The organism is Xanthomonas sp. NCPPB 2866 (assembly GCF_041475745.2).
Taxonomy (GTDB): Bacteria; Pseudomonadota; Gammaproteobacteria; order Xanthomonadales; family Xanthomonadaceae; genus Xanthomonas; species Xanthomonas arboricola.
The window spans coordinates 1,540,552-1,653,220 of record NZ_CM192975.1; the positions used below are offsets into that span (position 1 = coordinate 1,540,552).

Consider the following 112,669-nt stretch of genomic DNA (forward strand, 5'->3'; position numbering starts at 1 on the left):
TGCGTGCTGCGCCGCCGCCGAGTCGAAGCGCAGGTGGTGCCTGCACGCAGGGCAGACGCTGGCGCTTTCCAGGATCGTCGCCTTGCAGTGCGGGCAGCTGCGCGTGGCACCGGGCGTGCCCGGGCGGGGCGCACTCATGTGGCGTCGCTGTCTCCGCTGACGACCGGCTTGGCCGTAACGACCGGTTTGCCGGTGTCCTCGCCCCAGCCGAAATCGGCCTGGCCGCGCATGCGCGCACCCGAGGCCACGGTCAGGCTGCCGGCCTTGACGTCGCCGACCAGCACGCCGGAGGTCTGCAGCTCCACCTGCGCGGCCGATTCGATATTGCCCTCCAGCTCTCCGGCGATGATCACCTTGTTGGCGCGCACGCCGCCGTTGAGCTTGGCGCCGCGCTCGATGGTCAGATCGCCCTTGACGTTCACATCGCCCTTGAAGCGGCCGGCCAGACGCACGTGACCGGCGCCCTCGATCTTGCCTTCGATGCTGATGTCGGCGGCGATCAGCGATTCCTTGGCCTCGCTCTGGCGCTGCGGTGTGGCCGCGGCGGGTGCGGCGCTCGGTGGCGCGGCGGCGGGCACTGGCGGTGCCGGGCTGGCCTCGGCGGTGAACAGCCGCCCATCGGCAGCCGGGACCTCAGGGGCTGCGGGAACTCCGTCTTTCTTGTTGGGACCTTGATCGCGCCACATCGACATCGGACTGTCTCGCTCGGGGGTCAAGACCGACTATCGCCGCGCGGACCGATCTTTTGTGTGACGGGTTACGCAAACCAGCACCGATGGCGCGCGTGCTCAGTCCACTGCGGGCGTGGCGGCGCCATGCCGCTCGACCCGGTTACGACCGCCGTGCTTGGCGACATACAGGGCCGCATCGGCCTTCTGGATCAGGCTGGCCCCCAGTTCGCCATCGACCGGGAAGCTGGCCACGCCGATCGAGGCCGTCACCCGCGGCAACGAGCGCGGGCCGTCGCTGACTGCCAGGGCCGCGATATGGCCGCGAATGTCCTCGGCTACGCGCAGCCCCTCGACGCCATCGGCCTCTGGAAGAATGACCGTGAACTCTTCGCCGCCGTAGCGGCAGGCGACGTCTTCGGCACGCAGCCGGGTCAGCAGCAACTCGCCCAGCGCCGCCAGCAGCAGATCGCCGCCGGCGTGGCCCTGGCTGTCGTTGAATTGCTTGAAGTGGTCCACGTCCAGCATCAGCACCGACAACGGCAGGCCGCGGCGTGCGCAGCGCGCCAGTTCGTGGCTGAGCGATTCTTCCAGATAGCGGCGGTTGTACAGTCCGGTCAGCGGGTCGCGAATCGACTGCCGGCGCAGCGATTCGCGCAGGCGCAGATTGCTCAGCGCCAGCGACAGCTGTTCGGCGGCCGCCTCGGCGATTTCCAGGCGGGGCATCGGCCCCGGACCCGGCGAAGACAGGAACAGGAAGCCGAGCTGGGTGCCTTGCGCGGACATCGGCAGGCAGGCGGTGGTGACGGCGCTGCCGGGCTCGGGCGTACCGATATGCGCGCACAGCGCATCCCGGCCCAGGTCGTCGACGATGTGCGGTTGTCCACGGCGCAGCGCCCAGCACTCTTCAGGCAGCAGATGTGGCGCGCTGTGCACCAGCGGCTCGCCCCAATGGCTGATCGCCTCGGCGCGATCCTGCGAGGCACGCAGCAGATACACGCTTCCGGCAACGCCCGGCAGCAGGCTGGCCAGGGTGCGGCTGCTCACCATCAGCGCCTCTTCTGCGCTGATGCAGCTTTGCAATAGGCCGGTATAGCGGCTGAGCAGATTGAGATCGGCGGTACTGCGTTGCAGCGCAACGACGCTGTCGCCCAACTCGCGATTCGCCTGCGCTGCCAGTTTCTCGGCCTGCGAGCGATGCCGCAGTTCGCGCATCAGCAAGGCATAGACGGTACCGACCACCGCCAGCCCGAACGGGATGCCGGCCAGTGCCAGCACCAGCAGCAAGGCCGCACTCTGCCGGCTGCTTTCGGCGCGCTGGGTCAGCAGCTCCTGCTCGCGTTGCACCATGGTCAGCGCCTGCTCGCGGATCGCGCTGGTGGTGCGGAAGGCGGTCTGCCGGATGCCCGCGCGGGCCGGCTCCAGGCCCTGCTGCGCGTACACGTCGAGCACGTGCTGGATCTGCTGCAGGCGCGTTTCCACCAGTCGCTGCAAGGTGTCCAGGTGCTGCACCTGGTCGGGATTGTCGGCAATCAGGCGACGCAGGTTGTCGAGCAGGATCGGCAGGCGCTCGACGCTGGTCTGATAGTCGAGCAGATAGGCATCGTTGCCGGTGAGCAGAAAGCCGCGCTGCGCCGATTCGGCATCCAGCACGCGCGCCTGGATCTCGTCGACCCGGCCAATCACTTCATGCGTATGCGAGACGAGTGCTGCATCGGCCAACGAGCGGCGGGCACCGACAAAGATGCCGATACCGATGGCGATGAAGATCAGGGCAGAGAATGCCAGCGCCAGCTGGTTGCGGCGGCGCGCAGTAAAAGAGGAGGGCATGGACGAATGCTAGCCTGCCAGCCTCGACAACACGAGGTCGCCGTTGGCGGGAAACAAGCGCGCCGGCCCAATTTGGCCGGCGCGTTCGCAAACTGCTGATACGGTCACACGATCAATCAATGCTGCGGATGTTCGGCGTCGTGCTTGTCGGCGTTCTGCTCGGCCTTGTTGGCCATCTCGCGGGTCTTGTCGGCAGTGGCGTCTGCGGCATTGGCAGTTGCGCGGCTCGCATCGGCGGCCAGTTCGCGTGCAGCCACGCGTGCATCGGCGGTGGCGGCCTTGGCCTGCACGGCGGCGCGATCGGCAGCTTGTTCGGTCGCGGCTGCGGCGTGCTTGGCAGCGGAGGCAGCATCGCGTTGCGCCTGCTCGGCGTCAGGGCCCTGGCAAGCGGCGAGGGTGAGAGCGGCGATGGCGCTCAGCGACAGCATGCGGATCGTCTTCATGGGTGGTCCTGTTCCTGTTCCGGTGTTGGAAGAGCGAGCTTATGCACGGGCCGATGCAGCCGGCGTCAATGCGCGGCCGGCCATTCAGCCAACGGGCGGCATGCACCGTGCACGTCGCGACAGGGAGCCGCTCCGGTGCAGGAACGGCAACGCTGGCCAGGCGCCTATAAATCGCGGGCAAAGAAAAAGCCGCTGGAAACCAGCGGCTTTTTCCGAACTCGCTTGGAGCTAAGAAGTGATTACTTCTTGGCTTCTTCGGCGGTGTCCTTAGCAGCTTCGGCGGTGTTCTCAGCCGTCTTGGCAGCGTCGGCAGCCTGCTCAGCAGCAGCGTCGGTGGCGGCGCCGGAAGCAGCCTGGGCAGCGTCAGCAGCGGTGTCAGCCGAAGCAGCGGCGGTGTTGGCAGCAGCCTGAGCGGCGTCAGCCGACTGCGAGCCCGAGGCAGCAGCCTGGTCAGCAGCGGTCTGAGCGTCGGCAGCAGCTTCGTTAGCCGAAGCAGCAGCGTCCTGAGCCTGTTCCGGCTTCGAGCAAGCGGTCAGGGCCAGGCCCAGAGCCATTGCGATCAGCAGCTTGTTAATGGTCATTGTTTCAATCCTCGTCGTTAGATTAGGCAACGCGCTATTGCGCGCCCCCGACATGATGACGGTCCAAAGACCAGTGTCAAGCGTGCGCGCATTCAGTTTTGCAAAATCGCCGTTAAAAACAATTAAATCAATTCGATAGCGATGGCAGTCGCCTCGCCGCCGCCGATGCACAGGGTCGCGATTCCGCGCTTGCCACCGCGCGTGCGCAACGCATTCACCAATGTCACCACCAGGCGGGCACCGGATGCGCCGATCGGATGCCCCAAAGCGCAGGCACCGCCGTTGACGTTGACCTTGTCGTGCGAAATGCCCAGCTCGGCGATCGGCGTCATCGCCACCACGGCGAATGCTTCGTTGATTTCGAACAGATCCACCTCGTCCAGTTGCCAGCCGATCTTGCCGATCAACTTCTGGATGGCAGCGACCGGCGCAGTGGTGAACCACTCAGGTTCCTGCGAGTGGGTGACATGCCCCACGATGCGCGCCAACGGTGCGATGCCACGGCGCTGCGCCTCGTCTGCGCCCATCAGCACGGTGATCGCCGCGCCATCGGAGATGCTCGACGAGCTGGCGGCGGTGACGCTGCCGTCCTTCTTGAAGGCCGGCTTCAGGGTCGGGATCTTGGCGATGTCGGATTTGCCAGGTTGCTCGTCGCTGTCGACGACCACCTCGCCCTTGCGTGTGGCCACGGTGACCGGAACGATTTCATCGGCGAACGCGCCGCTGCGCTGGGCAGCCTGCGCGCGTTCGACCGAGGCGATCGCAAACGCATCCTGATCGGCGCGGCTGAAACCAAACTTCTCGGCGGTGGCCTCGCCGAACACGCCCATCGCCTGGCCGTCGTAAGGGTTGGTCAGACCATCCCAGGCCATGTGGTCGACCGCCTGGAAGTTGCCGTAGCGGTTGCCGGTGCGCGAATTGGGCAGCAGATGCGGCGCATTGCTCATCGACTCCATGCCGCCGGCGACCACGATGCTGGCCGAGCCTGCCTTGATCAGATCGTGTCCGAACATGATCGCCTTCATGCCCGAGCCGCACACCTTGTTGATGGTGGTGGCGCCGGTGGAGGTGGGGATGCCTGCGGCAATCGCCGCCTGACGTGCGGGCGCCTGGCCCAGGTTGGCCGGCAGCACGCAGCCAACGATGACTTCTGAAATGTCGGCCGGCGCGACGCCGGACTGCGCCAGCGCGCCACGGATCGCAGTGGCGGCGAGCGTCGGCGCCGGCACACCGTTGAATTGACCAAGGAACGAGCCGATGGCAGTGCGTTTGGCAGCAACGATGACGATGTCGGACATAAAGGAGATACCGTTTAAAGTGAAACGATTATCTGCCTCATGATCGGTTAGCGCCAGCACGCTCCCGGCGCTGCGACATTGCGCTACGCAATCAGCTGCGACAGCCGTGTGAGGATGCAGTATAAAGACGGCGTTCGGGCCCGGGATTGGGCCCCATCCATGGAATGGGTTCGGGGAGAGCATCAAATGAACAAGACAGACGTCGCCAGGACTGTCCTGGCCTCGGCGTTGGCCGTGGCGTTGACCGCGTGTGGCGGCGGTGGTGGGGGCGGTGGTATCCGTCCGAGTACACCGACGGCACCGCCACCGACGTCGCCACCGCCGCCACCGCCGCCGGCTTCACCGCCACCGCCACCACCTCCGCCGCCGGTGGTGGCACCGCCGACGACCCCGGAACCCGCATTCGACGCGCATCTGGCGCTGACCAACGCACGCGCTGCGCAGGCATTGGGTTTCACCGGTGCGGGCTATCGCATCGGCGTGATCGATACCGGCATCAATACCAATCATCCGGCCTTGCAGGGGCGGGTCAGCAACAGCTTCATCTATGTGGATCCGCGCACGAACAACGTCGCTGCGGGCGACGTGGTGGGCCACGGCACGGTGGTCGCGCAGCTGGCAGCCGGGCGCGCAGTGGGCCAGTGGCCGGGCGGCATCGCCAGCGGCGCCGGCCTGGTGTCGGCACGCATCATCAGCGACGAAGCGCCGGACGATGACGGCAGCGGCGAAGGCAACGAGGTCGACGGCCCGCTTGGTCTGGGTCCGGTGCATGCCGATCTGATCAGCGCCGGCGTGCGCATCATGAACAATTCCTGGGGCGGCCTGTATTGGAACGACCCGGCAGTCACCAACCAGATTGCGCAGGAATACCGGCCGTTCGTCATCGGCAACGATGGGCTGGTGGTGTTCGCGTCGGGTAACGAATCCAGACCGGAACCGTCTGACACTGCGTCTTTGCCCAGCCAGCTGGGCCCGAACGGCACGCTGCCGGCCGCCGATCTGGAGCGCGGCTGGCTGGTCGTCGCTGCGCTGGATACCGCCAATCCGACGCAACTGGCGTCGTACTCTAATTGGTGCGGTGCGGCGATGAACTATTGCTTGGCTGCGCCGGGCACGTCGATGTTCCTTGACCCCGATTCAACCGCCAGCAATATCCGCTATCTCTACGGCAGCGGCACCTCGTTTGCCGCGCCGCTGGTGTCCGGTGCAGCCGCGCTGGTGTGGGAAGCATTTCCTTATTTCAACAATGATCTGGTGCGCCAGACCCTGCTGGGAACCGCCACCGATCTGGGTACTCCCGGCGTCGATCCGGTATTTGGCCACGGCTTGCTCAACGTCGGCAAGGCAGTGCTGGGGCCGGCACGTTTCGATTGGGGCACGGTGGATGTCACCGTCAACACCTTGCGTTCGACCTGGGCCAACGACATCAGCGGTACAGGTGGCCTGACCAAGCGCGGGACCGGCACCTTGGTATTAAGCAGCCAAGCCAATACGTTTGATGGCGACACGCAGGTGCTCGGTGGCACCTTGCAGACAGCCAGTCTGCAGAGTGCGCGCGTTGGCATCGCCAATGGCGCGAGGCTGATCGGTGCAGGCAGGGTCGGTGAAATGGTGAACAACGCAGGCACACTGCAGGTCAACAGCGCAACGCTTTCCATCACTGGCAATTACACCCAGGCCAGCAACGGCCGTCTGGCCTTGAATGTCGGCGACCGTTTGAATGTTGCGGGGATCGCGACAATTGCGGGCGATCTGCAGGTACTCGGTCGGCGCGATTACGTGATCGACAACAACACCTACACCTTGCTGCAAGCCACTGACGCGCTACAAGGCAGATTCGATTCGCTTAGCAGCGGGCCGGCAGTGACCTTCCTCGATGCAAATCTGACATACGACAGCAATAACGCGTACCTGACGTTGCGGCGCATGGATGTCACTGCGGTTGCGGCAACGCTGGGCATCATCGGCACGGCAGCGATGGATTCGGCAATCCGCGTCGAGCAGGCGTTCCAGCAGGTGGATGCGCAGCAACTGCAGGGCACTGGCGGCATCAGCAGCGGGTTCATCCGCGCCGCAGCGGCGTTGCAGCAGTCGCCGGATGCCAAGGCTGCCGCCGATTCGCTGCGCAGTCTGTCCGGGCGTGCGCATGCCGAGTCGGCAGCGATGACCTTCGACACCATCGATCTGGGGCGGCGTGCGTTGGCCTCGCATTTTGATGGATTGTCGCAGCAGCCGCGCATGCTGGGCGTCTGGCAACGCGCGCTCGGTGGGCCGGGCGAGGGTGGCGTGACCACCGCAGGATTCGCCACCTCCGGCTGGATGATGGGCAACGACCTGCGCCTGGCGTCGGGCGCAGTCACTGGCTTTGCCTTCGGCGAAACGCGCTCCAACAGCCTGGGCGATCTGGACGGTGCACGCGGGCGCGATCGGCAGGTGCAGGGGCAGTTGTACTGGGGTACCACGCTGGGGTCGGCGTACACGCTGAGTCAGTTGGGTTTCGGCAACGTCAACCGGCAGATCGAGCGCAGCCTGCAGTTGGGCGAAGACCGCAGCAGTGCCTTCAGCGACTACAGCGGCAGTTACCTCAGCGGCAACCTGGAAACCGGGTATCGCCTGGGTGGCGCGCGCGCCAGCCTGACGCCCTACATGGGGCTGGATTATGTGCGTCTGCGCAGCGAGGGATTCCGCGAAAGCGGTGGCGACGGCTTCGGCTTGCGTGCCGATGCCAGCACCTCCTCGCGCACCCAGGTGCTGGCCGGCGTGCGTTCGTCCTATCGCTGGCGCGGCGTGCAGCTCGGCGGTTATGCCGAATGGCAGCAGGCGTTGAGCAGCGAAGGCCTGACGCTGGATGCCAGCTTCATCGGCGTGAACGCATGGGCGCCGTTGCGCGGCATGCAGCCGGCGCGCTCGGGTGGTCTGTTCGGCATCACCGCGGCCGCGCCGTTGGGGCCGCAGAGCCAGTTGCGTTTCGGCTACGACCAGCGGGTGGGCGAGCGCGGGGACGATCGCGCGCTGAGCCTGCGTTACAGCGCCGATTTCTGATCGGCGCGCCTGATCGGTGGTTCATCTGTCCAGGCAAGATGCCGGGACAGGTGGGTCACTCGCCGCGCAGCTTGTGCAGGAAGCGCGGTGCGGTGCGGCCCAGCGGCAGTTTGAGCTTGCTGATGGCCTCGATACGCGCCTCGGCAATCTGGTCGGCCGCCTGCTGCGGCGCGACACCCAGGCGGGAGGACAGGTCGAAGACCTTTTCCAGGTTGTGATAGATGCTGCGGATCAGGCGCATCGCGCGTTCGCGGTTGTAGCCGTCGATCTCCAGCGACACGTTCATTACGCCACCGGCATTGACCACGTAATCGGGCGCATACAGGATGCCGCGCCTGTGCAGCTCTTCGCCGATGGCGGCGCTGGCGAGCTGGTTGTTGGCAGTGCCGCAGATGATCTTGGCCTTCAATCGCGGCAACGTGTCTTCGTTGATTGCCCCTTCCAGCGCGCAGGGTGCGAATACATCGGCCGGCACCTGGTAGATCTCCTCGATGCTGACCGCTTCGGCACCGTATTCGGCCACCGCGCGATCCACCAGCGCCGGGTTCAGATCGGCCACATAGAGTTTGGCGCCGCGTTCCTTGAGCAGCTTCACCAGCTCCATGCCGATATGGCCCAGGCCCTGGATCGCGATGCTGGTCTTGCCGACTTCCTCGTGGCCGAGCCTGCGATTGAGCGAGGCCATCAACGCCTGCAATGCACCGTAGGCGGTGAACGGGGCCGGATCGCCAGAGCCGCGATGCACCTGGTGCACGCCGGTGACGTACTCGCTCTCCAGATAGATCTGTTCCATGTCGTTGACGTCGGTGCCGACGTCTTCGGAGGTGATGTAGCGCCCGCCCAGGGTGTCGACAAAACGGCCGAATGCGCGGAACAGCGCCTCGCTCTTGTCGCTTTTGGGGTCGCCGATGATCACCGCCTTGCCGCCGCCGACATTCAATCCCGCCAGCGCGTTCTTGTAGGTCATGGTGCGGCTGAGCCGCAGCGCATCGTCCAGCGCCGCCTCGCTGTTGGGGTAGGGGCGCATGCGTACGCCACCCAGCGCGGGCCCGAGACGGGTGCTGTGCAACGCGATGATCGCTTTCAGGCCGGCGTCGCGGTTGTGACAGAAAATCACCTGCTCGTGGCCGGTGGTGTCGAGGGTTTCGAAAAGCATCGAAGGCTCCGCGGGGCTGCGTGATGTGCCTTCCCTGAGGCCGGGCCGGAACCCGTGCAATGGGAAACAAAAACGCGACGTCTGCAGACCCTGTCCGATCACGTCGCGCTGCAACATTTTAAACCACGTCGGCGGGGGCTAGTGTATGAATCTGTTCACCAATGCCGGTAGCGCTGCTGCCGGAACCACAGCGTTCCCAGCCATTTGCTCCCCGCGCTGACCGGCAGACCGGCGTGCAGCGAGTCGGGGTCGGGGCGGCCATCGGCATGCAGATTGTCGAAGCACACCACCGACCCGGCACGTGGACGCACGCGCACGCCCGCGACCGGGAAGTGGGTATCGCCACCCGCGTCGACGTCGTTGAGGTAGACGCAGGCGGTGCGCAGGCGATTGCCGGCAGTGGGGCGGTCGGCGGCGATCGTGCCGGGCGGCAGGTAGTCGCGATGCGCGCGGTACTGCTCACCCGGCGCGTAGCACAGCACCGACAGCGCTTCGGCATGGGTCAGCGGCAGCTGCGCGCAGGCCGCCACGCGCGCCTGCGCCGCACGCGCGGCAAAGTCTTCGAGGATGGGGTCCAGGGTGGCGCCGCGGCTGGTGCGGATCGGCGCGCGGCGCGTGCGCGCATCGTCGGGGTCGACCACCTCGGAGGCGCGCAGGTGCGGCCGCGCCAGCAACATCAACATGCGGCACTCGTCGGCAGACAGCACGCCGCAGACTTCTTCGATCATGGGCGCATCGTGGCGGCGCGTTGCGACATGTCGGGCAGCGAAACGGATGCGCGGATCGTCGACGAGCGGATCTGGCGGTGTGATCTGCACGGCAGGCGCCGCGGCGATACCCAGCGGCTGCAATTGCCGCAGCAGCTGCGCCGCGGCGTCGGGTTGCGGCCGGACGCCTTCGCCACGTAGCAGGCGCTCGGCCAGTAGCGCGGCAGCCAGTGCGTCACCGGCTGCGGCGGCGCGCTCCAGCAAGGCAACGCAGCTGCGTTGCTGCGCGGGGTGATCGATCCGGCCGTGCTGGATGGCCAGCGCGCGCAGCGCAGGCGGGTAGTTGGCTGCGGCCGCTGCATGCAAGCGGGATTGCGCCTGTGTGTCGAGCATCAACGGGGCGTCGGTGATGGCCACGGTCGCCAACAGATAGCGCGCTGCCGCAACATCCTGGCGCTCGGCGTGTTGCCAGTGCTCCTGCGCACGGGCCAGGTCCACCTCGCAACCCACACCGTAGGCCAGCATGCGGCCGGCTTCGATCTGCGCGCCGGCATCGCCTGCGGCCGCACTGCGCGTGTACCACGCCAGCGCCTGCTCGGGCTGCCCGGTACGCACCAATGCATGTGCCAGCGCCGTCATTGCCGCGGGTTGGGCGGTCTGTGCGGCCTGGGTGAGCTGCTGGAGGGACGGTGCCTGCATGGAGGCATTCTAGGAGAGGCCGGCAACCCTGTCGTGCCTGATCCCAGGCGGGCGCCGCTGCGGCCCGCGTAGGTCGATGGCGGTCTCGCCGAGATCAATGCAGGTCGTGCGTCCCCGGCGGGCGACCGGTGGCCATGGACCGGTGGCCATGGACCGGTGGTCGCAGCGATGGGCTGCCTCGTCTAGCCGGTGCGCGATCAGGCGTCCGTGGACAGCGCCAGGTGGGTCAGATACAGGCGCAGGTCGAACTCCAGTTGGTGGTAGTCCGGGCTCATGTGGTTGCACAGCTGGTAGAAGGCCTTGTTGTGATCGGCCTCCTTCAGATGCGCCAGCTCGTGGGCGACGATCATCTGCAGGAACGGTTCGGGCGCATCGCGAAAGATCGAGGCGATGCGGATCTCGCGGCTGGCCTTGAGCCGGCTGCCGTGGACGCGCGAGATCGCCGTATGCGTGCCAAGCGCATGCTTCACCACCTGCAGATGGTTGTCGTAGAGCGCCTTGTGCAGGGTGGGCGAGGAGCGCATGTAGCGCTCCTTCATGGCCTTGACGTAGTCGTACAACTGCCGGTCGGTGCGGATGCTGTGGCGATCCGGGTAGCGGCGTGCCAGCACCAGGGCGAGCTTGTCCTGCGCGATCAGCTCGCGCACCTGATCCAGGACGGCGGGCGAGTAACCGGCGAGATAGCGAAGAGTGTCCATGCCAATCGATTGCTGCGAGCTGCGCATGATCGCCGATGCAGGCGCTGCTGGCGAATCTGCACCCGCGAATGTGGCGTCATGTGTCAGGCGTATTCACGAATGCGGCACATCCGGATGCGTAGCGTGCAGCGCATGTTTTGCGGCACCACTGCGCAAGCACACGACTGAACACGGCACCGTGCCGGATGAGGAGACAACAAACATGATCAAGTGGGCCATTATTTTCGCCATCATCGGACTGATTGCCGGTGCGCTCGGGTTTGGCGGCATGGCGGGCGCTGCAATGGGGATTGCCAAGTTCCTGTTCTGGGCCGGCATCATCATCGCCATCGTGCTGTTCGTGCTCGGCATGACGATCGCCAAAAAGGTGACCTGACGCCCGAGGCGTGCATCGGCATGCGGTTCGCATGCCGGCTACATCGCCCGGAGTGCAAAGGAGCGGCCAGTGGCCGCTCCTTTTTTTTATTCCTGCAAGCTAATCAACCAACAAAACGACAAGCCGGCCGCGAGCGAGGTCTAGCGCAGGGCACTCGCTGCGTCCTCGCGCGGATCAGACGCCAGTGTCTTCGGCAGTGGTGTGCAAGGCGATATTGAGTTGATCGATGGTCACGATCCAGTCGGCATCGTCGAGGCGCTCTTCACGCAGCAGCTGCGCCTGCGCCGGTGTCCAGAAGGGCGCTTCCTCCAGGCGCATGTCGCCTGGCAGCGGAGAGTGTTCGTCGATGAAGCTGCGGATGCTGACCTCATCCGACGGCAGGCCCAACTGGGCGAATAATTCGGAGAACGGGTGGACGTGTTGTTCCATTGCGACTTCCTCGAAGAGTGCGAATGGGCGGATGCTAAAGCACCTGATTTGAGCGCGCTGTGCACGCCCGGCTTGGATTTGCCCGGGCGCATGCCCATATTTGAGTTCTGAGCAGACAAGCCGAGGCGAACATGGCGACCGGATGGGCAGGTGATGGGGCGGTGCAGGACCAGATCGATGCGACCGTCGAGGATGCGATCAAGCGCGCGCGGAGCCAGCTGCATCAGGGTCCGAGCCTGACTCACTGCGAGGAGTGCGATACGCCCATCCCCGAGGCGCGCCGCAAGGCAGTGCCGGGCGTGCACCTGTGCGTGAACTGTCAGCAGGCGCACGACCAGGAGCAGGCGGCGCAAGGTGGCTACAACCGTCGTGGCAGCAAGGACAGCCAGCTGCGTTGATTGCCACGCGGCTTCAGGGCAACCGGCAAACGACTGCGCTTGCCGCCAGGCGGCTGCGGCCTTCGCTTTGACCCTACATGCGACATTCGCACGTCGTGTCCTTGCGACGCGCCGACCGAGTCACCCGATAACGGCTCACTACGTCTTTTCAGACGCCCTCAGTTGGCGTTGAAGTGGCTGGTCTCGCGCCAACGGCGCGTGGTGCGCTGGAAGAACAGGCTGTTGGGAACCTGCAGTACGCTGCCGGCGTGGTCGCCGGTTTCTTCCAGGGTCGTGTAAATGACGTTGATGTCGATCACCCGGCCCTTCAGGCCGGGCTTGTCGCCGCCTTCCAGCAGCTCGATGTGGTCGTGTAGGCGGAACGGGCGCGTGGTGATGATCAGGAAGGTGCAAAAGATATTGGACAGCACGCTCCATGCCGCGAAGAACGCCACGGCACCGACCGCCGCGAATCCGGTGAACGCGGTCCACAAGGTGCCGCTGGAGACGCCCAGCACGTTCAGTACCGTCAGCACCGCGGTGACGGAGATGACGAAGCTGCCCACGCGACGGATGCCGATCATCATTTCCGCCGGCAGGCTGTAGCGCGTACACAGGCGGCGTAGCACTTGCCGCAGCAGTAACCGAACCAGCGCGGCAACGGCGAGGATCAGCACGATCTGGACCGTCAGCACTGCCACGGTCAGCCACTGCGGATTCCAGTGCGGCAGCAGGCTACGGATCATGGTGGGCAAAGCGTCGGACGCGGACATCGGATCGTGCAGGTTCACAGAGAACGCCCATTGTAACGGGGGCGTCATTGCGCAGCCGGTGCGCGGGGTGAACGCGCGCTCAGCGGTGGCGGCAGCGAGCTTGAGTCAAGGGTGCTGCGATGGATTGCGGCACCATAGCTGTACGTGCCCGGGACGCTCGTTGCCATGCGCATCGATGGAGGCCAACACGGCGATACAGCAGCGACCGAATCCATGATGACGCTGCAACCGGTCAACGCATAGAACTGCGGCCATGCGCGGACAATGCGACAACACGCCGCCACAGCTGCTCGGCGCGGCGTACCGGCAACCAGTGCGCCGGTGAGTTCAGCTCGACGCATGACAGCCGCATCGACGGCAGGTGCAGCAGGCAGGCCTGCAGGCGCGCAGGCGTCAGCGTGAGCTGCACTGCATCCATCGGCAGCGGGGCCGGGCACTGGGTGGAGCACAGGCTCAGCAGTATTCCGAGAACATGTGGCATGGCAACGTCCGATCAGGGGGCCTGCGCCTGGAGCGGCCAACGGCCATGCTCCCGGCAAACGATGCGGCGCAGGATTGCGCCATCGCAGGCTTGGATGCGGCGAACGGCGAAAGGGTTTAGAACGGCAAAAAAGGAAGCGAGCAGTCGTCAGGTGGGTAAGGACGGCACGCTCTGAACCGAAGTGGCACCACGGGGCCATGCCGATTCAGACCACCGGCCGCGCCCGCCGGGCGGCGGCGCAGTAGGCTGGTCGGTCGCGACTGGAACCGTGCTCGAAAAAACCTGGGCGCGGTTTAAACCTTTGTGCTGCCCGGCGCATCGAAGTGGATATGCTCGACACCTCCATGCCCATCGATGCCTCAGCTTGTGACGGTCCGGCCGGACGCGATGACGCGGCGCTGGCGCGTGCCGCTGCAGGCGGTGATCGCACCGCCTACGAGGCCATCTACCGCCGTCATGCGCCGCGCCTGTATGCGGTGGTGTGGCGGCTATGCGGGGGCAATGCGGCACGTGCCGACGATGTGCTGCAGGAGACCTTCATTGCCGCGTGGAAGGCCTTGCCGCAATTCCGCTTCCAGAGCGCGCTGGGCACCTGGCTGCACCGGCTGGCCGTCAATACGGCCCTGATGGAGCTGCGTGCGCGTTCGGCTGCGGGCGATCAGATGGTGGACGATGCCGATGGCGAGATCCTCGCTGCCATTCCAGGTGTCGCAGCTTGCCAGGCCACCCAGATGGATCTGGAGCGCGCGCTGGAGACGCTGCCGCCGCGCGCACGCGCGGTACTGGTGTTGCACGACATCGAAGGCTGGAAACATCAGGAAATTGCCGACGAACTGCAGATGGCGGTCGGCAGTTCCAAGGCGCAACTGCATCGCGCGCGCGGCCTGCTGCGCGTGCGGCTGGGAGACATTGCATGAATCACGATCCGCTTGATCCGCACGCAACCGATGATGCCGCGTTGTCCGCGCGTCTGCGTGCGTTGCCGCAACAACGTCAGCCACCGGCACAGCTCTGGGAGCGCATCGCGCCCGCACTGACGCCGCACACCAACGTGGTTGCGCTGCAGCCGCGCCGCCAGCGTGCCTGGGCCTGGCCCGCGTTCGGTGTGGCGCTTGCTGCTGCGCTGGCCGTGGTGGCGATCGTGCCAGGGCTCGATCGCTCGACGCAGGCGCCAGCGCCAGCGTCGGCGCGCCCTGGCCTGGTGGCGCAGGCGCAGGCAATGGCCGGGCAATACCAGCAGGCCATCGACGCAGTGCCGGTGCAGCAGGTGCCGGCCGATCTGCGCCCGGCGCTGGCCGAGCTGGACCAGAGTGCACAGGCCATCCACCACGCCATCGCGCAGAGTCCGCGCTCTGCATTCCTGTTGTCGCAGCTGCAACGCACCTATGCCAAGCGCCTGCAACTGACCCGTCTTGCCGCGCAGGGCGAGACGTCCTTTCCAAGCTGAGGAGCATGCCCATGCGTTACGCCCATCTATCCGTGTTGTTGCTGCTTGCGTTTTGCGCACTGCCGGCGGCAGCGCAGACCACCGTGAAGCAGAGCCATCCGCTGACGCGCGGCGGGCGCGTGGAGCTGGACAACATCGCCGGGCAGATCCGCGTGCGCGGCTGGGACCGCGACGACGTGGCGCTGACCGGCACCCTGGGCGAAGGGCAGCGCCTGGAGGTGGATGAAAGCCCGGACCGGCTGCAGTTCGAGGTGATCTACCCGCGTAACAACCGCAACAGCAGGGGGGCCCAACTGGAGCTGCGGGTTCCGCGCGCGGCGCTGCTGGAGGTGGAGGCGGTGAGTGCCTCGGTGGATGTCGATCAGGTCGATCTGGCGCGGTTGCAGCTCAAGTCGGTCAGCGGCAACGTGGTCGCAGCCGGACGCGCCAGGGAAGCGCAACTGGAAACCGTCAGCGGCGCGCTGCGCAGCACGGTGGCCAGCGCACGGCTGAGCCTGGGCACGGTCAGCGGGCAGATCGATGCGCCGGCCGGCGCCAGCGGCGTAGTGTCGGTCGAGTCCGTTTCCGGCCAGATCCGGGTCGGCGCGGGGCAGGTATCGCAGCTGCGCGCCGAGAGCGTGTCCGGCGCAACGGCGCTGACGGTGACCGGTCTGGCGCCGGGCGGCAGCATCGCTGCGGAGAGCGTCAGTGGCACCATCAGCCTGGGCGTGCCGCGCAACGTGTCGGCAGCGCTGCAGGTGGAGGTGTTCAGCGGCGACATCCGTTCGGTGGCCGGGCAGGTGGAGCGGCCGGAGTACGGCCCGGGCAAGAGCCTGAGAACCCGGCTGGGGGCCGGCAATGGCGACATCAAGCTCGAGTCGCATTCCGGGTCGGTGCGCATCGATTACGGCAACTGAGCGGCTGCGCCAACTGTGGCCGGAAACGAACGTGCCACCTTGCGGTGGCACGTCGGTACAACGCTTCGGTTTGCGGGTGACGCTTAGGCGATCTTGTCGCCATCGTTACGCGCAGGGCCGAAGTTGGTGGTGAGCACTTCGATCCGGCCGCCGGTCTTGCGGAACGCGGCGATGTCGGCAGCGATGCGCTCACGACTGAGCGGCTGCGACTTGCCTTCGCTGCGAGCGATGCTGGGCTGGGATTTCTGCTTGGTCGCGGGACGTGCCATGTGGCCTCCTGTAGCGGGGAAGTGCGATGACACCGCGTGCGGCTAGGGTGGCGCGCGCGGAAGCGGTGTCGAGAGGTGCGGTCGCGTTCGGTGCGCAATCGCGGCAGCACGGCAAGCGTGCCTTGCTGACAAGCCGGCTAAGCGGTATGCAGCAACCGTGCATTATAACGGATAAGCGTCCGCGTTGCCTTAACCGTCCGACGGACGGGCCTGGCGGGCCGCCGCCCAGGCCAGGCCCTGCACCACGCCGAAGGACGGATCGCCCTGCACCAGGCGCGATTCCGGGAACGCGGCAGCCACCGTGTCGCGGATATAGCCGGCACGCGACATGCCGCCGGTGAGGAACAGCGTGGCCGGCGGCGCGTCCAGGTCGGCACGGACCTGTGCAAGCAGGCCTTCCAGTTCGCCCAGGTAGCTGGAAGCGGACGCAACCAGCGCGCTTGCCTGCACCTCTACTTCCAGCCCGCGTTCGATGAAGTCCAGCCCGGCCTGGTGCCGGTCGCGCTCGCTGAGCGCGATCTTGCAGGCTTCCACGCCGCGGTACAGGCGCGCGGTGTTGCCGGTGTCCTGCAGCGCCTGCAGGCGCTTGTCGAACGGGGCGGGGACGTCCTGGTACTTGTGCAGGCGGAATTCGCGCTGGCGGGTCATGTCCTGCACCATCGCCGCTTCCACGTAATGGTGGGTGGGCACGCGGGTGATGCCGCGGCCGAACAGCGGCATGTAGGCGGCCAGACTCAGCGCCAGATCGATATCGGTACCGCCGCGCGCGATGCCCCAGGCGCGGTGCACCTGCGGCGCGGCGCTGCCGCCGACGCTGGCATGGGCGATGTCGGTGGTGCCGCCGCCGATGTCCACCACCACGGTGTCGTGACGGCTGTCGTGGCTGACGTGGTAATGCATCGCGGCCGCTGCGGGTTCTTCGAGGAAATCCACGCTGTCGAAGCCGGCCGCGATGGCGGCGGTCTGCAGAATCTCCAGCGCCTGCGCGTTGCCGGCCTCGCCGATGGAACTGCGGAACTGCACTGGGCGGCCCAGCGTGGCGCTGCGGATGTTGATGTCGAACTGGCGCGAGGCGGTGAGCCGGATGTGTTCCAGCACGTGCGTGGCGATGCCGGTGATGGTCTGGCGCGCACGCGGATGCAGGTTGTAGCCCAACATCGATTTGGGGCTCTGCACCAGGCTGCCTTCGCCTTCCAGGAAATACGCATCCAGCGCTTCGTCGCCATAGACCGCGTTCTGCAGCAGGGCGGCGGAGCTGCGCGGCTCGCGCACCTGCTCTTCCATCCACTGGCGGCGCACGATGCGGATCGCGTCGCGGCGCAGGCTGTCGTTGCTGGACGTGCGGCCTGCCGCGGCGGCATCGCGACGGCCGGAGTCGATCAGCCGTTCGACCTCGTATTCCAGCGCCGGGGTCAGGCTGAAATCGTCCGGGTCGCGCATGGTCTCGGGGAAATACACCGTGGTGCGGAACTGCAGGGCCTCGCCGAAGCGCACCGGGACCACCTGACCATCGACGATCGCCGCGGCGGCGGAGTTGCTGGTACCGAAGTCGATGCCGAGTTTCATGCAAGCGGGCCTGGGAGCGGGCCGCGCACTTTACTACTTCTGCTGCCGGCGACGCCCGTCGCGCTGCGTTCGGACGTCGCAGCAGCCGAACTGCCGCATGCCCACAGGCACGCGGCACACCCGATCAGGCCGCGACGCTGGCGACCTGGCCTTCGTTCAGTTCTTCGGTGGTGGCTTCGCGCACCTCGATGACTTCGACCGCGAAATGCAGGGTCTGCCCGGCCAGCGGATGGTTGCCGTCGACGGTGACCTGCTCCGGGCCCACCTCGGTGACGGTGACCAGCACCGGGCCCTGCTGGGTGCGCGCCTCGAACTGCACACCCGGCACGACCTCGACATCGGTCGGGAATGCCTCGCGCGGCACCTGCTGGATCAACTGCTCGTGGCGCGGACCATAGCCTTGCTCGGGCACGACATCGGCAGTGAGTGTCTCGCCGACGCGCTTGCCGTCCAGTGCCTGTTCCAGCCCGGGCACGATGTTGCCGGCGCCGTGCAGGTAGCTCAATGGCGCGTCCGGCGTCGAACGGTCCAGGACTTGGCCGCTGTCGTCGGAAAGGGTGTAATGAATGGTCGCAACGCGACCCTGGCTGATTTCCATCGGAAACCTCCATGACTTGTGATCGAGTGGGATGCGTCGGCTGACTCACGACGCCAAGAGGTGGTGCCCGCCTACCGTAGGCAATCGACCCGGATGATGCAACCGCAGCCGGGGCTGCGGTTAGGGCGAGGATCAGCTTGGTGGTGACGATGTCACCGCTGCGATGCAACTGCTTTCTGCGCGATGCGTCGGTGCGAAGATGAGCCGATCGATGCGCGTCACGTGCGGCGTTTGGCCGCGTGGCGATGCACGCATTCCACGGCCTGCCGTGCGCTAATCCTTCTCGGCGCCACGTTCGATCTGGGCGCGGCGTGCGTGCCAGGTTTCCGGTGTCTGCGGCTTGATGAACAGCGCGGTGAGCTCGGGGTGCTGACGCTTGGCGGCCGCTTCGATGCGCCCGACGCAGGCTTCGATCTGTGGCGTGGTGCGGCTGTCTTCGAACTCGGCGCTCAACGCGGCGACCACCTGGTTCGGCCCCATCTGCATGGTCAATACGCCGTTGGCGGCCCGCACATCCGCATCGCTGGCGGCAATGCGCAGCAGCGATTCGGTGACGTGCGCATGCGCGGGTTCGCCGATCAGCAGGCCCTTGGTTTCGCGCGCCAACAGGAATGCGGTGAAGGCCAGCACGCAGGCGATGCCGATCGAGGCGATGCCATCGAGTTCGGGCATGTCCAGCAGCTGCGCGCCGGCCAGGCCCAGCACCGCCATGAACAGGCCGATCAAGGCGGCGCTGTCTTCGAGCAGCACGGTGAACGTGCTGGGGTCCTTGCTCTGCCGGAATGCCTGGAAATAGCCCATGCGGCCCTTCTTGGCGCGGAATTCGCGCAGCGCCACCACCCAGGAAATGCCTTCGAACACGATCGACACGCCGAGCACGATGTAGGCGAGCAGATGGCTCTTGGCCGGCTCGGGATTGCGCAGATGCACGATGCCCTCGTACAGCGACACGCCTGCGCCCATCGCGAAGACCAGTAGCGCGACGATGAAACTCCAGAAGTACAGCTCACGCCCGTAGCCGAACGGATGGGTCGGCGAGGGGGCCTGCGCGGCGCGGCGCAGGCCGTACAGCAGCAACACTTCGTTGACGGTGTCCACCAGCGAGTGCACGCCTTCGCTGAGCATCGCCGAGCTGCCCGAAATGCCTGCGGCGATGAATTTTGCGATCGCGATGGCAAGGTTGCCGGCCAGCGCGACGTAGACGACCAGATGCGAGCCGGTTTTTTTAGCCGTGCCCGGTTCGCCAACCGTAGGCGCGGTGGATCCTGGCGCAGCGCCGGGGGCTTGGGGAAGCGATGGGTTGGGCACGTGTGACCTGCAGGGCATTCGACAAGCGCCGCACTATCGCGCCGGCGCCGTGCCGGAGACGTGATCGCGCGGCCGGGGCGCTACAATCCACGCCCGTTTTGAACCTAGGAATCGCATGTCTCCCGTTCCCGCCTGCCCGCAATGTGGCCTGGACAATACCTATGCCGATGGCGCGTTGCTGATTTGCGCAGACTGCGGCTTCGAATGGAGCGCGGGCGAGTCCGCCGCGACTGCGACGGTGGTGCGCGACAGCAACGGCAACCTGCTGCAGGCCGGCGACACGGTGACGGTGATCAAGGACCTGAAGGTCAAGGGCTCGTCGATTCCGCTCAAGCAGGGCACGCTGATCCGCAACATCCGCCTGGTCGAGGACGATGCCGAGCACATCGAAGGCAATTCGGAAAAGATCAAGGGCCTGGTGCTGAAGACCTGTTTCCTGCGCAAGGCCTGAGGCTGTTGCGGAGCCAGCAGCACAGCCTGCAGCGTGTGTAGGAGCGCGCTTGCGCGCGATGAAGCGGTATCGATACCGCCTCATCGCACGCAAGCGCGCTCCTGCGTTGCGGCGTGCTCAATCGCGCGGATACACCGCCGCCACCGTGCAACTCTGGCGCATCCGCGCGGCCAGGCTGCCACGCGTGGTGCTCAGGTCGCCCTGCTGGCCGGATCCGGCAGCCGCGCCGGCAAGTGCCATTTCGTCGAGCACATCGACCTTGTCGCCGGGATTGCCGCAGATCGCATTCAGGCCCATGCCGGAGACGAAGCGGATCGGCGGCGCGCCACTGAGTTCGCGGCAGCTGTCCATCAGTTCGACGCGGTAGTGGCGATGCGTGCCGGGGTGACGTGGCGAGACTTCCACCACCAGGCCCTGGCCGTCTTCCGACCACGAACGCAGCATGCTGGGATTGAAGCAGTAGCTGGACGAACCGGCGAAATTGCGCCGGCGCGCTTCGCGCACGCTGACCCCGTCCAGGGTCGGGATGCCGCTGTCGCGTTGCCGTGCCGCACTGGCGTATTCGCGCGCACTCAGCGTGGCGATCTGGCTGACCGCGCAGTGCTGCTGGCCCGAGCGCACGTATGCCGGCGCACCGTTGCAGACCCAGCCGTGCGCCGCCAGCAGGCTTGCATCGGCTTGTGCGGCCAGTTGCGGGCAGTCCTGCGCCAGGCTGATGCGGAACAGCCGCCCGCCCTGTTCGGCCACTGCCAGCGTGCGCGGATCGGCTTGATGCAGCTCCGTCACCTTGCGCGCATCCAGGCACTCGGCGTTCGGTGCGGCAGGGCGAAGCGGCTCGGCCGCTGCGGTGGAGGACGCGTAACCGAATAGCGTGCTGCCGAGCAGGACCGCAGTGAGTAAACGCATCACGCACATCCTTGGCAATGAGGGATGTCCGCATCATCTGCCAAGCAGGTCGCGCTGACAATCGCAGCAACGCGCGTCGGGTCGCGGCGCTCAACAACACCGGGCGGGCCGCCAGCGCTCGGCACCGCCAGCGCATACGAGTGCATGCCGATGCCGGGCTGCACGCATGTGCGCGCGCAACCTCACGCGCGTCTTTCACTTTGCTGCCGCAATAACGCAGCGCAGCCTGCGCTCAGGGCGCCTCGGGCGGATCCGAATCCAGCACCTGCAACTTGCCGCCGGTGGTTTCGGGAAGGATGCGTTGGTCGGTGGCCACCAGCACCACACCAGGCGTCAGCAGCGGCAGCAGGCCGGCCAGGAATGCCGGCGGCACCTGCAGCCGCGCGATGGTGTCGGCATCCAGGGCCTGTCCTGCCGCGGCACTGCTGCCGGGGATGCCGATGCGCATCCAGTTGGGCATGCGTTGACCGGGCAAGCCGGGCACTTCGCCAGGCAGGAAGCCCTGGCCGACGATGAACGCCTGCGTGCCCAGGGGCGCGGCGCCGGTCTGCGCGCGCAATGCCACTTGCGCGCGTCCGATTTCCACGCCGTTGCGATACACCACCAGTTGCTGATCGCTGCTGCTGACCAGCATCGAGATGGGGCCGGTGGGTGCCAGCGCCGGCTGCCATGCAAAACTCTGGCCGTTGGGCAGCGGCAGCAATGCCCGCTGCGCACCGGTGGTCGGGTCGATCGGGCTGAGTGCACGGGGATGCACCACCGCGTCCGCATCCACGCCGGCCTGCGCGACCACCACCACCATGCCCATGTTGGAATTGTCGAACAGCAGCCGTGCGAATTCCGACGGCAGATGCACGCAGCCATGCGATTCCGGGTAACCGGGCAGGCCGCCTGCGTGCAGGGCCACGCCGTCCCAGGTCAGGCGTTGCTGATAGGGCATGGGCGCGGCGTTGTAGAGGTTGGAGCGGTGGTCCTTGTCCTTCTGCAGGATGGTGAACACACCGGTCGGTGTCTCGTGCCCGGGCTTGCCGGAGCTGATGGTGGAAACGCCGATCAGGATGCCGTTGCGATACGCATACGCGCGTTGCTCGGTGAGGCTGACGATCACCGCCATTGGCCCCCAGCCCTTGCTGACGCCGCCCCAGATCCATTCGCCCGGCTTGAGGTCGGCCGGCGCCGTTTCGGCAGGGCTGGACTGGCGCGCGCCCCAGAACGGCACCGCAAGCGCTGGCCCGCAGAACAGCAGCGTGCAAAAAACAATGGCAGTGAGCAGGGGCCGCATCGGGATTCCAGAGAGCAGTGTCGGCACGATCCTAGCGGGGCCGGGTGTACGCGTCATGTGGTCGCTACCGGGAGGGTTACGTTGCGAAGGCATCCGCGTTGCGAGGGGGCGTGCGGTGTACGCGTTTGCGTATTCGCCGAGCCTGGGGCGAACACACGCACAAGCGCCTGGCCTTGCGCGCCGGTTCAACGATTGACTTGGCAGATGCACGAGGACCGCCGCATTGCGCGGGCGATCGGGCAAGGGATGCGTATCGCGCTTGCACGAAATACCGGGCCGGCGACGTGCCCAGGTCCAACGTGCGCGTGCGGACCGGTCGATCCGATACGGCAGCTGCGCTCGCTTGATGCCGAGCGCAGCCGCTGTGTCGGCGAGACCTGGAGCGACTGACAAAATCTAACGATCAATCGTCAGGTGAGCGCGGACGGCGCGCAGCAACCGGAATGTACGCGTGGTACATCCCGATTCCGGACATCGGTCGCGCCTGCCTGGCGGTGAGCGCAGGCGTCTTGCAGCCGCGCTCAGTTCGGCAGGGCGGGGTAGTCGGTGTAGCCCTTGGCACCACCGCCGTACAGGGTGGCCTGGTCGAGCTCGGCCAACGGGGCGTTCTCGCGCAGGCGACGCACCAGATCCGGGTTGGCGATGAACGGCCGGCCAAAGGCGATCGCATCGGCGTAACCGCTGTGGATGGCGTGGTCGGACAGCGCCTTGTCGTAGCTGTTGTTGGCGATCCAGGCGCCGTCGAACTTTGCGCGCAGCGCGGCATAGTCGAAGGCGACGTTGTCACGCGCACCGCCGGTTGCGCCTTCGATCACGTGCACGAAGGCCAGCCCGCCGATCAGGTTGAGACGCTCCACCGCACGTTCGAACAGCGGCTGCGGATCGGAGTCATGCATGCCGTATACCGGCGTGACCGGCGACAGCCGCACACCGGTGCGTTCGGCGCCGATCTCGTCGGCGATCGCCTGCACCACTTCGGTCAGCAGGCGGGTGCGATTTTCGATGTCGCCGCCGTATGCGTCGGTGCGCTGGTTGGAGCCGTCACGCAGGAACTGGTCGAGCAGGTAGCCGTTGGCCGCATGCACTTCCACGCCGTCGAAGCCGGCATCGATGGCGTTGCGCGCGGCGATGCGGTAGTCCTCGATCAGGGCGGGGATTTCGTCCAGCGCCAGCGCGCGCGGCTCGGAGACGTCCTGGAAGCCGTCCTTGGTGTAGGTCTTGCCTTCGGCGCGGATGGCGCTGGGCGCCACCGGCGATTCGCCCGGCGGCAGCACGCTGGTGTGCGAGACGCGGCCCACATGCCACAGCTGCAGCACGATCTTGCCGCCACGGCGATGCACTTCATCGGTGACCGCACGCCAGCCCTGGACCTGCTCGGCGGTGTGGATGCCGGGCGTATCCAGGTAGCCCTGACCCAGCGGGCTGATCTGCGTGCCTTCGGCCACGATCAGGCCGGCACTGGCGCGTTGGCCGTAGTACTCGGCGGCGAGCGGCGAGGGCACCTGCCCGGCGACGGCGCGATTGCGCGTCAGCGGCGCCATGATCACGCGGTTGGCAAGATCCAGTGCGCCCAGGCGCACGGCGGAAAACAACGGGGACTCGGTGGATTTGGACATCAGCAACCAATTGGGTGTGGATCACGCGCCAGGCGCGACACCGCGCCGATCGCGAGTGCCCCCTAGCGATGGTGGCGAAGCAGCGCCGATTCGAGCGATAGCGATAGGACACTGCGTCTCCTGGCGCGTCGAAAGCGGCCAGACTGTGACGTGCCGGGGCCTGGCGCTGCAGCAGGCGCCGCGCTTCCGTTGATTGCTGCGTTGCACAATAATACGCTGCCCCGTCATCCTGGAGTCGGGCATGTCCGATACCGATCTTTCGACGCCGCCCGTATCACGGCGCGACTACGTGCTGATCCTGTTTGCGTTGGCGATGGGCGGCTTTGCGATCGGCATCAGCGAATTCTCCACCATGGGCCTGATGACCCAGATTGCGCAGGGCCTGCAGATCAGCGAGCCGCAGGTCGGCCACGTGATCAGCGCCTATGCGCTGGGTGTGGTGGTCGGTGCGCCGTTGCTGGCGATCATTGGCGCGCGCTGGCCGCGGCGCACCTTGTTGCTGTTGCTGATGGTGTTCTACGCGCTGGGCAATCTCGCCAGCGCCTTGGCGCCGAGCTATCACACGATGTTGCTGTGCCGTTTCATCGCTGGTTTGCCGCATGGCGCGTACTTCGGCGTTGCTTCATTGGTGGCCGCGTCGATCAGCCCGCCCAACCAACGCGCCACTGCGGTGGGCCGGGTATTGCTGGGCCTGAGCATTGCCTTGCTGGTCGGCAATCCGTTGGCGACCTGGCTGGGTCAGATCGTGAGTTGGCGGTGGGCCTACGCGGCGGTGTCGGTGCTTGCGCTGTGCACGGTTGCGGCAGTGGCGGCGCGCCTGCCGCCCGCGCCGGACGAGCCGCGGCAACAGCCGCTGCGTGAGCTGCGCGCGTTCAATCAGCCGCAGGTATGGCTGGCCCTGGCGATCGGCGCGGTGGGTTTTTCCGGCATGTTCTGCGTCTTCAGTTATCTGGCGCCCACCCTGACCGCGGTGACCGGCGTGGAGCCGGCGCGGATCCCGCTGGCGATGGTGGCATTCGGGGTCGGCGGCGTGCTCGGCAGCGTCCTGGGCGGCTGGCTGTTCGACCGCATGCAGTTCCGCGCGGTGCCGGTATTGCTGATGTGGTCGGTGGTGGTGATGCTGACCTTTCCGTTGGCTGCGCAGTCGGGCCTGTGGGTCTTCGTGTCCATCGTGGCGGTCGGCACCATGGGCGCACTGGCACCTGCACTGCAGACGCGTCTGATGGATGTGGCCGCGGAGGCGCAGACCCTGGCAGCGGCATCCAACCATGCCGCATTCAATACCGCCAATGCGCTGGGCCCGTGGCTGGGCGGCATGGCGATCACCGCCGGGTGGGGCTGGACCTCGACCGGCTACGTGGGCGCGGCCACTGCGCTGGGCGGCTTGCTGGTGTATGCGCTGGCGGTCTGGCAGGAGCGCCGCCAGCGCGCGCCGCTGGCGAGCTGCTGAGGCGCTGCCGGCCTGCACTGCCTGCTGCAGTTGGAGTGATGAGTGGCAGAGCTGGCAGATGGCGTGCTGGCCGCGACGTTGGTCCGTGCAGGACGCAAGGCCATATCCACGGCCAACTCACGAGCGCACGTCGAGACTGCACGCTTCACTGCAAGCGGACCGTACAGCGCCATGACCGAACACATGCCACCGCCCTGGAAGCGCGGCAAGCCCAAGGGTAAATCCGCCTCCACGCCGCTGACCGCAAGCCAAAAAGCCGCTGCCAAGCAGCGCGCCGAGGAGGCCGGTCGCCCCTATCCCAACCTGGTCGACAATATGTGGGCGAGCCGGCAGCCAAGGTAGGTTTGACCTGCTCTTGGCATCGATGAATCGCCATTCATTGCCTGCATGATCGCGTGAGGACAATCACCACATCACTCACATGTCGATTATGTGTGTCCCGCCAATCTAAGGCCGTACACAACGCCAAGGCATGCAATCAGCACATCGATTGCCTCATCCCCGAAAGCCAGCGCAGACGCATCCACCAACCGCGCAGCGCTGGCCCATCGCAACCAGGAGCGACACATGAGCATTCAGAGCAAGACCGAGCATAGCCTCAACGACCTCATCGCCATTTCCCGCGACGGCAAGGACTTCTACGAAGAAGCGGCTGCCAAGGTGGGTGATGCGGAACTTGCAACGCTGTTCCGCCGCATCGCCGGTGTGAAGTCCGACATCGTCAGCAATCTGAGCAGTGTGGTTGCATCGGTCGGCGGCAAGCCGGAAACCAGCGGCACCATGGTCGGCAGCATGCAGCAGTTCTACGGCAAGGTGCGCGCTACGCTGGGCGATACCAAGTACGGCTACGTTGCCGAGCTGGAAGAGTCCGAAGATCGCCTGTTGAAGGCATTCGACGAGACCATCGCCGACCAGGATACCCCGGCCGCCGCACGCGACGCCGCACTGCGTCTGCTGCCGGAAGTGCGCGCATGTCATGACGTGATGCGTAACCGCAAGCATGCGATGAAGAACGCCGCGTAAGCTGCGTGCGTGACCCAGGCGCATCCAGGTGACGCAGCTTGCGGAGTGAACCGATAAAGGCGGAAACGGGCAGCGCAAGCTGCCCGTTTCTTTTTATGTCGCGCGTGGTCAGTGCTGTGCGGTTGTTGTTCCACGCATTGCACGCGTTCCACGTTTTTGCGTTGGCGTTGAATGCGTGTCACACATGCATCTGGTCTGCTAGTATCCGCCGCCCTTCTTCCCGGCAGGTCCGCGTACGCGGTCGTGGAATCAGCCCATGCAACAGCAGTTTCTGTACCTGTCCTCAGCCGAGGCGCAGTTGTCGCTTGGCCTCGGTGAGGAGAAGACTACCGAGCGCCTGTTCTTTGCGGTGATGGCCGATGCGGTCACCGCCCAACGCGCTGCGGCGATCGCCGATGGGCTGCTGCACAATGGTCATGTCGATGGCAAGCCGCTGGCGCGCGAGCGCTTGCATGTGACCCTGCATCATCTGGGCGATTACGCTGGCGGCTTGCCGCCTTCGCTGGTGAGCCGCGCCAGTCAGGCAGCCGAGCGCGTGGTGTTGGACGCGTTCGAGGTGGAGTTCGATCGGGTCGGCACCTTCGGCGGCCGGCGCTCGCAGCTGCCATGCGTGTTGCGTGGCGAAGACAAGGTGCGCGGGCTGTACGAGCTGCAGGGCGCGCTGGGCCGGCAGCTGGCGCATGCGGGCATTGCCGGCGACGCGCAGTACACGCCGCATATGACGCTGCTGTATTGCAACCAGTCATTGCCGCAACGGCGCTGCGATGCGCTGGCGTGGACGGTGCGCGAGTTCGCGCTGGTGCGCAGCTTCCTGGGCCAGTCGCGTTACCAGATCGAAGGGCAGTGGGCGCTGCGCTGATGTGCAGGCAGATGCGTACAGCGGTAGCCTGCGTGCATGGATGCCACCACCACACCACTGCCACTGCAGCCCGAGCACCTGGCCGCGCTCGAACAGGCCTATGCCACGCCACCGCGCGCCTATCACCACTTCGGCCATGTGCGTGCGCTGCTGCAGCACTACGCCGAGGTCGCCGCCGGGCCGGGTTGGCAGCAGCCGGTCGAGGTCTGGCTGGCGGTACTGTTTCACGATGCGGTGTATCAGCCCGGGCGCAGCGACAACGAGGCGGAATCCGCCAACTGGGCGGTGGACTGCATCCCGCGCTGGTGGCCGCAGGCATCGGTGGATCTGCAGCGCGTGCAGCGCCTGATTCTGCTCACCGCACGCCACGGACAACTGCAGCCAGCGGATGTGGACGCCGAGGCGGCGTTGTTCCTGGACTGCGACATGGCGATCCTGGCCGCACCGGCAGCGGTGTTCGATGCGTATGACGAGGGCATTGCCGCCGAGTACCGCGGGCATGTCCCCAGCCTGCTGTTCCGGCTCAACCGCAGGCGCTTTCTGGCCGGCCTGCTCGAGCGTCCGCGCATCTTCCTGAGCGACTACTTCCATGCGCGCTGCGACGCCGCGGCGCGGGCCAATCTGCGCCGGCGACTGGGGCGCTGACCTGGCACGCTGCGCGCCGTGGTTCATCCAGGCGCAGCCACGGCGCACGCTACAATGCGCGCATGCACGACCGCGCAGCTTCCGATCACGATCCACGCCCGCAGCCACCCGAGCCGCCTGCGCCCAACGAGTGCTGCGAAAGCGGTTGCCCGTTGTGCGTGCACGATCTGTACGCGGACGACCTGGCGCGCTACCGGCAGGCCTTGGCCGCCTGGGAAGATCGCCAGCGAGCACATGCGCGATAAGCGAAGCGCCGCGCTTCGCGTGGCCGCCTGGAGCGATTATCTTTGAACCACTTTTCCCGATGGTGCGACATGCGACGACTTGAGATGTGGAGCGCGCTCTGCGGCGCGGCGGTGTTGACGCTATCGGGCATGGCGGCTGCGCAGACCACGCAGCCAGTGAGCCACGGCCGCTTCGAGCAGGTGCCGGTGCTGATGCCCGAGGGCGAGCCGCAGCGCGTGGTGATCTGGCTGACCGGCACCGGCAACAACGTCAAGCGCCAGACCCAGGCGGAAAGCCTGCGTGCCGATGGCGCGATGGTGGCGATGGTGGATACCGCGCATCTTTACGCGGTGCTGCGCAAGGCCGGCGGTACCTGCGCGTTCTCGGTCGGCGATGTGGAAAATTTCTCGCGCTACGTGCAGGCCTTCTACCACATCCCCACCTACCGCCTGCCGCTGCTGGTCGGCGACGGCGAGGGGGCTGCGCTGGCCTATGCGATCGCGGCGCAAGCCAAGCCGCATGTGCTGGCTGGCGTGCTGACCGACGGGCTCTGCCCGGCGACGGTGTCCGACCAGGCGATCTGCCAGCCGGGCGTGCGTCCGGGCAGCAACACGCTGCTGCCGGTGCCGCTGCAGATTCCCTGGGTGCTTGCCGGCAGCCAGGACAAGCGTTGCCCGGCCGCGGCCGAAGACGGCTTCCTCAAGCAGGTGCCGCAGGCGCGCACGTTCACGCGTTCGGCGCAGGGCGACATCCTGCCGGGCCTGCGCGCGGCGGCACGTTCGCTGGGCGAGCAGAAGGGCGTGGCGCTGCCGCCGCCACCGGGCGGGCTGGAAGACCTGCCGGTGGTGGAGCTGCCGGCCAAGCCCGATGGCGACAGCGACGACGACACCTTCGTGATCTTCGTCTCCGGCGACGGTGGCTGGGCGGGTCTGGACGAAGAGGTAGCCGATGCCCTGGCCGCGCAAGGCATTCCGGTGGTCGGACTGGATTCGCTGCGTTACTTCTGGACCGAGCGCACACCGCAGGGCTTTGCCACCGATCTGGATCGCATCGCGCGTTTCTATGCGCAGCGCTGGCAACGTCAGCGGGTGGTGCTGATCGGCTTCTCGCAGGGCGCGGACGTGTTGCCGGCCGCGATCAACAAGCTGCCGGCGCAGACCAAGCAGAACCTGCGCATGACCGCGCTGTTGTCGGTGGGCAAGCTGGCCGATTACGAATTCCACGTCAGCAACTGGCTGGGCTCGGACGACGAAGGCCTGCCGATCGCGCCGGAAGTGCAGCGGCTGCCCGCCGGCACCACCGTGTGCATCTACGGCCAGGACGATCAGGACGCGCTCTGCCCAAGCCTGCCGGCACAGGCCGCCAAGCGGGTCGCGCTGCCGGGTGATCACCACTTCAAGGGCGATTACGCGACCCTGGCCAAGGTGATCATGGAGCAGCTGCACGCGCTGTCGAAGCCGTAAGCGAGCGCGGCATGTCTGACCTGGTTCGGTCCAACTCCAGGCCGAACCAGGTCAACAACCCGGTCGTCACCGTTCGGTTCGGCCCCTGCAGCCAAGCAGGCCCCGGCATTTCTTTCCGCAACCGACAACAACCGGTGGTACTTGCGCGGGTGCCGGCGTGGGACCTTGAGCGGCATGGATGCCGCGCCAGAGCCTGCATGGACGTACTTGCGGCGTGTCCCACGCCGGTACGCGTGCAAGCGCCCGCAGTAGACCGAAGCATTCGCGTGGAACGCCAGGTGTCGTGCGCAAGATTGATCGGTGTGCGGAGTCGGTCGGCGGCGCGGCGCCGCATCCAGTGTCGGGACACGCCGTGAATCCATCCTGGAGGCTCGGTGGCGACATCCATGTCACCACACGGTCCCGCCCCCGGACGCGGCACCACGCTTCCAGCGTTGCCACTGCTGATCGGCAAGCAATGCTTCAAGCACGTGTTGATGCCTGCGGACTTCGTGGCCGATGTAATCGGCAAGCCATCTACCTGCTGTCATGGCGCCAAAAAGTGGTGACGTTCCGAAGGATCTGCAGCGCCAACACGCCCTTCGCATTTCTTTCCGCAACCGACACCAACTGGTGGTGCTTGCGCGCGTGGCGGTGTGGGACCTTGAGCGGCATGGATGCCGCGCCAGAGCCTATATGGACGTACTTGCGGCGTGTCCCACGCCGGTACGCGTGCAAGCGCCCGCAGCAGACCGACGCATTCGCGTGGAACGCCAGGTGTCGTGCGCAAGATTGATCGGTGTGCGGAGTCGGTCGGCGGCGCGGCGCCGCATCCAGTGTCGGGACACGCCGTGAATCCATCCATGCAGGCTCGGTGGCGACATCCATGTCGCCACACGGTCCCGCCCCCGGACGCGGCACCACGCGCCCAGCATTGCCACTGCTGATCGGCAAGCAATGCCTTCAGGCACACGTGCAAGCGCCCGCAGCAGAGCGAGGCATTCGCGTAAAACCGCAGGTATCGAGCGGCCTTACTCCTGCCGGCCCGGATCCGCCGAGATCAATCGGGTGACATCCAACAGTGCCGCCGGCAGATGCATGCCGCCGGGCGCGACCAGATAACGCGGGCGCCAGGTCGGGGCAAACTTCGACTTGAAGCGGCGCAGGCCGCTGAAGCCATAGAAGCGCTCGCCATGACGTGCGACCAGGCTTGCGAAGCGATTCCAGCGGCCGGCCAGGCGATGCTCGGCCAGGCCCGACAACGGCGCCATGCCCAGCGAGAAGCGCGTATAGCCGTTGGCTTGCCCCCACAGGAACAACTCGATGAACAGGAAATCCATCGTGCCCTTGGGTGCCTGTGCGCTGTGCCGCATCAGGTCCACCGACAACTCGCCGCCGGCCGGCGCCCACCACACATTGGCGAAGGCCACGATTTCGCCTTCCGCCTCGGCCACTGCCACCGGGAAGCGGCGCAGGTAGTCCGCATCGAAGCTGCCCAGCGAGAAGCCTTTTTCTTCGCCGGACTTTTCTTCCAGCCATTGTTCGGACACTTCGGACAGGCGCGGCAGTACCGCGTCCACCTGTTCGGGCTGCAGCATGCGGAAGCTCAGGCCGCCGCGCTTGCCGCGGTTCCAGGCCTGGCGCAGATCGGCGCGGTCGCGGCCTTCCAGGGTGAAGCCTTCCAGCGGCACGATCGCCTCTTCGCCCAGTTTGACCAGGGTCAGGCCCATGTCGAGATAGGTCTGCCAGTATTTTTCGCCGACCTGGTAGAACACCGGGCGCAGGCCCATATGGTCGGCCTCCTCGCGGAAGCGCCAGATCAGGGCGCGCGCGACCTCCGGTGGGCCGACCGGGTCGCCCATCGAGATCAGCGAGCCACCGTAACGCTGCATCATCACAAACCCGCGGCCCTGCTCGTCGAGCAGGAAGGCCTTGTCGCCGGTCAGCGCCAGGCAGGCCTGGGTGTCGGTGCTGATGGCCAGGATCGGCGCCAGCGTCTGCAGGGTCTGCGCATCGGCGGACGGCATCGGGCGGCGGCCGCCACGCAGCAGGCGCGCCATGCCGAACACGATCACGCCCACGCACAGGATCAGCGCCGCGCGCAGCGCACGCGGTGCATTGGCCGAGGTGGCGAATTCCCACCACAGGTCGTTGCTGTATTCGACGTGGCTGTAGACGAAGAACAGCAGCCAGAACGTGGCCACCAGCACCAGGCCGAGGTTGCTCAGCCAGCGCCACGACCAGGCTTCGTCCAGCAGCGCGCCCTGGCGGTAGAACTCGCGGCGTGCCGCCCACAGCGCCACTGCGGCCAGTGCCGCCGACAACGACACCGAGATATGGCTGCCGCGCAACAGCGACAGCGGCGGCAGCAGGATGCACACGCCCAGCGCCAGCACCCAGGCCGCATGGCTGCGGCGTTGCAGGCCCTGGCCGATCAGCAGCAGCACCATGCCGCCCAGGCTGACCAGCAGGTGCGAGGTCTCGATCAGCGGCAGCGGCGCCACTTCCTGGCGCGCGCGTGGGGTGGGCAAGGTGCCGTCGATGACCAGCGCGGCACCCACTGCAAACACCGCCAACGCCAGGATCTGCGGCAACCACGGGCGCAAGGCCTTCCATACCGTGCGTGCGGTGCTGGCGCTGGCGCGCACCGGTGCGCCCAGGCCGGAGGCTGCCGCCATCGCCACCGAGATCAGCAGCGGCACGATGTAGTAGGTGACCCGGTAGGCCAGCGCGGCCGCCAGCACCGCGGCGGGGGTGACATGCGGAAGCAGCTTGAGCAGGCTCCACTCGAACACGCCCAGGCCGGCCGGCACCGTGGAGATCAGCCCGGCGACCACCGCCACCAGCCAGATGCCGATAAACCCGAAGTAGCCGGTACCCGGGTCCGGCGGCAGCAGCACGTAGAACGCGGCGGCCGCCAGGCCCAGCTCGACCACGCTCAGCGCGGTCACGCCCAGCACCGTGGTGCGGTCGGGCAGCCAGAAGCGATGACTGCGGATCCCGAATTCGCGGCCCTGTCCGCCGACCAGCCCCAGCATCGCGACGTAGCCGACCAGCAAGGCGATGCCGGCGATGCGGATGCCTTCTGCGGTGATCGGCAAGGCACGTGCAGCCGCTTCCGGTTCCAGCAGCAGCGCCAGGCCAAGCAACACCCAGGCGCCGAAGACGAAGCCCAGCGTGCTCATCAGCACCACCTGGCCGATCTCGGCCAGGGTCAGCCCGACGCTGCCATAGCCGCGCAGGCGGACCGCGCCGCCGGTGAGGGCGGCAAAGCCCAGCGTCTGCCCCACCGCATGCGCCATGAAGGCGGTGATGCCTACGCGCGCCGGATGCAGCCGCTTGCCGGTGCGCTTGAGCCCGACCCAGTCAAAGCCCACCAGGCAGGCGTAGCTGCTCAAGCCCAGCAACAGGGTGAGCGCGATCTGGCCGGCACCCAGGGCGCGGAAGGCCTGGCGGATCTGCCGATAGCCATGGTCGGTGAATTGCCCCGACAGCGCGTGCAGCGCCATTGCCAGGATTGCCAGGCTGATGATCACCGGCAAGGCGCGGCGCCACCCGCTGGCCGGCGCTTGGGAAGACACGGAGGTATCCGTCATGAGGGAAACGGGATCTGCTGAAGGGGAAGAAGGGCACATGCACGGTGCGTGCCGCGCGGGCGGTTGCTCTGCATGGGACGGTCGGTGTCAAGGTACATGCAGGGTGATCGCACGGATGCCGAATGAGGTGAACGCAGGGTTCGGTCGCGCCGACAGGTGTCGGCTCAGGACGGCCGCGCGCATCATAGGGCATCGCCGCGCCCGCGTGCCGCAGGAGACCGACATGGACACGATGACCGTTGCAACACAGACAGGCTGCTGATGGAAGATCAACACAACAGCGGCACTGTGATGCCACCCGGGCCGGCCTGCCCGCCACGCTGGGCCGGGCAGGCCGGCGCAGTCGCCGCCTGCATGGGCCTGGCCTTCATCGCCTTGATCCTGCTGCTGCAATGGCTGCGCCGCGATCTGGACTGGATCGACGCACAGCTGAGCGCGTATCTGCACGGTGCCTACGGTCTGCTGCTGCGCACAGCCTATTGCGTGCTGGCTGCGGCGATGGCGTGGATGGCGTTGGGCCTGCATGCGGCACTTGCACCGCCCGCGCGCAGCCGCGCCGTGGTGGGGCTGTTCTGGGCGGCGGCGGTGGGCCTGTGCATGGTGTCGATCGGCGATAGCTGGATGCCGGAGCTGGCGCCCGACGCGGCCGTGCCGGTGCACCTGCTCTCGGCCGACATGACGTTTCTGTGCGTGATCGCGGCGGTATTGCTGCAGTCCTGGTACTTCCGCCGCGACCGGATGTGGCAACGCCACTTCGTCGCCGCGTTCGGCCTGGGGCTGTGCGCATTTGCGGTGTTGCTGTTCCACGTCACGGTCACCGGCGCGCCGCTGGGCATCAGCCAGAAGAGCGCCATCGTGTTGATCGTGGCCTGGATGGTGCGGGTCGGCGCGTGGTTGGCGCAGCACGTGCGCGCCGGGGCTGCACGTTTGCCGCATTCGCGGGACAATGCCCGGGTCAATCAACCGTAGGAAGTCTGAAATGCTGCAGCGATTCGATGCGGGTCCGCGGATGTCGGAAATGACCGTCCATGGCGGCGTGTGCTACCTGGCCGGCCAGATTGCCGAAGACACCAGCCAAGACATCACCGGGCAGACCCGCCAGGTGCTGGGTGAAATCGACAAGTTGCTCGCGCAGGCGGCCAGCGATAAGACCAAGATCCTGCGTGCGGAAATCTTCCTGGCCGACATCGCCGATTTCGACGGCATGAACAAGGCCTGGGACGAATGGGTGCCGCACGGCTTCACCCCGGCGCGGGCCACGGTCGAAGCCAGACTGGCGCGGCCGGAATGGAAGGTGGAAATCGTGATCACCGCTGCGGCGAGCTGATCGCAGCGCGGCGCGCGGCTCGATTGCGCGCCGACGCCGCGTCATCTGCGCGTATGCGCTCGGACATGCAGCGCAGCGTTGGTGGACGACAGCGGCGAAGAACCGCTCACACGTTTGCTAGGCAGGATCGTCAGCGCGTTTGCCGGCGCACCATCGAGTGAAACGCCGACATGTCGCGCTTCACTGCTGTGGTGCGCCTCGTCGTTTCGACGCGCGCGCGTGCGCGATCAGCGTTTGACGAAGCGGTAATGCGCCACGCCCCATTCGCGGCCCTGGTCGTAACCGAACAGCTCGGCGCAGGCCAGCCAGAACATCCGCCAGCGCTGCCACCAGCGCTGCGCATCGTCGCCATAGGTCTGCCGCAGTAGCGGCATGATCTGCTCGCGGTGGCGGTCCTGGTTTTCCAGCCAGGCGTTGGCGGTTTTTTCGTAATGCTCGCCCGACAGCACCCAGCGCTGTTCGATGACCACGTCCTGCTGGAAATGCAGCAGGGTATCGGCCGCCGGCATCAGCCCGCCGGTGAAGAAATGCCGTCCCATCCAGTTGTCTTCGCCGGCCACTTCGAACGGGTAGGCCAGGTCGCGGTGGCAGAAGATATGCACGAACAGCTTGCCACCTGGCGCCAGCCAGCTGCCGACGCGCGCCAGCAGCTCGCGGTAGTTGCGCATGTGCTCGAACATCTCCACCGACACCACGCGGTCGAAGTTGCCCGGCGGCAGCGCCAGCGCGTTGACGTCGGCGGTGATGACTTGCACGTTGCTCAATCCGCGCACCCGGCACTGCTCCAGGATGTGCGCGCGCTGCGGACGCGAGTTGGACACCGCGGTGATGGTGGCGCCGGGATAGCGCTCGGCCATCCACAAGGTCAGCGAGCCCCAACCGCAGCCCAGCTCCAGAATGCGTTGGCCATCGGCCAGTTCGGCGCGCTCACCGTACAGCGCCAGCATGCGTTCTTCGGCCGCATCCAGATCCGGCGTGGTGGCGTCCCAGTAGCAGCTGCTGTACTTGAGCCGGCGGCCCAGGCACAGGGTGAAGAACTGCGGCGGCAATTCGTAGTGCTGGCGATTGGCGGCATCGGTTTCGATCGCGATGGCGCTGGCACGCAGGCTGTCGATGAAGGCGCGTTGGCGCTCGCCGCTGGCGTCGGCACCGCCGGTACGCTCATCGCGCAGACGTTGCGCACACAGCCGGCGGATGCCGTAACGCAGTGCGGCGTCGGGGAGCACGCCGGATTCGGCCAGCCGGGTGGCGAAGGATTCTTCGGGCAGCGAGGAGGGCGGGATGGTGACAGTGGACATACGACTCTCCAGGCGACTCAGGACGAAGGGGGAAGTGGGAAAAACGCGCTGGTGCTGCGCTGGTATTGCGCGTAGTCCTCACCACGCGAGCGCAGCGCCTGCTGCTCGGTGTAGGGAATGCCGGTGAAGCGATACAGGAATACGAACATCACCACCGGCCCGAGCGCAGCCAGGGCAAGCGGCCACGGCCCGGCACCGACGGCCAGCGCCAGATAGGCGAACCAGTGCACGAACTCGAAGAAGTAGTTGGGATGGCGCGAATACCGCCACAATCCGCTACGGCAGGTGACGCCGCGATTTGCCGGGTTGGCTTTGTGCGCAGACAGCTGGCGGTCGGCCAGGGCTTCGCCACCGACCGCGATCAACCACACCGCAATCGCCAGCGTGCTCCATACACTCCAGGCCGGAGTCGGGTTGCTGGCAGCGGCCAGAAACGGCACACAAAACAGCACCACGACCACCGCCTGCGCCAGGAAGAAGCCCAGGAATTTGCGTTGGTCGCCGTTCCAGTGCTCGCGCAGGGCGCGATAACGGCCATCTTCGTGCGGGTCGCCGAACACGCGCACGCCCAGATGCAACGCCAGGCGCGCGCCCCAGACACCGCCGAGCACGCCGACCAGCACGCGCGGCAGCAGCGCGCCATCGGACATCCACGCGCAATACGGCGCCGCCACCGCCAGGCACGCGGCCCACAGCACGTCGACCGGGCCGGCATTGCCGCTGCGGCGTTGCCACAGCCAGCCGATCACCATCACCACGCTCGCAAACACGCCCACATGCAGCAGCGGCCAGGCATTCATTGCAGTTCTCCCCTCAGGTGTTCAGGCGATGGTCGCGCGAGGCGGCGTGCATACAGCGACAACAGACCGCAGGCCACGCACCAGCCGATGCCGACCGCGACCGCCGCATGCAGCTGCGGCGGCTGGAATTGCACTGCCTGCCAGCTGCGTTGCGCCAACCAGTACGAAAACGGCCCGAAGATCGCGCCCAGCAGCACCGCCAGCCACGGCCGCTGCATCACCGACGCCAGCGAATGATTGAGCGTGAGTGCAAAGCCCAGCCACAACGCCAGGATCCAAGCCGGCGCCAGCGAGGTGCCCGGCCACGGTGCGGCATAACGCACCCAGCCTGCGGCGGCCAGCGTGGTGTCCAGCAGCAAGCCCAGCGACAGCGCGGCGACCAGCAATTGCAGATCGCCCGGCGCACGCCGCGACGGCCACAGCTGATACAGCGCGAACAGCGCCAGCACCAGCAGGGTGGGCCAGATGCGCGCATGCGCAGCGGCGCTGACGGCCACCAGCCACAGCACCTGCAGGCCCAGATAGTTGCCGAGCTGCTTCATGCGTCAACGGGAAGGCCGGGCACGAACTGCGGCGGGCGTGCGCCCGGCTTGCTCAGCCATAGATGTACATCGCCGATCGAGCGTTCCAGGAAACCGGCTTCGCAATAGGCCAGATAGAACTCCCACATGCGGATGAAACGCTCGTCGTAGCCGAGCGCGCGCACCTGCGGCAGCTGCGCCATGAAGCGCTGCCGCCAGGCGCGCAGCGTCAACGCATAGCTCGGTCCGATGTCTTCCAGGTTGAACAGGCGCAGGTTGCTGGCGCGTGCGATCGCGCCGGTCATCGCCGCCACCGACGGAATGAAGCTGCCGGGGAAGATGTGCCGCTTGATGAAGTCCACCGAGCGCAACGCCTGCGCATAGCGATGGTCTTCGATGGTGATGGCCTGGATCAGCGCCTCGCCATCGTCGGCCAGCAGGCTGCCGACCTTGGCGAAGTAGGTGTCCAGATACTGATGGCCGATCGCCTCGATCATCTCGATCGACACCACCCGGTCGTAGCGCCCGTCCAGATCGCGATAGTCGCGCAACAACACGCTGACCCGGTCGCTCAGGCCGGCCGCGGCGATGCGCTGGGTCGCCAGTTCGAACTGCTCGCGCGAGATGGTGGTGGTGGTGACGCGGCAGCCATGCTCGCGTGCGGCGTGCAGCGCAAAGCCGCCCCAACCGGTGCCGATTTCCACCACATGGTGTTGCGGGCCGAGCCGCAGCTTCTGGCAGATGCGTTCGAGCTTGCGTGTGGCTGCGCGCTCCAGTGCGGCCTCGCCCTGGGCTTCTTCGCCCTCGACGAAGATCGCCGAGGAATACATCAGGTTCTCGTCCAGGAACAGGCGGAACAACGGGTTGCCCAGATCGTAGTGCGCGGCGATGTTGCGCCGGCTGCCGCTGCGGGTATTGCGTGCGAATGCATGCAGGCTGCGCATCGCCCAGCCGCCCAGTCGCGCGGTACCGGTCTCCATCGCATCCAGGCGCTCGCGATTGCGCAGCAGCAGGCGCATCAACGCGACCAGATCGTCGCACTGCCATTGCCCGTCCATGTACGACTCGCCGGCACCGACGCTGCCGTTGAGCGCGGCCTGGCGATAGAAGCCGGGGTCGATGACGCGCAACTGCATCTGCAGCGCATCCGCACCACTGGCGTTGCCGAGGGTGGTGACGCCATCGGCTTCGTGCAGCTGCAACTGTCCATCGCGCAGCTCGCCGAGCGTGGCCAGCAGGCGCTTGCGCAACAGGCGGTCCGTCCAGGAAGCCGCGCGCGGCGCAGCGGTGTCGGGCAGGGACGTGGCGTTCATCGAGGTTCTCGCACAGGCGGATGAGGGTGATCGTGGACGGGGTTGCCGCGCAGCCACAGGCGCAGGGCCTGCCAGTGGATGGCCAGCACCACCTGCACGGTCATCAAGGGGTAGGCCAGCAGCGTGCGCGCCAGGGTGCGTGCGTTGAGCGGCTGGCGTTGCAGGACCAGGGTGGCATCGAAGCGGCGCGTGCCGCGCTCGCTGCCTGCGCCACCGGCGTCAGGATGAGCGGCCGGCGTATCGCCGCCGGGTGCATCCAGCACCTGCATATGCACGCGTAATTGCGCATCCGGCACGCTGAAACGCCAGTCGTACTGATGCTGCATGCCCATGAACGGCGAGACGTGAAAGCGCTTGTCGAAGCGCCAGGCATGCACGTCGCGATGCGTGCGCGCCTGCGCGACCGGCAGCACGTAGGTGTGGCGCTGCTGCCAGGGCGTATTGGTGATTTCCGCAACGATCCAGCGCAGGCCACCGTGGCGATCGAAGCAGTAGTAGAAGCTGACCGGATTGAACACATGGCCGAAGTAGCGCAGATGCGTGAGCAGACGGATCGCGCCATCGGGGCGCTCGCCGGTCTGGGTCTGCACGCAATCGCGCACGGCCTGGTCCAGAGGAACGTTTGGATCGCCGAGATAATCGCTGCGCCGGAACTGCGCCAAGTTGGCGCGCCCTACCGACCACAGCCAACGCCGCGCAAACACCGCATCGAGCTCGGACAGATCCAGGTACATCAGGAACAGCCGGTAGCGGAACGCCAGCGCTCTGGGCGCAAACCGACGGTGCCGCACCCAGCCGGTGTAGATCGCGCTGCGCAGTGTGCCCGCCACGCTGCCGGCACCGCTGTCCTCGCCCGGAGGCAGCGGTACCGCATCGGGGCTGGCTTCGCGCAGCAGCTGCATCACCAGTCCACTCCCAGGCCACGGGCCACGTCCACGCCGCTGCGCAGGCCGTCCTCATGGAAGCCGAAGCCCCATGCCGCGCCGGCAAACCAGGTGTGCTGCAGGCCCTGGATCTCGGCCTTGCGCGTCTGCGCGGCGAGCGCGGCGGCGTTCTGTACCGGGTGGCGGTAGCGCATGCGCCGCAGCACCTTGTCCGGAGCGATGTCGTGGTCGCGATTGAGACTGACGATGAACGGCTGCGGCGCTTTGATCGACTGCAGGGCGTTCATCCAGTAACTGACCGTGCAAGGCGCCTGCGGGTCGGCCGGCACATGCGCATTCCACGCTGCCCAGGCGCGGCGGTCGCGCGGCAGCACGCTGGCGTCGGTGTGCAGGACGGTGTCGTTGTCCTGGTAGGTGATGCCGCCCAGGATCTGCTGCTCGGCCGCTGTGGCATCGCTGAGCAAGGCCAGGGCATCGTCGGCATGGCACGCCAGCACCACGTTGTCGAAGTGCTCCTCGCCACGCAGGGAGCTGAGCACCACGCCGTTGGGCGCGCGCCGGATCGCATGCACCGGCGTGGACAGGCGCTCGAGCACCTGCCAGCGCCGACGCAGCGCGCGCACGTAGCTGTTGGAGCCGCCGCGCACCACCTGCCATTGCGGACGCCCGCTGAGCTGCAGCATGTGGTGATTGGCCATGAAGCCGATCAGCTGGCCCATCGGGAATTCGAGGATGCGTTGCGAGGGCGATGACCACAACGCCGAGGCCATCGGCACCAGATGCTGGTCGCGAAACGCGTCCGAGTACCCATGCCGCTGCAGATACGCGCCCAGCGTGCTGAAGCGCTCCTCGCTGTGCAGCACCGCCGGTGCCTGCCGGTAGAAGCGGCGCAGGTCGGCCAGCATGCCCCAGAAGCGCGGGCTCAGCAGGTTGCTGCGCTGGCAGAACAGCCCGCCCAGGCTGCCGGCGTTGTATTCGAGCCCGCTGCGCGCATCGTGCACCGAGAAGCTCATCGTGGTCGGCTGCGCGGCCACGTCCAGCTCGGCGAACATGCGCGTGAGCAGCGGATAGTGCTGCGGGTTGAACACGATGAAGCCGCTGTCCACCGCATAGCGCTGGCCGTCCAGCTGGATGTCGTGGGTATGCGTATGCCCGCCCAGATAATCGGCGGCCTCGAACAAGGTGACCTCGTAGCGGCGCGACAACAGCCACGCTGCGCCCAGGCCGGCGATTCCGCTGCCGACCACGGCAATCCTGCCCTCGTTCATCGGCTCACCCGCTCGGCACGTTGGGTGAGCGATTTCGGCATCGGCTTGAGGTCCCACACCAGGCCCACCCACGACATCGCGGTGAGCCCGTACCAGGTGACGTCGTACTCCCACCAGCGCAGCCCCTGGCGCGCGGAGCCGGGAAAGAAGTGGTGGTTGTTGTGCCAGCCTTCGCCGAAGGTGAGCAATGCCAGCAGCCAGTTGTTGCGGCTGTCGTCGCGGGTGTCGAAGCGCCGGCTGCCGAAGCGGTGCGCCAGCGAATTGATGGTGAAGGTGGCATGGAACAAGGCCACGGTGGAGATCACAAAGCCCCACACCAGCAGCTGCGCACCGGTGGTCTTCAACGCGGGCGCGGCAACCGCCAGCCAGTCGCCGAGCAGGTACAGCCCGGTCGCCAGCAGCACCGGCATCACGATGTCGAAGCGGTCCAAAAAGCGCAGCTCGGCAAAGCGACGCAGGTCGGGGATGACCTCCCAATCGGTACGGAAGTTGCGCGGGGTCAGGAACCAGCCGGTGTGGCTCCACCAGAAGCCGTGCTGCGCCGGCGAATGCGGATCGCGGCCGGTGTCGGTATGGCGGTGATGGTTGCGATGATGCGCGGCCCACCACAGCGGCCCGCGCTGCACGCAGGTGGCGCCGATGGCCGCAAACACGAACTGCAGCACGCGCGAGGTCTTGAACGCGCGGTGCGAGAAGTAGCGGTGATAGAACCCGGTCAGCGCGAACATGCGTAGCGCGTACAAGGCCACTGCCATGCCGACCGCGAACCAGGACGCACCGACCCAGAACACGGCCAGGCAGGCCAGGTGCAGCGCGATGAAGGGCAGGGCACGCAGCCAGTCGATGCGGTCTGCGCGTGCCTCGTCCAGCGGCTCGTCGGTTTGCGAATCCACCCAACGACGCAGGCTGCCGGTGCGTGCTGCGAGCCACCCGAGACGGCGGGCGTCGGCAGGCTGCGGCGGCGCGGCATGTGGGTCAAAGCCAGTACTCGGCACGCGTGGTTCTCCGTGTGTAGTCGTGACCCTTTACGGACGCCGCCGGCAAACAGATGCACCAGCCGGTTTGATCGTCGCATGCGTGCGCGCGCTTGGCGTGCCGGTGCGAACGAATCGCGCAATTGCGCACACATTCAACGGCGCACGCCAGGGTCGAGGCGGATGAGGCTGTTGCCTGAAAGCCACCGCCTGCGACGTGGTCGCAGGCGGCGTCAGGCGCGCCGGATCAGGGCGCCATTGCCAGTGTGCTGATGCCGCCCTTGGCCACCACGGTCCCGGTGGCAATGCCGCCCGGTGCGCCGCCTGGCGGCTCCAGCGTGACGGCCAGGATGGCTTCGTTGCTGAGCATGGGCATCAGCTGCTCGGGAATCTGCGCGCGGCGTGCCCGCTGGTCGTCGAAGGTACCCATCGAATGGGCCTTGCCGTCCGGGGTGATCAGCCACAGCTCGGGCACCTTGTCGGCGGTGGCGGTGCGATCCAGCGGCGTCACCGTGATGGTGTGCTTGTCGGCATCCATCAAGGCGACATAGCCCGGGCGGCCGTCTTCGGTGGCCAGCGTGGAGGTCATCGCGATGCCGGTCGCCGGTGCGGTGGTGGTTGCAGGCGGCGTCACCGGTGTCTGTACCACCGTGCCGGTGCCCGGCGGCGGCTGCACCGCTGCCGGCGGCGTGCGCAGGTTCAGCAGCGCCAGCACGCAGACCGCGGCAGTGGCCAGGCCAGCGGCGCTTGCCCAGCGCCAGAACCGCACGCTGTTCCACACCGCTGGCTTTGGCGTGCCTATCGGCGGCGTTGCCGATGGCGCGGAGGCCACCGCATGCAACGGCGTATCGAAGCCCAGCGTCTGGCGGATGCGTGCCCAGACCTGGCCGGGCGGCGTCACTGCGGCGATCTCGTCCAGCAACGGCGCCAGATGTTCCTGCCACTGCGTGACCGCCTGGGCGAACTGGCCGTCGGTGGCGACGCGTTGTTCGGCAGCCAGGCGCTGGTCGGCACTGAGCAGGCCCAGCACGTATTCGCCGGCCAGCACGTCGCGCGGCGGTTCCTGGTCAATGGGAAAGGGCGTGCTCATCGTTCCAGACATGCCTTGAGTTTGGCCAGGCCGCGGCGGATCCAGCTCTTGACCGTGCCGATCGGTGTGTCGGTGCGCGCGGCAAGTTCTTCGTAGGTAATGCCATCGAAGAACGCGGTGCGGATCAATTCGCTGCGCGGCGGCTCCAGCTCGGCCAGGCAATGGTCGATGCGGCGACGCGTGCTGGCGCGCTCGGTGCGCTCCAGCGGCGAGGCATCGCCGGCGCGCAGTTCACCGGCATCGTCCAGCGCCACATTGCGGCGTTGCGGCGCATTGGCGCGCAGATGGTCGATGGCCTTGTTGCGCGCGATCATCGCCAGCCACGTTAGCCCCCGTGCACGGGCGGGATCGAACTGCCCGGCCTTGTGCCAGATCAGCGTGAACACGTCCTGCAGCACCTCTTCGGCTTCGGCACGTTGCGGGATCATGCGCAGGCAGACCCCGAACAGTTTCGGCGAGGTCTGCCGGTAGAGCGCTTCGAAGGCATGCCGGTCGCCGCCCGCGGTTGCGGTCAGCAGTCGTCCGGTTTCATCGTCGTCGTGGCCAGGGATGGCACTCATGCGGTCGGGCGTTGTCTGAGGTGGGGGCGATGCTACCGGACTGTGCTGACGCTGTCCTTCACTTGCGCTGAAACCACAGCAGCACTGCCGCGAGCAGCAGCAGGATCTCGACGCCTGCCAATGCCACCGTGGGTGCGGAGACCGGCCACAGGCGCGCCAGCGAGACGCTGCGGAACAGCACGATCGGCACGTAGAACGCGAGTGCGACCAGCAGGCCGGTGCGCGGTTGATCGATCCAGGCGAAGTAGCCGAACAGGAACGCCATGCCCAGCTGCAAGCCGCCATAGATGACCAGGTATTCCGATTGCCCGGCCGGCGAGAGCTGGGTGTAACCCACGGCATTGGCGGTCTTGGCCGGCGAGAGCGTGCACCAGATTGCCAGGACGACGTAGAGCACTGCGTTGATCCAGAGGTAGGCCTTGGCCATGGCGATGGTCCTGTATGGGGAAGAAGTAACCGGGCCGTTGTACGCAACCGCGTGTGGTCGAACGTGAAGATGGCAGGTGTCTGGTTCACGGGGCGCTGCAGCTCTTGGCCAGCGGCTGCTCGCGCGCCTGGCGCAGTTCATCGGCGCCGACGGCACGCGCAGCGGTGTCCGGGAAAACGATGCGTACGTGCGGATAGCGGCCACGCGCGTCGCGCAGGTTGCCCACGCCACGGAACTGCAGCAGACGCTTGTCGGCGATGGCATAACGCACTTCGAGCGAGGGCACGGCCGCGCCGTACCAGGCATCCAGGCTCAAGCGAAACCGCCGCTCGCCGCCGGTATCGCCGATACGCTCGACACGGAACGCCAGCTGGCGTTGCAGGCTGGGCAGCACGAAGTCCACGCGTTGCGGCGCGCTGGCGAGCGCCTCCCAGTTGTTGCGCAGGTAGGCATCGAAGCCGGCATCGATCACGCGTGGGCCGTCGTCGGCTGGCAGTGGCGTGCGCTGCTCGGCCTTGCCGGGCTCCTGCTGGAACATCTCGCGCACGCCGTTGCGTTGCCGCACGCCCTGGCGATAGCCATCGCGGCCGTCGATCAGGCTGAAGTCGGGCGAGCTGCCGCCGCCATCGACCTGCTTGCGCGCAAACGGGCGCCCGTCCGGGCAGCGATACAGCACCACGCGCCCGCCATCGTCGAGCAGCCAGTGCGACTCGCGATAGCGCAGCGCGCCGCTGTCGCCATCGAAGGCATCGCCATCCACGCGGGTGACCGCAGCCGCACTCAGCGGCAGGCCGCCCAGCACCAGCAGCAACAACGGCGGAATCGGCCGGCAGACGGTGGCGAGCGCGGCAAGGGCGGCGGCGAGTGGGCGCATCGGCGGATTCCTCGATGGGAGTGCCTACCAATACGAGCGCATCCGCAGCACGGATGCGGCGGACGCGTCAGGACGTTCCTGACAAACAGGGCGTCGTTGGCGGCCGGTGCCGTTGGTCAGGGATCGCGTCGCGGTGAGATGCGCGCAACGCTGGCAGGCGTTGCGTTTGACGCGGCATGCCGCCTCGCCAGCCGCTCAGCTGCCTGGGTGCAGCGCGATGCAGTCCACCGGGCAGGCCGGCAGGCACAGCTCGCAACCGGTGCACAGGGCGGCGATCACCGTATGCATGTGCTTGGCGCCGCCGACGATGGCGTCCACCGGGCAGGCCTGGATGCATTTGGTGCAGCCGATGCAGTCGGCCTCCACGATCCAGGCCACCTGCGGCGGCGTGTGGCTGCCACGGCTGCGGTCGTACGGGCGTGCAGGACGCTGCAGCACGTGCGCCAACGCGCGTGCCCCGGCGTCGCCGCCGGGCGGGCAGTGATCGACATCGGCCTGGCCGTTGGCCATGGCGTGCGCATACGGGCGACAGCCGTCGTAGCCGCACTGGCCGCACTGGGTCTGCGGCAGCAGGCGGTCGAGGCGTTCGACCAGATCGGGCGATGAGGCGGGCGTTGCGATGTGCATGTCAGTGCAGCAGGTTGCCGCGATACCAGCGCTGCTGCGCCAGCGTCAGCATCGGCTTGTCCTCGCGGCTGTCGCCGTAGGCATGCACGCATGCGTAGTGCGACAGGTCGTAGCGCAGGCGGATCTGCGCAGCCTTGTGCGGGCCGCAATCGCCGTCTGCATAGCGCCCGCTCAGCACGCCGGCGTGGTGTTCCAGCTTGTTGCAGATCAACGACAGGCCATGCTGGGCGCACCACGGCTGCAGATACAGGTCCAGCGATGCCGACACCAGCACGACTTCATGCCCCTGTGCTTGATGCCAGTCGATGCGTCGCAGCATCTCGGCGCGCAACATTCCGGGCAATGCGTTGCGTGCATGGTCAGCCCCATGGGCGGCCATCTCGTCCAGCGAGCGACCACTGAAGACCAGACGCGTGACGCGCGCACGCAAGGCGTGTGCAGAGACCAGCCCGACCCGATAGCCGAACACCCAGGGACCGGCCTGCCATTTCGCCGTCGCCAGCTGCGCAGGCGTCGCCACCTTGCGCAGGAAGCGCGCATAGCTGTCGCAGGTGGTGATGGTGTGGTCGAAGTCGAACAGGGCCAGGTGCATGGGGGCGGGGATTGGGGAGTTGGGAGTGGGGATTGGTTGGAAGCGTGGTGTCTGTTCCTTCTCCCCTCGGGAGAAGGTGCCCCGCAGGGGCGGATGAGGGGTCGGGCCAGGCGCGCGTGTCAGGTCTCCCTCAACAATCAGCTCAGGCTTTTACGAATCCCGAATCCCGATTCCCCAATCCCGCCCCCCAATCCCGCCTCACCGCACCGGCATCCCCGGCTGCGCACCACCATCGGCGTCCAGCAGTGCCAGCGCGCCGCCGTCGAAGCCGGCCGACAGGATCATGCCTTCGCTGATGCCGAAGCGCATCTTGCGCGGGGCCAGGTTGGCGATGAACACAACGCTGCGGCCGACCAGCGCTTCCGGTTCGCCATAGCTGGCGCGGATGCCCGAGAAGATCTGGCGCTTGCCCAGTTCGCCGGCATCCAGTTCGAAGCGCAGCAGCTTGTCCGAGCCTTCCACGAATTCGCACACCAGCACCTTGCCGATGCGCAGGTCGAGCTTGGCGAAATCGTCGATGCCGATGAGGCTGGGAGTGGCGATCGGGGATTGGGGATTGGCAACGGCCGCCGGCGTCGTCTCGGCCTTGGACGGGGCGGGCTTGGCGGTAGTGACAGCGGGTGCCGCAGGTGCGGCCATGGTGTCTTTTGAAGCGTCGGTCATGGCGTCGATCAGTTTGGGGTCGATACGGGTGAACAGGGCGGTGTAGGGCTGGATCACGTGGGTGGTCAGCGGGCGGGCGACGTCTTCCCAGCTGGTCATCGGTGCCGACAGGAAGGCTTCGGCCTCTGCACAGGTGCGCGGCAGGATCGGCTTGAGCGCGGCCACCAGGATCCGGAACAGGTTCAGGCCCTGCGTGCATACCGATTGCAGTTGCGCATCGGCGCCGTCCTGCTTGGCGATCACCCACGGCTTGGTGTCGTCGATGTACTTGTTGGCCTCGTCGGCCAGCGCCATGGTCTGGCGGATCGCGCTGGCCGCATCGTTGCGCTCGTAGGCCTCGCGGATCGGCGCCAGCGCGGCGACGAAGCGGTCGTACTGTGCCGGGTCGGGCAGGGCGTCGGCCAGCTTGCCGTCGAAGCGCTTGCCGATGAAGCCGGCGCAGCGGCTGGCCAGGTTGACGAACTTGCCGACCAGATCCGCATTCACCCGCGCGATGAAATCGCCCAGGTTGAGGTCCAGGTCGTCCACGCCGCCGGACGACTTGGCCGCGAAGTAGTAGCGCAGCGCCTCCGGTTCCAGGCCCACGTCCAGGAAGGTCCGCGCCATCACGAAGGTGCCGCGCGACTTGGACATCTTGGCGCCGTCCACGGTGAGGTAGCCGTTGACGTGCAGCCGGGTCGGCGCGCGATGGCCGGTGCCGTGCAGCACCGCCGGCCAGAACAGGCCATGGAAATTGACGATGTCCTTGCCGATGAAGTGATGCAGCTCGGTCTGCGTGCCGGCGACCAGATGCGCTTGGAAATCCTCGCCCATCTGCGCGCACAGCGTCTTGAAGCTGCACAGGTAGCCGATCGGCGCGTCCAGCCACACGTAGAAATACTTGCCCGGCTGGCCGGGAATCTGGAAACCGAAATACGGCGCATCGCGCGAGATGTCCCAGGCGCGCAGGCCGCCTTCGGTATCCAGCCATTCCTTGAGCTTGGCCTTGACCCCGGGCAGCGCCACATCGCCGGCCAGCCACTCGCGCAAAAATCCGTCGAAATGGCCCACTTCGAAGAAGAAATGCTCCGAGTCGCGCAGTTCGGGCGTGGCGCCGGAGATCACCGACCTGGGCTCCTTCAGCTCGGTCGGCGCGTAGGTGGCGCCGCAGACCTCGCAGTTGTCGCCGTACTGGTCGGCGCTGCCGCAGTTGGGGCAGATGCCCTTGATGTAGCGATCCGGCAGGAACATACCCTTGGCCGGGTCGTAGAACTGCGCCACCGAGCGCCGGCTGATGTGACCGGCGGCCTCCAGCCTGGTGTAGAAGGCCTCGGTGAGCGCGCGATTGACCGGCGAATTGGTCGAATCGTAATGATCGAAGGTCACCCCGAACGCGGCGAAATCGCGCTCATGGCTGGCCTGGATGTTGGCGATGAAGGCTTCCGGGGTGACCCCGGCCTTTTCGGCGGCGAGCATGATCGGCGTGCCGTGGGTGTCGTCGGCGCAGACGAACCAGGTCTTGTCGCCGCGCAGCCGGCGCGCGCGCACCCAGATGTCAGCCTGGATATAGCCGACCAGATGGCCAAGATGCAGCGGCCCGTTGGCGTAGGGCAGGGCGGTGGTGACGAGTGCGGTGCGGGTCATGGCAGGCGTAATGCGGGGGACAGCCGATTATCGCATTAGTCGGGAGCCGGGATTGGAGCTGGGAATCGGGAATCGGGATTGGGGAATCGGTCAAAGCAGGGTCATGCGGCCGTGTTGTCAAGGCGCGCCGGTGTTTGGCCACGCATGTAGCGTCAGGATGGAAGCGCACAAAAAAGGCGCCCTCACGGGCGCCTGCTCTTACCGATTCCCCAATCCCGATTCCCGATTCCCGGCTATTCGCGAATCCAGGTCTGGGTCCGGCCCAACGCCTCGATGCCCACATAGCCGCGCATCTGCAGCTTCTTGCCGCCATCGGTCAGGGTGACCTTGGCCTTGTAGGTCTTGCCCTTGGCCGGGTCGAGCACCGAGCCGCCGCTCCACACCGCGGTGCCGTCCGGCTTGAGGCCCCACAGGATGGTCATGCCCTTGATCGGCTTGCCCTTGAGCGCGCCATCGCACTTGTCGCAGGTCGGGTTGGGCCCGTGGTTGGACTGCAGGATGTCGACCACCTTGCCGCTCAGCGTGCCGTTGCCGAGCTGTTCGATCTGCACCACCGACTTGGGCTTGCCGGTCTCGTCGTCGATGGTCTTCCAGCGGCCCACCGGCGAATCGGCGGCCTGGGCCAGCAGCGAGGCGGCGGCCAGCGGCAGTGCCAGCATCAGGGTCTTGAAGGTCTTGCGCATGTGTCCCCTCCCAGGGATTGCTATGGCCGCCGTCGACGGCCTGACCGGAATGTATACCGTGGGGTATGGTGGCGGAAAGACGCGCTGCGGAATGCGTTCATTCGGCTACTGCAGCGTCACCTGCCTGCGGTTGTCCGCCGGCACGCGGTCGATCAGCTTGTTGTCCGGATCGAAGCCGGCTTCGACCGGCAGGCGGTCCACGGTCATGCTGAAACTGGGCGCGGCGCTGGTGACGTACTGCCGTTGCAAGGCCAGCACCGGCGCTTGTGCGTCCTTGCCGGCCGGAGCGCCGTAGATCGCCACTTCGATCCAGTCGTCCAGCGGCACTGCATGCTCCTTGCCCTTGCCATCGGCCTGCAGCTTGGCCGCCTGCGCTTGCACGGTCACCTCGAAGCGGCCATCGGGGCGCTTGCGTGCCTGCGCGCTGACCACGCGGTTGTCGTAGAAGGTGATCTTCTCGAACAGGTCGGTGATCAGCCCTTGCTGGTCCGGGCGTGCTTCGGCGCGAATGGCCTGCAGCAACTCGGCCGAGGTGGTGTAGGGCGGTTGTTGAAAGGCCTTGGCCGCCAGAAAGCGCTGCAATGCGCGATTGAGCGCCTGCTCACCGATGTCCTCGCGCAGCCGATAGAACGCCAGCGAGCCCTTGCGGTAGTGGATGTATTGCTGATCCTCCACCCGATACAGCGGCAACTCCTCGATGGTTTCGCCACCACGGCCTTCCAGGTAGCGATCCAGCTCGTAGCGGAGGAAACGGCGCATATGCGCGCGTCCGTACTCGCGCTCCATCACCATCAACGCCGAATACTGCGCCAGCGATTCGGACAGCAGGGTGGCGCCCTGCACGTTCGCACCGATCACCTGGTGCGCCCACCACTGGTGCGCCACTTCGTGCGCGGTGACATAGAACACGTAGTCGATGTCGTTCTTGTCGCGCAGGTCGGCGATGAAGCCGATCGACTCGGAGTAGGGAATGGTATTGGCGAACGACTGCGCAAACCGCGCGTAGCCGGGGAACTCGATGATGCGCACCTGATGATGCTGATACGGGCTGAAGTTGGCTTCGTAATAGGCCAGCGATTTCTGCACACTCTCGATCATGCGCTGCACGTTGTACGGATGCTTTGGGTCGTAATAGATCTCGATCGGGATGTTCTTGTAACGCGCCTTGCGCACTTCCCAGCGTGCCGACAGGTAGGCATAGAAATTGAGCATGGGGCGATCCATCACGTAGCGGAAGCAGCGCCTGCCATTGCGTTGGAATTCCTGTTGCAGATAGCCCGGCGCCAGCGCGATCTGGTCCGGCGCAGTGCAGACGGTGCTGGCAAAAGCGAGCCAGTCGGCATCGTTGCTGACGTAGGTGTTGGCGCGCGCGGCCTGGTCTTCGAGCTTGGGCATGCGGGTGGGTTCGCCCAGGCCGCGCTTGCGGCGCTCGTTGCGGTCGCTGATCTCGGCCTGCGTGTTGTAGCCGAACCAGGGCAGCCGGGTGGTGTTGAAGAAGCTGCCGTTGGCGACCAGTTCGGTCTGCGCCTGCTCGGCGGTGAGGCCATGCGGATGCTGGTCCACGCGGAAGCGGAACACGCGCTCCTGCCCGGGTTGCAGCGGTGTCTGCAGGCGATAGATGCGATAGCCGGCCGGGATGTCGTGCGTGGTCAGCGTCTGCCCGCCCAGATCCACCTTGACCAGGCTGCGGTCGCCAGTGCGGCCCTGCATGCCGATGTGCACTTCGCTGATCGGTGTGGGGTGGGTGTTGCGCACCGTCCAGGTGGCATCGACCACGACCGACTGGGTTTCCGGATGTAGGTCGACGTGGTTGTCGACGGCGACGATGCGCGGCTGCGGCAGATCCTTGTACTTGCGGTAATCGCGCTCGTAGCGTGCCTGCAGGTCCAGCTGTTGTTCCGGCGACAGGAAGCTGTTGTAGACGTTGGTGTTCCAGTACAGCCAGCCGCCGATCGCCGCGAAGCCGAGCAGGGTGATCGCCAGGGCCGCACCGGTCGGGCTGCGCAGGCGCCGTAACGCCAGCCGCACGCGCTGGCGCAGGTCATGGCCCACGCCGCGCGGCCAGAACGCCGAGGACAGCAGGAGCAGCGCCAGCAGGAACACGCCCCAATAGCCCTGGAACCACAACTGGCCGGGCAGGAAGTGCCCGTAGCCGTTCATGTCCGAATACGGCGCGTTGGGCCAGCCGCCAAAGGTGTAGAGGTTCTGGGTGTAGTCGAGCATCGACAGCACCGATTGCCCGATCAACACCAGCATCAGCAGCGCATAGCCGACGAACTTGTTGTTGCTCAGCACCTGCAGCGCCAGCGCCATGCCGCCCATCAGCACGTACAGCACCGAGCCCAGCGCCAGCGTCTTGAGATACAGCAGCGGCTCGATGCTGGTATAGCCACGGCCCAGCTGCAGCGCGATCGAGGTCAACGCACCGGCGGCCTGGAAGCTGGCGATCACCGCCAGCAAGGCGACGAACTTGCCGAGCAGCGGCACCCAATCGGGGACCGGCATCGCGTCGGTGATGCCGTCGATGCGGTTGCTGCGCTCCTTCCACACCAGCTCGCCGGCATAGAACAGCACCACGATGATCAGCAGAAAGCTGTAGCTGTTCTGCAGCGCCTCCAGCATCAACGAGGTCACCGGCAGCACGGCAGTGCCGTAATAGCGCGCTTTGAACAGCGCGGTCGGAATGAAGTTGGCCAGGCCCAGCATCAGCAGCACCACGAACGGCGCGCTGCGCAGCACGCCCAGCGTGTCGAAGCGGATCTGGCGCAGCAGTTGCCGCCATGCAGTGGCCGCGCCGAAGCGCGGGGTGACCGTCAGGCGTGTCGTGCCGACGCGCGCGCTGGCGGGAGGTGCATCAGCGGGCGTAACCGACGCCACACCACGGCGCCGCCGCGTCCCGCTGCGCTCGGTACGGAACAGCGCGAACGTAGCGGCAAACAACACACCGCTCATGCCCAGCCACACCGCGCGATTGGCGAGCAGGTAGCCGGTCAGCGGCGGTAGCTGGTGGTTGCGCTGCTCCACCGACCAGTAGCGCAGCGTCTGCGATAGCGCGCGAATGCCGAGCGGGTCGGCCAGCGTGGCAATCCACACATTGTCCAGGTCGGCCATCAGCGCACGGCTCACGCCGTAAAGCACGAAGAACACGATCACGCCGATGTAGACCCACAGGATGCTGCGCGTGGTCACCGCCAGTACCGCCAGCAGCGCGGTGGTGAACAGCAGGTTGGGCAGCACCAGCACCAGCAGCGACCACAGATAGGGCAGCACCGCGACCGGCCCAAGCCGCGCCTGATCGATCCACGGCATGAACTGCGCGGCGAACATGCCCAGCGCGATCACCACATACATCAGCATGCCGGCGATCAGTGCAGCACCGATGCGGCCGAGCAGGTAGTCGCGCCGCCGTATCGGTGTGGAAAACACCAGCTCGGCAGTGCCCAGGTCAGAGTCGCGCAGCAGGGCATTGCTGACGAACAGGGTGATCACCAGCAGGCCAAGCAGGCTGAAAAGCCCCAGCAGCGTGGCGATCACCGTAGGCGCATTGCGCAGCACGTTGCCGATGCCGCCGCCGATCTGCACCGCATCGCTGGACAGCGCGGCAAACGCCAGCAACGCGTACAGCGCGGCCAGCAGCCACAGCAAGGGCGAACGCAGTTGTTCGCGCAGCTCGAAGCGCAGGAACGCCATGATCATCGCCGCGCTCCGTCAGGCGGCCAGCGCTTGCTTGCGCAGGCGCTGGAAATAGACATCCTCAAGATCGGGAGCGACCTGTTCGAACCCCGGCTCCGGGCAGTCGGCACTGAACACGTGGATCACCGGGTGGCCGGCAATCAGGCGCGTGGACAGCACGGTGAAGCGCGCCTCGTAATCGGGCAATGCCTGCTTGCTGACCTGTTTGCGCCAGACCTGCTGATGCAGCATGTCGATCGCATCGGCGGGCCGCCCACTCAGCAGCACCTGGCCCTTGTTCATGATGGCCATCGTCGGGCACAGGTCGGTGACGTCTTCGACGATATGGGTGGACAGGATCACCACCACGTTTTCGCCGATTTCGGCCAGCAGATTGAGAAAACGATTGCGCTCCTCCGGATCCAGCCCGGCGGTGGGCTCGTCGACGATGACCAGTTGCGGATTGCCCAGCAGCGCCTGCGCAATGCCGAAGCGTTGCCGCATGCCGCCGGAATAGGTGCCGAGCTTGCGCTTGCGCGCGTCCCACAGGTTGACCTGCTGCAATAGTCGCTCGACCACCTCCTTGCGTTGGCCGCGATCGGTAAGCCCCTTGAGCACGGCGAAGTGATCGAGCATGTCCAGCGCGCTCACCTTCGGGTACACCCCGAAATCCTGCGGTAGATAGCCCAGCCGGCGCCGCAATGCGTCCTTGTCGGCAAGTACGTCGATGCTGCTGCCATCGGCGTCGGTCAGGCTGACGCTACCCGAGTCGGGTTCCTGCAGCGTGGCCAGCGTGCGCATCAGCGACGACTTGCCGGCGCCGTTTGGCCCCAGCAAGCCGAACATGCCGCGCGGGATGTCGAGCGTGACGCCTTGCAGCGCATGCACGCCGTTGGCGTAGGTCTTGGACAGCGCACGGATCTGCAGCATGGACGGGTCCTGTGTCCTGGGTGGCCTGATCTTCACGGCGTGACCGCAGTGCCGCATGCGCCGAAAGTCACAGAGACGATCGACTACGCCTGCTCGACATGACCGTGCGGCGGATGTGACCGAACCCGCAGGGGATGCTGCGCTCAACCCACTTCGTACAACTCCAGCGGCAGGTCATCCGGGTCGGCGAAGAAGGTGAAGCGGCGGCCGGTGTACTCGTCGATGCGGATGTCTTCGGTGACCACGCCATGCGCAGTGAGATGCGCCACGGCCGCGTCCAGATCCTCGACGCGGAAGGCGAGATGGCGCAGGCCGCGTGCTTCCGGGCGGCTGGGACGCAGCGGTGCGGCGGGAAACGAGAACAGCTCGATCTGGCCGCCGTCGGGCAGTGCCAGGTCCAGCTTCCAGGAATCGCGCGCCTGCCGGTAATGCTCATCGAGCACGCGCAGGCCCAGGATGTCGCAGTAGAACCGTTTGGACACCGCGTAGTCGCCAGCGATGATCGCCACATGGTGGATGCCGGCAAGCTTCATGCGGCACCTCGCAAGCGCTGCGCGATCGGCTGCGACGCGCCCAGACTGTCGGCGAGCGCTGGTGCGTTGCGCGCAGCGGCGGTGTCACGTGGTGCGCGTGCGGGCACCGCCGCGCTGGTCGAGCGAGACGTCTTCGCATGCATGGGTGGTTGCAGGGCGTGCGGCATGGCGACCTTCCAGGTGAACAGTACGCAAGCATACCCGCGGGCCGTTGCACGCTGGTGCACCGTCACAGCTTGCCATCGCATGGCTGTGCTCGCCTGGCCGCGCATGGCAGGATGCGTTGCCACCGATCAGACACGCCGATGCCCGAGCCGCCGTCCACCGCCGCACCGCAATTCCAGCGCAGCATGCAGGTGCGCCACCTGGTGATGTTGTCGCTGGGGGGCGTGATCGGCACCGGCCTGTTCTTCAATACCGGCTACATCATCGCCAGCACCGGCGCGCTCGGCACGGTGATCGCCTATCTGATCGGCGCGCTGGTGGTGTATCTGGTGATGCAGTGCCTGGGCGAGCTGGCGGTGGCGATGCCGCAGACCGGCGCCTTTCATGTGTATGCCGCGCGTTATCTCGGCCCGGCCACCGGGTACGTGGTGGCGTGGTTGTACTGGCTGACCTGGACGGTGGCGCTGGGCTCGAGCCTGACTGCGGCGGCGTTCTGCATGCAGTACTGGTTCCCGCACACACCGGCATGGCCGTGGTGCCTGCTGTTCTGCGCGCTGATCTTCGGCCTGAACACGGTGTCGGCGCGCTGGTTTGCCGAAGGCGAATTCTGGTTCTCGCTGATCAAGGTGATCACGATCGCGCTGTTCATCGTGCTTGGCGGCGCGGCGGTGATCGGCGTGCTGCCGTTGGCCGATGGGTCGCCGGCACCCGGATTGCGCCACCTGCGCGCCGACGGCTGGTTTGCGCAAGGCACGCTGCCGATCCTGATGACGATGGTGGCGGTGAACTTCGCCTTTTCCGGCACCGAGTTGATCGGTGTGGCCGCTGGCGAAGCCGCGCAGCCGGCGCGTGCGATTCCGCTGGCAATCCGTACCACGCTGGTGCGGCTGGTGGTGTTGTTCGTCGGCACCGTGCTGGTGCTGGCCGCGTTGCTGCCGGCCGAGCAGGCGGCGGTGGACACCAGCCCGTTCGTGCGCGCGTTCGAGTTGCTGGGCATCCCGTATGCGGCCGATGTATTGAATGCGGTGATCCTGACGGCGATCCTGTCGGCGGCCAATTCCGGCCTGTATGCGGCCGCGCGCATGCTGTGGTCGCTGGCCAACGAGGGCACGCTGCCGGCGCGGCTCGCTGGCCTGACCCGGCGCGGCATCCCGTTGCCGGCCCTGATACTGAGCATGCTGGGCGGCCTGTTGGCGCTGCTCACCGGTGTCTATGCGGCCGATACCGTGTTCGTGGCGATTTCGGCGGTGTCCGGCTTTGCGGTGGTGGTGGTGTGGCTGAGCATCTGCGCCTCGCACTACCGGTTCCGGCGCCAGTTGCTGCGCGATGGCATCGCGCCGGAGAGCCTGGCCTATCGCGCACCGTGGTATCCGTGGACGCCGCTGCTGGGCTTTGCACTCTGTCTGCTGGCCTGCATCGGCCTGGCATTCGATCCGCAGCAGCGCATTGCGCTGTGGTGCGGCATCCCGTTCGTGGCGCTGTGCTATGGCGCCTATGCACTCACCCAATGGCTTGCGAGCAGGAGGCAACCCGCATGACGATTCTTCCGCGCCAGCCGCGTGCCGGTGCGCCGTTCAGCCAGGCGCTGCAGCAGCACGGCTACGTGCTGCTGGATGGCGCGCTCGCCACCGAACTGGAGCAGCGCGGCTGCGATCTCAACGATGCGCTGTGGTCGGCGCGCGTGCTGATGGAGCAGCCGGAGCTGATCTACCAGGTGCATCGCGACTATTTCGCTGCCGGCGCGCAGTGCGCCATCACCGCCAGCTACCAGGCCACGCCGCTGGGCTTTGCCGCGCGCGGGCTGGACCTGGCGCAATCGCAGGCGCTGATCGCACGCAGCGTGGCCCTGGCCGCACAGGCGCGTGCCGATCATCTGCAGGCGCAACCGCAGGACGCGCCGTTATGGGTGGCCGGGTCGGTCGGGCCGTATGGCGCCTACCTGGCCGATGGCTCGGAATACCGCGGCGATTACGCCCTGCCGCTGGCGCAACTGATGGACTTCCATCGCCCGCGCATCGCCGCGTTGGCTGAGGCGGGGGTGGATGTGCTGGCTTGCGAGACGCTGCCGTCGGCCAACGAGATCGTCGCGCTGCGCCTGCTGCTGGAGGAGTTCCCGCAGCTGCACGCGTGGTTCTCGTTCACCCTGCGCGATGCGGCACATTTGAGCGATGGCACCGCGCTGGCGCAGGTCGTACCCGCGCTGGATGCGTGTGCGCAGGTGATCGCGGTGGGCATCAACTGCATCGCGCTGGAGCAGGTCACCGCCGCGTTGCAGACATTGTCCGCGCTGACGGCGCTGCCGCTGGTGGTGTACCCCAATTCCGGCGAGCACTACGATGCCGGCGCAAAACAGTGGCATACCGGCAGCACGACCGCCTGCACCCTGGCCGACCAGCATGCGCAGTGGCTGGCGGCCGGTGCGCGGCTGATCGGCGGTTGCTGCCGCACCACACCGCGCGACATCGCCGCGCTGGCGCGTGCGCGGGTGGCGGGCTGAGCTGCCTCAGCCCTTCTGCGTGGCGATCCAGCGCTGGATCTTGTCCTGCAGGATATCCAGCGGCACCGAGCCGTCCTTGAGCACTTCGGTGTGGAAGGCGCGCACATCGAAGCGCGGGCCCAGTTCGCGTTGCGCCTGCTCGCGCAACTGCGCGATCTTCATCTCGCCGACCTTGTAGGCCAGCGCCTGACCGGGGATGGCCATGTAGCGGTCCGCCTCGGCCTCGGCATCGGTCCGGGTCATGGCCGAGTTGTTGAGCATGTAGTCGATCGCCTGGGTGCGGGTCCAGCCCTTGCTGTGCAGGCCGGTGTCGGTGACTAGGCGAATCGCACGCCACAACGCATTCTGCAGATAGCCGTAGTAGTTGTACGGGTCCTGGTACAGGCCCAGTTCGCGGCCCAGCGATTCGGCATACAGCCCCCAGCCCTCGATATAGGCGGTCTCGCCGCCCAGGCGGCGGAACTTGGGCAGGTCGGTCAGCTGCTGCTGCAGCCCGAGCTGGAAATGGTGGCCGGGGATGGCCTCGTGCAGATACAGGCTCTCGGTCTCCCAGGTCCGGCGCGTGTCCAGGTCGGAGGTGTTGACGTAGAACACGCCCGGTGTGCTGCCGTCGCCGCTGGGACGCATGTACGAGCCGCTGGCGGCCGACTGCGCACGCTGCGGTTCCACCACGCGCACTTCCAGCGCCGGCATGCCCTGCACATTGAACAGGCGCGGCACCGCGGCCTGTACGCGTCCCTGCAGGCCGCGGTAGTAGCTCAGCAGTTCGGTTTCGCTGCGGAACGCAAAGCGCCTGTCGGTCTGCATGAACTTGTAGAACTTGGGCAGGTTGCCGCGGAACCTGACCTGCTTGGCCAGCGTGGCGATCTCTGCCTGCAGGCGCGCGACCTCGTCCAGCCCGATCTGATGGATCTGCTCCGGGGTCAGCTCGGAGGTGGTGCTCTGGCGCACGTCGTAGGCGTACCAGGCCGCGCCATTGGGCAGCGCGGTCAGGCCGTCGGTGTCGCGGCAGGCCGGCAGGTACTCGGTGGCGATGAAGCCGCGCAATGCCCGGTACGCCGGCATGATCCGCACTTCGATCAGCCGCTTGTACTCGGCGGTGATGCGCTGCTTGTCGGCCTCGGGCATGTCTGCCGGCAGGTTGCGCACCGGACCCCAGAACAGGCTGTCTTCGGCATTGCGCGCGATGATCGCGTCCAGCTGCGGCAGCACCTTCTGCATCAATACCTTCGGCTGCACCACGCCGGCCTGCATGCCCGCCCGCATGTTGGTGATGGCCTGGTCGAACAGCTCCGGGATGCCCACCGCGCGCCGCGACCAGTTGTCGTAGTCCTTGACCGTCTTGAACGGCTGCGCGCCGGTGCCCGAGCCCAGCACCACCGCGATGCTGGCGATGTTGTAGAACTGATTGATCGGCAGCATCCAGCTGGGGAACTGCTCGGCCGCCAGTGCGCTGCGCGCATCGCGCACGAAGATCTGGTAGCTCAGCAGGTCCTGCCCGCTCAGCCCGTCTGGCCCCAGCGCCTCGGCCTTGCCCAGCCACAGCACGGTGAAGTCGTGCGACTGCTGCCGGAACGCCGGCGACAGGAAGTTGGGCAACTGGTCGTTGTAGCGGGTCTCGCCCTGGAAGGTGGCCTGCAGCGGGTTGAGCTTGAGCGAGGCATCCCAGTACTGGTCGTAGAGCAAATTGAGCTGCTGCGCCTTGGTCAGCACCACCGGTGCGGCCACGGCACGCGGCCTGGGCTTGGCGGCCTTGCCACCCCTGGCGGCCTTGGTGGTCTTGGCCGCCGGCTTGACGGTCTTCTTGCCCTTGCTCGCCTTGGCGCGGGTTTGCGTGGTCTGTGCCTTGCCGGTTTTCTTCTTGGCCGCGTCGGCGGGCGCTGCCACTGACAGGCTTAGCACGGCGGCCAGGGCCAGGGACAGCAGGCGGGAAAAGCTGAGGGGCATTACCGGCTCCGGGAACAAGCGAGCGGGGAGCTTGCCCGATCCGCACCGTTCCGGCCACCCATGCGGCACACGGGGGGCGCCTGGAATTCATGAAGCCCGCTGCGCACGCCTGCAGCACGCAGGCATGTTGCAGTGCGATAGGCTTGTGCACATGCCAAGGGATGAATCGACATGCGGGACGCAGCTGCCCGTGCAGGGCGGGCAGGGCTTCTGGCGCGATCCGGCATTGCCCTTCGTCGAACTGCGCCAGGTGATCAACAGCCGCAGCCTGTGTTATGCCGCGCATACGCATGAGCAATGGTCGGTGGGCGCGATCGATCGCGGGCTGGCGCGCTATCGCAATGGACGCATGCAAGCGCAGGTGGGTGCGCGGTCGCTGACCCTGATCAACCCTGGCGATGTGCATGCCTGCAATCCGGATCAGCAGCAGGACTGGTCGTTCCGCATGCTGTATCTGGACGTGGCGTGGCTGCGCGAACAACAACGCGCACTCGGCCTGGCCGCCAATGCGGATGTGCACATGCTGGCAGCGCCGCTGTGCCAGACCCCGGCTGCCTATGCCGCGTTCGAGCGCATGCATGCCGTGTTGACCGATGGCAACGCCGATGCGCTGGCACGCGAGAGTGCGTTGATCGCGTTCGTGGCGCGGCTGCATCTGCATGTGGAGCCGATCAGTCGTGCGCTTGCGGTCGATACCGGGCCGATGCAGCGGGTGGCCGAGTATCTGCAGACCCATCATGCGCGTGCGGTCTCGCTGCGCGAGCTGTGCACGCTGGCGGGGATGCCGGCGCCGCGCTTGATTCGCGGCTTCCGTCAGGCGCACGGGCTGACCCCGCATGCGTATCTGCTGGATTGCCGTTTCCAGCGTGCGCGCGAGGCCTTGCGGCGCGGCGGTGACATTGCCGAGGTCGCCTACGCGCATGGCTACGCCGACCAGGCGCATCTGCAGCGCAGCTTCAAACGTGCCTGGGCGGTGACGCCGGGGCGTTACCGCAATGCCGTGCCCCATTCCAGCAACAGATAGACCGCGCTCAGCACCAGCAGCGCCGCCAGCACCCGGTTCAACCGCCGCAGCTGCCTTGGTACCTGCACATGCCGCCGCAGCACGGCGCCGGCCAGCAACCAGCACCCCAGCGAGGGATAGCAGATCAGCGCATACAACGCCGCAAAACCCGCCAGCTGCGTGGTGCCTGCGGTCGCATACAGGGCAACGCCGGAGGTCGCCGCCAGCCAGGCCTTGGGGTTGAGCCATTGCATCGCCGCACCGGTCCAGAACGAGGCCGCCGGGCGCGTCCCGTCGGTCTGGATGACGCCATCGTCGCGCAGCAGGCGCCAGGCCATGTAGAGCAGAAACGCCACCCCGGCCAGATGCAATGCACGGCCGAGCAGCGGCCAGCGTAGCAGCACCTGCTGCAGTCCCATGCCCACCAGCAACAGCAGCGCGACGAAGCCGACGGTGGCGCCGATCACATGGCGGTGCCCCGCACGCGCGCCGGCGCTGGCGCCGGTGCTCAGCGCGACCAGGTTGACCGGCCCGGGCGAAATCGAGCACACCAGCGCGAAGCTGGCCATTGCGACAAGATGGTCCATGGCGCGGAATCCATAGCGGGGCGCAACAGCATGGCCAGCGAGCGCGGCGACGGATTGAACAAAATTTCGATGGGCGGTCGCTGCGGGCGTTGCATGATCGGTAAACGCAGCCAGCGGTCGTCAGGCAGGCGACATGCCGGACCGATGAGGCCGAGTGCGAGCCAACGCCACGGATGCGGGTCCTCGCCTGGCAGCGCTGCGGCCGGCAGGTTTTTGCGTTGTCAGCCGGCGGCGGCTTCTTCGCGCAGTTGCTCGGCGCGCTCGGCGCCCAGGTATGCGCCGATGGCGCGGCGCGCCAGATACAGCAGCGGGATCAGTGCGATCGCAAAGCCCATCTTGTAGACGTAGTTGAGGGTGCTCACCGCCAGGAACTGGTCCGTGGACCAATGCTGCGGGCCGAGCACGAAGGCGATGTAGATCACCACGAAGCTGTCCACCAACTGCGACACCGCCGTGGAGCCGGTGGCGCGCAGCCACACGTGCTTTTCGCCGGTGGCGCGGCGGATGCGATGGAACACCGACACATCGATCAACTGGCCGAACAGGAAGGCCACCAGCGAGCCGCCGATCGTCCACAGCCCCTGGCCGAAGACCGCTGCAAAGGCGGCCTGGTAGTCGGGCACGCCCTGGCTCTGTGCCGCCGTGACCCACCAAGCCGCCGGCGCCAGTGCGATGGCGGCGAACGCGAACACGAAGCCGTAGCCGATCAGCGCCACCGCCACCCACGAGATGAAACGCACCCCGCGGCTGCCGAAGAACTCGTTGATGGTGTCGGTCATGATGAACACCACCGGCCACAGCAAGGTGCCGGCGGTGAAGCTGAGCGAGCCGGTCTGGCCGAACAGGTTCCAGTTCAACGGCGCGATGCCGAGGGTGTCTTCCAGCGCGAAGATCTTGACCCCGATGAACTCGGCCAATGCCGCGTTGACGCAGAAGAACGCGGCGAGCGCAATGAACAGGCGAACCGCACGATCGTCGAGGGTGCGCACCTGTGTCATGGCTTTAGCGATCCGCGGTACGGGTAAAGGGAACCGATTCGGGCGCCACTGCGCCGCCGGAGATGATGAAGCTCATCGCCTGGTCCACGCTCCAGTCGGTGGGCGTGAGCAGCTCCACCGGCACGATCTCCAGATAGCCGGAGGTCGGGTTGGGCGTGGTCGGCACGTACACCGCTGCCAGCTCGCGGCCGGTGCCCTGTTCCTTGATCACCCGCGTGACCAGACCGACCGACTTCATGTCCCGGTGCGGGAAGTCGATCAGCACGACGCGCTGGGTGCTGCCGGGCTGGGTCTGCAGGATGTCGAGCAATTTGCGCGCGCTGTCGTACACCACGCTGGCCAGCGGGATGCGCCGCATGATCGCCTCGAACCAGCGCAGCAGGCGCTGGCCGATCACCCGCCGGCTCAGGATGCCGACAAACAGGATCGCGCCCACGGTGGCGATCAGCGCGATGGTGTTCTGCACCCACAGCGCCTTGATCCAGCCCAGATAGTCGGGGAACGAGGCAGCGATGCGTTCGGACAACGGCACCACCCACGGGCTGCTGATGCCCGACAACAGCGAGAACACGAACTTCACCACCACCCAGGTCAACCAGACCGGTAGCAGGGTGAGCAAACCGGTCAGAAAGACGCGTTGCAGGGAAGGGCGGGTGGGCGGAGTGGGGGATTCGGACATACGCGCATTGTAGGCATTCGGCCGCGTCCGGTGCAGGCGCGCGGTGCGCCTTGTTCGCCGGGGAGACGGCAAGTGCGCATCGGCGTATGCCACTCGCGGCTCTGTCCGGGCCGCTCTAAGATGACACAGCTCATCCACGGACGGTTGCCCCCGCATGCTCGCCAAATTCCTCAAGTCGGCCCTGCTGGGGCTATGCATCCTGGTCGCCCTGCTGGTGGCCCTGTACGCGATCTCCGCGCGCTGGCCGATTCCTGACGCGCAGCGCCAGGCGTTGGCGCAACTGCGTCAACCGCAGCCGCCGCTGCGTGGGCCCAATATGTTCGCCGCGCTATGGTCGTTGGGGTACGCGGTACCCGATGCGCAGCGGAATGCGCTGGTTGCGCAGGATGTGCAGCGGTTCGCGCGCTTGCCGGCAGGCATGCAGCTGCAGAGTGCGGCCACGCGCTATCCGCGCCACCCGGATTGGCCGGCCACAGCGCCGGCGCCATGCACGCGCCACTCCGGGTGCCTGGACCGCGTGCGTCAGCAGCCGCAAGCCTATGCCGATGCGCTGGCTACCCAGATACCGTTGTTGTTCAAACTGCGCGATCTGGCCGGTTACGCCGATTACCGAAGCCCGTTCCCGCCTTCTGCCACTGCGCCGTTGCCGCCACTGCCTCGGTTCAATGTGTCGATGACCAGCAACGCGCTGGACTTTGTGCAAGGGCGCACCACACAGGCGCTGGTGGGTGTCTGCACCGATGCGCAGGTTGCACGCGTACTGCTGCGCAGCGGCGACAATCTGCTCATGCCGATGCTTGGCGCGGCGATGCTGCGCACCAATGCGCACCTGCTTGCCGACATGCTGTCCGAGTTGCCGGCGCAGCATCCGTTGCCTGCGCACTGCCTGGCCGCATTTGCGCCGCTTGCGGTCGATGAGATCTCGCTGTGCGACGCATTGCACGGCGAATCAAGGATGGCGCTTTCGATATTTCAGGAAGCCAGCCACAACAACGGCCAGGCAACCGATCTGTCCTGGGACGATCGATTGTCGCTGCATCTACTCGACCAGGAACGCACTCATGCGCTGATGGCTCCGACCTATACCTGGGCATGCAGCGCGCCGGTACGGGCCGTGCTGGCGCAGGATCAAGCGGTGCCGCAGGCACTGATTCCAGTGCCTGACACCATCTCGATGGGTTGCGTTGCCAATGCAGTGGGGTGTCTGTTGGCGGGTCTGGCACGCCCTGACTATGCAAATTACCAGCACAAACGGCAAGACACTGCCGCTGCACTGCGCGCGTTATCGGCCGTGCTGTGGTTACGCGATCACCCTGGTGATGCGCAGACACTCGAGCAGCGCCTTGCCGGCTTGCCACCATCGCTGCGCGGGCAAGCGCGCCCGCTGCAGCCCGCTGCGGACGGCCTGAGCATGCAGCTGCGTCAATACGCCAGGCCTGAAGACGGTGTCATGGAAGATCTGTGGCCGCTCGCAGGCAGCCGGATGGCGCATCAGTCCGGGGCGGCAGCGGCCCCGAAGAACCAGGCGCCCTAAGCATTGAAGGCCAGCGGACGGGTGTGGCGGATGCATGTGATCCACCTCGGCCCCGCGTTGGGCTGCCGATGCATCTGCTGGCAGCGCATCGTCGTGCGTGCTGCGTAGGAAGGCTAATACGCCAAGTTGGCAGTGCCGCTATCTGTTATAGCGAAAGCGTGCAGCGTTGCGATCAACACCAGCTTTCTTCCGCCTGCTCGTATGGACGCGCAAGAGCGCGCTGCGCAACGCAACGCGCCGCTCGTAGCGCGGGCTTAGAACCGGAAATTCAACCAGCCCATCACGAAGGTCGAATCGCCGTAACCGGCCTTTTCGAGCGCAGGCCCGGCCATCAGGTGTTCGGCGCGGAAGGTCACCGACCAGTTCGGGTCGATGTTCCAGGTGGCGTTGATGCGCGGCATGGTGCCGATACGGCGCTCGCCGGTGTTCTGCGTGCGGGCGTAGGCGCGTGCCTGGTTGTTGTAGATCGCATCGCTGGTGGTCTGCCGCCACAGGGTTTCCCATTCCAGGTTCACGGTGATCTTGGAAGTGGGCGAGAAGGTGAACGTGGGCGCGGCGGTGACCAGGTTGACCGGGCCGAAGAACGTCGCCCAGCTGAAGTAGATCGTATTGCCGTACAGGAAGTTGTTGTTGCGCAGCGTGCCGGTGCCGGAGGTGCCACCGCCGCCGGAAGCGATTTCGCTATGGAAGCCCAGGCGCGGTTTCCAGCCCGATTCGCTCAGCGTCCAGGCATTGGAGGTGCTGGCCATGTAGGCACGCAGATCGCGCCCGCCGTAGCTGCCGCGCTGCACGGTCACGAACGAGTCGGTGCGCAGCTTGCCCACATTGCCCCACAGGCGCAGGCCGTAATAGTTGCGGTTTTCTTCGGCAGTCTGCCGGCCCCAGACCTGATTGTCGTTGCGGAACTGGTAGAAGAACGGCTCCAGGTACATCGGCTTGGCGGTCGGCATGCGATAGCCGCCGACCACGCCGCGGAAGTGCCGCGAGCGGTCGATGCGATCGTCGCCCAGGCCCTCGGTGCCATCGAGGTTGAAGTTGAAATCGAACAGGTCCACACGGGTCTTTTCGCCGATCGCCCAGGCGCGCACACCGTTGAAGGTCACAAAAATATCGGTGTTGTCGCGCAATGCCATCAGCGTGGTGGGGCCATCGACAAACACCTGACGACCGACTCGCAGGCCGAGGTCGGCATCTTTGACGCGTCCTTTCACATCGAAGAACACCTGCTGCAGGATAGCGTTGTTTTCCTGCGTGCCGGTCTTGGTGCCTTCGTTGCGTCCATCCAGGCTGCCGTGCGCCAGTTCCGTATACAGACGGAAATGCTCGCCGACATGGAAGTCGGCGCCGAAGAACGCGCGCAACAGATACTGCTGCTGCGAATGGCTGCCGGGAATCAAACCGGGATTGGTGATGGTGTTGCTGCGCACGCGCAATTCATTGCTGAGCGAGACATACACATCGCCCGAGTCATTGAACGGAATGTACTTGAGCGGATCGAACGGACTCTTGCGCTTGGACGGATCCTTCAGATACGACCAGTCTTCGGCCCAACGCACCTGCCACATGTTGCCGCCCTGCTTGGCGCCCCAACCCTGCGCTTCCAGCGGATAACCCTTCGCGGCAGCGGGCGCTGCCGGAGCGGCGGGCGCAGCCTTTGCAGGCTCCGGCTGGGTCTGCTCGGCGTTGACCGGCGCGGTCTGCGCCTGCGCAAACCCCAGTCCCGGCAGAGACAACCCGATCGCCAAGCACAGGCGCCGGGTGGCACCAAAGGAAGTTTCAGCCATGGCCGGCTGTGCCAAGCGTGCTAGTCGCATCGTGTCGCCCTATCGAAAAAAGTGAGTCGTCTGAGCGAGTGGTATCGGCTCAGTGGGCACTGACTGTAGTGGAGCGCTGCCGCAAAGGGAGTAACCCAATGGTTCTAAGCACATGAGCGGGGATTGGGGAGTCGTGATTGGGGATTTGCAAAAGCAGGCGTGCAAGTGATGCGTCAGTTCTTCTTCAGTCCGCTTGAGTCAACGCAAGGAAATTCTCGGCCGGAATGCTCTGCGAATCTCCAATCCCCAATCCCCAATCCCCGCCTCATGACTACCGGCACATCCACTATACCCAACTTCGCAATAGCATTGCCTTCGACCTAGCGGAGATGGCCGATGAGCGAACCCGATGCCTACCTGCGGAAATTTCAGAAAGAGCTGAGTGCCGGCACGGTGTCGCTGGCCTTGCTGGCGGTGCTGGCGCAGGCCGAGGAGCCGCTGTACGGCTATCTGATCGCCAAGCGCATGGAGCGGCTGGACGGCGTGCTGAGCGGCAAGCAGAGCGCGTTATATCCGGTGCTGCGCAATCTGGAGGGGGCAGGGTTGCTGCAAAGCCATGTCGAGCCGTCGGCGTCCGGCCCACCGCGGCGCTATTACCGCATCACCCAAACCGGGCGTGATTGCCTGCGCGACTGGACCGCCGCCTGGCGCGCCACCCGCGATTCCGTTGACTCAGTGCTGGAGGGGACCCACTCATGACGACCATTGCGCAGGCACGCCCGTTGCCGACCACCATTCCCGATTACCTGGCGCAATTGCGCCAGGCCCTGGCCGGCGCGGACCCGGCGATGATCCAGGACGCGCTCTACGACGCCGAAGAGTACTTACGCGCCGAACTGGCCGAGCAGGCCGGCAAGAGCGAAGCGGAGGTGATCGCCGGCGTGGCAGGCAGCTACGGTGCGCCGGATGAAGTGGCCGAGATCTATCGCGAAACCGAAGTGACGGTGACACGTGCACTGCGCCCGCCGCTGCCGCGCAGACGCAGCACATGGTTCGGCAGGTTCTTCGGCGTGGCTGCCGATCCACGCAGCTACGGCGCGCTGTTCTACATGTTGTTGTCGTTGGTCACCGGCGTGTTCTATTTCACCTGGGTGATCACCGGCGCGAGTCTGTCGGCCGGCTTGATGATCCTGATCATCGGCGTGCCGTTGCTGGTGCTGTTCTTCGGATCGGTGCGGGTGCTGTCGCTGGTGGAAGGCCGCGTGGTGGAGACGCTGCTGGGCGTGCGCATGCCGCGTCGTCCCGCCCATCCGGGGCCGCAAGGTGGCTGGCTGCAACGCATCGGCGCGATATTCACCGATGCGCGTACCTGGAGCACGATGCTGTACTTCCTGCTGATGCTGCCGCTGGGCATCGTCTACTTCAGCGTGTTCACCACCTTGTTGTCGTTGGCGCTGGGCCTGGCCGCTTCACCGCTGGTGCTGCTGTTCGACAACACGGCGGTGCTGACCTGGGATGGCGTGGATGTCACCAGCGCTTGGCTGACGCTGCCGTTGTTCGTCGTGGGCGTGCTGCTGCTGTTCGTCACGCTGCACCTGGCACGCGCCTTCGGCAAGCTGCACGGCATGTTCGCCAAGCACCTGCTGGTCAAGAGCGGTGAAGGCTGAGTGCACCGTGTGATTGCCGGTTGCCGGTTGCCGGTTGCCGGTTGTGCGGCACGCGGCACGCGGCTGCGATCGCTGCAGTGTCACGTGGTCTGTAGTGAAAGGTCTGAAAGACGCAACGACTTGAAGTCCCGTAGTCGTGTACGTGGTTGGACAGTGCGGATGGAGCGGTCGCAGGGCGGCTGCTCTGTGGCTTGGCAGCAGGGCCCTTGCCCGCCCACCCTCGCAGGACACGCCGCAAGTACATCCTTGTAGGCTCTTACGCGGCATCCATGCCGCGTAAGGTCCCGCGACGGTGAGCGGGCAAGGACCAGTGGAGATGGTCGGTGTGCATGGTTTTAAACAAAGCAACCGACCAGCTCTCTGGTGCGGTGTGCTCGCCGGTTGCGGGACCCTCAGCGGCATGGATGCCGCTGAGGAGCCTCCAGGGACGGATTCACGGCGTGTCCCGCGAGCGGCGAGGGCACCGCGCGCTCGACGAACCGAGCGTTTGACTGCACTCGACCGACGTTGCTGCGCGAAGGCCTGGTGTTAGCTGCGTAGCGTTTGATCTGCAGCTTGGCTGCAGGCCCTTGCCCGCCCACCATCGCAGGACACGCCGCAAGTACGTCCGTGTAGGCTCTTACGCGGCATCCGTGCCGCGTAAGGTTCCGTGACGGTGAGCAGGCAAGGACCATCGAAGATGGTCGGTGTGTGTGGTGGCAAGCAGTTTCAATAAAGCGACCGGCAAACTGTCTTGTGCGGGCGCCACGCACCTTGCCACGCTGTGCGCTGTCTTTACGCGAACCAAAAATCCGCGCATAAAAAAACGCCCCTTGATCGGTCTCGATCAAGGGGCGTTTTTGTCGGCCGATCAGGCGCGCTTGCCGCGCTTGCGGATCGGGGTGACGGTGGCGGGGTCGCGGCTGCCGACCGGGTCGGCATCGTAGCGAGCGATGAATTCGCGCACCTGCGGGTACACCACTTCGCGCCAGCGACGGCCGCTGAAGATGCCGTAGTGACCGGCACCTTCCACCACCAGATGACGACGATGCGCCGCGTCGATCCCGGTGCACAGATCGTGCACCGCTTCGGTCTGACCAAGGCCGGCGATATCGTCCAGTTCGCCCTCGATGCTGAGCAGTGCGGTATTGCGGATCGCCGACGGCTTGACCAGCTGGCCATCCACTTTCCACTTGCCCTGCGGCAGCAGGAAGTCCTGGAACACCACGCGGATGGTGTCCAGGTAATACTCGGCCGGCATGTCGAGCACGGCGTTGTATTCGTCGTAGAACTGCCGGTGCGCCTGCGCGTCCTGCAGGTCGCCCTTGACCAGATCGGTGTAGAAATCCCAATGCGACATCACGTGCCGGTTGGGGTTCATCGACAGGAAGCCGGCATGCTGCAGGAAACCCGGATACACCTGCCGGCCGTGGCCCGGATACGGGAACGGCACGGTGTGGATCAGGTTGTTCTGGAACCACTCGATACCATTTTCGGTGGCCAGGTTGTTGACCTGGGTCGGGCTGCGGCGCGCATCGATCGGCCCGCCCATCATCACCAGCGAGCGCGGCGTGGGTTCGTCGTTGGTGGCCATCAGCGACACCGCCGCGAGCACCGGCACGGTGGGCTGACACACGCTCACCACATGCAGGCGCTCGGCGCCGATGTGACGGATGAACTCCTGGATGTAGCTGATGTAGTCCTCGAGCCGGAAGGCGCCGGCTTCCAGCGGCACCATGCGCGCATCGACCCAGTCGGTGACATAGACCTTGTGGTTGCGCAGCAGGGTGCGCACGGTGTCGCGCAACAGGGTGGCGTGGTGGCCGGACAAGGGCGCCACCACCAGCACGGCCGGCTGCTGCTTCATCGTGCCGATCAGCTCGACATGGTCGCTGAAACGCTTGAAGCGCAGCAGACGGCAGAACGGCTTGCTCAGCACCTCGCGTTCGATGATCGGCAACGAATGGCCGTCGACCTCGACATCGTCGAGCGCCCAGGCCGGCTTTTCGTATTCCTTGCCCAAGCGATGGAACAGCTCATTGCTGGCCGCCATGCGTTCGGCGCCCGGGAGCGAGGCCCACAGACTGTCGGGGTCGGAGAACATCTTGGCGTTCGCCTGGGCCTGGTGTACCCAAGGGGCTAGCAGATTGCGGGTCAGCTCGTGCAGTTGATAAAGCATTCCACCCATCCGTGCGGCTCTTTGCTGCCGCGCAGCATACCCCCTTTGGCGCATTTGCACCTTAATGGGGCTGCGGACGGTAGAGGCTGTCATACGATTTATGGCAGGCGTTAGCGGCCTGATTTGCCGCGATTTGGTGTGCCGTTAGTGGTAATTCTTCGGATGGCTGCGCGAGCCGAAAGCGCGCGTTCGTCGCAGAACGCTATGTCTGCTGGACGCGTCTTCTTTCCTGCAGGGCAGGGATGGGTGAGGTGCGCGGCAAAGCCCAGTGCACTCAACCCTCATCAGCGCTCGATCTCCACCAGGCTTCGCACGCACCCTCATCCGCCCCTGCGGGGCACCTTCTCCCGGCGGGAGAAGGAAATGAAGCCGCTCAGCGTGCGAGGAGGGATGCGTGAACTAAAGCTCCTCTCCTGCGGGAGAGGGGGTGGGGTGAGGGGACGCGGCGAAGCCACTCGCCACGCGTGCCTCAACCGGCCAGCGTCCTGCTCAGCCGCGCTCCAGCGCAGCCGCCTCATCGGCCAACTGCGGCGACAACCAGCAGTGCGAGCCGAGTGCAGCAAACCCCACGCTGGCGAAGCGGCGCCGATACCAGCGCGCCGGCCGCGCCTGAAAACCATCGTGGTCGCCTTCGAAGGCATCCTCTTCGGCGAAGGTTTCCAGAAATGCCACGCCCGCGCACATCTCGGCCAACCCCGGCAGGCCGTGGTTGAACTCGCGCGTGGGCACGTAATGCAGCACGTCCGAGCAGATCAGCAGATCCACCGGCGCGCACGGGCGCAGCCAGGCGAAATCGCCGAAGCGGGCAGGGTGGATCTGCCGGCTGCGTCCGTAACGCTGCACCACATAGGCGCTGCTGTCGAAGCCCAGATAACTTAGCTTGGGGCGTAACGCCAGCAATGGCGCGCGCCAGGCCGCCTCGCCGCAGCCGATATCCAGCACGCTGCGGATCGGGCGCTCCAGGTAGTACTCGGCTTGGCTCACCGCCAGTGCGACCTTGCGTCGCAGACGCGCAGGGTCGGCCAGCCCGGCATCCCGGTACCAGCGGCGGAAATAGTGGGCGTCGTACTGCTTGTCGTCGGGTTCGGACATGGACGTCAGGTGCTTTCGCGTCAGCGGATAGGTGAAAATGCGGGCCATCCTACGCCAGCCAGCGAAGCCAGCACATGACCCTGTACCTGTGGATTAAGACCTTCCATCTGTTGTTCGTCACTGCATGGATGGCGGCGGTGTTCTACCTGCCACGCATCCTGGTCAATATCGCCGAAGCCGGTGCCGAGCCTGCGGTGCGCACGCGCCTGGTGCTGATGGGGCGCCGCCTCTACAAATTCGGCCACAGCATGCTGGGGCTGGCGCTGCTGCTGGGCGCGGTGCTGTGGCAGGGCTATCGGGTGATTCCGGATTTTCCGACGATGGTGGCCGGTGGCTGGCTGCACGCAAAACTGTTTGCGGTGGCCTTGATCCTGGCGCATTACATCGTGGCCGGGCGCTGGTTGAAGGGCGTGGATCAGGGCCGCAGCCTGCCCAGCGGCCGCGCATTGCGGCTGTTCAATGAAGTCCCGGTGGTCTTGCTGGTCGGGGTGATCTGGCTGGTGCTGGCCAAGCCGTTCTGACACAACACCCCGGCAGTGCATGCGCTTGCCGGATGCGCCGGTCGTCGCTGGCGTGTTCGCGCAGCACGGCGGTGATGTGGCGCGGATGGTCGAGGGATTCCGCCAGGGCGCCATTGCGAAGCGGCTGCATCGACGATTGCAGCAGGTGATCGATCCGGGCCTTCAGGCTTGCCGCTATCCCAGGCTTTCTGGGCATCGCGGCACTCTATCGTTGCGTACCAGTCTTCTGGGAACACGGTGCTCTCACCATCCGTGTTTCACCGCTTGAGTATCGCGTCAGGCGGAGATCACGCCTGGGCGCCGAGCTCGCTCAGCCCCTTGCGCGCCAGGTCGATCCAGGCGCGCTGCTCGCGCTGGTAATGCTTGGGGGAGGCGGCTGCGTGGCGCAGCACCTGCTCGAAGACGGCCCTGGCGTCTTGCGGGCGCGCGGCGCGCAACAACAGCTGCGCATAACGCACGCGTGCTTCTTCGCCCGGATAGCCTTGCGCAAGCGTCTCGTATTCGTGCAGCGCCTCGTCGATGCTGCCGCTGTCTTCGACTGCGCGCGCGTACAGCAGGTGCCCGTCGTGCGAACGGAAATTCGGATTGGCCGCGATCAACGCGTCCAGCGTCTTGCGCGTGTCTGCGGCCTGGCCCAGCCCGTACTGGGCCTTGGCCAGGCCCAGCATCAGGTCCGGATCGTCCTGGTAAATGCCGCGCAGCGCGCCCTGATACAGCTCGGCGGCACGCGCGTAGTCGCCCTGTTCCAGCAGCGTCTGCGCGAGGCGACGGCGATTCTCGGGAGTGTCGGCCACATCCAGCTGGCGCGATGCGTCGCGTTGTTCGCGTTGCGGATCGATGCGCTGACGCACCTTGCGCAGGCCACGGCGCGCCGTCGGGTCGTTGCGCAGGTCCGGGATCACCGCCACGCACACGTAGACCAGGACCGCCAGTAACGAAAACGCCAGCAGGATGAAGATCCAGTACAGCGGGCGGCCGCTGCGCACCACATGTACGCAGCAGGCGGCCTGCAAGACCAGCGACAGCAGAAGTAGCGGGCTCATATCCGAACAGGTCCTTCCATGGTGGGCAATCGTCTTGCTGGCTGGCAATGCTGCGTGCAGCACCATCGCCCCGGCAGACCTCCGATCAGTTGCCTTCGTAGGCGCCGTAGCTGCGCAGGCGCTCGTAACGACGCTGCAGCAGGCCCTCGACCGGCAGCTTTTCCAGCGCTTCCAGCTCGTTGAGCAGCACCGCCTTGAGGCGCTTGCCCATCTGCTCGGGATTACGATGCGCGCCGCCGGTGGGTTCGCGGATCACTTTGTCGACCAGGCCCAGGCCTTTCAGGCGCTTGGCGGTCAAGCCGAGCTGCTCGGCCGCGTCCTTGGCCTTGGCCGCGTCCTTCCACAGGATCGAGGCGCAGCCTTCGGGCGAAATCACCGAATAGGTGCCGTATTCCAGCATCAAGGTGCGGTCGCCCACGCCGATCGCCAGCGCGCCGCCGGAGCCGCCTTCGCCGATCACGGTGCAGATCACCGGGATCTTCAGTTCGGCCATCTCCAGCAGGTTGCGCGCGATCGCTTCGGACTGGCCGCGCTCTTCGGCGCCGATGCCCGGATAGGCGCCCGGGGTGTCGATGAAGGTCAGCAACGGCAGGCGGAAACGCTCGGCCAGCTTCATCAGGCGCAGCGCCTTGCGGTAGCCCTCCGGGCGCGGCATGCCGAAATTGCGGGCGACCTTGCTCTTGGTGTCGCGGCCCTTCTGGTGGCCGATGATCACCACTGCGCGGCCATCGATACGGCCCAGGCCACCGACGATCGCCTTGTCGTCGGCATAGGCGCGGTCGCCGGCCAGTTCCTGGAATTCGTCGCAGATGGTGTTGATGTAGTCCAGCGTGTACGGGCGCTGCGGATGGCGCGCCAGCTGCGAGACCTGCCAGGCCGACAGGTCGCGGAAGATCTGTGCGGTACGCACGCGCAGCTTGTCGCGCAGCGCACGCACCTCGGTGTCCACGTTGACTGCAGGACCGGTGCTGGCCTTGCGCAGTTCCTGGATCTTTGCTTCCAGATCGGCGATGGGTTGCTCGAAGTCGAGGTAGTTAGGATTCATGCAGTGGTGTCGTCGACGTAAGGCGGGGAGTGTAGCTGAAGCGCTGCCTTCGACCCGTACGGGGCCGTTCGGATGCACGGCAGGGATTCGGGAGTGGGGATTCGGGATTGGCAACAGCGGCGCTGCTGCGTCCGGGTTGCTGTTGCCAACCCCGAATCCCGAATGCCCAATCCCCGCCCATCAAGCCCATGGAGGGCTGTACTTGATCTTCAAGGTCCGCACCGCGGGGTCGGCGCGCAGGTTGTCCATCAGCTGCTGGTCGATCCGCACCGAGTGGCTGCCGTTGAGGTCGAGCATGCCGGCCACGCCGCCGGTCGGGGCGCGCAGCAGCAAGTCCAGGCGCAGGGGCGTCTTGCCGGGGCGGTGCTTGGCCAGCAGCGCGTCGATGCGCTTCCAGGCCTGTTTCTCGCGCAGGTCCAGGCGCAGCGACAGGCGCTGTGCGTGGTCGGCGCAGATCTGCTCGTAGTCCCAGCATTGGCGGATGCGCAGGCTGTAGCCGCCGTTGAATTCGTCCTCGCGCAGGCCGCCCTTGACGATCAGGATGCGGTCGCGGGTAAGCAGATGCCCGAACTCGGCCATCGCATCGGAGAACGCGCTGCATTCGACCCGGCCACGGCCGTCTTCGAGCTGCACGAACACCTGGCTGTCGCCCTTGCGCCGCACGCCGATCACCTGGCCGGCCAGGATCGCGCTGACTTCCGGGCGCCAGGCGCGCTTTTCGCCATCGCCACCGCCGCCACCGCCGCGTTGTTGCGAGGCGAGGATCTTCTCCAGCGCGCCCAGGTCGCAGCCGACCAGCTCGCGCACTTCGTCGCGGTGCGGGTCGAACGGGTGACCGCTGAGATAGAAGCCCAGCGTTTCGCGCTCGCCGGTGAGCAACTGGCCCAGCGGCCATTCCTTGCTTTCGGGCAGGTCCAGACGCAGCGCCGGCGCGCTCGGGTCCGGCCCGCCGAACAGCGAGTTCTGGCCCGAGGCGCGTTCGCGCGCCAACTGCTCGGTGGCCTTGACCACTTCCGGCAGCTGCAGCATCAGCGAGGCGCGGTTCTTGCCCAGCCCGTCCATCGCGCCGGCGTTGATCATCGCTTCCAGCGTGCGCCGGTTGAGCTTGGCGGTGCCTACGCGCGTGCAGAAATCCAGCAGGGTGGTGTAGGGGCCGCCGCGCTGACGTTCTTCGACGATCGCCTCGCAGGCGCCCTGGCCGACGCCCTTGATCGCGCCCAGGCCGTACTGGATGGTGTCCGGGCTGGCGGCCTCGAACATGTAGGCCGACTCGTTGACGCGCGGCGGCTTGACGGTCAGGCCAAGATTGCGCACCTCATCGAGAAAGCCCACCACCTTGTCGGTGTTGTCCATGTCCGAGGACAGCGTCGCGGCCATGAATTCGGCCGGGTAATGCCGTTTCAGCCATGCGGTCTGGTAGCTGACCAGCGCGTAGGCGGCGGCGTGCGATTTGTTGAAGCCGTAGCCGGCGAACTTCTCCATCAGGTCGAAGATTTCGTCGGCCTTGGCCGCGCTCACTCCGCCCTTGGCCGCGCCTTCGCGGAAGATCTCGCGGTGCTTGGCCATTTCGGCCGGCACCTTCTTGCCCATCGCGCGGCGCAGCAGGTCGGCGCCGCCCAGCGAATAATCGCCGACGATCTGCGCCATCTGCATCACCTGCTCCTGGTACACCATGATGCCGTAGGTGTCCTTGAGGATGACTTCGGTGCGCGGATCCGGGTAGACGATCTCCTGCTGGCCGTGCTTGCGCGCGTTGAAGTCCGGGATCAGGTCCATCGGGCCGGGGCGGTACAGCGACACCAGCGCGATCAGGTCTTCGAAACGGTCCGGGCGCGCGTCCTTGAGCAGGCGGCGCATGCCCGAGGATTCGAACTGGAACACCGCGCCGGTATTGCCCGAGGCGAATACGCCCTTGTAGGTGGGGGCATCGTCGAGCGGAATGGCGCTGATGTCGACCGGGTCGATGCCGGCGCGTGCGTGGCGCACGTTGATCGCCTTGACCGCCCAATCGATGATGGTCAGCGTGCGCAGGCCGAGGAAGTCGAACTTGACCAGGCCGACCGCTTCGACGTCGTCCTTGTCGAACTGGGTGACCTGGTTCTTGCCGCGTCCGTCTTGGTCGTGTTCGGCGAACAGCGGGCAGAACTCGGAGAGCGGCTCGGGCGCGATCACCACGCCGCCGGCGTGCTTGCCGGCGTTGCGGGTGAGGTCCTCGAGCTGACGGGCCAGATCCATCAGGTCGCGCACGTCGTCCTCGACCTGATAGCGCTGGATCAGGTCCGGCGAGGCCATCTCCGAGTCCTTGCCTTCGCCCATCGCATCCTTGAGCGTGATGCCCAGGATGTTGGGGATCAGCTTGGCGACGCTGTCGACCAGACCGTAGCTGAAGCCGAGCACGCGCCCGGCGTCGCGCACCACCGCCTTGGCCGCCATGGTGCCGTAGGTGATGATCTGGCTGACCCGGTCGCGGCCGTACTTGCGCGCCACGTAGTCGATCACCTCGTCGCGGCGATCCATGCAGAAGTCGATGTCGAAGTCGGGCATCGACACGCGTTCCGGGTTGAGGAAGCGCTCGAACAGCAGGTTGTACGGCAGCGGATCCAGATCGGTGATCTGCAGCGCCCAGGCCACCAGCGAGCCGGCACCGGAACCGCGGCCCGGGCCGATCGGAATGCCCTGGTTCTTGCCCCACTGGATGAAGTCGGCCACGATCAGGAAGTAGCCGGGAAAGCCCATCTTGATGATGGTGTCCAGCTCGAATTCCAGCCGGTCGACATAGTCCTGGCGGGTCTTGCCGGGCGCGATCGGGTTCTTTTCCAGGCGTGCGGCCAGGCCCGCGCGCGACTGGCTGCGGATCCAGCTGTCCAGCGTCTCGTCTTCCGGCACCGGGTAGGCGGGCAGGAAGTAGGTACCCAGGCGCATCTCGATGTTGCAGCGCTGTGCCAGCGCCAGCGTGTTGTCGATCGCGTCGGGCACGTCGGCGAACAGCGCGGCCATTTCGTCGCCGGACTTCAGGTACTGCTGGTCGCTGTACTCGCGCGGACGTTTGGGATCGTCGAGCACGCGGCCGGAGGAAATGCACACCCGCGCCTCGTGGGCATTGAAGTCGCTGGCGTACAGGAAGCGCACATCGTTGCTGGCCACCACCGGCAGGCCGCGCACACCGGCCGCATGCAGCGCGAACTGGTTGAAGCGTTCCTCGCCCTCGCGCCCGGTGCGGGTCAGTTCCAGGTGCAGGCCATCGCCGAACACGCGCTGCCAGTCGGCCAGTTGCTGCTCGGCCAGGTCGGCGCGGCCCTCGCCGAACAGGCGCCCGGCCAGGCTGTCGCGCCCGGCCAGGGCGAACAGGTTGGCGTGGCCGCTCTGCAGCCACTCCGGGTGGATCGCCACGCCGCCTTCGGGGCGGTGGCCTTCCATCCAGGCGCGGGTCAGCAGGCGCGACAGGCTCAGGTAGCCTTCGCGGTCCCGGCACAGCAGGGTCATGCGCCAGGGCGTCATGTCCGGGGTGGCGATCATCACGTCGGCGCCGGCGATCGGCTTGATGCCCACGCCTTCGGCGGCCTTGTAGAACTTGACCAGCGCGAACAGGTTGTTGAGGTCGGTGACTGCCAGCGCGGGCATGTCGAGTTCGACCGCGCGGCTCAGCAGGTTGGCCTGCTTGGCCTTTTTCGGGTCAGCCTGATCCGGTTTCTCGGGCACACGGATGGTGGAATCCGCCAGCGAGAACTCGGTGTGGACGTGCAGATGGACGAAGCGGGAAGTGGACATGCGAGACCGGAATAATGCGTGGTCAGGGTAGCGAGCGTGGTCGGGTCGAACAAGGCTTGACAGCGCCGGCGCAGGGCCGCGGCCAGCTGCCACGGGGGCTGGGCGGTGCGGCCGATTCAGGCTTTGGCTAGCTGCGCGCAGCGCGACGGTGGCGATTGCGCGGATCGGCAGGCGTGCGGGGCTGCGTGTACGGGACGCGACGCTCCAGGCCATGGCCGCAGCGGCGGCATGCGCGTCAAGCGATGGGAGGACGCCATTACCGTTCCAGGTTCACCTGGAGGGCGGTCGGTCAGTCGGCCAGCAGCAGGTCATCGGCCGGGGCCGCGCAGGGCACGTCCCACGGCGACTGCGTCGCCTCGATGCCCAACGCACGCCGCACCGGGGCGAAGCTGCGGCGGTGCTGCGGGCAGGGTCCGTGGCTGCGCAGCGCGGCCAGATGCACCGGCGTGGCGTAGCCCTTGTGCTGGTCGAAGCGGTATTCCGGATGCTGGGCGTGCAGGGCGTGCATCAGGCGGTCGCGGGTGACCTTGGCCACGATCGAGGCGGCCATGATGGCGCGATCGAGCGCATCGCCGCCGATCAAGGCCTCGGCCGGGCAGGGCAGGCCCTTGGGCACCCGGTTGCCGTCGATGCGCGCAAACCCGGCCACATGCGCCACGCCCTCCACCGCACGCCGCATGCCCAGCATGGTCGCCTGGTAGATGTTGATGCGGTCGATCTCCTCGCTGTCGATCAGCACCACCGACCACGCCAGCGCCCGCTCGACGATGCGCGCATACAACTGCTCGCGCCGCTGCGCGCTCAGCTGCTTGGAATCGTCCAGCCCGTTGATGCGCGGCTTGCTCGGGTCGAACACCACCGCCGCCACCGCCACCGGCCCGGCAAGCGGGCCGCGGCCCGCTTCGTCGACACCGGCAATCAAACGCGAATCGGGAATCGGGACTGGGGAATCGTGAAAAAGCGCGTCCTGCGCCGTCGGAACGAGAACGGCACCGTGGGAAGTTAAGCGCTTCACAACCCGGCTCCTGCCGATTCCCGACTCCCGATTCCCGATTCCGGCTGCATCAGCAGCCCAGCCACCGCATCGGCCGCGCGTGCCGATGCGTCGCGGCGCAGTTCGGCGTGCAGGGCGAGATAGCGCGGTTGCAGGGCGGCGACCTTTTCCGGGTGCTTGAACCAGTCCAGCAGGGCCACGCACAGCCGTTCCGGGGTGCAGTCGTCCTGCATCAGCTCGGGGGCGAGATCGTCGTTGGCCAGGATGTTGGGCAGCGCGTAGCGGTTGACTTTGAGCAGGCCCAGCGTCCTGACGATGCGGTAGGTGAGCGGGGCGACCTTGTAGCCGACCACCATCGGGCGCTTGACCAGCATCGCCTCCAGCGTGGCGGTGCCCGACGCCAGCAGCACCACGTCGGCGGCCAGCATCGCGGTGCGCGCCTGGCCATCGAGCAGGTGCGAACGCAGCACCGGCAGCGACGACCGCGACAATTGTTCGGCCAGCAGCTGCTTGCAGCCGGGGTTGGCCGCGGGAACCAGCACGTGCAGGTTGGGCAGGTGCTCGGACACCAGCCAGGCCGCCTGGAAGAAGGTATCGCCGAGCTTGCTGATTTCGCCATGCCGGCTGCCGGGCAACACCGCCAGCACCGTGCTGGACGCGGACAGGCCCAGATTGGCGCGCGCGGCTGCGCGATCGGCCTGGTAGGCGATGTCGTCGGCCATCGGGTGGCCGACAAAGCGCGCATCGATGCCGTGCCTGGCATAGATCGGCGGTTCCATCGGAAACAGGCACAGCACCAGGTCGGCGCTGGCGCCGATCTTTTCCGCACGCTTCTCGCGCCAGGCCCAGACCGACGGGCTGACGTAATGCACGGTGCGCACGCCGCGCTGCTTGAGCCAGCGCTCGACCGACAGATTGAAATCGGGTGCGTCGATGCCGATGAACACGTCCGGCTTCCACGCCAGCACCCGCTCGCGGAAGGCCCGGCGCAGCTTCAACAGCCGCGGCAGATGCTGCAGCACTTCGGTCAGCCCCATCACCGCCAGTTCGCTGGCATCGAACCAGGTCTGGCAGCCGGCACCACGCATTGCATCGCCACCGATGCCGACGAATTCAGCGCCCGGATAGCGGCGCCGCAGCTGTTCGATCAGGCCCGCACCCAGGATGTCGCCGGAGGCTTCGCCGGCGATCAGCGCGATGCGCGGGGCGCGCGTTTGCGCGCTGGGAATCGGGAGTGGGGAATGGGGAATCGGAAGTGCTGACGATGGGCCGGCGGCAGACGCGTCTGCATGCGCGCCTGCATCGATTCCCGATTCCCGATTCCCGATTCCCGTCATCGCAACAACGGCCTTTCCGCCGCCTCGATGAACTCGAGTAGTCCGCGCACGTCTTCGCTGCTCTTGGCCTGTTCGGCCAGTTGCAGTTTGGCTTCGGCCAGCGGCAGGCCGGCGACGTATAGCGTGCGGTAGGCGCGCTTGATCGCAGTGATGCGCTCGGCATCGAAGCCGCGCCGCTTGAGCCCTTCGCTGTTGATGCCGCGCGGGCGGCCCAGCGATTCGCTGCCGACCATGGTGAACGGCGGCACGTCGCCGTTGGTCAGCGCGCCCATGCCCAGGAAGGCGTGCGCGCCGATCCGGCAGAACTGATGCGCGCCGGCAAAGCCGCTGATGATCACGTAGTCGCCCACGGTGACATGGCCGGCCAGCGTGGTGTTGTTGGAGAACACGCAGTGGTTGCCGACATGGCAGTCGTGCGCCACGTGGGTGTAGGCCAGCATCCAGTTGTCGTCGCCGACCACGGTGATGCCGCCACCGCCGCCAGTGCCGCGATTGATGGTGACGAATTCGCGGATCACGTTGCCGTCGCCGATCACCAGCTCGGTGCGCTCACCGGCGTACTTCTTGTCCTGCGGTTCGCCGCCGATCGCGGCGTGGCCGATGAAGCGGTTGTTGCGGCCGATCCGGGTCGGGCCGTGGATCGAGCAATGCGGCCCCACCTCGGTGCCCGCATCGATCTGCACATCGGCGCCGATCAGCGAAAACGCACCCACGCGCACATCGCTGGCCAGTTGCGCCGACGGATCGATGACGGCGGTGGGATGAATCAAGGGTGCTTGATCACGCATCGTGTCTCACCTCCAAAACGGTTATTCCTTGGCGCCGGCGCACATGACTTCGGCACTGGCCACGACTTCGCCGTTGACCTTGGCCTCGCCGTAATAGCATCCCATGTTGCGGATCAGGCGCTTCATCTGCACTTCCAGCATCAGCACGTCGCCCGGCACCACCTGCTTGTTGAAGCGGGCGTTGTCGACCTTGACCATGTAGAACAGCTTGGACAGCGCGTCGCGTCCCAGGCCGAGCTGGGTCATCACGCCACCGGCCTGCGCCAGTGCCTCGATGATCAGCACGCCGGGCATCACCGGGCGGGTGGGAAAATGGCCCTGGAAAAATGGCTCGTTGATGCTGACGTTCTTCTGCCCGACGATGCGCTTGGCATCCAGGTCGAGCTCGATGACCCGGTCGATCAGCAGGAACGGATAGCGGTGCGGGATCAGCGTCTGGATCTGGTTGACGTCGATCGGCAGCTCGTAAGTGGGGTGACTCATTCTTTCTCCTTGCCCACAGCCAGGATGCGCCTTGCCAGCACATCGAGTTGTTTGAAGCGCGCGGCATTCTTGCGCCACGTGCGATTGTCGGTGAGAGGGGTGCCGGACGAATACTCGCCCGGCTCATGGATGGAATTGCGCACTACCGACTTGCCGGTGATCACCACCTTGTCGCAGATCTCCAGATGCCCGACCACGCCGACATGCCCGCCGAGCAGGCAGTAACGACCGATCTTGGCGCTGCCGGCGATCCCGGTACAGCCGGCGATGGCGCTATGCGCGCCGATGTGGCAGTTGTGCGCGATCTGCACCAGGTTATCCACGCGCACGTCTTCTTCCAGCACGGTGTCTTCCAGTGCGCCGCGGTCGATGCAGGTGTTGGCGCCGATCTCGCAGTCGTCGCCGATCACCACGCCGCCCAGTTGCGGGACCTTGATCCAGTGCCCGGCATCCATCGCCAGGCCGAAGCCGTCGGCACCGATCACCGCACCGGGATGGATACGCACGCGCTTGCCCAGGCGCACCCGGGTGACCAGGGTGACGCGGGCGAGCAGCTCGCTGCCGTCCTCGACCACGCAGTCTTCGCCGATGATGCTGCCGGTGCCGATCACGCAGCCATCGCCCACGCGGCTGCGCGCACCGATGCTGACGAACGGGCCGACGTGGGCGTTCGGCGAAACCTGTGCGCTGGGATCGATCACCGCGGAAGGGTGGATCCCCGGTTCGCGCACCGGCGCCACGTCGAACAAGGCCGCGATCTTGGCAAAGGCGGTATAGGGATCCTTTGCGACCAGCGCGGTGCCGCGTGCATCCGCCGCATCGTCGGCGCGCAGGACCACCACGGCCGCCTGGCTCTGGCCCAGTTGCGGCCGGTAGCGCGGATTGGACAAAAAGCTCAGTTGTCCGGCGCCGGCATGCGCCAGGGTGGCGACGCCACTGACTTCGACGGCGCCATCGCCAACGACGGTCAACCCAAATTGTTCGGCAATTGCACTGGCGGTCAAGCGCATCGGGGTGAACCTCTTGTAAATGTGGGAGCGCCGCTTTAACGGGTAAAAAACACCATTAAACAGTTCCCAACAAAGCCTGCGTATCTAGGGTCTTGTCGCAATCAAGCGGCGAATCCAGGAGCAAGCATATGAAAACCGTTCTTTCCATCCTTGGTGGTCTGGTCATGATGGGCGCGGTCGCGAGTGCATCGGCCCAATCCTTCGATATCGAGCAGGGCAAGGCGATCGGTGAGCAGCAGCTGCAGTGTCTCAGCCTGCCTGCCGGCGACATCGCCAGCTGCCTGTCCAACACCGTATCCACCTGGTTCGACAGCTGGTTCTGACCGGCCGACACCCCACCTGCGATACACGGGCGGCCCGCACGCGCGGGCCGCCTTTTTGTTGCCGTTGGCTGTTAGAACTGGCCGCCGAAGGTGAACTGCAGACGTTCGATCTCGTCGTTGTCTTCCTTCTTCAGCGGGAACGCGTAGCTGATCGAGATGGGGCCGACCGGTGCGCGCCACAACAGCGCCACGCCGGTGGACGCACGCAGCTCGTTGGCCTTGAAGTTGTCCACGCCGTCGTAGACGTTACCGAAGTCGAAGAAGGCCGATACGCGTGCCGACGGGCTGTCGAACAGCTTGGGGAAATACATTTCCACCGAACCGACGGTCTTGAACGAACCACCCAGCGGCTGGCCGCGTGTGTAACTCGCCGTGCGTTCCGAACGTGGACCCAGCGTGTTGTCTTCGAAGCCGCGTACCGAATTGGTACCGCCGGCGTAGAAGTTCTCGTAGAACGGCAGGCCGGTGGCGGTGATGGTGCGAAGCCGGTTGTTACCGTCGCAAGCCTGTTCCGTGTAAGCGTTATTGGCAACGACGCCACACACGTCGCGTGAGCTGTCGTTGCCATAGCTGTCGCCGTAGCCCAGCTCGAAGCGGGTGTTCAACACGATCGCCGGGATGATCGGCCAGTAATTGGAGATCTGGTAGTTGAACTTGTAGTACTCGATCGTGGAGCCGGGCAGGGTGGTCTCCAGGCCGACGCGCTGGTACATGCCGCGGGTCGGCATGAAGAAGTCGTTGCGAGTGTCGCGTGCCCAGCCCAGCTCGGTGCGCCAGGCATGGAAGGTGCGCGTGCCGACCGCATCGATGTAGTCGATGATCGCCTGCGGGGTTTGGGTCGGGAACGTGTTGATCTGGTTGCTGTCGACGCCGACCATCGCGGAGATGGTGTCGTTCTCGGTGATCGGCACGCCGAACACCACCTGCGCCGAGCCATTCTTGCTGTTGTACTGCGCGGTGTTGAAGTCCGAGTAGTCCAGCGAGCGCCACGACAGGTTGTAGCCCAGCGACACGCCGTCGTCGGTAAAGAACGGGTTGGTATAGGAGAACGCGTAGCGCTGCTGGTAGCTGCTGCGCGAGGCTTCCACCGCCACCCGGTTGCCGCCGCCCAGGAAGTTGTTCTGCGACAACTGCACCGAGGTGGTCACACCGAAGCTCTGCGAATAACCCAGGCCGAACACGAAGCTGCCGGAGGTGGTTTCCTTGACGTTGTAGACCACGTCGACCTGGTCGTTGCTGCCCGGCACCGCCGGCGTTTCCACGTCCACGCTCTCGAAGTAGCCCAGGCGCTGCAGACGGATCTTGGAACGGTCGATCGCCGCCTGCGAGTACCAGGTATTTTCGAACTGGCGCATTTCGCGGCGCAACACCTCATCGGAGGTGCGGCTATTGCCCTTGTACAGGATGCGGCGCACGGTCACGCGCGGGCCCGGCACCACCTGCAGGTTCACCGCAACGGTGCGGTCCTCGCGGTTGGGGGTGGGGATCGGGTTGACCTTGGCGAACGCGTAACCGACGTTGCTCAGCGTGTTGGTGATCGCATCGGAGGTGTACTCCAGCAGCGCACGCGAGAAGATGTCGCCGGCCTTGGGGATGACCAGACGCTCGATGTCCGCCTGCGGCAGCACGGTGTCGCCGGTGACCTTGATCTCGGAAATCTTGTACTGCTCGCCCTCGGTGACGCCGGCGCTGACGAACATGTCGCGCTTGTCGGGGCTGATCGACACCTGGGTGGAGTCGATGCTGAAGTCCACGTAGCCGCGGTCCAGGTACCAGGAGTTGAGCTTCTCCAGGTCGCCGGACATCTTTTCCTTGGAGTACTGGTCGTCGCGGCGGTACCACGAGGCCCAGTTGTGCTCCTTGGACTCCCAGTTCTCCAGGATGTCCTCGTTGGCGAACTTTTCGGTGCCGATCAGGTTGACGTGGCGGATCTTGGCCGCCTTGCCTTCCTTGATCGCGATCGCCACATCCACGCGGTTACGGTCCAGCGGGCTCACCGTCGGGGTGATCTCGACGTTGTACTTGCCGCGGTTGTTGTACTGGCGGGTCAGTTCCTGGGTCACGCGGTCCAGGCTCAGGCGATCAAAGGTGCCGCCTTCGGTCAGGCCGATGTCGCCCAGGCCCTTGAGCAGCTCCTCGGACTTGATGTCCTTGTTGCCAGTCACGGTGAGCTTGTTGATCGCCGGACGCTCCTTCACGGTGATCACCAGGATGTTGCCCTGGCGATCCAGCTGCACGTCCTCGAAGAAGCCGGTGCGGTACAGCGCACGGATCGAGTCGGCGACCTTGGCATCGTCCACGGTGTCGCCGCGGTTCACCGGCAGATAGGTGAACACGGTGCCGGAGGCGATGCGCTGCAGGCCGTCGACGCGGATGTCGCTGGCAACGAACGGCTCTGCGGCCAGGGCAACGACTGGCAGGCTGAGGCCGGCGGCAAGAGCGAGGGCAAGCAGGCGGCGAGTGGGAAGACGCGTCATGTCACATCCGGTTGGAGTCGATTTCGGGTGTTGCTGGATGCCGACGTATGACGACGACAACAGGCGGAAAGAGTGGAGCAGCTTCATCGTGGAACCAGGCCGAGGATGTCGTTGTAGAACGCCAGTCCCATCAGCCCGGCCAGGACCGCCAGGCCGACATATTGCCCGGCAATCATGGCCCGTTCGCTGATCGGGCTGCCCTTGACCAACTCGATAAGGTAATACAGCAGATGCCCACCGTCCAAGATCGGGATCGGCATCAGGTTGATGATCGCCAGGCTGAGCGACAGCAATCCGAGGAAATACAGGAACCAGTCGAGCCCGCGTTCGGCCGAGGCGTTGGCCGCGCGCGCGATCGTGACCGGTCCTGAGATGTTCTTGACCGAGGCCTGGCCGGTCAGCATGCGCTTCATCATGCCCAGCGAATCGGCGGTCATCCGGCCGGTTTCACGGATCGCCGCCGGCACCGCGGCGAACACGCCGTACTGCTGGCGGCTGTCGTAGGCCGGCGCCTGCGCTGCCGCAAATCCCACGCCCAGCAGCCACTGACCCTGCGGCGACCGGCGCGGGGCGATTTCCAGCGCCAGCCGGTCTTCGCCGCGCGCGACCTCGATCATGCCGGTACCGCCCTTCGCGCCCAGTGCCTGCAGCTGGGCCGGAATCTCGTCGGCCGAGCGGATCGGCTGGCCGTCGATGGCCACGATGCGGTCGCCCGGCTGCAGCAGCCCCTGCGCCGCGGAGCCGGCGACCACCTGGCCCACCACCGGCGGCTGCAGCATGAACTGCCAGCCGATGCCGGCCAGCGAGGCCACGCGGCGCTCGTCAAAGCCGGCCGGCAGCTGCGACAGCCGCAGCGTGTGCTCGCGGTTGTCGGCGCCGTCGGTGGCGGTCAGCACGCGGATATCGCGCTTGTCCATCGCCGCGGTGGTGAGCTGCATGCTGGCATCGCTCCAGCTGCTGACATCGCGCCCATCGATGCGCACGATGCGCTCGCCCGGGGTCAGGCCGGCTTCGGCGGCCAGGCCATCGGCACGGCCGACGGTGGCCGAGTAATCCTGTTTGCCGACCACGAACATCGCCCACAACATCGCCATGCACAGCAGCAGGTTGGCGATCGGGCCGGCCGCCACGATGGCGATGCGCTGCCATACCGTCTTGCGGTTGAAGGCCTGGTCCTGCTCGGCCGGATGCACGTCGCCTTCGCGCTCGTCGAGCATCCTGACATAGCCGCCCAGCGGGATGGCCGCCACCACGAACTCGGTGCCGTGACGGTCGCGCCGCATCCACAGGGGTTTGCCGAAGCCCACCGAAAAGCGCAGCACCTTGACGCCGCAGCGGCGCGCGACCCAGAAGTGGCCGAATTCGTGGAAGGTCACCAACACGCCCAGGCTGACGATCATCCACCAGACCGAACCGATGAAATCACCCATGGATGCAACTCGTCTGCGTAAATCGATCAGGCATGAAGGCGGTGATGGGCGAGGGCGCGTTCGGTGATCTGCCGCGCTTGCGCATCGGCAGAAAGCAGGGTGTCGAGGGAGTCGGCATTGTGCCGTGGGAGCGTTGTCAGTGTGTGTTCGACCAACGCGGGAATCGCTAGGAAACCCACCTGGCCCTGAAGAAACGCTGAAACAGCCACTTCATTGGCCGCGTTCAGGACCGCAGGCGCGGTTCCACCGGCCTCCAGCGCCTCCCAGGCTAGGCGCAGGCATGGGAATGCGGCGGTGTCCGGCGCCTCGAAATCCAGCCGCCCCTGGGTCAGCAGGTCCAGCCCGGCAACCCCGGACTCGACCCGCTCCGGCCACGCCAGGCCGACCGCCAGCGTGGTGCGCATGTCCGGCAGGCCGAGCTGGGCCAGGGTGGAACCGTCGACGAATTCCACCAGCGAGTGCACCAGGCTCTGCGGGTGCACCAGCACATCGATCTGCGCACCGGGCAGGCCGAACAGGTGATGCGCTTCGATCACTTCCAGGCCCTTGTTCATCAGCGTCGCCGAATCCACCGAGATCTTCGGCCCCATCGACCATTTGGGATGGGCGACCGCCTGCGCGGGGGTGACAGCGCTCAGCGCGGCGCGGTCCCAGCCGCGGAACGGCCCGCCGGACGCGGTCAGGATCACCCGGCGCACGCCGCGACTGGCGTCGCAGGAGCGCAGGCACTGGAAGATCGCGCTGTGTTCGCTGTCGATCGGGATGATCTCGGCGCCGGCCGCCGCCGCGGTGCGGGTCAGCAGCTCGCCGGCCAGTACCAGCGATTCCTTGTTGGCCAGCAGCAGGCGCTTGCCGGCGCGGGCCGCGGCCAGCGTGGAGGGCAGGCCGGCCGCTCCCACGATCGCCGCGACCACGGTGTCGCAGGCATCGCTGGTAGCCAGCGCGTCCAGGGCGTCGGAGCCGGCGTGCGCCTGGGTGGCCAATCCGGCCGCGCGCAGACCGTCGCGCAGTGCCGGATACAGGGATGGGTCGGCGATCACCGCATGCGCAGGGCGATGGGTGACGCAGAGCGCCAGCAGCTCGTTGACCTTGCTGCCGGCCGACAGCACGCTGGCGCGCAGCCGCTGCGGATGACGGGCGATCACATCCAGTGCCGACGCACCGATCGAGCCGGTAGCGCCGAACACGGCGACCTGACGGAGAGGGGAGCCAGCCATGCCTAGAATCCGAGAATTTCCTTGCCGAGTGCGAACACCGGCAGGGCGGCGAGCACGCCGTCGATACGATCCAGCACGCCGCCATGGCCCGGAATCACCGCACCCGAGTCCTTGGCGCCGGCGTGGCGCTTGAGCAGGCTCTCGAACAGATCGCCCAGCACCGAGGCCAGCACCGCCACCGCCGAGACCAGCACCAGCTGCGGCACGTGCGCCAGGGTCAGCCCGGCCAGCCAGCCGAATGCGCAGGCGACCACGATGCCGGCGACCATGCCGCCGAGCAGGCCTTCGATGGTCTTGTTGGGGCTGACCCGCGGCGCCAGCTTGTGCTTTCCGAACGCGCGGCCGGCGAAATAGGCGCCCGAATCGGCCGCCCACACCATGGTCAGCGCGGTCAGCAGCCACAGGTTGCCCTTGTCCGGGTTGGCGTGCAGCAGCACCAGCGCGGCCCAGGCCGGCAGGACCGCCAGGGTGCCAGCGGCGAGCTTGAGCGCGCGCGCTTGGCCGTTGCCGTGATCGGCACCGAAGGTGAAAAAGCGCAGCCATAGCAGCGCCAGCAGCCACCAGACCACCCCCACCAGGGCGGCGATCTGGAACAGCACCATGGAGCCGGCCGAGGCCCACACCATCAGCACCATCAGCAGCAGATTGAGCATCAGCAGCACGGTACGCGGCAGGCTGTCGTCGATGCCGGAGAGCTTGAGCCACTCCCACAGGCCGGTCAGGAACAGGACCGCCGCCAGCGCCGCTAGCCATTGCGTGGGCAGCAGCACGATCGCGCAGATGGCGAGCGGCGCCATGATCAGCGCGGCAATCACGCGGGTCTTGGTCATGCGGAGGAGCTCTCCGTCGCCTTGTCGGCGATCTGGGCGCTGGTCAGGCCGAAGCGACGTTCGCGCCCGGCATAGTCATCCAGTGCCTGCTGCAGTACGCCGGCATCGAACTCCGGCCACAGGGTTTCGGTGAACCACAGTTCGGTATAAGCCAGCTGCCACAGCAGGAAATTGCTGATGCGGGTGTCGCCGCCGGTACGGATGAACAGGTCCGGCGCCGGCAGATCGGCCAGCGCGACGCGGCTGGCCAGCAGCGCTTCGTCGATCTGCTGCGGCTGCAGGCGGCCGGCGGCCACTTCTTCGGCCAATGCCCGCGCGGCCAGCGCAATGTCCTGGCGGCCGCCATAGCTGGCGGCGATGCTCAGCACCAGCCGCGCATTGGCGGCGGTGGCGCGCTCGGCGGCGGCCATGCGTTCGCGCAGCGGCGTAGCGAAACGGCTGCGATCGCCGATGAAGCGCACCTGCACGCCGCGCCGCTGCAGTTCGTCGACCTCGCGATCGAGCGCGTGCAGGAACAGCTTCATCAGTGCATCGACTTCCTCCTGCGGACGGCCCCAGTTTTCACTGGAAAACGCGAACAGGGTGAGCGCCGAGACGCCTTTTTCCAGGCAGAAATCGATGGTGCGATTGACCGCACGCGCGCCGGCGCGATGACCGATCATGCGCGGACGCCGCCGACGCTGCGCCCAACGCCCGTTGCCATCCATGATGATGGCAATGTGGCGCGGCACGGCGGCAGCGGAAGGTGCTGGATGCATGGCAGGCGATGCCACGATCAGACCGTCATCAGTTCCTGTTCCTTGGCCTTGACGACCTCATCCACATCCTTGATGGCCTTGTCGGTGAGCTTCTGGATGTCGTCTTCGGCGCTGCGTGCCTCGTCCTCGGTGACCGCCTTGTCCTTGAGCAGGTCCTTGACCTGCTGATTGGCGTCGCGACGGATGTTGCGGATGGCCACCTTGCTGTCTTCGCCCTCGCCATGCACGGCCTTGCTGAGCTCCTTGCGGCGCTCCTCGGTCAGCGGCGGCAGGTTCAGACGGATCACGGTGCCGACCACGGTCGGGGTCAGGCCCAGATCCGAGGCGTAAATCGCCTTTTCCACGTCCTTGATCATTCCCTTGTCGAACAGGCTGATGACCAGCGAGCGGCCTTCGGAGACACTGATGCTGGCGACCTGGTTGAGGGGGGTGTCGGTGCCGTAAGCCTTGACCTTGATGCCGTCCAGCAGCGCCGGAGAGGCGCGGCCGGTGCGCACGGTGGTCAGGGAATGGCGCAGAGCATCGATGCTCTTGGTCATGCGCGTCTGCGCGTCTTGTTTGATCTGGTTGAGCATCGCCGGAATCCGTGTGGAGCTGAATCCGGAGATTATAGCCGGGACTGCGTTTTGAGACTTGCCGGCCGGCAGAGTCCTGCGCAGCCGGTTCACCTGGGGTGCCACTCCACGCCCGGCATCGCCATCGGTCAGGCGTCAGCGCAGTCTCCGGGACCGCGCCTTTGCGATTCCCGAATCCCGATTCCCCACTCCCGGCCTCAACTCCGACCCTGCACCAACGTGCCGATCTGCTCGCCATGCAGGATGCGCAGCAGCACCCCGGGCTCGCTCATGCCGAAGATGCGCAGCGGCAGGTCGCTGTCGCGCGCCAGCGCGAAGGCGGCGGTGTCCATCACTTCCAGGCCCTGCAGGATGACCTGGTCGTAGGTCAGGCTGTCGTAACGCACTGCGTCAGAATGCTTCTTCGGGTCCTTGTCGTACACGCCGTCGACCTTGGTTGCCTTGAGCAGCAGGTCGGCACCGATCTCGATCGCGCGCAGCGCCGCGCCCGAGTCGGTGGTGAAGAACGGGTTGCCTGTGCCGGCGGCGAAGATCGCGATGCGGCCCTTTTCCAGATGGCGGATCGCGCGGCGGCGGATGAAGTCCTCGCAGACATCGTTGATCTTGATCGCGCTCATCACGCGCACCTTGGCGCCGAGCTTTTCCAGCGCGTCCTGCATCGCCAGCGCGTTGATCACGGTGGCCAGCATGCCCATGTGGTCGCCGGTGACGCGGTCCATGCCGCTGGCGGCCAGGCCGGCGCCGCGGAAGATGTTGCCGCCGCCGATCACCAGCGCGACCTGCGCACCGGCCTGCTGAGCTTCGATCACTTCATGGGCGAGGCGGTTGATGACCTTGGGATCGATGCCGTAATCCCCGTCCCCCATCAGCGCCTCCCCGGAAAGTTTGAGAAGAATGCGGCGATAGGCAAGTTCAGACATGGGGGAGACCTCGGTGTGGGGGATCGGCAAACGCCGGCAAGTCTAGCGGAAGCCTGTCACCGGGCGTGGTAAAAATTCGGTAGTTGGCGATGCCGTGATGCGTTGCTCAGTGCGCGCGCGGAGGTTGCGGCGTCGGCATGTCGGTCGCATCGTAGGCGGTGACACGGTTGCGGCCGCGATGTTTGGAGCGATACAGCGTGCTGTCGGCGGCCTGCAGCAGATGCTCGATGCTCTCGAACTGCCGGTCGCCACCGCCGTGGGTGGCCAGTCCCGCCGAGAAGGTGATGTGCAGCGGGCCGCCCTGCAGTTGCGCCATCGGCGTGCGTGCGGTCTCGGCCAGGATGCGCTCGACCACCATCAACGCCGCCTCGGCTGCGGTGTTGGGCAGGATCACCAGGAATTCCTCGCCGCCATAGCGGGCGACCAGGTCGCTGGTGCGCACCATGCGCTGCAGCGTCTGCGCGAAGTTGCGCAGCACCTCGTCGCCGACCAGATGGCCATGCGCATCGTTGACGCGCTTGAAGTCGTCCAGATCGATGAAGGCGATCGACAGCGGCCAGTTCTGGCGCGATGCCAGCTCGAACTCGTGCGCGAGCGCGGTGCCGAGCTGGTGGCGGTTGAACACGCCGGTCAATGCATCGCGGCTGGCCTGTTCGGCAAGATGGCGCATGCGGTTTTCCGATTCGTCGGCATGCCGGCGCGCTTCGGCCACGTCCTGCAGCTCGCGCAGGCTGCGCAGCATCGCCAGCTCGCGGGCCTGCTCGAAGATCATCTGGATGTGCTCGGGCTGCGGCACGCGGATGTCGAACAGGGCTTCCAGTTCGGGCAGCGACTCGGCGATGCGTTCGATCACCTTTTCGAAGCGTTCGGCATCCAGTTCCAGCACGTCCTGCGCCTGGCGCTGCGCGTGCTCGGTGGCGGCCACGGCACTGGCCGACAGCCAGATGTCCGCCAGGCGTCCGGACAGCGCGACACAGGCCATGAACGGCTCCAGACTGGCGGGCTCTTCCTCGCTCTGCGCGATGGCGTTCTGCAGGTACGGCGGCAGTTGCCATTGATGCGCGAGCCAGGCGCCGACTTCGGCATGGGTGGCGCCCAGATGCGCACGTTCGGTCTCGATCAGCACGGCGTTGTCGGGCGCCTGTTCCAGCAGCGGCGCATACAGCTCGGGCGCGCCCTGCAGCAGGGCGAGCTTGCCGATGTCCTGCAACAGGCCGGCCAGCATGAGTTCTTCGGGTTTGCGGATGCCGTAGGCCTGGCCGAGGATGCGGCTGGCCAGCGCGCACAGGCCGGCGCGGCGCCAGATGCGCTCATGCAGCGGATGCGCGGTGAAAGTACTGCGTACACCGTGCACCATCGAAAACCCCAGCGCCAGGCTCAGGGTCGCGTTGAGGCCGAGCATGGTCAGTGCCTGGCCGAGGTTGTCGATGCGGCGGCGGCTGGCGTACAGCGGCGAATTGGCAACCCGCAGCATGCGCGCGCTCAGGGCCATGTCCATGCCGATGACGTTGGCCGTGGTGGTCATGTCCACGTCGGGGTCCTGCGCCAGCTCGATGACGCGTAGCGCAACGCCCGGGGGCGATGGCAGGTTGCGGCAGTAGTGCAGGGCGGCCTGTAGATCTGGTTGCATGGGTCATCGCCGACGGTGGGCGCAAGCATACCGCTGCGCTCGTTAATGGGGCACGCCATGCTCCGCCGTCGCCGCGCGGCAACGCGCGATAGGGGCGGAAAAGCCTGGTCGGCATCCAGTTCTAGCGGCAACCGCCACGACATCTGTAGAGTTGAGGCCGGTCGCGGGCCCGGCGGATGCGTTCGCTTCAGCTTCGCGCTTTCATGGGCCTGCGCGACAGTGTCGGGCCCAAAAAAAAAGCCGCGGCAGGCCGCGGCTTTCTCTACGCAGTGGCGAGGATCAGGCCAGGCCGGCCTGCTTCATCACTTCGGCGGCGTAGTCTTCCACCACCTTCTCGATGCCCTCGCCAACGGCCAGGCGCTGGAAGCCGACCACTTCGGCACCGGCAGCCTTGACGGCCTGCTCGACAGTCTGGTCGGTGTTCAGCACGTACGGCTGGCCGTACAGGGTCACTTCGTTGACGATCTTGCTGATCTTGCCGCTGATGATCTTTTCCAGGATCTCGGCCGGCTTGGCCTTGTCCTTCTCGGACATCTTGGCCAGTTCGATTTCCTTTTCCTTGGCCACGAACTCGGCCGGGACATCGGAGGCCTTGACGTGCGGCGGGTTCATCGCGGCGATGTGCATGGCGATGCCGCGTGCCAGCTCGATGTCGCCACCCTTCAGCTCGACCAGCACGCCGATGCGGCCGCCGTGCACATAGGCCGCGACGTTGTTGGCGCTGTCGATGCGGACCAGGCGACGCACCTGCAGGTTCTCGCCGACCTTGGCGATGACTGCGGCGCGACGCTCTTCGATGGTCTCGCCGCTGTCGAGCTTGACGCTCTTGAGCGCTTCGGCATCGGCGGCATCCGAGTTCAGCGCGGCGGTGGCCACGGTCTCGGTGAAGGCCAGGAAGTTCTCGTCCTTGGCGACGAAGTCGGTCTCGGAGTTGACTTCGACCAACACGGCCTTGCCGCCGGCCTGTGCGGTGGCGATGCGGCCTTCGGCGGCAACGCGGTCAGCCTTCTTGTCGGCCTTGGCCAGACCCGACTTGCGCAGCCATTCGGCAGCGGCGTCAATGTCGCCTGCGTTTTCGACGAGTGCCTTCTTGCACTCCATCATGCCGGCGCCGGTGCGCTCGCGCAGTTCCTTGACCAGGGAAGCAGTGATTTCCATGGAATTACCTCATATGGACGAATGCGTGCGGCGGAGGGTTCCGCCAGTAGGAGACGGCGCAGCCAGGCCGGCCGCCCCCGTAGAAATGTTCAGTGGCCTCGGCGACGGGCCGCGCTGGGCCCGTCGGGGCTGCGGCCGCACAGCATGGTGCGGCCGCATTGCAGGCCGATTACTCGGCAGCCGGAGCGGCAGCGTCGGCCGGTGCGTCAGCCTTCTTGTCGCCCTTCTTGGCCGGAGCGCGACGGCCCTTGCCTTCGTCGGCGGATTCGGCCGAGAACTCTTCTTCGCGGACCGAAGCGGAGTTCGGCGCAGCAGCCTTGCCTTCCAGCACGGCGTCGGCGGCGGCACGTGCATACAGCTGCACGGCACGGATGGCGTCGTCGTTGCCCGGGATGGCGTAGTCGACCAGGGCCGGGTCGTAGTTGGTGTCGACCACTGCGATCACCGGGATGCCGAGCTTCTTGGCTTCCTTGATGGCGATGTCTTCATGGCCGATGTCGATCACGAAGATCGCGTCGGGCAGGCGGTTCATTTCCTTGATGCCGCCCAGCGAGGCGTCCAGCTTCTCGCGCTCGCGACGCAGGCCCAGCACTTCGTGCTTGACCAGCTTGTCGAAGGTGCCGTCGGTCTCGGCCGACTCCAGTTCCTTCAGGCGGGCAACCGACTGCTTGACGGTACGGAAGTTGGTCAGCGTGCCGCCCAGCCAGCGCTGGGTCATGAACGGCATGCCGCAACGCTCGGCTTCTTCCTTGATGGACTCGCGCGCGCTGCGCTTGGTGCCCAGGAACAGCACGGTGCCGCGCTTCTGCGCGATCGAGGAGAGGAAGTTCATCGCGTCATTGAAGAGCGGAACGGTCTTCTCGAGGTTGATGATGTGAATCTTGCCGCGCGCGCCGAAGATGTACGGCGCCATCTTGGGGTTCCAGTAGCGGGTCTGGTGACCGAAATGGACGCCGGCTTCCAGCATCTGACGCATGGTGACTTGGGGCATTGAAGTAACTCCTGATAGCGGAATCTACGTGCGCGGACTGGACTTTGAAGAGTCCGCACATGGATGTGCGGGCCCTTGCGAAAGGATGCGCACAAACGATTCCGGGGTTGGGCTTCCCTGTCGCCTCCGTGACGAACCCCTTGCGGGGGCACCCCGGCACGGATGGTGGCAGCAGGTGTGAATTCGTCGATGACGTCCGACGTGAACGACGCAATGCGCAAGAGACGCAAAACAGCCGGCGGAGTATAGCCGGCTGAGCGGGCGGGCGCAATTGGCGAGTCGGGATTGGGGAGTGGGGAGTGGGGAATCGGGAATCGGGAATCGGGAATCGGGAATCGGGCAAGCTTAGCTCCGTGCGCGTCCACACGCCCACGAAGGATCAGCTACCGCGATGCGCTGTACCGAATCCCCAACCCCCAATCCCGAATTCCCAATCCCCAGAGCTCACGGCTCCAGCGCCAGCGTCGTTTCGATATCGCTGTTGATCCGCGCCACGAAGCGGCCATTGCCGGCGGCCACGTTGGCGGGCAGCGACCATTGGCGGGTCTGGCCGGGAAGCACATAGCCGGCAAGGTCGTCGCGGATGCTGCGGCGGGTGCCGCCGGCATCGATGTAGGCCAGGTCGGCCAGCCGGGCATGGCCGAGCCCGGCGTTATGGATTTTCAGCGCGCGGCCGCTGCCCTGGCCGGACAGGCTGGCCTGCAGCAGCGGGCGCAGGTCGCCGGGCTGGCTTGGCAGGGCGAACACCGGCGTGGAATAACGCAGCAGTGCGGTGTCGCTACCGGAGGCATGCTGGGTCACTACCAGGCGGTAGCTGTCTTCGCTCTGCACCGGGCTGGGGCCCAGGCGGATCACCCGCAGCAATTGCCGGCCTTGCGGAGGAATTTCGAATTGCGCCGGGCTGACGGTGGCGGCGGTGGCCGGTTCAAGCAGTTCGCGGTCGCCGTCCTGGCGCCAGCGGTAGAGTTTGGCTTCGGCGCGCCATGGCAGGGCTGCCTGGTTGTAGAGCCAGACGGTGGTCTGGTCGCTGTCGGCGGGAATGCGGGCGGTGGTCGGGGCGATGGCGATCTCGGCGGCAACGGCGCTGCCACCGATGGCCAGGCCGGCCAACGCCAACGCCAGCAGGCCGCAACAGGAGCGGGACGCGGCCATGGTCAGAACGCGATCGTGGTGATGGGCGCGTTGCCGGCAGGCGTTGGCCCGGCGAGTGCGCTGGCATCCTGCCCGGTGCTGGCGGCGGTTGGGGTGTCGGCGCTGCCGGCCGGCGGGGCGATCGCCATCGGCGTGCCCCTGGAGCAGCTGGCGCGCGGCGGCGCAGTGCGCAGTTCGCAGCCGCTGAGCAGACGCAGGCCGATGTGCAGGGTGAAGTTTTCCGGGCCCGGAGCGGTGGCCGCGTTGGCCGCGGTAGAGCTCGCGCTGCAGACGAGGGCGACCAGCGTCAGGCGCTTCAACAAAGTGACCAGCGTCATGAAGGCAATCGTTTGCATTGGAGACGTAACAAATAGCGACGCCCCCAATGCGAACTTTATTAACTGTCAGTAAGTGATCGAGACGGTCACCGTGTCGTTGTAGGCACCCGCGATGGGCTGTTGCGGTGCCGGCGCGCGGCCATAGACGGTCACCGTCTGCGCGACTCCGTTGCCGGTGCCGCTGAGCGTATCGACGCCGATGCTGGTGCCCCAGCGGTTGCCGCGGCCGGCGTCCCGATACAGTTCATAGGCGATGTAGTTGGCACTGCTGGCGTGGCGCATGCGCCGGACGTTGCCGGCGGCATTGATGCCATCGCCCAGCCCGATATTCCAGGCAGTGCGGTTGGTGCATGACAGGCTGATGGTGGAGGTGCGGTCGATGGCGGTATCGATGGTGCCGGCGATGCTGCCGAAATCCAGGTCGGTGGTGACGTAGGTACTGCAGCGTGCCGGCACGTTGGCCGAGGCCGTGAACGGAAAGGCGTTGCTGGCGGTCTTGGCACCGCTGCCGCCGGCCGTGCAACTGCTCGGCGCCGGCGGCATACCGATGACGCTTTCGTTGTAGGAGTAGCGCAGCACGGTGTCGGCACCGCCGAAGCTGCTGGTGTGGGTTCCGACCGACAGCGTCTGGTTGGCCGGAATGCGCCCGTACAGGGTAATGCTGGCCGTCTGCGAGCCGCCGGTGACCACCGGAACACCGTAGGACAGTGTCACCAGGCGCGGCGAGGGCGTCGTCGACCCGGTGGCGCCCCAGACCTGGGTCCGCGTGGCCTCGCTGTAGATCTGGAAGTCCAGGCTATCGCTGGTGGGGTTGAGCATACGGCGTGGCGCGTACAGCCCGTTGCTGGCGCTGCCCGGCCCGAGGTCCAGGCACAGACTCACCTGGGCATAGCCGAGCACGCTGAGCGCTGCGGTCGCGCAGGAGACGTTGAGCGTTGCCACCGCATCGGTGGTGCCGTTGGCCGCCACGTTGCCGAACGCCAGCGGGGTACCGAGGGTGACGCTGCAGGTGGTGTCCGCGTGCGCGCCCTGGCAGGGGGCAAGCCACAACGTTGCGATCGCCAGCGCAACGACCAGGCGCCACAGTGCGGGCAGGCTCATGGGGTTTGCTGCTCGAGAACGCAGGGCAGCGGGCCGACCCGCGGGATGCCGCCGGGGTTGATCGGGTAGGTGAAGCGCGCGCTGCAGCGGCCATCCGGCAGCTCCACCAGGATGCGGTTGTCGATCTGCAGATTGTCCAGATAGGTTTCGCCGTCGTAGCCGACCACCACGCGTTCGGCGTTGCCCTCGCGTTGCACCACGCTGCCGACCGGCAACGGCACGCCCTGGGCGTCGTGCAGCACGATCATGGCCGCGCGCACCTGGGTGATGCCGAAGCGCACCGCCACCCCGGACTGCTGGCGCGGTGTCACCGCAGTATCGACGCGGTCCACGCGCAGGTCCGCCGGCAGATTCAATGTGTCGATGGACAGCTGGTTGCGCTGCCACGACTGCAGCGGGGTGACCAGCAGCATCCCGCGCGCATCGGTGACGCCGATCAGGCGATTCTCCAGCCGCACCGGAATGCCGGGCTGGCCGTCGGTGGAGACCACCGCGAAGGCATCCTGGATATCGCGCGCGGCAAAGCCGCGGCCGTTCATCCACACCAGGCTGCCGCTGGCGCTGGCATAGCCGAAGTTGGCGCCATCCTGGTTGGCGACGCCGAGGTTGTAGCGGCCGATGCGGTTCAACCACCCCAGCTCGGCCAGGCCGCCGTTGGCATCGTCGCCGGCACGCCCCTGCAGGCGCCAGCCGATCCCGCCCAGGTCGCCGTCGCCGGGCAGCGGCTGGCTCAGATCGGCCACGAATCCGGTGCGGTTGCCGTTGCGTTGCATCGAGGCGCTGGCCTGGCGCAACTCGCCGAACGTGGTCGACAGCGACAGGTACAGGCTACGGTCGCTGCGCACATCCAGGTTCTGGTTGCCGGACAGATTGGCCGCCCAGTTGCGCCCGAAACTGCGCGACCAGAACAGGCTCGCATACCGCGAGGTGTCGCCTTGCGGATAGCTCAGCCGCACATAGCTGGTGCCCAGCGAGCCGATCGGATTGACGTTGACGCCGAACACCGCGCGGTCGCTGATGCGCGCCGGCAACGCGCCCTGCAGTGCGCCCAGGTCGCGATAGTCGCCGTGGGTGCGCTGGGTGCCGGCAGTGAAGTTGAAACGACGGTTGTTCCAGGCATACCCCAGCACGTACTGCCCGCCGCGCAGCGCATCCATCCGGCTATGCGCGTAGGCCGCGTTGACCACGCCGCCTGCGCCGAGCAGCCACACGCCGCCGGCACCGGCATTGACCACGCCGCCGCCGGCCTCGGTATGCGCTTCGATGGTGAAGTCATCGCGCAGGCCCTTGCGCAGCGTGGCGCTGGCGACCGTGCGCGACTCGTAGGAAAACGAGCGCACGCCGTAGTCCTGGCGCAGATGGCCGATGCCGGCCGACCACTCGGAAATGCCGCGCGCCAGCAGTTGCGGCGTGCCATAGAAGGCGAAGCCTAGCCGGCGCACCTGGCCGAACGCATCGGTCACCACGATCTGCGCCTGCCCGGTGCCGCTGATGCCGGGTTGCGCGGCCAGCTGGAACGGGCCGGCCGGCACCTGGCCGCTGTACTGGCGCAGCCCGTCGACGTAGAGCTCCACCGTCGACGGCACCACCGCCTCGCCCAGGAAGCTTGGTGTGGGGGTGAGCACGCGGTACGGCTGCAGGGCGTAATTGCGGCCGATCTGTATCCCGCCCAGGCGGATCGAGCGGCTCCAGTCGACAAAGCCGCTGTAGAAGTCGCCGACCGTCAGGCTGGTGGCGCTGTCGGGGAAATCCATCTGCCAGGCGCTGTCCAGGCGCACCGCTTCGCTGCGCCAGCGCTGGTCCTGCGGGCGGTCGTAGGCCAGGAACACCGCGGTGGTGTCGACCATGCCGCGGCCGATGCCGAAGCCGCGCACTTCGGTGGCCAGCGACACGCTGCTGGCCCCGGCATTGCGCGTGGCATAGAAGTCGTAATTGAGCAGCATGCCCGGCGAGGCAGTGGCGCTGGGCGGTGCGACCTGTTCGGCCTTGAGTACCGTGGTGGAGAGCGACAGCTGCGCCAGCGGCACCTGCAACACAAGCCGTTGCAGCGCAGCGTCGTAGCGCACCTCCACGTCGGGCAGGCGATCCAGATCGACCAGCTCGCTGGCGGGGCGGTCGGCCAGGAGGAAGCCCAGCTTGCGCAGCGTGTCGACGGAGCCGCGCAGGTGGCCGTCCACCAGTTCGAACGGTGCCAGGCCGCGCTCGGCCTGGTTGAGGCTGACATCCAGGTACAGCGTCTGCGGCAGGGCCGCCACGTTCTGCGGCGCCTGATCGGACAGTGGCGCCATGTCGGCCAGATCGCCGGAGGCGGCGTGTGCCAGGCAGGTGGCGGTCGCAAGCAGCGTCATCGCCAGCCGGCCCGCATCACGGCGCTGCTGGCGCGGCCAACAAGGTGCGTTCGTCCGCCTCACCATTGATCCTTGCGATGATGGTGCCGCGGCCGAACTGGGCCAGCGGTGCCCCCAGCGACCAGCGCATGGTCTGGCCGGGCAGGACATAACCCACCAGCCCGTTCAATGCCGTCTTGGTCGTGCCATCGACCCGGTGCTGCAGGTCGGCGACCTGGGCGTGCCCATTGCCGGTGTTGCTGATCTGGATCTGCGCATTGCCGTCGCTGCCGGCAATCACCTGCGTGCTCAAGGTCGGCGTGGATTCGGTCTTGCCCGGCGGCAGCAGGAAGATCGGCACCGAGTAGCGCAACACGAACTGCATGCCCTTGCGATCCGCATCGGCGTTGGGCAATTCATCGACGATGATGCGGTAGCAGACTTCCTCGCTGGTCGGCGCGGGCCCGGCGCGAATCACCCGAATCAGCTGGCGCTCGCCGGCGGCCAGCGTGCGCATCGGCGGGCTGATCAGCAGTTCCTGGGTCGGGTCGAGCTGGTCCTTGCCGTCACGTTGGGTCCAGCGATAGGCGCGGGTCTGCACCTGCACCGGCGCGCTGCCGCTGTTGCTCAGCCAGAGCCCGTCGGCGGACTGCTGTGCGCTCAGCGTCAGCGAGGTCGGCGCCAGCTGCAGGCTGGCCGCATGGGCCGGCTGCAGCGGCACGCCGCTGCCAAGCGCCAGCGTCAGGCTCAATCCGGCCGTGACCAGCCAGGCCGGCATCCGGTACGACAGGCGGTGGTGCAGTGGCATGCGCGCGCTCAGTAGACGATCGTGGCGGTGATGGTGTCTTGGTAGGTACCGGTCGCGGGATTGTTGGCCGACGGGTTGGTCACGCGGCCGTAGACCGGATAGACCTGGTTGATGCCGGTGGCGGTGCGGCTCAGCGTATTGGTGCCGGTGGTGCTGCCCCATACCGTGCTGCGGCCCAGATCCTGGTACAGCTGGTAGGCGATGAAGTTGTTGGTGGTGACCAGCGCATCGGTGTTCTTCATGCGGCGGGTGGTGACGTCGTTGGCGGTGCCAGCATTGCTGCCCGCGCTCAACGCGATGTTGTACGGGGTCAGTGCGGTGCACTGCGCGGTCACGCTGCCGTTGGCGTCGGCATTGGCGGTGGAGGTGGACAACACCGAGCCGAAGTCGACGTCCGTCGCCGAGGCGGCGGTGATGGTGCAGGCCTTGGTGACGGCGATCTTGACGTTGAATGTGGTGGTATCTGCTGCAGTGGCAACGCCAATGGTCGAGAGCAGGCCAAGGGACAGCAGGACAGGGCGGACAGTACGCATGGACATCTCCTTGACCGGTCTGGTCATTGGTAACGCGACGACTCGTCGCCCTGCCTCCAATGCATCAGCTGTGCCAAAGATTACCCTGAATGATTTGGCTATCTCGCTGTTTATCCTCAGAGTTTTCCCGAAATTGCGATGTCTCTCGGATGACCCCGTTCATTGAGTTTTTGACGCGCGCGGTAGTGCGTCACACATGAATGCGCGGTGCCGCCAGATTCCTGCTGCCCGGTCCGTCTGGGCGCTTGATCGGCTGCGGCATGAAAAACAACCGCGCGGGTCGTTCAGATTCAGCCCGAATCGGCGATAATCGCTGCCATGAGCGTCAATCTGAAAACCAAAGAAGAAATCGAACTGATGCGCGTCGCCGGCCGCCTGGCCGCCGAGGTGCTCGATGTCGTGGCGCCGTACGTGCAGGCGGGCGTGACCACGGCCGAGCTGGACCGCATCTGCCACGACCACATCGTCAACGTGCAGGGCACCATTCCTGCCAACGTCGGCTACAGCGGCTTTCCCAAGAGCGTATGCACCTCGGTCAACAACGTGATCTGTCACGGCATCCCGAGCGCGGCCAAGGTCCTGAAGGACGGCGACATAGTCAATATCGACGTCACCGTCATCAAGGACGGCTGGCATGGCGACACCAGCCGCATGTATTACGTGGGCACGCCGTCGGTGATGGCCAAGCGGCTGGTGGAAACCACCTACGAGGCGATGTGGCGCGGCATCCGTGCGGTCAAGCCGGGTGCAACGCTGGGCGATGTCGGCCACGCGATCCAGAAATTTGCCGAAGCCGAGCGCTTCAGCGTGGTGCGCGATTACTGCGGCCATGGCATTGGCAAGGTCTACCACGACGAGCCGCAGGTAATGCATTACGGCCGCCCCGGCGAAGGCCTGGTGCTCAAGCCCGGCATGACCTTCACCATCGAACCGATGATCAACGAAGGCACCTACCACCATAAGACCCTGCCGGACGGCTGGACCGTGGTGACCAAGGACCGCAAGTTGTCCGCGCAGTGGGAACACATGGTCGCGGTGACCGAAGACGGCGTGGATGTGCTGACGCTGTCGCCGAACGCTCCCGCTCCGGTATGACGGCCACGCCGGCGGACCGACCCGACCCGGGTGTCGCCGGCGATGCCGAGTGGGCCGCGCAAGCGCGCCCGCTGCTGGTGCATGCCGACATGCGCCTGTGCAAGCGCTTCGACCAGGGCGAGCCGATCGAGCGCCTGGTGGCCTTGCGCGCCCGCGCGGTCGATCAATTGATGCGCAATGCGTGGACGCGCTGCATTCCGGCCGACGCCGGGCTGTCGCTGCATGCAGTCGGCGGTTACGGGCGCGGCGAACTGTTCCCGCGCTCGGATGTGGATGTGCTGGTACTGGGCGAGACCGGCGTGCAGCAACAGCACGAGCAGGCCCTGGCGCGGCTGTTCGCCTTGCTGTGGGATGTGGGCCTGCCGATCAGCCACGCGGTGCGCTCGCCGGCGCAGTGCACCGCCGCGGCGGCCGATCAGACGGTGCTGACCGCCTTGATCGAGTCGCGCCCGCTGGTTGCCGGTAGCCAGGCGCGCGCTGCGCTGGCGGCAGCGATCTCGCCGCAACTGGTGTGGCCGGCGCGCGAATTCTTTCAGGCCAAGCGCGAAGAGCTGCTGGCGCGGCATCAGCGCTTCGGCGATACCGCCGACAATCTGGAGCCGGACATCAAGGACGGCCCCGGCGGCCTGCGCGACCTGCAGACGCTGGGCTGGATGGCGCTGCGCGCGTTCGGGGTCAAGGATCTGGAGGCGCTGGTCGGGCTCGGCCATGTCGGTTTCGACGAGGCCGTAGCGCTGCGGCGCGAGCGCGAGGAGCTGGCGCGCTTGCGCTTCGGCCTGCACCTGGTGGCCAACCGGCCGGAAGAGCGGTTGGGGTTCGATTACCAGAAGACGCTTGCCGAGCGGCTGGGCTTTGCCGACGACCCGGAAAGCCTGGGCGTGGAAAAGATGATGCAGCGCTTCTACCGCAGCGCTGCATTGATCCGCCGCATCAGCGACCGCTTGCTGCAGCGCTTCGAAGAACAGTTCGACGGCGAGGCGGTGCCGGAGCCGCTGGGCGAGGGCTTCAGTCTGCGCCGCGGCTATCTGGCTGCGGATGCAGAGGACTGGCCGGCCGGCGACGTGCTGCAGGTCTTTGCGCTGTTTGCGCAGTGGGCGGCGCATCGCGAGGTACGCGGGCTGCATTCGCTGACGGCGCGCGCGCTGGCCGAGGTGCTGCGCGAGTTGCCGGCCTACGACGTCGCCGATGCGACCGCGCGCGACCGCTTCATGGCGCTGCTGCGCGGCCCGCGGGCGGTGGAGTCGCTCAACCGCATGGCGCGTTTGGGCGTGCTGGGCCAGTGGATTCCGGCATTCGCCAGCGTGTCCGGGCGCATGCAGTTCGACCTGTTCCATGTCTACACGGTGGACCAGCACACCTTGATGGTGCTGCGGAACATCTCGCTGTTTGCCGCCGGTCGCGCCGACGAGCGTTTTTCGATCACCCATGAAGTCTGGCCGCGCCTGCGCAAGCCGGAATTGCTGCTGCTGGCCGGCCTGTTTCACGACATCGCCAAGGGCCGCGGCGGCGATCATTCCGAGCTGGGCGCGGTGGATGCGCGCGCGTTCTGCCAGGCGCACCGGCTCAGCGAAGGCGATACCGCGTTGGTGGCCTGGCTGGTCGAACAGCATCTGCGCATGTCGGTGACCGCGCAGAAGCAGGACATCTCCGACCCGGAGGTGATCCACCGTTTCGCCACCCTGGTCGGCACGCGCGAGCGCCTGGATTACCTGTACCTGCTGACCTGCGCCGATATCGCCGGCACCAGCCCCAAGCTGTGGAACGCGTGGAAGGACCGGCTGCTGGCCGACCTGTATTTCGCCGCGCGGCGCGCACTGCGCGAGGGCCTGGAGCATCCGCCGCCGCGCGAAGAGCGCCTGCGCGAAGCGCGCGAGTCCGCCCGCGCGCTGATGCAGGCGCAAGGCCACGACGATGCCACCATCGACCGCCAGTTCGCCGGCATGCCGGATGAAAACTTCCTGCGCTTCCGTCCCGAGCAACTGGCCTGGCAGGCGGTGTCGCTGATCGAGGTGCAGATCGGCCAGACCCTGGTCAAGGCGCGGCGCGCGGTACCGGACAACGACGCGCTGGAAGTGTTCGTGTATTCGCCCGATCGCGACGGTTTGTTCTCCGCGATCGTCGCCACGCTGGATCGCAAGGGGTATGGCATCCATCGCGCCCGCGTGCTGGATGCGCCGCACGATGCGATCTTCGACGTGTTCGAGGTGCTGCCGCAGGACAGTTCCGCCGATGGCGACCCGCAGCGCCTGGCCGCGGCCTTGCGCCAGGTGCTGGCCGGCGACCTGCACAAGGTGCGTCCCTCGCGGCGTGCGGTGCCGCGCCAGCTGCGCCACTTCCGCTTTGCGCCGCGCGTGGAATTCAGCGAAAGCGCCGGTGGTCGCCGCACCCGCATCAGTCTGGTCGCGCCCGATCGCCCCGGCTTGCTGGCCGATGTGGCCAATGTGCTGCGCCTGCAACACCTGCGTGTGCACGATGCGCGCATTGCCACCTTCGGCGAGCGCGCCGAAGACCAGTTCCAGATCACCGACGAGCACGACCGCCCGTTGCCCGAATCCGCCCGGCAGGCGCTGCGCGATGCGCTGTGCGCCTGCCTCGATCCCACCTGAGTAGTCCGTTCGGAGACCCCCCATGGCCACCAGCAAGAAGACCGCGCGCAAGCAGGGCGCGACCCCCACCGGCGCAGCGCCCAAGCGCGCGCCGAGCAAGAGCGGCAAGGCGCCCCCGGCGCCGGCCGTCGACAAGCGCAAGGCCACCGCGGCGGCTGCTAAGCCGGTGGCCGCCAGCAAAAGCGTTACCAAGCAGGTCACCAGGAAAAGCGCGACCAAGCCGACGACCAGTGCGGTCCCGCGCGTGGCCAAGCAGCCGGCCAGCGTGGTGTCCGCACCGGCCGCCAAGAAGGCTGCAGCTGCGAAGAAACTGCCGATCGCCGAAAAGACCGTGCGCGGCGCTGCAACGCCGGTGGGCAGTGACGAGCTCAAGTTCGGCATCGAAAGCGCCTTCGAGCGCCGCGCCAGCCTGACCGTCGACGAGATCGACGGCTCCACCCGCGCCATCGTCACCCGCGTCATCGACGGCCTGGAGACTGGTGAGTTCCGCGTCGCCGAACCGGACGGGCAGGGCGGCTGGAGCGTCAACGAGTGGTTGAAGAAGGCCGTGCTGCTGTATTTCCGCGTCAACGAGATGGCCGTGATCGACGCGCAGCCGGCACCGTTCTGGGACAAGGTGGAGTCGCGTTTTGCCGGCTTTGGCGAAGCCGAGTTCCGCAAGGCCGGCGTGCGCGTGGTGCCGGGTGCGGTGGCGCGGCGCGGCAGCTACTTCGGCAAGGACGTGGTGCTGATGCCGAGCTTCACCAATATCGGCGCGTATGTAGGCGAAGGCACCATGGTCGATACCTGGGCCACGGTGGGGTCGTGTGCGCAGATCGGCGCGCATTGCCATCTGTCCGGCGGCGCCGGCATCGGCGGCGTGCTCGAACCGCTGCAGGCCAGCCCGACCATCATCGAGGATCATTGCTTCATCGGTGCGCGGTCGGAAGTGGTCGAAGGCGTGGTCATCGGGCACCACAGCGTAATCGGCATGGGCGTGTTCATCGGCCAGAGCACACGCATCTACAACCGCGCCACCGGCGAGATTTCCTACGGCTACGTGCCGCCTTACAGCGTGGTGGTGTCCGGCCAGCTGCCGTCGAAAGATGGCTCGCACTCGCTGTATTGCGCGGTGATCGTCAAGCAGGTGGATGCCAAGACGCGCAGCAAGACCAGCGTCAACGAGTTGCTGCGCGGCCTGGCCGATTGAGCACTGCGCAGCCTGCACGCGGCACCATGCTGTCGCGGCCGCTCAGTGTCTGGGTGCGTTGGGGCATCCCGGCCCTGTGGTTGGGATGGGTGGCGCTCTACGTGGCCGGCTCGCTGGCGCGCGATGGCGTGCCGCAGCAGCTGGAGGTCCTGCGGTGGCTGGCGCCTGCGCTGATGGTGCTGATGACCCTGCGTCTGGCATGGGCATCCAGCCGCTGGGCACAGGTCCGCGATGCGGGCGATGCGCTGGAGATCGTGCAGCAAGGACGATCGCAGCGTGTGGACCTGGCCGAGCTGCGCTCGGTCGATGCCGCATGGCTGATTCCGCCACGGCGGATGGCGCTGAAATTCCACGGCACACGTGCCGATGTGGTGTTCCTGCCCGCCCAGGGGCAGGAACACGATCAACTGGTAACCACCCTGTTGGCGCGTGCAAGCGCGCGCCGCGGAGTCGAAAAGGCGACGACATGACCACGCTCTACGGATTGAAGAACTGCGACACCTGCAAGAAGGCGACCAAGTGGCTGGACCGCTTCGGCGTGGCCTACAGCTTCGTCGATTACCGCGAGCACACGCCCGCGCCGGAGACATTGGTGGATTGGGCCGGCCAGGCCGGCGGATTCGAGGCCTTGATCAACAAGTCCTCGACCACCTGGCGCCAGTTGCCCGACAACAAGAAGACGCCGGGTTCGGACGCCGAATGGAAGCTGCTGCTGCGCGAATACCCGCAATTGATCCGCCGCCCGGTGGTGGTGAGCGACGATGGCGCGCTCAGCCAGGGCTTCTCCGACAACGGGTTCAAGGCGCGCTTCAACATCGCCTGATGGCGCCACCGCGTCATCGGTTCGTACAGGCCTGTGCGGGGCGGGCGCGGGGACGGCAGGCGACCTGCTGATGCCCGCGGCCCAGCTGTAACATTTTTTATCGGAAGGACGAGCATGACCAGCGACGTACTGCAACTGACCTGCGAGCTGATCGCACGCGCCTCGGTGACACCGGACGACGCCGGCTGCCAGGTGCTGCTTGCGCAACGCCTGGAGGCTGCCGGATTCGCTTGCGAGCATTTGCGCCTGGGCCAGGTCGACAATCTGTGGGCCACGCATGGCAGCGGTGCGCCGGTGCTGGTGCTGCTTGGCCACACCGATGTGGTGCCGCCGGGTCCGCGCGAGGCCTGGACCAGCGATCCGTTCGATCCGCAGATCCGCGATGGTGTGCTGTACGGGCGCGGCACGGCCGACATGAAGGGCAGCGTGGCCGCCTTCGCGATCGCTGCCGAACAGTTCGTCGCCGCCCATCCGCAGCATGCCGGCACGCTGGCGGTGTTGCTGACCTCCGATGAAGAAGGCGATGCCATCGACGGCGTGCGGCGCGTGGCCGACCTGTTCCGTGCGCGCGGGCAGGCGATCGACTGGTGCATCACCGGCGAGCCGTCGTCCACCGAACGGCTGGGCGACCTGCTGCGCGTGGGCCGTCGCGGCAGTCTGTCCGGCACGCTGACGGTGAAAGGCGTGCAGGGGCATGTGGCGTATCCGCACAAGGCGCGCAATCCGATCCATCTGGCCGCGCCGGCCTTGGCCGAGCTGGTGGCGCGGCAGTGGGACGAGGGTTTCGAGAGTTTTCCGCCGACCAGCCTGCAGGTGTCGAACATCCATGCCGGCACCGGCGCCAATAACGTGATTCCGGGCGAGCTGCAGGTGGCCTTCAATCTGCGCTACACCCCGCTGTGGGACGCGCCGCGGCTGGAAGCGGAAATCACCGCATTGCTGGATCGCCACGGGCTGGACTATGCGCTGCGCTGGCATCGCAGCGGCGAGCCGTTCTACACCCCGGAAGGCCGCCTGCGCAGCGTCGCACGCGAGGTGCTGGGCCAGTTCGCCGGCGCACCGCCGGAAGAAAGCACCGGCGGCGGCACCTCCGATGCGCGCTTCATCGCGCCGCTGGGTGCGCAATGCATCGAAGTCGGCCCGGTCAACGCCAGCATCCACCAGGTCGACGAGCACGTGCGCGTGGCCGACCTGGAAGCGCTGCCGGCGTTGTACCGCACGCTGATCGAACGCCTGCTGGTCTGAGTTGCCAGGATATGCCCATGCCACGCGCTGGTTTGCACACTACGCAGCCAGCGCACGGCATGCGTTCACCTGCGGCACGCCGATGCTGCTGCGCGACGCGGGCATCGCCAAGCTGCACTAGATCTTCTGGATTGCAGCAGCATCTCGCTTGCATTGCATTGCATTGCATTGCATTGCATTGCCAGGTGGCATGGAGGCACAAGGCTCGGGGGGCTAGTCGAACGTCCAGAACGGCGGTTTGATCGCCTCGCGCCAATGCGATTCGTCCGCGATATAGAACGTCTGTGCGGACGCCTTGGCAAACCAGGTTTCCGCCGTCTCCACGTCGCGCGTCACGCCGCTGCTGCCGCGTCCGAGCAGCAGACCGGAGAAATACTGACCATACACATTGCCCTGGTCCGCCGCGCGCCGGTACCAGCGCAGCGCCTCCGTACCGTCTCTGTCCACGCCACCCATTCCTTTTTCATGGAGCGCGCCAAGATCGACCTGCGCCTCGGCATCGCCGTTGCGGGCGCGGCGCTGGATGTCGCGTACCAGCGGGTGCAATGCACCTCCGCTTGGCGCGATGGCGGCGGGAAGCCCCGACGATCCTGATGCGGAGCGCTCATAGATCGTCGCACGCAGATCCCAGCGCAACGCCGCAGCCGCCTCCCCACGGTCGCGGTGAAACTTGGCGAGCTCGGCGATGGCATACGGGTTTCCATGCATGGCCGCTGCCAGGTACCAGTGCTCGCCCTTGCGCGGCGACGCACGTAATGCGACGCGCTGGTCGATGTACGGGCTGTCGGGATGGAAGAGCGTCCCGCTTGCCCAGATCCGTCCCAGCGCCAGTTCGGCGCGGGTGTTGCGGAACGTCCACGGGGCGATCGCAGCGGCACGTTCGTACCAGTGGATGGCGCGCGAGTCGTTGCGTGCCTCCAGGCGTTCGGCCGCATTCCACGCGCTATCGAAACTGCCATCGACCGCGTGTTGTTCCAGCTGTTGCAGATAGACTGGATCGGTGCGCGGAGGGGCGCTGCTGCAGGCCTGCAGCAACACTGCAAGCAACAGGGCCAGGGGCGGCATGCGTCCGATGCGTGGGGTCATTCCATTACTGCCGATTGTTGGGGCGGTCATTATCCTCGCAATACGTCGGTGCGACCGCGGCGTGGTCTGCGATGCCGGGCTTGGTTGCCATCGCAACAGTTGCGCCGCCGTCGAAAGCGGGATACGGTCGAGTCATGTCATCGCTCCTGCCCAACCTCGTCAATAACGCCAACCGCAACACTCTGCGCGCGAACAATCGTGCGCGGCCGATGCGGGTCTGCGACTAGGCGAAGTAAAACCACACGCCCAGGAATCAGAGAACCCGCATCGGCCGATGCGGGTTTTTTTATGGGTGTCATTCTCGTGCAGCACGCTTGCCACCGGCCGCCAACCCCCGCAGTTTCATCCAGGAGTGTTTCCATGTGTTCCATCTTCGGTATTTTCGGTCTGCAACCCGGTGACGATCTGCAGGCATTGCGCCGGCAGGCGCTGGAATGTTCGCAGCGGCAGCGTCACCGTGGCCCGGACTGGAGCGGTGTGTATGTCGACGCCGGTGCGATCCTGGTGCACGAGCGCCTGGCCATCGTCGACCCGGCTGGCGGCTCGCAGCCCTTGTTGTCCGAAGATGGCGCGCTTGCGCTCGCGGTGAATGGCGAGATTTACAACCATCGCGAGCTCAAGCAGGAGCTGGTGCAGCCATACGCCTTCCAGACCGGCTCCGATTGCGAGGTGATCAATGCGCTGTACCGCGAGGATGCGCCGGCCTCCTACCTCAACCGCCTCAATGGCATCTTTGCGTTCGCGCTATGGGACAAGGCGGCCGGGCGGGTGCTCATCGCGCGCGACCCGATCGGCGTGGTGCCGCTGTATTGGGGCCACGACCGCGAAGGCCGCTTGCGGGTGGCTTCCGAACTGAAATCGCTGGTGGACGATTGCGCCGATGCGGCGCAGTTCCCGCCCGGCCATTGGTACGACAGCGCCACCGGCGCACTGAGTCGCTACTACGAGCGCTCCTGGCGCGAATACGCCGAGGTGGAAGGCGTGCAGGTGCAGTTGCAGGAATTGCGCGAGGCCTTCGAGCGCGCGGTGCACCGCCAGTTGATGACCGATGTGCCGTACGGCGTGCTGCTGTCCGGCGGGCTGGATTCGTCGCTGGTCGCCGCGGTGGCGGCACGCTACGCACGCCATCGCATCGAGGAGAACGACACCACCGAAGCCTGGTGGCCGCGCCTGCATTCGTTCGCGATCGGCTTGAAAGGCTCGCCGGACCTGGCCGCGGCCGAAGTCGCCGCCGCCGCACTGGGCACCGTGCATCACGGCTTCGAGTACAGCTTCGAGGAGGGCCTGGATGCGCTGCCGGAGGTCATCCGCCATATCGAGACTTACGACGTCACCACCATTCGCGCGTCCACGCCGATGTTCCTGCTGGCGCGACGCATCAAGGCGATGGGCGTGAAGATGGTGCTGTCGGGCGAAGGCAGCGACGAAATCTTCGGTGGCTACCTATATTTCCACAAGGCACCCAACGCACGCGAATTCCACGAGGAACTGGTACGCAAGCTGGATGCGCTCAACAACTACGATTGCCTGCGCGCCAACAAGTCGATGATGGCCTGGGGCGTGGAGCCACGCGTGCCGTTCCTGGATCGCGAGTTCCTGGATGTGGCCATGCGCATGGACGCCAGTTTCAAGATGATCGACAAGACCAGCAGCGGCGCCACGCGGATGGAAAAGGGCGTGTTGCGCGAAGCGTTTGCCGGCTATCTGCCCGAATCGATCCTGTGGCGGCAGAAAGAGCAGTTCAGCGATGGTGTGGGCTATGGCTGGATCGATGGACTCAAGGCGCACGCCGCCGCGCATGTCAGCGACCGCGAACTGGCTGCCGCCTCCAAGCGCTTTCCGGTCAATCCGCCGCAGACCAAGGAAGCCTATTTCTATCGCACGCTGTTCGAGCAGTTCTTCCCCAGCCAGGCGGCTGCGGAGACGGTGCCGGGCGGCAAGTCGATCGCGTGTTCGTCGCCGACCGCGATCGCCTGGGATGCCAGTTTCGCCGCGATGGCCGACCCGTCCGGCCGTGCGATTGCCGGCGTGCACGAACAGGCCTTGGCGTCGTAACGCTGCTGCATCGAAGTTGAAACTCCAGCGGCCGGCATGCGCTCACGCGCTGCCGGCCGCTGCTGCGATCACTCGTGGCGCACGCAGTATCCGTAGCGTTGCGGCTCGATATCCACGCCGGCCACGTCGGCTTGGTTGTTGCGCCACAGGTTCGGCTTGAAGTCGGCCGCCGTGCAGTTGGCAGCGCGGTCCACACCGATGGTGTAGGTGAACGGCGTATTGGAGAAGCGGTTGTTCTCGAACACGTTGTCCTGGCTCATGCTGTTGTCCCAGCACAGGATTTCCGGCGTGCGATAGCGGATGGCGCAGGCCAGGAACACGCCGGCGACCTTGTTGCCGTCGAACTGATTGTTGCTGAAGCGGTTGCGGCGCGCGTCGGACAGATAAATGCCCTGGCTGCCGTTGCGCTCGAAGCGGTTGTTGCGGATCTCGCTGTCTTCCAGATGCTCGGTGGTCAGGCCTGCAGCCACGTTGTCATGGATGTAGTTGTTGACCATGGTGACCTTGGCGGTGCGATTGAACGACACGCCATCCCAGATCGCGCCGGACACATCGTTGTTTTCGATGGTGATCTCGCGGGTGTCGTACTCGCTCAGCAGGCAGGCACTGCGGCACTTGTTGACCTGCAGGCCGGCCAGCCGAATGCCCTGGCCGGAACGCACGACCACCGCGCTATTGCTCAGGTACGGACGCTCGGGCATGAACTCCTTGTCGCCGGTGCTGGCGACGATCTGCATGTCTTCGATGCTGACGTTGCGGATCACGCCGGTCGGCTGCTGGTTTTCGTAGTCGCCGACCACCAGCGCCGGTTGCTGCACGCCATCGGCCATGCGCAGCACCGTGGTCGGGCCCTTGCCGCGCAAGACGAGATTGCCGCGGTGGATCGAGACCAGGCCGTTGAGCGGAAATTCGCCTTTTTCCAGGCACAACACCGCGGGCGTATCACTTTGCGGAAGCTTGTCGATGGCTTTCTGCAGATCCTGCCCGGGGCGCACCTTGGCAGTACAGGCGGCGACCGGCGCATCCGGTGGGCCGGATTTGGCGGGCGGCGCTGCCGAGCAGGCAGTGGCAACGAGCAGGGGCAACAGGGCGGAAACGGAGCGGGCAAGCTGAGGCATGCGGATTCCGGTCAGTGGGGGGAGGAGGGCGATCGTGCGCAAACACGTTGCAGATCGCGACGGCCTCTAGTGTGTCCCACCGGACGTTAAAGTCTGGCTGATTCCGGCCTGCCTGATTCGGCGCAGGTTCATTGCACTGCCGTAGTCGAGGCCGCAACTGTGCTTGCGGCGGCCGCTATGGTCGACGAAGGTCACAGTTGCAGCATCGCCCAAGGCCTGGGCAGGCGCCCGTTCGCCACACTTAAAAACTGTAGGCCAGCTGCGCGTAGATACGGCGCGGTTCGCCAGGAAAGTGCCCGGTGCGTTCGGTGAACCCGCTGGCGGCATAGACCTTGTCGAACAGGTTCTTGACGTTGACCTGCAGTTTCCAGGCATCCCACTGCGTTTGCCAGCTGATGTCGAAGATGGCGTACGGCTTGACGCGCTGGCCTTCCAGGCTGACCCGCTCGCCCACGTAGTCGGCACCGAAGGCAATTGCCGAGTTCCAGGCCGGCAGGTCGTAACGCGTCCACAGACCGAAGGTGTTGCGCGGTGCATTGGCGAAGCGGTCGCCGGATGCATTGGTGATGCCGTTGGTGCCCGCATCGAGCACGCGTGCATCGTTGTAGGCGTACGTCAGGTTGAGCACCCAGCGTTCGGTGAGGTCGGCCAGCAGATCCACTTCCAGGCCTTCGCTGCGTACCAGACCGAGCGCGGAGAGCTGATTGACGCCATCGACGATACTGCCGTTGGCCTGCACGATATTGCTGCGTTCGATGCGATACAGCGCGGTGTTGAGCGTCAGCCCGCCATCGTTGAGCGCGGTCTTCAGGCCCACTTCCCACTGTGTGCTGCGTTCGGGATCGAACGGCCCGCCGACGCTGCTGTCCTGATTGGCCGCATCCTGCGGCAGGAAGCCGCTGGCATAACTCGCGTACGCATTGATGCCATCGCGCAGCACGAAGGTGCTGCCCACACGCCAGCTGAGATCGTTGCCGGTGACACGCGAGCCGTCCAGACGGTTGTCGTCCTTGAAGCCGTCCCAACGCAGTCCGGCCATCGCAAACCAGCGCGGCGTGAGCGTGAGTTCGTCCTGCAGGTACGCGCCATAGCGCTGGCTGCGTGTACTGGTGGCGCGCCAGGGCAGGCTGTCCAGGCCGTAGTCGTAGAAGCCGCTGCGGCCGTATACCGGGTTGAACAGGTCGATGCCCGGCACCGGCCCACGCACGCGGCCAGTGTCTGCGGTGTTGGCGGTTTGCGCGCGGAAATCCGCATCTAGCCGATAGTAGTCCGCGCCCATCAGCAGCTTGTGCTCGATCGCGCCGATGCGGGTGCGGAACACCGCGTTGACGTTGCTGGAGATCGCATCGTTGTCGCGGAACTGGTTGCGCAGCTGCCGCGTCATCCATTCGGCGGTGCCGTCGCCATCGCGGTCGATCAGGCCCATCGGCTCGTGATAGATCTGATGCTCGTCGTTCTTGAACCAGCGCATCGCCATATCCACATCCCATGCATCCGACGGCGCAAAGCGGTACTGCGCGAACGCCACCTTGGCGCGCATGTCGAGGAAATCGGTGGGCTCGTTGTGGTTCCAGCGACGGTCGGTGAGGAAGTTGCCGTCGTCGTCCACCGGCACGCCGCGCAGGCGATTGCCGCCCAGGTTCTGGGTGATGTCGGTGTACTGCAGCGTGAGCTCGCCGGTCTGGCCGATGTCGAACGCCACCGACGCATCGCCGATCTGGCTCTGGCTATCGGTGTTGCGGCGAAAGCCATCCTCGCCATCGGCATAGGCGCCGATGCGGTAGCGAATGCGTCCGTCTTCGCGTGCCGGCCCGGTGGCCTCGAACGAGGCCGCCCCGAAGGATTGATTGCCCACCTGCAGCTCGACCCGACGCGCGGCCTGATGGCCGGGCTTGCGGGTGACGTAATTGATGACGCCACCGGGTTCGCCGCCGCCGTACAACGCACCGGCCGGGCCCTTGAGCACTTCCACGCGTTCGATATTGAACAGCTGCGGCACCGAGAAGCCGGCATACGGATCGCCACGCAATCCGTCGTAG

At 66.4% G+C, this 112,669-nt stretch carries 102 protein-coding genes, 2 other RNA genes and 1 pseudogene (2 of these 105 running past the window's edge); 31 read left to right on the forward strand and 74 right to left on the reverse strand.

Annotation, left to right across the window (positions count from 1 at the left end; all coding sequences use genetic code 11):
- The 6 genes from ACCQ04_RS06605 to ACCQ04_RS06630 all read right to left on the reverse strand — a co-directional run.
- Window positions 1-138, reverse strand: the 5' end (the start) of a protein-coding gene (locus ACCQ04_RS06605) for a hypothetical protein (protein ID WP_024938016.1). Its footprint begins 228 nt before the window's first position; the window shows 138 of its 366 coding nt (coding positions 1-138); the start codon lies at window positions 136-138; its stop codon lies beyond the left edge, outside the window.
- The gene (locus ACCQ04_RS06610) at window positions 135-692 is read right to left on the reverse strand and encodes a bactofilin family protein (protein WP_102252384.1); all 558 of its coding nucleotides are present in this window, start codon (window positions 690-692) and stop codon (window positions 135-137) included. The genes ACCQ04_RS06605 and ACCQ04_RS06610 overlap by 4 nt, the downstream gene beginning before the upstream one ends.
- A 96-nt stretch (window positions 693-788) precedes the next feature.
- Entirely contained in the window at window positions 789-2,498 is a 1,710-nt protein-coding gene (locus ACCQ04_RS06615) for a diguanylate cyclase (protein WP_226426638.1), read from the reverse strand.
- Window positions 2,499-2,614: 116 nt separating this feature from the next.
- Window positions 2,615-2,941, reverse strand: coding sequence for an XAC1346 family secretion chaperone (locus tag ACCQ04_RS06620; RefSeq protein ID WP_016904095.1), 327 nt, complete (start codon window positions 2,939-2,941; stop codon window positions 2,615-2,617).
- Between the two features lie 239 nt (window positions 2,942-3,180).
- The gene (locus tag ACCQ04_RS06625; RefSeq protein ID WP_016904096.1) at window positions 3,181-3,522 is read right to left on the reverse strand and encodes a hypothetical protein; all 342 of its coding nucleotides are present in this window, start codon (window positions 3,520-3,522) and stop codon (window positions 3,181-3,183) included.
- A 122-nt stretch (window positions 3,523-3,644) separates the two neighbouring features.
- On the reverse strand, window positions 3,645-4,820 hold the full coding sequence (locus ACCQ04_RS06630) for a thiolase family protein (protein WP_047125720.1): 1,176 nt from the start codon (window positions 4,818-4,820) through the stop codon (window positions 3,645-3,647).
- Window positions 4,821-5,006: 186 nt separating this feature from the next.
- Here ACCQ04_RS06630 and ACCQ04_RS06635 point away from each other — a divergent pair, with 186 nt between their 5' ends.
- Entirely contained in the window at window positions 5,007-7,862 is a 2,856-nt protein-coding gene (locus ACCQ04_RS06635) for a S8 family serine peptidase (protein WP_372358714.1), read from the forward strand.
- Window positions 7,863-7,917: 55 nt separating this feature from the next.
- On the opposite strand, the gene ACCQ04_RS06640 is transcribed toward ACCQ04_RS06635, so the two are convergent.
- The 3 genes from ACCQ04_RS06640 to ACCQ04_RS06650 all read right to left on the reverse strand — a co-directional run bounded on the left by ACCQ04_RS06640 (window position 7,918) and on the right by ACCQ04_RS06650 (window position 11,149).
- Window positions 7,918-9,018 carry a Glu/Leu/Phe/Val dehydrogenase dimerization domain-containing protein gene (locus tag ACCQ04_RS06640; protein ID WP_102581102.1) on the reverse strand — a complete coding sequence of 367 codons (1,101 nt, stop codon included), beginning with the start codon at window positions 9,016-9,018 and terminating at the stop codon, window positions 7,918-7,920.
- 155 nt (window positions 9,019-9,173) lie between these two features.
- Complete coding sequence (locus tag ACCQ04_RS06645) at window positions 9,174-10,424, reverse strand: 2OG-Fe(II) oxygenase (protein ID WP_226426636.1); 1,251 nt, start codon at window positions 10,422-10,424, stop codon at window positions 9,174-9,176.
- Between the two features lie 197 nt (window positions 10,425-10,621).
- Window positions 10,622-11,149, reverse strand: a complete 528-nt coding sequence (locus ACCQ04_RS06650; RefSeq protein ID WP_372358715.1) for a YgjP-like metallopeptidase domain-containing protein — start codon at window positions 11,147-11,149, stop codon at window positions 10,622-10,624.
- Between the two features lie 175 nt (window positions 11,150-11,324).
- On the opposite strand from ACCQ04_RS06650, the gene ACCQ04_RS06655 reads away from it, so the two are divergent.
- A complete protein-coding gene (locus tag ACCQ04_RS06655) occupies window positions 11,325-11,498 on the forward strand; it encodes a DUF1328 domain-containing protein (RefSeq protein WP_003489471.1) in 174 nt (57 codons plus the stop codon).
- A 174-nt stretch (window positions 11,499-11,672) separates the two neighbouring features.
- Here ACCQ04_RS06655 and ACCQ04_RS06660 read toward each other — a convergent pair whose 3' ends face one another.
- Window positions 11,673-11,927 (reverse strand): DUF2789 domain-containing protein, encoded by a 255-nt coding sequence (locus ACCQ04_RS06660; protein WP_024938008.1) that lies wholly within the window; start codon window positions 11,925-11,927, stop codon window positions 11,673-11,675.
- A 131-nt stretch (window positions 11,928-12,058) separates the two neighbouring features.
- Between ACCQ04_RS06660 and ACCQ04_RS06665 the strand changes: the two genes are divergently transcribed.
- Complete coding sequence (locus tag ACCQ04_RS06665) at window positions 12,059-12,325, forward strand: DksA/TraR family C4-type zinc finger protein (protein ID WP_226426635.1); 267 nt, start codon at window positions 12,059-12,061, stop codon at window positions 12,323-12,325.
- A 158-nt stretch (window positions 12,326-12,483) separates the two neighbouring features.
- Here the strand turns inward: ACCQ04_RS06665 and ACCQ04_RS06670 are convergent, their stop codons facing one another.
- The 3 genes from ACCQ04_RS06670 to ACCQ04_RS06680 all read right to left on the reverse strand — a co-directional run bounded on the left by ACCQ04_RS06670 (window position 12,484) and on the right by ACCQ04_RS06680 (window position 13,757).
- Window positions 12,484-13,077, reverse strand: a complete 594-nt coding sequence (locus ACCQ04_RS06670) for a mechanosensitive ion channel family protein (protein WP_054591675.1) — start codon at window positions 13,075-13,077, stop codon at window positions 12,484-12,486.
- 232 nt (window positions 13,078-13,309) lie between these two features.
- Window positions 13,310-13,558 carry a hypothetical protein gene (locus tag ACCQ04_RS06675; protein WP_054591651.1) on the reverse strand — a complete coding sequence of 83 codons (249 nt, stop codon included), beginning with the start codon at window positions 13,556-13,558 and terminating at the stop codon, window positions 13,310-13,312.
- 123 nt (window positions 13,559-13,681) lie between these two features.
- Window positions 13,682-13,757: non-coding RNA, sX9 sRNA (locus ACCQ04_RS06680), on the reverse strand.
- Window positions 13,758-13,887: 130 nt separating this feature from the next.
- On the opposite strand from ACCQ04_RS06680, the gene ACCQ04_RS06685 reads away from it, so the two are divergent.
- Genes ACCQ04_RS06685 through ACCQ04_RS06695 form a run of 3 tightly spaced genes read left to right on the forward strand, consistent with a single transcriptional unit; the run spans window position 13,888 to window position 15,901 of the window.
- Entirely contained in the window at window positions 13,888-14,475 is a 588-nt protein-coding gene (locus ACCQ04_RS06685; protein ID WP_024938004.1) for an RNA polymerase sigma factor, read from the forward strand.
- Window positions 14,472-15,005, forward strand: coding sequence for a hypothetical protein (locus ACCQ04_RS06690; protein ID WP_065032050.1), 534 nt, complete (start codon window positions 14,472-14,474; stop codon window positions 15,003-15,005). Before ACCQ04_RS06685 ends, ACCQ04_RS06690 begins: the two co-directional genes overlap by 4 nt.
- A gap of 11 nt (window positions 15,006-15,016) precedes the next feature.
- A complete protein-coding gene (locus ACCQ04_RS06695; protein WP_024938002.1) occupies window positions 15,017-15,901 on the forward strand; it encodes a DUF4097 family beta strand repeat-containing protein in 885 nt (294 codons plus the stop codon).
- Between the two features lie 83 nt (window positions 15,902-15,984).
- On the opposite strand, the gene ACCQ04_RS06700 is transcribed toward ACCQ04_RS06695, so the two are convergent.
- The 4 genes and pseudogenes from ACCQ04_RS06700 to ACCQ04_RS06715 all read right to left on the reverse strand — a co-directional run.
- Window positions 15,985-16,170, reverse strand: a complete 186-nt coding sequence (locus ACCQ04_RS06700) for a hypothetical protein (RefSeq protein ID WP_010366034.1) — start codon at window positions 16,168-16,170, stop codon at window positions 15,985-15,987.
- Window positions 16,171-16,359: 189 nt separating this feature from the next.
- Window positions 16,360-17,736 (reverse strand): Hsp70 family protein, encoded by a 1,377-nt coding sequence (locus ACCQ04_RS06705; RefSeq protein ID WP_226426634.1) that lies wholly within the window; start codon window positions 17,734-17,736, stop codon window positions 16,360-16,362.
- 124 nt (window positions 17,737-17,860) lie between these two features.
- The gene (locus ACCQ04_RS06710; protein ID WP_039511537.1) at window positions 17,861-18,334 is read right to left on the reverse strand and encodes an FKBP-type peptidyl-prolyl cis-trans isomerase; all 474 of its coding nucleotides are present in this window, start codon (window positions 18,332-18,334) and stop codon (window positions 17,861-17,863) included.
- Between the two features lie 273 nt (window positions 18,335-18,607).
- Window positions 18,608-19,561: pseudogene (locus ACCQ04_RS06715) on the reverse strand (cation diffusion facilitator family transporter); the annotation flags it as partial.
- Window positions 19,562-19,757: 196 nt separating this feature from the next.
- On the opposite strand from ACCQ04_RS06715, the gene ACCQ04_RS06720 reads away from it, so the two are divergent.
- A complete protein-coding gene (locus ACCQ04_RS06720) occupies window positions 19,758-20,093 on the forward strand; it encodes a zinc ribbon domain-containing protein YjdM (protein WP_226426632.1) in 336 nt (111 codons plus the stop codon).
- Between the two features lie 117 nt (window positions 20,094-20,210).
- Here ACCQ04_RS06720 and ACCQ04_RS06725 read toward each other — a convergent pair whose 3' ends face one another.
- The 4 genes from ACCQ04_RS06725 to ACCQ04_RS06740 form a co-directional block, all read right to left on the reverse strand.
- Window positions 20,211-20,999 carry a hypothetical protein gene (locus ACCQ04_RS06725; RefSeq protein ID WP_226426631.1) on the reverse strand — a complete coding sequence of 263 codons (789 nt, stop codon included), beginning with the start codon at window positions 20,997-20,999 and terminating at the stop codon, window positions 20,211-20,213.
- Between the two features lie 232 nt (window positions 21,000-21,231).
- Window positions 21,232-22,287, reverse strand: coding sequence for a L,D-transpeptidase (locus ACCQ04_RS06730; RefSeq protein ID WP_345778023.1), 1,056 nt, complete (start codon window positions 22,285-22,287; stop codon window positions 21,232-21,234).
- Between the two features lie 378 nt (window positions 22,288-22,665).
- A non-coding RNA gene (locus ACCQ04_RS06735) (sX9 sRNA) lies at window positions 22,666-22,741 on the reverse strand.
- 61 nt (window positions 22,742-22,802) lie between these two features.
- A complete protein-coding gene (locus ACCQ04_RS06740; protein ID WP_054591645.1) occupies window positions 22,803-23,897 on the reverse strand; it encodes an alkene reductase in 1,095 nt (364 codons plus the stop codon).
- A gap of 241 nt (window positions 23,898-24,138) precedes the next feature.
- Here ACCQ04_RS06740 and ACCQ04_RS06745 point away from each other — a divergent pair, with 241 nt between their 5' ends.
- From ACCQ04_RS06745 to ACCQ04_RS06775, 7 genes are all read left to right on the forward strand, one after another.
- On the forward strand, window positions 24,139-25,347 hold the full coding sequence (locus ACCQ04_RS06745) for an MFS transporter (protein WP_226426629.1): 1,209 nt from the start codon (window positions 24,139-24,141) through the stop codon (window positions 25,345-25,347).
- 42 nt (window positions 25,348-25,389) lie between these two features.
- Window positions 25,390-25,689 (forward strand): hypothetical protein, encoded by a 300-nt coding sequence (locus ACCQ04_RS06750; protein ID WP_226427157.1) that lies wholly within the window; start codon window positions 25,390-25,392, stop codon window positions 25,687-25,689.
- Window positions 25,690-25,914: 225 nt separating this feature from the next.
- A complete protein-coding gene (locus ACCQ04_RS06755; RefSeq protein WP_024937995.1) occupies window positions 25,915-26,370 on the forward strand; it encodes a PA2169 family four-helix-bundle protein in 456 nt (151 codons plus the stop codon).
- 256 nt (window positions 26,371-26,626) lie between these two features.
- Complete coding sequence (locus ACCQ04_RS06760; protein WP_184627404.1) at window positions 26,627-27,229, forward strand: 2'-5' RNA ligase family protein; 603 nt, start codon at window positions 26,627-26,629, stop codon at window positions 27,227-27,229.
- Between the two features lie 36 nt (window positions 27,230-27,265).
- The gene (locus ACCQ04_RS06765) at window positions 27,266-27,874 is read left to right on the forward strand and encodes an HD domain-containing protein (RefSeq protein WP_024937993.1); all 609 of its coding nucleotides are present in this window, start codon (window positions 27,266-27,268) and stop codon (window positions 27,872-27,874) included.
- Window positions 27,875-27,936: 62 nt separating this feature from the next.
- The gene (locus ACCQ04_RS06770; protein WP_024937992.1) at window positions 27,937-28,119 is read left to right on the forward strand and encodes an oxidoreductase-like domain-containing protein; all 183 of its coding nucleotides are present in this window, start codon (window positions 27,937-27,939) and stop codon (window positions 28,117-28,119) included.
- Between the two features lie 69 nt (window positions 28,120-28,188).
- A complete protein-coding gene (locus ACCQ04_RS06775; RefSeq protein ID WP_226426628.1) occupies window positions 28,189-29,562 on the forward strand; it encodes a virulence factor in 1,374 nt (457 codons plus the stop codon).
- A 1,010-nt stretch (window positions 29,563-30,572) separates the two neighbouring features.
- Here the strand turns inward: ACCQ04_RS06775 and mprF are convergent.
- Window positions 30,573-33,137, reverse strand: coding sequence for a bifunctional lysylphosphatidylglycerol flippase/synthetase MprF (gene mprF, locus ACCQ04_RS06780; protein ID WP_226426627.1), 2,565 nt, complete (start codon window positions 33,135-33,137; stop codon window positions 30,573-30,575).
- A gap of 261 nt (window positions 33,138-33,398) precedes the next feature.
- Here mprF and ACCQ04_RS06785 point away from each other — a divergent pair, with 261 nt between their 5' ends.
- Both ACCQ04_RS06785 and ACCQ04_RS06790 read left to right on the forward strand, forming a co-directional pair.
- The gene (locus ACCQ04_RS06785; protein WP_154831691.1) at window positions 33,399-34,106 is read left to right on the forward strand and encodes a DUF998 domain-containing protein; all 708 of its coding nucleotides are present in this window, start codon (window positions 33,399-33,401) and stop codon (window positions 34,104-34,106) included.
- A 10-nt stretch (window positions 34,107-34,116) separates the two neighbouring features.
- Window positions 34,117-34,464, forward strand: coding sequence for a RidA family protein (locus ACCQ04_RS06790; RefSeq protein WP_016903508.1), 348 nt, complete (start codon window positions 34,117-34,119; stop codon window positions 34,462-34,464).
- A gap of 227 nt (window positions 34,465-34,691) precedes the next feature.
- Here the strand turns inward: ACCQ04_RS06790 and ACCQ04_RS06795 are convergent, their stop codons facing one another.
- The 18 genes from ACCQ04_RS06795 to gloA2 form a co-directional block, all read right to left on the reverse strand.
- The gene (locus tag ACCQ04_RS06795; protein ID WP_039511565.1) at window positions 34,692-35,762 is read right to left on the reverse strand and encodes an SAM-dependent methyltransferase; all 1,071 of its coding nucleotides are present in this window, start codon (window positions 35,760-35,762) and stop codon (window positions 34,692-34,694) included.
- 17 nt (window positions 35,763-35,779) lie between these two features.
- On the reverse strand, window positions 35,780-36,562 hold the full coding sequence (locus ACCQ04_RS06800; protein ID WP_024940522.1) for a DUF1295 domain-containing protein: 783 nt from the start codon (window positions 36,560-36,562) through the stop codon (window positions 35,780-35,782).
- Window positions 36,559-37,104, reverse strand: a complete 546-nt coding sequence (locus ACCQ04_RS06805; RefSeq protein WP_226426626.1) for a DUF2878 domain-containing protein — start codon at window positions 37,102-37,104, stop codon at window positions 36,559-36,561. Before ACCQ04_RS06805 ends, ACCQ04_RS06800 begins: the two co-directional genes overlap by 4 nt.
- Entirely contained in the window at window positions 37,101-38,396 is a 1,296-nt protein-coding gene (locus tag ACCQ04_RS06810) for an SAM-dependent methyltransferase (RefSeq protein WP_226426625.1), read from the reverse strand. The genes ACCQ04_RS06805 and ACCQ04_RS06810 overlap by 4 nt, the downstream gene beginning before the upstream one ends.
- Window positions 38,393-39,298, reverse strand: a complete 906-nt coding sequence (locus ACCQ04_RS06815; protein WP_026064580.1) for a DUF1365 domain-containing protein — start codon at window positions 39,296-39,298, stop codon at window positions 38,393-38,395. Before ACCQ04_RS06815 ends, ACCQ04_RS06810 begins: the two co-directional genes overlap by 4 nt.
- Entirely contained in the window at window positions 39,298-40,548 is a 1,251-nt protein-coding gene (locus ACCQ04_RS06820; RefSeq protein WP_226426624.1) for an NAD(P)/FAD-dependent oxidoreductase, read from the reverse strand. Before ACCQ04_RS06820 ends, ACCQ04_RS06815 begins: the two co-directional genes overlap by 1 nt.
- Window positions 40,545-41,543 carry an acyl-CoA desaturase gene (locus ACCQ04_RS06825; protein ID WP_065031812.1) on the reverse strand — a complete coding sequence of 333 codons (999 nt, stop codon included), beginning with the start codon at window positions 41,541-41,543 and terminating at the stop codon, window positions 40,545-40,547. Before ACCQ04_RS06825 ends, ACCQ04_RS06820 begins: the two co-directional genes overlap by 4 nt.
- A 226-nt stretch (window positions 41,544-41,769) precedes the next feature.
- Window positions 41,770-42,612, reverse strand: a complete 843-nt coding sequence (locus ACCQ04_RS06830; RefSeq protein WP_226426623.1) for an anti-sigma factor — start codon at window positions 42,610-42,612, stop codon at window positions 41,770-41,772.
- Window positions 42,609-43,172 (reverse strand): sigma-70 family RNA polymerase sigma factor, encoded by a 564-nt coding sequence (locus tag ACCQ04_RS06835; RefSeq protein WP_024940529.1) that lies wholly within the window; start codon window positions 43,170-43,172, stop codon window positions 42,609-42,611. The genes ACCQ04_RS06830 and ACCQ04_RS06835 overlap by 4 nt, the downstream gene beginning before the upstream one ends.
- A 58-nt stretch (window positions 43,173-43,230) precedes the next feature.
- Window positions 43,231-43,599: a DUF4345 family protein gene (locus ACCQ04_RS06840; RefSeq protein WP_024940530.1), complete on the reverse strand. Its 369-nt coding sequence runs from the start codon at window positions 43,597-43,599 to the stop codon at window positions 43,231-43,233.
- Between the two features lie 85 nt (window positions 43,600-43,684).
- Complete coding sequence (locus ACCQ04_RS06845) at window positions 43,685-44,473, reverse strand: hypothetical protein (protein WP_224096738.1); 789 nt, start codon at window positions 44,471-44,473, stop codon at window positions 43,685-43,687.
- A 195-nt stretch (window positions 44,474-44,668) separates the two neighbouring features.
- Window positions 44,669-45,100, reverse strand: a complete 432-nt coding sequence (gene rnfB, locus ACCQ04_RS06850) for an Rnf electron transport complex subunit RnfB (protein ID WP_049818222.1) — start codon at window positions 45,098-45,100, stop codon at window positions 44,669-44,671.
- Between the two features lies 1 nt (window position 45,101).
- On the reverse strand, window positions 45,102-45,692 hold the full coding sequence (locus tag ACCQ04_RS06855; RefSeq protein ID WP_226426622.1) for an HAD family hydrolase: 591 nt from the start codon (window positions 45,690-45,692) through the stop codon (window positions 45,102-45,104).
- 198 nt (window positions 45,693-45,890) lie between these two features.
- A complete protein-coding gene (gene metG, locus ACCQ04_RS06860; protein WP_226426621.1) occupies window positions 45,891-47,978 on the reverse strand; it encodes a methionine--tRNA ligase in 2,088 nt (695 codons plus the stop codon).
- Between the two features lie 233 nt (window positions 47,979-48,211).
- Window positions 48,212-48,661, reverse strand: a complete 450-nt coding sequence (locus tag ACCQ04_RS06865) for a DUF2147 domain-containing protein (protein WP_016904108.1) — start codon at window positions 48,659-48,661, stop codon at window positions 48,212-48,214.
- A gap of 105 nt (window positions 48,662-48,766) precedes the next feature.
- Complete coding sequence (locus ACCQ04_RS06870; protein ID WP_226426620.1) at window positions 48,767-52,357, reverse strand: ABC transporter permease/M1 family aminopeptidase; 3,591 nt, start codon at window positions 52,355-52,357, stop codon at window positions 48,767-48,769.
- A 12-nt stretch (window positions 52,358-52,369) separates the two neighbouring features.
- Window positions 52,370-53,263 (reverse strand): ABC transporter ATP-binding protein, encoded by an 894-nt coding sequence (locus tag ACCQ04_RS06875; RefSeq protein WP_104542984.1) that lies wholly within the window; start codon window positions 53,261-53,263, stop codon window positions 52,370-52,372.
- A gap of 143 nt (window positions 53,264-53,406) precedes the next feature.
- On the reverse strand, window positions 53,407-53,796 hold the full coding sequence (gene gloA2 / locus ACCQ04_RS06880; protein WP_024940636.1) for an SMU1112c/YaeR family gloxylase I-like metalloprotein: 390 nt from the start codon (window positions 53,794-53,796) through the stop codon (window positions 53,407-53,409).
- A 305-nt stretch (window positions 53,797-54,101) separates the two neighbouring features.
- Here gloA2 and mmuP point away from each other — a divergent pair, with 305 nt between their 5' ends.
- A complete protein-coding gene (gene mmuP / locus ACCQ04_RS06885; protein WP_226426619.1) occupies window positions 54,102-55,499 on the forward strand; it encodes an S-methylmethionine permease in 1,398 nt (465 codons plus the stop codon).
- Window positions 55,496-56,458: a homocysteine S-methyltransferase gene (mmuM, locus tag ACCQ04_RS06890; RefSeq protein ID WP_226426618.1), complete on the forward strand. Its 963-nt coding sequence runs from the start codon at window positions 55,496-55,498 to the stop codon at window positions 56,456-56,458. Before mmuP ends, mmuM begins: the two co-directional genes overlap by 4 nt.
- A gap of 6 nt (window positions 56,459-56,464) precedes the next feature.
- Here the strand turns inward: mmuM and ACCQ04_RS06895 are convergent, their stop codons facing one another.
- Window positions 56,465-58,405, reverse strand: coding sequence for a DUF885 domain-containing protein (locus ACCQ04_RS06895; RefSeq protein WP_226426617.1), 1,941 nt, complete (start codon window positions 58,403-58,405; stop codon window positions 56,465-56,467).
- A 190-nt stretch (window positions 58,406-58,595) separates the two neighbouring features.
- Between ACCQ04_RS06895 and ACCQ04_RS06900 the strand changes: the two genes are divergently transcribed.
- Window positions 58,596-59,429, forward strand: coding sequence for an AraC family transcriptional regulator (locus ACCQ04_RS06900; RefSeq protein ID WP_024940640.1), 834 nt, complete (start codon window positions 58,596-58,598; stop codon window positions 59,427-59,429).
- On the opposite strand, the gene ACCQ04_RS06905 is transcribed toward ACCQ04_RS06900, so the two are convergent.
- The 3 genes from ACCQ04_RS06905 to ACCQ04_RS06915 form a co-directional block, all read right to left on the reverse strand.
- On the reverse strand, window positions 59,393-59,995 hold the full coding sequence (locus tag ACCQ04_RS06905) for a LysE family translocator (protein ID WP_184516731.1): 603 nt from the start codon (window positions 59,993-59,995) through the stop codon (window positions 59,393-59,395). The two genes, ACCQ04_RS06900 and ACCQ04_RS06905, sit on opposite strands and share 37 nt — an antisense overlap.
- A 221-nt stretch (window positions 59,996-60,216) precedes the next feature.
- Window positions 60,217-60,993 (reverse strand): queuosine precursor transporter, encoded by a 777-nt coding sequence (locus ACCQ04_RS06910; protein WP_024940642.1) that lies wholly within the window; start codon window positions 60,991-60,993, stop codon window positions 60,217-60,219.
- Window positions 60,994-60,997: 4 nt separating this feature from the next.
- Entirely contained in the window at window positions 60,998-61,672 is a 675-nt protein-coding gene (locus tag ACCQ04_RS06915) for a DUF502 domain-containing protein (RefSeq protein WP_024940643.1), read from the reverse strand.
- A gap of 154 nt (window positions 61,673-61,826) precedes the next feature.
- Between ACCQ04_RS06915 and ACCQ04_RS06920 the strand changes: the two genes are divergently transcribed.
- Window positions 61,827-63,206 carry a hypothetical protein gene (locus ACCQ04_RS06920; protein ID WP_226426616.1) on the forward strand — a complete coding sequence of 460 codons (1,380 nt, stop codon included), beginning with the start codon at window positions 61,827-61,829 and terminating at the stop codon, window positions 63,204-63,206.
- A 254-nt stretch (window positions 63,207-63,460) separates the two neighbouring features.
- On the opposite strand, the gene ACCQ04_RS06925 is transcribed toward ACCQ04_RS06920, so the two are convergent.
- On the reverse strand, window positions 63,461-65,020 hold the full coding sequence (locus ACCQ04_RS06925; RefSeq protein ID WP_226426615.1) for an alginate export family protein: 1,560 nt from the start codon (window positions 65,018-65,020) through the stop codon (window positions 63,461-63,463).
- Window positions 65,021-65,356: 336 nt separating this feature from the next.
- Here ACCQ04_RS06925 and ACCQ04_RS06930 point away from each other — a divergent pair, with 336 nt between their 5' ends.
- Both ACCQ04_RS06930 and ACCQ04_RS06935 read left to right on the forward strand, forming a co-directional pair.
- Window positions 65,357-65,719, forward strand: a complete 363-nt coding sequence (locus ACCQ04_RS06930; protein ID WP_016904272.1) for a PadR family transcriptional regulator — start codon at window positions 65,357-65,359, stop codon at window positions 65,717-65,719.
- On the forward strand, window positions 65,716-66,627 hold the full coding sequence (locus ACCQ04_RS06935; RefSeq protein WP_226426614.1) for a sensor domain-containing protein: 912 nt from the start codon (window positions 65,716-65,718) through the stop codon (window positions 66,625-66,627). Before ACCQ04_RS06930 ends, ACCQ04_RS06935 begins: the two co-directional genes overlap by 4 nt.
- 850 nt (window positions 66,628-67,477) lie before the next feature.
- Here ACCQ04_RS06935 and ACCQ04_RS06940 read toward each other — a convergent pair.
- Together ACCQ04_RS06940 and ACCQ04_RS06945 are read right to left on the reverse strand one after the other, a co-directional pair.
- Window positions 67,478-68,785 (reverse strand): polyhydroxyalkanoate depolymerase, encoded by a 1,308-nt coding sequence (locus ACCQ04_RS06940; protein WP_039520278.1) that lies wholly within the window; start codon window positions 68,783-68,785, stop codon window positions 67,478-67,480.
- A gap of 489 nt (window positions 68,786-69,274) precedes the next feature.
- A complete protein-coding gene (locus ACCQ04_RS06945; protein ID WP_226426613.1) occupies window positions 69,275-69,877 on the reverse strand; it encodes a methyltransferase domain-containing protein in 603 nt (200 codons plus the stop codon).
- A 74-nt stretch (window positions 69,878-69,951) separates the two neighbouring features.
- Between ACCQ04_RS06945 and ACCQ04_RS06950 the strand changes: the two genes are divergently transcribed.
- Window positions 69,952-70,398, forward strand: coding sequence for a CopD family protein (locus ACCQ04_RS06950; RefSeq protein WP_016902407.1), 447 nt, complete (start codon window positions 69,952-69,954; stop codon window positions 70,396-70,398).
- 287 nt (window positions 70,399-70,685) lie between these two features.
- Here the strand turns inward: ACCQ04_RS06950 and ACCQ04_RS06955 are convergent, their stop codons facing one another.
- From ACCQ04_RS06955 to lpxD, 8 genes are all read right to left on the reverse strand, one after another.
- Window positions 70,686-71,441, reverse strand: coding sequence for a tetratricopeptide repeat protein (locus tag ACCQ04_RS06955; RefSeq protein WP_046342159.1), 756 nt, complete (start codon window positions 71,439-71,441; stop codon window positions 70,686-70,688).
- A gap of 85 nt (window positions 71,442-71,526) precedes the next feature.
- Window positions 71,527-72,486, reverse strand: a complete 960-nt coding sequence (locus ACCQ04_RS06960; protein ID WP_016902405.1) for an acetyl-CoA carboxylase carboxyltransferase subunit alpha — start codon at window positions 72,484-72,486, stop codon at window positions 71,527-71,529.
- 180 nt (window positions 72,487-72,666) lie between these two features.
- Complete coding sequence (gene dnaE, locus ACCQ04_RS06965; RefSeq protein ID WP_065031798.1) at window positions 72,667-76,254, reverse strand: DNA polymerase III subunit alpha; 3,588 nt, start codon at window positions 76,252-76,254, stop codon at window positions 72,667-72,669.
- A 289-nt stretch (window positions 76,255-76,543) separates the two neighbouring features.
- Window positions 76,544-77,269, reverse strand: coding sequence for a ribonuclease HII (gene rnhB / locus ACCQ04_RS06970; protein WP_115676597.1), 726 nt, complete (start codon window positions 77,267-77,269; stop codon window positions 76,544-76,546).
- Complete coding sequence (gene lpxB / locus ACCQ04_RS06975) at window positions 77,266-78,585, reverse strand: lipid-A-disaccharide synthase (RefSeq protein ID WP_221229727.1); 1,320 nt, start codon at window positions 78,583-78,585, stop codon at window positions 77,266-77,268. The genes rnhB and lpxB overlap by 4 nt, the downstream gene beginning before the upstream one ends.
- On the reverse strand, window positions 78,582-79,373 hold the full coding sequence (gene lpxA, locus ACCQ04_RS06980; protein ID WP_024940381.1) for an acyl-ACP--UDP-N-acetylglucosamine O-acyltransferase: 792 nt from the start codon (window positions 79,371-79,373) through the stop codon (window positions 78,582-78,584). The genes lpxB and lpxA overlap by 4 nt, the downstream gene beginning before the upstream one ends.
- Window positions 79,374-79,394: 21 nt before the next feature.
- A complete protein-coding gene (gene fabZ, locus ACCQ04_RS06985; protein ID WP_016902400.1) occupies window positions 79,395-79,856 on the reverse strand; it encodes a 3-hydroxyacyl-ACP dehydratase FabZ in 462 nt (153 codons plus the stop codon).
- Window positions 79,853-80,866 carry a UDP-3-O-(3-hydroxymyristoyl)glucosamine N-acyltransferase gene (gene lpxD, locus ACCQ04_RS06990; RefSeq protein ID WP_046342162.1) on the reverse strand — a complete coding sequence of 338 codons (1,014 nt, stop codon included), beginning with the start codon at window positions 80,864-80,866 and terminating at the stop codon, window positions 79,853-79,855. The genes fabZ and lpxD overlap by 4 nt, the downstream gene beginning before the upstream one ends.
- Before the next feature lie 128 nt (window positions 80,867-80,994).
- Between lpxD and ACCQ04_RS06995 the strand changes: the two genes are divergently transcribed.
- Complete coding sequence (locus tag ACCQ04_RS06995) at window positions 80,995-81,189, forward strand: hypothetical protein (RefSeq protein ID WP_046342163.1); 195 nt, start codon at window positions 80,995-80,997, stop codon at window positions 81,187-81,189.
- Window positions 81,190-81,260: 71 nt separating this feature from the next.
- On the opposite strand, the gene bamA is transcribed toward ACCQ04_RS06995, so the two are convergent.
- The 16 genes from bamA to ACCQ04_RS07075 form a co-directional block, all read right to left on the reverse strand.
- Complete coding sequence (gene bamA, locus ACCQ04_RS07000; protein ID WP_184455453.1) at window positions 81,261-83,666, reverse strand: outer membrane protein assembly factor BamA; 2,406 nt, start codon at window positions 83,664-83,666, stop codon at window positions 81,261-81,263.
- An 83-nt stretch (window positions 83,667-83,749) separates the two neighbouring features.
- Window positions 83,750-85,096 (reverse strand): RIP metalloprotease RseP, encoded by a 1,347-nt coding sequence (gene rseP / locus ACCQ04_RS07005; RefSeq protein ID WP_226426612.1) that lies wholly within the window; start codon window positions 85,094-85,096, stop codon window positions 83,750-83,752.
- 26 nt (window positions 85,097-85,122) lie between these two features.
- On the reverse strand, window positions 85,123-86,313 hold the full coding sequence (locus ACCQ04_RS07010; RefSeq protein ID WP_184455455.1) for a 1-deoxy-D-xylulose-5-phosphate reductoisomerase: 1,191 nt from the start codon (window positions 86,311-86,313) through the stop codon (window positions 85,123-85,125).
- A 2-nt stretch (window positions 86,314-86,315) separates the two neighbouring features.
- On the reverse strand, window positions 86,316-87,143 hold the full coding sequence (locus ACCQ04_RS07015; protein ID WP_046342166.1) for a phosphatidate cytidylyltransferase: 828 nt from the start codon (window positions 87,141-87,143) through the stop codon (window positions 86,316-86,318).
- Window positions 87,140-87,901, reverse strand: coding sequence for a polyprenyl diphosphate synthase (gene uppS, locus ACCQ04_RS07020; protein WP_167762831.1), 762 nt, complete (start codon window positions 87,899-87,901; stop codon window positions 87,140-87,142). Before uppS ends, ACCQ04_RS07015 begins: the two co-directional genes overlap by 4 nt.
- Before the next feature lie 17 nt (window positions 87,902-87,918).
- A complete protein-coding gene (gene frr / locus ACCQ04_RS07025; protein ID WP_016902392.1) occupies window positions 87,919-88,476 on the reverse strand; it encodes a ribosome recycling factor in 558 nt (185 codons plus the stop codon).
- 197 nt (window positions 88,477-88,673) lie between these two features.
- Window positions 88,674-89,396 carry a UMP kinase gene (pyrH, locus tag ACCQ04_RS07030; protein ID WP_024940374.1) on the reverse strand — a complete coding sequence of 241 codons (723 nt, stop codon included), beginning with the start codon at window positions 89,394-89,396 and terminating at the stop codon, window positions 88,674-88,676.
- Between the two features lie 106 nt (window positions 89,397-89,502).
- Window positions 89,503-91,026: a sensor domain-containing diguanylate cyclase gene (locus tag ACCQ04_RS07035; RefSeq protein WP_184614148.1), complete on the reverse strand. Its 1,524-nt coding sequence runs from the start codon at window positions 91,024-91,026 to the stop codon at window positions 89,503-89,505.
- 279 nt (window positions 91,027-91,305) lie between these two features.
- Window positions 91,306-92,184: a translation elongation factor Ts gene (gene tsf, locus ACCQ04_RS07040; protein WP_016902389.1), complete on the reverse strand. Its 879-nt coding sequence runs from the start codon at window positions 92,182-92,184 to the stop codon at window positions 91,306-91,308.
- A 169-nt stretch (window positions 92,185-92,353) separates the two neighbouring features.
- On the reverse strand, window positions 92,354-93,175 hold the full coding sequence (rpsB, locus tag ACCQ04_RS07045; RefSeq protein WP_026064294.1) for a 30S ribosomal protein S2: 822 nt from the start codon (window positions 93,173-93,175) through the stop codon (window positions 92,354-92,356).
- A 444-nt stretch (window positions 93,176-93,619) separates the two neighbouring features.
- A complete protein-coding gene (locus ACCQ04_RS07050; protein ID WP_226426611.1) occupies window positions 93,620-94,327 on the reverse strand; it encodes a fimbrial biogenesis chaperone in 708 nt (235 codons plus the stop codon).
- Between the two features lie 2 nt (window positions 94,328-94,329).
- Entirely contained in the window at window positions 94,330-94,662 is a 333-nt protein-coding gene (locus tag ACCQ04_RS07055) for a hypothetical protein (RefSeq protein ID WP_046342169.1), read from the reverse strand.
- A 48-nt stretch (window positions 94,663-94,710) separates the two neighbouring features.
- Entirely contained in the window at window positions 94,711-95,745 is a 1,035-nt protein-coding gene (locus tag ACCQ04_RS07060) for a Csu type fimbrial protein (protein WP_226426610.1), read from the reverse strand.
- Window positions 95,742-98,093 (reverse strand): fimbria/pilus outer membrane usher protein, encoded by a 2,352-nt coding sequence (locus ACCQ04_RS07065; protein WP_372358716.1) that lies wholly within the window; start codon window positions 98,091-98,093, stop codon window positions 95,742-95,744. Before ACCQ04_RS07065 ends, ACCQ04_RS07060 begins: the two co-directional genes overlap by 4 nt.
- A 16-nt stretch (window positions 98,094-98,109) precedes the next feature.
- Window positions 98,110-98,880: a fimbrial biogenesis chaperone gene (locus tag ACCQ04_RS07070; protein ID WP_039528245.1), complete on the reverse strand. Its 771-nt coding sequence runs from the start codon at window positions 98,878-98,880 to the stop codon at window positions 98,110-98,112.
- A gap of 8 nt (window positions 98,881-98,888) precedes the next feature.
- Window positions 98,889-99,413: a Csu type fimbrial protein gene (locus ACCQ04_RS07075; RefSeq protein ID WP_039530071.1), complete on the reverse strand. Its 525-nt coding sequence runs from the start codon at window positions 99,411-99,413 to the stop codon at window positions 98,889-98,891.
- A 318-nt stretch (window positions 99,414-99,731) separates the two neighbouring features.
- On the opposite strand from ACCQ04_RS07075, the gene map reads away from it, so the two are divergent.
- From map to dapE, 6 genes are all read left to right on the forward strand, one after another.
- Window positions 99,732-100,508: a type I methionyl aminopeptidase gene (map, locus tag ACCQ04_RS07080; RefSeq protein WP_372358717.1), complete on the forward strand. Its 777-nt coding sequence runs from the start codon at window positions 99,732-99,734 to the stop codon at window positions 100,506-100,508.
- Window positions 100,505-103,114: a [protein-PII] uridylyltransferase gene (locus ACCQ04_RS07085; protein ID WP_226426608.1), complete on the forward strand. Its 2,610-nt coding sequence runs from the start codon at window positions 100,505-100,507 to the stop codon at window positions 103,112-103,114. Before map ends, ACCQ04_RS07085 begins: the two co-directional genes overlap by 4 nt.
- Window positions 103,115-103,136: 22 nt before the next feature.
- On the forward strand, window positions 103,137-104,303 hold the full coding sequence (gene dapD, locus ACCQ04_RS07090) for a 2,3,4,5-tetrahydropyridine-2,6-dicarboxylate N-succinyltransferase (protein WP_226426607.1): 1,167 nt from the start codon (window positions 103,137-103,139) through the stop codon (window positions 104,301-104,303).
- Window positions 104,300-104,773, forward strand: a complete 474-nt coding sequence (locus ACCQ04_RS07095) for a hypothetical protein (protein WP_226426606.1) — start codon at window positions 104,300-104,302, stop codon at window positions 104,771-104,773. The genes dapD and ACCQ04_RS07095 overlap by 4 nt, the downstream gene beginning before the upstream one ends.
- Window positions 104,770-105,126: an arsenate reductase gene (locus ACCQ04_RS07100; RefSeq protein WP_047124215.1), complete on the forward strand. Its 357-nt coding sequence runs from the start codon at window positions 104,770-104,772 to the stop codon at window positions 105,124-105,126. Before ACCQ04_RS07095 ends, ACCQ04_RS07100 begins: the two co-directional genes overlap by 4 nt.
- A gap of 114 nt (window positions 105,127-105,240) precedes the next feature.
- Window positions 105,241-106,371: a succinyl-diaminopimelate desuccinylase gene (gene dapE, locus ACCQ04_RS07105; protein WP_226426605.1), complete on the forward strand. Its 1,131-nt coding sequence runs from the start codon at window positions 105,241-105,243 to the stop codon at window positions 106,369-106,371.
- 213 nt (window positions 106,372-106,584) lie between these two features.
- Here the strand turns inward: dapE and ACCQ04_RS07110 are convergent, their stop codons facing one another.
- Window positions 106,585-107,457, reverse strand: coding sequence for a tetratricopeptide repeat protein (locus ACCQ04_RS07110; protein ID WP_226426604.1), 873 nt, complete (start codon window positions 107,455-107,457; stop codon window positions 106,585-106,587).
- Window positions 107,458-107,817: 360 nt separating this feature from the next.
- Here ACCQ04_RS07110 and asnB point away from each other — a divergent pair, with 360 nt between their 5' ends.
- Complete coding sequence (gene asnB, locus ACCQ04_RS07115) at window positions 107,818-109,512, forward strand: asparagine synthase B (protein WP_104570568.1); 1,695 nt, start codon at window positions 107,818-107,820, stop codon at window positions 109,510-109,512.
- A 68-nt stretch (window positions 109,513-109,580) separates the two neighbouring features.
- On the opposite strand, the gene hpaM is transcribed toward asnB, so the two are convergent.
- Window positions 109,581-110,630, reverse strand: coding sequence for a type III secretion-associated outer membrane-bound protein HpaM (gene hpaM / locus ACCQ04_RS07120; protein WP_104626352.1), 1,050 nt, complete (start codon window positions 110,628-110,630; stop codon window positions 109,581-109,583).
- 241 nt (window positions 110,631-110,871) lie between these two features.
- A protein-coding gene (locus ACCQ04_RS07125) for a TonB-dependent siderophore receptor (protein ID WP_039528224.1) crosses the window boundary here: on the reverse strand, window positions 110,872-112,669 show its 3' portion. 347 nt of this gene lie beyond the right edge of the window; 1,798 of the gene's 2,145 nt are visible here — the last part of the coding sequence; the start codon falls outside the window, past its right edge; its stop codon occupies window positions 110,872-110,874.

Bases quoted from the DNA above. Each gene is read 5' to 3' on its own strand.
- ACCQ04_RS06610 (WP_102252384.1), bottom strand. From the start codon at position 692: ATGTCGATGTGGCGCGATCAAGGTCCCAACAAGAAAGACGGAGTTCCC.
- ACCQ04_RS06615 (WP_226426638.1), bottom strand. From the start codon at position 2,498: ATGCCCTCCTCTTTTACTGCGCGCCGCCGCAACCAGCTGGCGCTGGCA.
- ACCQ04_RS06620 (WP_016904095.1), bottom strand. From the start codon at position 2,941: ATGAAGACGATCCGCATGCTGTCGCTGAGCGCCATCGCCGCTCTCACC.
- ACCQ04_RS06625 (WP_016904096.1), bottom strand. From the start codon at position 3,522: ATGACCATTAACAAGCTGCTGATCGCAATGGCTCTGGGCCTGGCCCTG.
- ACCQ04_RS06630 (WP_047125720.1), bottom strand. From the start codon at position 4,820: ATGTCCGACATCGTCATCGTTGCTGCCAAACGCACTGCCATCGGCTCG.
- ACCQ04_RS06635 (WP_372358714.1), top strand. From the start codon at position 5,007: ATGAACAAGACAGACGTCGCCAGGACTGTCCTGGCCTCGGCGTTGGCC.
- ACCQ04_RS06640 (WP_102581102.1), bottom strand. From the start codon at position 9,018: ATGCTTTTCGAAACCCTCGACACCACCGGCCACGAGCAGGTGATTTTC.
- ACCQ04_RS06645 (WP_226426636.1), bottom strand. From the start codon at position 10,424: ATGCAGGCACCGTCCCTCCAGCAGCTCACCCAGGCCGCACAGACCGCC.
- ACCQ04_RS06650 (WP_372358715.1), bottom strand. From the start codon at position 11,149: ATGCGCAGCTCGCAGCAATCGATTGGCATGGACACTCTTCGCTATCTC.
- ACCQ04_RS06655 (WP_003489471.1), top strand. From the start codon at position 11,325: ATGATCAAGTGGGCCATTATTTTCGCCATCATCGGACTGATTGCCGGT.
- ACCQ04_RS06660 (WP_024938008.1), bottom strand. From the start codon at position 11,927: ATGGAACAACACGTCCACCCGTTCTCCGAATTATTCGCCCAGTTGGGC.
- ACCQ04_RS06665 (WP_226426635.1), top strand. From the start codon at position 12,059: ATGGCGACCGGATGGGCAGGTGATGGGGCGGTGCAGGACCAGATCGAT.
- ACCQ04_RS06670 (WP_054591675.1), bottom strand. From the start codon at position 13,077: ATGTCCGCGTCCGACGCTTTGCCCACCATGATCCGTAGCCTGCTGCCG.
- ACCQ04_RS06675 (WP_054591651.1), bottom strand. From the start codon at position 13,558: ATGCCACATGTTCTCGGAATACTGCTGAGCCTGTGCTCCACCCAGTGC.
- ACCQ04_RS06685 (WP_024938004.1), top strand. From the start codon at position 13,888: ATGCTCGACACCTCCATGCCCATCGATGCCTCAGCTTGTGACGGTCCG.
- ACCQ04_RS06690 (WP_065032050.1), top strand. From the start codon at position 14,472: ATGAATCACGATCCGCTTGATCCGCACGCAACCGATGATGCCGCGTTG.
- ACCQ04_RS06695 (WP_024938002.1), top strand. From the start codon at position 15,017: ATGCGTTACGCCCATCTATCCGTGTTGTTGCTGCTTGCGTTTTGCGCA.
- ACCQ04_RS06700 (WP_010366034.1), bottom strand. From the start codon at position 16,170: ATGGCACGTCCCGCGACCAAGCAGAAATCCCAGCCCAGCATCGCTCGC.
- ACCQ04_RS06705 (WP_226426634.1), bottom strand. From the start codon at position 17,736: ATGAAACTCGGCATCGACTTCGGTACCAGCAACTCCGCCGCCGCGGCG.
- ACCQ04_RS06710 (WP_039511537.1), bottom strand. From the start codon at position 18,334: ATGGAAATCAGCCAGGGTCGCGTTGCGACCATTCATTACACCCTTTCC.
- ACCQ04_RS06720 (WP_226426632.1), top strand. From the start codon at position 19,758: ATGTCTCCCGTTCCCGCCTGCCCGCAATGTGGCCTGGACAATACCTAT.
- ACCQ04_RS06725 (WP_226426631.1), bottom strand. From the start codon at position 20,999: ATGCGTTTACTCACTGCGGTCCTGCTCGGCAGCACGCTATTCGGTTAC.
- ACCQ04_RS06740 (WP_054591645.1), bottom strand. From the start codon at position 23,897: ATGTCCAAATCCACCGAGTCCCCGTTGTTTTCCGCCGTGCGCCTGGGC.
- ACCQ04_RS06745 (WP_226426629.1), top strand. From the start codon at position 24,139: ATGTCCGATACCGATCTTTCGACGCCGCCCGTATCACGGCGCGACTAC.
- ACCQ04_RS06755 (WP_024937995.1), top strand. From the start codon at position 25,915: ATGAGCATTCAGAGCAAGACCGAGCATAGCCTCAACGACCTCATCGCC.
- ACCQ04_RS06760 (WP_184627404.1), top strand. From the start codon at position 26,627: ATGCAACAGCAGTTTCTGTACCTGTCCTCAGCCGAGGCGCAGTTGTCG.
- ACCQ04_RS06765 (WP_024937993.1), top strand. From the start codon at position 27,266: ATGGATGCCACCACCACACCACTGCCACTGCAGCCCGAGCACCTGGCC.
- ACCQ04_RS06770 (WP_024937992.1), top strand. From the start codon at position 27,937: ATGCACGACCGCGCAGCTTCCGATCACGATCCACGCCCGCAGCCACCC.
- ACCQ04_RS06775 (WP_226426628.1), top strand. From the start codon at position 28,189: ATGCGACGACTTGAGATGTGGAGCGCGCTCTGCGGCGCGGCGGTGTTG.
- mprF (WP_226426627.1), bottom strand. From the start codon at position 33,137: ATGACGGATACCTCCGTGTCTTCCCAAGCGCCGGCCAGCGGGTGGCGC.
- ACCQ04_RS06785 (WP_154831691.1), top strand. From the start codon at position 33,399: ATGGAAGATCAACACAACAGCGGCACTGTGATGCCACCCGGGCCGGCC.
- ACCQ04_RS06790 (WP_016903508.1), top strand. From the start codon at position 34,117: ATGCTGCAGCGATTCGATGCGGGTCCGCGGATGTCGGAAATGACCGTC.
- ACCQ04_RS06795 (WP_039511565.1), bottom strand. From the start codon at position 35,762: ATGTCCACTGTCACCATCCCGCCCTCCTCGCTGCCCGAAGAATCCTTC.
- ACCQ04_RS06800 (WP_024940522.1), bottom strand. From the start codon at position 36,562: ATGAATGCCTGGCCGCTGCTGCATGTGGGCGTGTTTGCGAGCGTGGTG.
- ACCQ04_RS06805 (WP_226426626.1), bottom strand. From the start codon at position 37,104: ATGAAGCAGCTCGGCAACTATCTGGGCCTGCAGGTGCTGTGGCTGGTG.
- ACCQ04_RS06810 (WP_226426625.1), bottom strand. From the start codon at position 38,396: ATGAACGCCACGTCCCTGCCCGACACCGCTGCGCCGCGCGCGGCTTCC.
- ACCQ04_RS06815 (WP_026064580.1), bottom strand. From the start codon at position 39,298: ATGCAGCTGCTGCGCGAAGCCAGCCCCGATGCGGTACCGCTGCCTCCG.
- ACCQ04_RS06820 (WP_226426624.1), bottom strand. From the start codon at position 40,548: ATGAACGAGGGCAGGATTGCCGTGGTCGGCAGCGGAATCGCCGGCCTG.
- ACCQ04_RS06830 (WP_226426623.1), bottom strand. From the start codon at position 42,612: ATGAGCACGCCCTTTCCCATTGACCAGGAACCGCCGCGCGACGTGCTG.
- ACCQ04_RS06835 (WP_024940529.1), bottom strand. From the start codon at position 43,172: ATGAGTGCCATCCCTGGCCACGACGACGATGAAACCGGACGACTGCTG.
- ACCQ04_RS06840 (WP_024940530.1), bottom strand. From the start codon at position 43,599: ATGGCCAAGGCCTACCTCTGGATCAACGCAGTGCTCTACGTCGTCCTG.
- ACCQ04_RS06845 (WP_224096738.1), bottom strand. From the start codon at position 44,473: ATGCGCCCACTCGCCGCCGCCCTTGCCGCGCTCGCCACCGTCTGCCGG.
- rnfB (WP_049818222.1), bottom strand. From the start codon at position 45,100: ATGCACATCGCAACGCCCGCCTCATCGCCCGATCTGGTCGAACGCCTC.
- ACCQ04_RS06855 (WP_226426622.1), bottom strand. From the start codon at position 45,692: ATGCACCTGGCCCTGTTCGACTTCGACCACACCATCACCACCTGCGAC.
- metG (WP_226426621.1), bottom strand. From the start codon at position 47,978: ATGACCCGCACCGCACTCGTCACCACCGCCCTGCCCTACGCCAACGGG.
- ACCQ04_RS06865 (WP_016904108.1), bottom strand. From the start codon at position 48,661: ATGCGCAAGACCTTCAAGACCCTGATGCTGGCACTGCCGCTGGCCGCC.
- ACCQ04_RS06870 (WP_226426620.1), bottom strand. From the start codon at position 52,357: ATGATCATGGCGTTCCTGCGCTTCGAGCTGCGCGAACAACTGCGTTCG.
- ACCQ04_RS06875 (WP_104542984.1), bottom strand. From the start codon at position 53,263: ATGCTGCAGATCCGTGCGCTGTCCAAGACCTACGCCAACGGCGTGCAT.
- gloA2 (WP_024940636.1), bottom strand. From the start codon at position 53,796: ATGAAGCTTGCCGGCATCCACCATGTGGCGATCATCGCTGGCGACTAC.
- mmuP (WP_226426619.1), top strand. From the start codon at position 54,102: ATGCCCGAGCCGCCGTCCACCGCCGCACCGCAATTCCAGCGCAGCATG.
- mmuM (WP_226426618.1), top strand. From the start codon at position 55,496: ATGACGATTCTTCCGCGCCAGCCGCGTGCCGGTGCGCCGTTCAGCCAG.
- ACCQ04_RS06895 (WP_226426617.1), bottom strand. From the start codon at position 58,405: ATGCCCCTCAGCTTTTCCCGCCTGCTGTCCCTGGCCCTGGCCGCCGTG.
- ACCQ04_RS06905 (WP_184516731.1), bottom strand. From the start codon at position 59,995: ATGGACCATCTTGTCGCAATGGCCAGCTTCGCGCTGGTGTGCTCGATT.
- ACCQ04_RS06910 (WP_024940642.1), bottom strand. From the start codon at position 60,993: ATGACACAGGTGCGCACCCTCGACGATCGTGCGGTTCGCCTGTTCATT.
- ACCQ04_RS06915 (WP_024940643.1), bottom strand. From the start codon at position 61,672: ATGTCCGAATCCCCCACTCCGCCCACCCGCCCTTCCCTGCAACGCGTC.
- ACCQ04_RS06920 (WP_226426616.1), top strand. From the start codon at position 61,827: ATGCTCGCCAAATTCCTCAAGTCGGCCCTGCTGGGGCTATGCATCCTG.
- ACCQ04_RS06925 (WP_226426615.1), bottom strand. From the start codon at position 65,020: ATGCGACTAGCACGCTTGGCACAGCCGGCCATGGCTGAAACTTCCTTT.
- ACCQ04_RS06930 (WP_016904272.1), top strand. From the start codon at position 65,357: ATGAGCGAACCCGATGCCTACCTGCGGAAATTTCAGAAAGAGCTGAGT.
- ACCQ04_RS06935 (WP_226426614.1), top strand. From the start codon at position 65,716: ATGACGACCATTGCGCAGGCACGCCCGTTGCCGACCACCATTCCCGAT.
- ACCQ04_RS06940 (WP_039520278.1), bottom strand. From the start codon at position 68,785: ATGCTTTATCAACTGCACGAGCTGACCCGCAATCTGCTAGCCCCTTGG.
- ACCQ04_RS06945 (WP_226426613.1), bottom strand. From the start codon at position 69,877: ATGTCCGAACCCGACGACAAGCAGTACGACGCCCACTATTTCCGCCGC.
- ACCQ04_RS06950 (WP_016902407.1), top strand. From the start codon at position 69,952: ATGACCCTGTACCTGTGGATTAAGACCTTCCATCTGTTGTTCGTCACT.
- ACCQ04_RS06955 (WP_046342159.1), bottom strand. From the start codon at position 71,441: ATGAGCCCGCTACTTCTGCTGTCGCTGGTCTTGCAGGCCGCCTGCTGC.
- ACCQ04_RS06960 (WP_016902405.1), bottom strand. From the start codon at position 72,486: ATGAATCCTAACTACCTCGACTTCGAGCAACCCATCGCCGATCTGGAA.
- dnaE (WP_065031798.1), bottom strand. From the start codon at position 76,254: ATGTCCACTTCCCGCTTCGTCCATCTGCACGTCCACACCGAGTTCTCG.
- lpxB (WP_221229727.1), bottom strand. From the start codon at position 78,585: ATGACGGGAATCGGGAATCGGGAATCGGGAATCGATGCAGGCGCGCAT.
- lpxA (WP_024940381.1), bottom strand. From the start codon at position 79,373: ATGCGTGATCAAGCACCCTTGATTCATCCCACCGCCGTCATCGATCCG.
- fabZ (WP_016902400.1), bottom strand. From the start codon at position 79,856: ATGAGTCACCCCACTTACGAGCTGCCGATCGACGTCAACCAGATCCAG.
- lpxD (WP_046342162.1), bottom strand. From the start codon at position 80,866: ATGCGCTTGACCGCCAGTGCAATTGCCGAACAATTTGGGTTGACCGTC.
- ACCQ04_RS06995 (WP_046342163.1), top strand. From the start codon at position 80,995: ATGAAAACCGTTCTTTCCATCCTTGGTGGTCTGGTCATGATGGGCGCG.
- bamA (WP_184455453.1), bottom strand. From the start codon at position 83,666: ATGACGCGTCTTCCCACTCGCCGCCTGCTTGCCCTCGCTCTTGCCGCC.
- rseP (WP_226426612.1), bottom strand. From the start codon at position 85,096: ATGGGTGATTTCATCGGTTCGGTCTGGTGGATGATCGTCAGCCTGGGC.
- ACCQ04_RS07010 (WP_184455455.1), bottom strand. From the start codon at position 86,313: ATGGCTGGCTCCCCTCTCCGTCAGGTCGCCGTGTTCGGCGCTACCGGC.
- ACCQ04_RS07015 (WP_046342166.1), bottom strand. From the start codon at position 87,143: ATGACCAAGACCCGCGTGATTGCCGCGCTGATCATGGCGCCGCTCGCC.
- uppS (WP_167762831.1), bottom strand. From the start codon at position 87,901: ATGCATCCAGCACCTTCCGCTGCCGCCGTGCCGCGCCACATTGCCATC.
- frr (WP_016902392.1), bottom strand. From the start codon at position 88,476: ATGCTCAACCAGATCAAACAAGACGCGCAGACGCGCATGACCAAGAGC.
- pyrH (WP_024940374.1), bottom strand. From the start codon at position 89,396: ATGTCTGAACTTGCCTATCGCCGCATTCTTCTCAAACTTTCCGGGGAG.
- ACCQ04_RS07035 (WP_184614148.1), bottom strand. From the start codon at position 91,026: ATGCAACCAGATCTACAGGCCGCCCTGCACTACTGCCGCAACCTGCCA.
- tsf (WP_016902389.1), bottom strand. From the start codon at position 92,184: ATGGAAATCACTGCTTCCCTGGTCAAGGAACTGCGCGAGCGCACCGGC.
- rpsB (WP_026064294.1), bottom strand. From the start codon at position 93,175: ATGCCCCAAGTCACCATGCGTCAGATGCTGGAAGCCGGCGTCCATTTC.
- ACCQ04_RS07050 (WP_226426611.1), bottom strand. From the start codon at position 94,327: ATGGCCGCGTCCCGCTCCTGTTGCGGCCTGCTGGCGTTGGCGTTGGCC.
- ACCQ04_RS07055 (WP_046342169.1), bottom strand. From the start codon at position 94,662: ATGCAAACGATTGCCTTCATGACGCTGGTCACTTTGTTGAAGCGCCTG.
- ACCQ04_RS07060 (WP_226426610.1), bottom strand. From the start codon at position 95,745: ATGAGCCTGCCCGCACTGTGGCGCCTGGTCGTTGCGCTGGCGATCGCA.
- ACCQ04_RS07065 (WP_372358716.1), bottom strand. From the start codon at position 98,093: ATGACGCTGCTTGCGACCGCCACCTGCCTGGCACACGCCGCCTCCGGC.
- ACCQ04_RS07070 (WP_039528245.1), bottom strand. From the start codon at position 98,880: ATGCCACTGCACCACCGCCTGTCGTACCGGATGCCGGCCTGGCTGGTC.
- ACCQ04_RS07075 (WP_039530071.1), bottom strand. From the start codon at position 99,413: ATGCGTACTGTCCGCCCTGTCCTGCTGTCCCTTGGCCTGCTCTCGACC.
- map (WP_372358717.1), top strand. From the start codon at position 99,732: ATGAGCGTCAATCTGAAAACCAAAGAAGAAATCGAACTGATGCGCGTC.
- ACCQ04_RS07085 (WP_226426608.1), top strand. From the start codon at position 100,505: ATGACGGCCACGCCGGCGGACCGACCCGACCCGGGTGTCGCCGGCGAT.
- dapD (WP_226426607.1), top strand. From the start codon at position 103,137: ATGGCCACCAGCAAGAAGACCGCGCGCAAGCAGGGCGCGACCCCCACC.
- ACCQ04_RS07100 (WP_047124215.1), top strand. From the start codon at position 104,770: ATGACCACGCTCTACGGATTGAAGAACTGCGACACCTGCAAGAAGGCG.
- dapE (WP_226426605.1), top strand. From the start codon at position 105,241: ATGACCAGCGACGTACTGCAACTGACCTGCGAGCTGATCGCACGCGCC.
- ACCQ04_RS07110 (WP_226426604.1), bottom strand. From the start codon at position 107,457: ATGACCCCACGCATCGGACGCATGCCGCCCCTGGCCCTGTTGCTTGCA.
- asnB (WP_104570568.1), top strand. From the start codon at position 107,818: ATGTGTTCCATCTTCGGTATTTTCGGTCTGCAACCCGGTGACGATCTG.
- hpaM (WP_104626352.1), bottom strand. From the start codon at position 110,630: ATGCCTCAGCTTGCCCGCTCCGTTTCCGCCCTGTTGCCCCTGCTCGTT.